Source organism: Acinetobacter sp. WU_MDCI_Abxe161 (genome assembly GCF_025514355.1).
Taxonomy (GTDB): domain Bacteria; phylum Pseudomonadota; class Gammaproteobacteria; order Pseudomonadales; family Moraxellaceae; genus Acinetobacter; species Acinetobacter pittii_E.
In genome coordinates, this window is record NZ_JAHPTU010000008.1 from 57,672 (window position 1) to 173,014 (window position 115,343).

Annotated in this window: 112 protein-coding genes (2 of these 112 cut by a window edge); 75 read left to right on the forward strand and 37 right to left on the reverse strand. The window is 39.6% G+C overall.

Going from position 1 to position 115,343, the window contains the following annotated elements; translation table 11 throughout:
* From KTI78_RS10650 to KTI78_RS10665, 4 genes are all read left to right on the forward strand, one after another.
* On the forward strand, window positions 1-637 hold the 3' portion of the coding sequence (locus KTI78_RS10650; protein ID WP_262446076.1) for an ankyrin repeat domain-containing protein. The gene continues 32 nt to the left of window position 1, outside the view; only the last 637 of its 669 coding nucleotides appear in the window; the start codon falls outside the window, past its left edge; its stop codon occupies window positions 635-637.
* A 16-nt stretch (window positions 638-653) separates the two neighbouring features.
* A complete protein-coding gene (locus KTI78_RS10655) occupies window positions 654-1,139 on the forward strand; it encodes a nucleoside deaminase (RefSeq protein ID WP_262446153.1) in 486 nt (161 codons plus the stop codon).
* Window positions 1,136-2,317, forward strand: coding sequence for a cyanate transporter (locus KTI78_RS10660; RefSeq protein ID WP_262446078.1), 1,182 nt, complete (start codon window positions 1,136-1,138; stop codon window positions 2,315-2,317). Before KTI78_RS10655 ends, KTI78_RS10660 begins: the two co-directional genes overlap by 4 nt.
* Window positions 2,318-2,451: 134 nt before the next feature.
* On the forward strand, window positions 2,452-3,609 hold the full coding sequence (locus KTI78_RS10665; RefSeq protein ID WP_262446079.1) for a winged helix-turn-helix domain-containing protein: 1,158 nt from the start codon (window positions 2,452-2,454) through the stop codon (window positions 3,607-3,609).
* Between the two features lie 41 nt (window positions 3,610-3,650).
* On the opposite strand, the gene KTI78_RS10670 is transcribed toward KTI78_RS10665, so the two are convergent.
* Complete coding sequence (locus KTI78_RS10670; protein ID WP_262446080.1) at window positions 3,651-4,106, reverse strand: GNAT family N-acetyltransferase; 456 nt, start codon at window positions 4,104-4,106, stop codon at window positions 3,651-3,653.
* 111 nt (window positions 4,107-4,217) lie between these two features.
* Between KTI78_RS10670 and KTI78_RS10675 the strand changes: the two genes are divergently transcribed.
* Window positions 4,218-5,696 (forward strand): PLP-dependent aminotransferase family protein, encoded by a 1,479-nt coding sequence (locus KTI78_RS10675; protein ID WP_262446081.1) that lies wholly within the window; start codon window positions 4,218-4,220, stop codon window positions 5,694-5,696.
* 276 nt (window positions 5,697-5,972) lie between these two features.
* Here the strand turns inward: KTI78_RS10675 and KTI78_RS10680 are convergent, their stop codons facing one another.
* Entirely contained in the window at window positions 5,973-6,632 is a 660-nt protein-coding gene (locus KTI78_RS10680) for an epoxyqueuosine reductase QueH (RefSeq protein ID WP_016141448.1), read from the reverse strand.
* A 454-nt stretch (window positions 6,633-7,086) separates the two neighbouring features.
* On the opposite strand from KTI78_RS10680, the gene KTI78_RS10685 reads away from it, so the two are divergent.
* The 4 genes from KTI78_RS10685 (at window position 7,087) to KTI78_RS10700 (ending at window position 10,124) form a co-directional block, all read left to right on the forward strand.
* Window positions 7,087-7,380: a hypothetical protein gene (locus tag KTI78_RS10685; RefSeq protein ID WP_057105736.1), complete on the forward strand. Its 294-nt coding sequence runs from the start codon at window positions 7,087-7,089 to the stop codon at window positions 7,378-7,380.
* A gap of 205 nt (window positions 7,381-7,585) precedes the next feature.
* A complete protein-coding gene (gene soxR, locus KTI78_RS10690; protein WP_262446082.1) occupies window positions 7,586-8,050 on the forward strand; it encodes a redox-sensitive transcriptional activator SoxR in 465 nt (154 codons plus the stop codon).
* Window positions 8,051-8,211: 161 nt separating this feature from the next.
* A complete protein-coding gene (locus tag KTI78_RS10695; protein ID WP_057074789.1) occupies window positions 8,212-8,646 on the forward strand; it encodes an I78 family peptidase inhibitor in 435 nt (144 codons plus the stop codon).
* A 542-nt stretch (window positions 8,647-9,188) separates the two neighbouring features.
* The gene (locus KTI78_RS10700) at window positions 9,189-10,124 is read left to right on the forward strand and encodes a dihydrodipicolinate synthase family protein (protein WP_000065199.1); all 936 of its coding nucleotides are present in this window, start codon (window positions 9,189-9,191) and stop codon (window positions 10,122-10,124) included.
* A 51-nt stretch (window positions 10,125-10,175) separates the two neighbouring features.
* Here KTI78_RS10700 and KTI78_RS10705 read toward each other — a convergent pair whose 3' ends face one another.
* Window positions 10,176-11,081: a DMT family transporter gene (locus tag KTI78_RS10705; RefSeq protein WP_061875063.1), complete on the reverse strand. Its 906-nt coding sequence runs from the start codon at window positions 11,079-11,081 to the stop codon at window positions 10,176-10,178.
* 422 nt (window positions 11,082-11,503) lie between these two features.
* Here KTI78_RS10705 and KTI78_RS10710 point away from each other — a divergent pair, with 422 nt between their 5' ends.
* From KTI78_RS10710 to KTI78_RS10735, 6 genes are all read left to right on the forward strand, one after another.
* Window positions 11,504-12,187 (forward strand): GntR family transcriptional regulator, encoded by a 684-nt coding sequence (locus KTI78_RS10710; protein ID WP_000174668.1) that lies wholly within the window; start codon window positions 11,504-11,506, stop codon window positions 12,185-12,187.
* Window positions 12,188-12,355: 168 nt separating this feature from the next.
* Window positions 12,356-13,288, forward strand: coding sequence for a 4-hydroxyproline epimerase (locus KTI78_RS10715; RefSeq protein ID WP_262446083.1), 933 nt, complete (start codon window positions 12,356-12,358; stop codon window positions 13,286-13,288).
* Window positions 13,285-14,388 carry an NAD(P)/FAD-dependent oxidoreductase gene (locus KTI78_RS10720; protein WP_262446084.1) on the forward strand — a complete coding sequence of 368 codons (1,104 nt, stop codon included), beginning with the start codon at window positions 13,285-13,287 and terminating at the stop codon, window positions 14,386-14,388. The genes KTI78_RS10715 and KTI78_RS10720 overlap by 4 nt, the downstream gene beginning before the upstream one ends.
* Window positions 14,389-14,619: a (2Fe-2S)-binding protein gene (locus KTI78_RS10725; RefSeq protein WP_262446085.1), complete on the forward strand. Its 231-nt coding sequence runs from the start codon at window positions 14,389-14,391 to the stop codon at window positions 14,617-14,619.
* Window positions 14,619-15,881: an FAD-dependent oxidoreductase gene (locus KTI78_RS10730; RefSeq protein ID WP_262446086.1), complete on the forward strand. Its 1,263-nt coding sequence runs from the start codon at window positions 14,619-14,621 to the stop codon at window positions 15,879-15,881. The genes KTI78_RS10725 and KTI78_RS10730 overlap by 1 nt, the downstream gene beginning before the upstream one ends.
* A gap of 44 nt (window positions 15,882-15,925) precedes the next feature.
* On the forward strand, window positions 15,926-16,678 hold the full coding sequence (locus KTI78_RS10735) for an AraC family transcriptional regulator (protein ID WP_004793140.1): 753 nt from the start codon (window positions 15,926-15,928) through the stop codon (window positions 16,676-16,678).
* 66 nt (window positions 16,679-16,744) lie between these two features.
* On the opposite strand, the gene abaF is transcribed toward KTI78_RS10735, so the two are convergent.
* The 3 genes from abaF to KTI78_RS10750 all read right to left on the reverse strand — a co-directional run bounded on the left by abaF (window position 16,745) and on the right by KTI78_RS10750 (window position 21,495).
* Complete coding sequence (gene abaF, locus KTI78_RS10740) at window positions 16,745-18,034, reverse strand: fosfomycin efflux MFS transporter AbaF (RefSeq protein ID WP_031960312.1); 1,290 nt, start codon at window positions 18,032-18,034, stop codon at window positions 16,745-16,747.
* 156 nt (window positions 18,035-18,190) lie between these two features.
* Window positions 18,191-19,771, reverse strand: coding sequence for an aldehyde dehydrogenase (NADP(+)) (locus KTI78_RS10745; RefSeq protein ID WP_262446087.1), 1,581 nt, complete (start codon window positions 19,769-19,771; stop codon window positions 18,191-18,193).
* Between the two features lie 152 nt (window positions 19,772-19,923).
* Entirely contained in the window at window positions 19,924-21,495 is a 1,572-nt protein-coding gene (locus KTI78_RS10750) for an APC family permease (protein WP_262446088.1), read from the reverse strand.
* Between the two features lie 449 nt (window positions 21,496-21,944).
* Here KTI78_RS10750 and KTI78_RS10755 point away from each other — a divergent pair, with 449 nt between their 5' ends.
* Entirely contained in the window at window positions 21,945-23,324 is a 1,380-nt protein-coding gene (locus tag KTI78_RS10755; protein ID WP_000470952.1) for an L-serine ammonia-lyase, read from the forward strand.
* Window positions 23,325-23,369: 45 nt separating this feature from the next.
* Here KTI78_RS10755 and paaZ read toward each other — a convergent pair whose 3' ends face one another.
* Window positions 23,370-25,472 (reverse strand): phenylacetic acid degradation bifunctional protein PaaZ, encoded by a 2,103-nt coding sequence (gene paaZ / locus KTI78_RS10760; RefSeq protein ID WP_023896958.1) that lies wholly within the window; start codon window positions 25,470-25,472, stop codon window positions 23,370-23,372.
* A gap of 265 nt (window positions 25,473-25,737) precedes the next feature.
* Here paaZ and paaA point away from each other — a divergent pair, with 265 nt between their 5' ends.
* The 13 genes from paaA to KTI78_RS10825 all read left to right on the forward strand — a co-directional run bounded on the left by paaA (window position 25,738) and on the right by KTI78_RS10825 (window position 37,106).
* On the forward strand, window positions 25,738-26,676 hold the full coding sequence (gene paaA / locus KTI78_RS10765; RefSeq protein WP_262446089.1) for a 1,2-phenylacetyl-CoA epoxidase subunit PaaA: 939 nt from the start codon (window positions 25,738-25,740) through the stop codon (window positions 26,674-26,676).
* A gap of 32 nt (window positions 26,677-26,708) precedes the next feature.
* A complete protein-coding gene (gene paaB, locus KTI78_RS10770; protein WP_000389648.1) occupies window positions 26,709-26,999 on the forward strand; it encodes a 1,2-phenylacetyl-CoA epoxidase subunit PaaB in 291 nt (96 codons plus the stop codon).
* Between the two features lie 12 nt (window positions 27,000-27,011).
* Window positions 27,012-27,767, forward strand: coding sequence for a 1,2-phenylacetyl-CoA epoxidase subunit PaaC (paaC, locus tag KTI78_RS10775; RefSeq protein ID WP_001016793.1), 756 nt, complete (start codon window positions 27,012-27,014; stop codon window positions 27,765-27,767).
* 16 nt (window positions 27,768-27,783) lie between these two features.
* Entirely contained in the window at window positions 27,784-28,284 is a 501-nt protein-coding gene (gene paaD / locus KTI78_RS10780) for a 1,2-phenylacetyl-CoA epoxidase subunit PaaD (protein WP_001177941.1), read from the forward strand.
* 23 nt (window positions 28,285-28,307) lie between these two features.
* Window positions 28,308-29,369, forward strand: a complete 1,062-nt coding sequence (gene paaE / locus KTI78_RS10785) for a 1,2-phenylacetyl-CoA epoxidase subunit PaaE (protein WP_262446090.1) — start codon at window positions 28,308-28,310, stop codon at window positions 29,367-29,369.
* A gap of 8 nt (window positions 29,370-29,377) precedes the next feature.
* Entirely contained in the window at window positions 29,378-30,151 is a 774-nt protein-coding gene (locus KTI78_RS10790; RefSeq protein WP_262446091.1) for an enoyl-CoA hydratase-related protein, read from the forward strand.
* Complete coding sequence (gene paaG, locus KTI78_RS10795; RefSeq protein WP_262446092.1) at window positions 30,151-30,942, forward strand: 2-(1,2-epoxy-1,2-dihydrophenyl)acetyl-CoA isomerase PaaG; 792 nt, start codon at window positions 30,151-30,153, stop codon at window positions 30,940-30,942. Before KTI78_RS10790 ends, paaG begins: the two co-directional genes overlap by 1 nt.
* A 2-nt stretch (window positions 30,943-30,944) precedes the next feature.
* On the forward strand, window positions 30,945-32,483 hold the full coding sequence (locus KTI78_RS10800) for a 3-hydroxyacyl-CoA dehydrogenase (RefSeq protein WP_262446093.1): 1,539 nt from the start codon (window positions 30,945-30,947) through the stop codon (window positions 32,481-32,483).
* Window positions 32,484-32,495: 12 nt separating this feature from the next.
* Window positions 32,496-33,704 (forward strand): 3-oxoadipyl-CoA thiolase, encoded by a 1,209-nt coding sequence (pcaF, locus tag KTI78_RS10805; protein ID WP_049836278.1) that lies wholly within the window; start codon window positions 32,496-32,498, stop codon window positions 33,702-33,704.
* 40 nt (window positions 33,705-33,744) lie between these two features.
* Entirely contained in the window at window positions 33,745-35,034 is a 1,290-nt protein-coding gene (gene paaK, locus KTI78_RS10810) for a phenylacetate--CoA ligase PaaK (protein ID WP_262446094.1), read from the forward strand.
* A 53-nt stretch (window positions 35,035-35,087) separates the two neighbouring features.
* Window positions 35,088-36,053, forward strand: a complete 966-nt coding sequence (gene paaX, locus KTI78_RS10815; protein ID WP_000062822.1) for a phenylacetic acid degradation operon negative regulatory protein PaaX — start codon at window positions 35,088-35,090, stop codon at window positions 36,051-36,053.
* Complete coding sequence (locus KTI78_RS10820; protein WP_262446095.1) at window positions 36,040-36,645, forward strand: DapH/DapD/GlmU-related protein; 606 nt, start codon at window positions 36,040-36,042, stop codon at window positions 36,643-36,645. The genes paaX and KTI78_RS10820 overlap by 14 nt, the downstream gene beginning before the upstream one ends.
* A 77-nt stretch (window positions 36,646-36,722) precedes the next feature.
* Window positions 36,723-37,106: a PaaI family thioesterase gene (locus KTI78_RS10825; RefSeq protein ID WP_262446096.1), complete on the forward strand. Its 384-nt coding sequence runs from the start codon at window positions 36,723-36,725 to the stop codon at window positions 37,104-37,106.
* Between the two features lie 36 nt (window positions 37,107-37,142).
* Here the strand turns inward: KTI78_RS10825 and KTI78_RS10830 are convergent, their stop codons facing one another.
* The 5 genes from KTI78_RS10830 to KTI78_RS10850 all read right to left on the reverse strand — a co-directional run bounded on the left by KTI78_RS10830 (window position 37,143) and on the right by KTI78_RS10850 (window position 39,906).
* Entirely contained in the window at window positions 37,143-37,565 is a 423-nt protein-coding gene (locus KTI78_RS10830; RefSeq protein ID WP_163120428.1) for a hypothetical protein, read from the reverse strand.
* 88 nt (window positions 37,566-37,653) lie between these two features.
* Window positions 37,654-38,160, reverse strand: a complete 507-nt coding sequence (locus tag KTI78_RS10835; protein ID WP_163120429.1) for an SMI1/KNR4 family protein — start codon at window positions 38,158-38,160, stop codon at window positions 37,654-37,656.
* Between the two features lie 64 nt (window positions 38,161-38,224).
* Window positions 38,225-38,806 carry a histidine phosphatase family protein gene (locus tag KTI78_RS10840; RefSeq protein ID WP_239937405.1) on the reverse strand — a complete coding sequence of 194 codons (582 nt, stop codon included), beginning with the start codon at window positions 38,804-38,806 and terminating at the stop codon, window positions 38,225-38,227.
* 1 nt (window position 38,807) lies between these two features.
* Window positions 38,808-39,248: a hypothetical protein gene (locus KTI78_RS10845; RefSeq protein WP_262446097.1), complete on the reverse strand. Its 441-nt coding sequence runs from the start codon at window positions 39,246-39,248 to the stop codon at window positions 38,808-38,810.
* A gap of 151 nt (window positions 39,249-39,399) precedes the next feature.
* A complete protein-coding gene (locus KTI78_RS10850; protein ID WP_262446098.1) occupies window positions 39,400-39,906 on the reverse strand; it encodes a hypothetical protein in 507 nt (168 codons plus the stop codon).
* 675 nt (window positions 39,907-40,581) lie between these two features.
* Between KTI78_RS10850 and KTI78_RS10855 the strand changes: the two genes are divergently transcribed.
* Window positions 40,582-41,136, forward strand: coding sequence for a TetR/AcrR family transcriptional regulator (locus KTI78_RS10855; protein WP_262446099.1), 555 nt, complete (start codon window positions 40,582-40,584; stop codon window positions 41,134-41,136).
* Window positions 41,137-41,223: 87 nt separating this feature from the next.
* Here the strand turns inward: KTI78_RS10855 and KTI78_RS10860 are convergent, their stop codons facing one another.
* Window positions 41,224-41,868 carry a TetR/AcrR family transcriptional regulator gene (locus KTI78_RS10860; RefSeq protein WP_262446100.1) on the reverse strand — a complete coding sequence of 215 codons (645 nt, stop codon included), beginning with the start codon at window positions 41,866-41,868 and terminating at the stop codon, window positions 41,224-41,226.
* A gap of 278 nt (window positions 41,869-42,146) precedes the next feature.
* On the opposite strand from KTI78_RS10860, the gene KTI78_RS10865 reads away from it, so the two are divergent.
* Entirely contained in the window at window positions 42,147-43,040 is an 894-nt protein-coding gene (locus KTI78_RS10865) for an NAD(P)/FAD-dependent oxidoreductase (RefSeq protein WP_262446101.1), read from the forward strand.
* Window positions 43,041-43,275: 235 nt separating this feature from the next.
* On the opposite strand, the gene KTI78_RS10870 is transcribed toward KTI78_RS10865, so the two are convergent.
* From KTI78_RS10870 to KTI78_RS10880, 3 genes are all read right to left on the reverse strand, one after another.
* Complete coding sequence (locus KTI78_RS10870) at window positions 43,276-43,509, reverse strand: hypothetical protein (protein ID WP_025470329.1); 234 nt, start codon at window positions 43,507-43,509, stop codon at window positions 43,276-43,278.
* Window positions 43,510-43,850: 341 nt separating this feature from the next.
* Window positions 43,851-43,967, reverse strand: coding sequence for a hypothetical protein (locus tag KTI78_RS10875; RefSeq protein WP_262446102.1), 117 nt, complete (start codon window positions 43,965-43,967; stop codon window positions 43,851-43,853).
* Between the two features lie 183 nt (window positions 43,968-44,150).
* A complete protein-coding gene (locus KTI78_RS10880; RefSeq protein ID WP_262446103.1) occupies window positions 44,151-44,303 on the reverse strand; it encodes a hypothetical protein in 153 nt (50 codons plus the stop codon).
* A 386-nt stretch (window positions 44,304-44,689) separates the two neighbouring features.
* Here KTI78_RS10880 and KTI78_RS10885 point away from each other — a divergent pair, with 386 nt between their 5' ends.
* The 6 genes from KTI78_RS10885 to KTI78_RS10910 all read left to right on the forward strand — a co-directional run bounded on the left by KTI78_RS10885 (window position 44,690) and on the right by KTI78_RS10910 (window position 47,460).
* Entirely contained in the window at window positions 44,690-45,010 is a 321-nt protein-coding gene (locus tag KTI78_RS10885) for a hypothetical protein (RefSeq protein ID WP_062849662.1), read from the forward strand.
* 232 nt (window positions 45,011-45,242) lie between these two features.
* Window positions 45,243-45,452, forward strand: a complete 210-nt coding sequence (locus tag KTI78_RS10890; protein WP_000072127.1) for a cold-shock protein — start codon at window positions 45,243-45,245, stop codon at window positions 45,450-45,452.
* Between the two features lie 218 nt (window positions 45,453-45,670).
* A complete protein-coding gene (locus tag KTI78_RS10895) occupies window positions 45,671-45,820 on the forward strand; it encodes a hypothetical protein (protein ID WP_262446104.1) in 150 nt (49 codons plus the stop codon).
* Window positions 45,821-45,913: 93 nt separating this feature from the next.
* Window positions 45,914-46,384 (forward strand): hypothetical protein, encoded by a 471-nt coding sequence (locus tag KTI78_RS10900; RefSeq protein ID WP_262446105.1) that lies wholly within the window; start codon window positions 45,914-45,916, stop codon window positions 46,382-46,384.
* Window positions 46,385-46,532: 148 nt separating this feature from the next.
* On the forward strand, window positions 46,533-46,730 hold the full coding sequence (locus KTI78_RS10905) for a hypothetical protein (RefSeq protein WP_262446155.1): 198 nt from the start codon (window positions 46,533-46,535) through the stop codon (window positions 46,728-46,730).
* Window positions 46,731-46,815: 85 nt separating this feature from the next.
* A complete protein-coding gene (locus KTI78_RS10910; RefSeq protein ID WP_262446106.1) occupies window positions 46,816-47,460 on the forward strand; it encodes a glutathione S-transferase family protein in 645 nt (214 codons plus the stop codon).
* Window positions 47,461-47,526: 66 nt separating this feature from the next.
* On the opposite strand, the gene KTI78_RS10915 is transcribed toward KTI78_RS10910, so the two are convergent.
* A complete protein-coding gene (locus tag KTI78_RS10915; protein ID WP_057106099.1) occupies window positions 47,527-47,811 on the reverse strand; it encodes a DUF1330 domain-containing protein in 285 nt (94 codons plus the stop codon).
* A 62-nt stretch (window positions 47,812-47,873) separates the two neighbouring features.
* Window positions 47,874-48,536, reverse strand: coding sequence for a GntR family transcriptional regulator (locus tag KTI78_RS10920; RefSeq protein ID WP_061874539.1), 663 nt, complete (start codon window positions 48,534-48,536; stop codon window positions 47,874-47,876).
* Window positions 48,537-48,688: 152 nt separating this feature from the next.
* Between KTI78_RS10920 and KTI78_RS10925 the strand changes: the two genes are divergently transcribed.
* The 10 genes from KTI78_RS10925 to KTI78_RS10970 all read left to right on the forward strand — a co-directional run bounded on the left by KTI78_RS10925 (window position 48,689) and on the right by KTI78_RS10970 (window position 58,416).
* A complete protein-coding gene (locus KTI78_RS10925) occupies window positions 48,689-49,291 on the forward strand; it encodes an amino acid synthesis family protein (RefSeq protein ID WP_000420415.1) in 603 nt (200 codons plus the stop codon).
* Window positions 49,260-50,051, forward strand: coding sequence for an alpha/beta fold hydrolase (locus tag KTI78_RS10930; protein WP_031947970.1), 792 nt, complete (start codon window positions 49,260-49,262; stop codon window positions 50,049-50,051). The genes KTI78_RS10925 and KTI78_RS10930 overlap by 32 nt, the downstream gene beginning before the upstream one ends.
* A 30-nt stretch (window positions 50,052-50,081) precedes the next feature.
* Window positions 50,082-51,014: a flavin-dependent trigonelline monooxygenase reductase component gene (tgnA, locus tag KTI78_RS10935; RefSeq protein ID WP_004793334.1), complete on the forward strand. Its 933-nt coding sequence runs from the start codon at window positions 50,082-50,084 to the stop codon at window positions 51,012-51,014.
* Window positions 51,015-51,016: 2 nt separating this feature from the next.
* Window positions 51,017-52,054 carry a flavin-dependent trigonelline monooxygenase oxygenase component gene (gene tgnB / locus KTI78_RS10940; protein ID WP_262446108.1) on the forward strand — a complete coding sequence of 346 codons (1,038 nt, stop codon included), beginning with the start codon at window positions 51,017-51,019 and terminating at the stop codon, window positions 52,052-52,054.
* A gap of 11 nt (window positions 52,055-52,065) precedes the next feature.
* Window positions 52,066-53,535: a (Z)-2-((N-methylformamido)methylene)-5-hydroxybutyrolactone dehydrogenase gene (tgnC, locus tag KTI78_RS10945; RefSeq protein ID WP_262446109.1), complete on the forward strand. Its 1,470-nt coding sequence runs from the start codon at window positions 52,066-52,068 to the stop codon at window positions 53,533-53,535.
* Between the two features lie 121 nt (window positions 53,536-53,656).
* Window positions 53,657-53,800 (forward strand): hypothetical protein, encoded by a 144-nt coding sequence (locus KTI78_RS10950; protein ID WP_075382724.1) that lies wholly within the window; start codon window positions 53,657-53,659, stop codon window positions 53,798-53,800.
* 38 nt (window positions 53,801-53,838) lie between these two features.
* Window positions 53,839-55,245: a purine-cytosine permease family protein gene (locus KTI78_RS10955; protein WP_000081163.1), complete on the forward strand. Its 1,407-nt coding sequence runs from the start codon at window positions 53,839-53,841 to the stop codon at window positions 55,243-55,245.
* A gap of 25 nt (window positions 55,246-55,270) precedes the next feature.
* Complete coding sequence (locus KTI78_RS10960) at window positions 55,271-56,440, forward strand: hypothetical protein (protein ID WP_262446110.1); 1,170 nt, start codon at window positions 55,271-55,273, stop codon at window positions 56,438-56,440.
* Window positions 56,441-56,578: 138 nt separating this feature from the next.
* The gene (locus KTI78_RS10965; protein ID WP_224991625.1) at window positions 56,579-58,036 is read left to right on the forward strand and encodes an NAD-dependent succinate-semialdehyde dehydrogenase; all 1,458 of its coding nucleotides are present in this window, start codon (window positions 56,579-56,581) and stop codon (window positions 58,034-58,036) included.
* Window positions 58,033-58,416 carry a carboxymuconolactone decarboxylase family protein gene (locus KTI78_RS10970; protein ID WP_000064100.1) on the forward strand — a complete coding sequence of 128 codons (384 nt, stop codon included), beginning with the start codon at window positions 58,033-58,035 and terminating at the stop codon, window positions 58,414-58,416. The genes KTI78_RS10965 and KTI78_RS10970 overlap by 4 nt, the downstream gene beginning before the upstream one ends.
* 61 nt (window positions 58,417-58,477) lie before the next feature.
* Here the strand turns inward: KTI78_RS10970 and pobR are convergent, their stop codons facing one another.
* On the reverse strand, window positions 58,478-59,293 hold the full coding sequence (pobR, locus tag KTI78_RS10975) for an IclR family transcriptional regulator PobR (protein WP_262446111.1): 816 nt from the start codon (window positions 59,291-59,293) through the stop codon (window positions 58,478-58,480).
* 141 nt (window positions 59,294-59,434) lie between these two features.
* Between pobR and pobA the strand changes: the two genes are divergently transcribed.
* The 8 genes from pobA to phnX all read left to right on the forward strand — a co-directional run bounded on the left by pobA (window position 59,435) and on the right by phnX (window position 68,924).
* Window positions 59,435-60,649: a 4-hydroxybenzoate 3-monooxygenase gene (pobA, locus tag KTI78_RS10980; RefSeq protein WP_262446112.1), complete on the forward strand. Its 1,215-nt coding sequence runs from the start codon at window positions 59,435-59,437 to the stop codon at window positions 60,647-60,649.
* A gap of 173 nt (window positions 60,650-60,822) precedes the next feature.
* On the forward strand, window positions 60,823-61,545 hold the full coding sequence (locus tag KTI78_RS10985; RefSeq protein WP_262446113.1) for a UTRA domain-containing protein: 723 nt from the start codon (window positions 60,823-60,825) through the stop codon (window positions 61,543-61,545).
* 91 nt (window positions 61,546-61,636) lie between these two features.
* A complete protein-coding gene (locus KTI78_RS10990; RefSeq protein WP_262446114.1) occupies window positions 61,637-62,674 on the forward strand; it encodes a putative 2-aminoethylphosphonate ABC transporter substrate-binding protein in 1,038 nt (345 codons plus the stop codon).
* 22 nt (window positions 62,675-62,696) lie between these two features.
* Window positions 62,697-63,899 (forward strand): ABC transporter ATP-binding protein, encoded by a 1,203-nt coding sequence (locus tag KTI78_RS10995; protein ID WP_262446115.1) that lies wholly within the window; start codon window positions 62,697-62,699, stop codon window positions 63,897-63,899.
* Complete coding sequence (locus KTI78_RS11000) at window positions 63,893-65,602, forward strand: putative 2-aminoethylphosphonate ABC transporter permease subunit (RefSeq protein ID WP_262446117.1); 1,710 nt, start codon at window positions 63,893-63,895, stop codon at window positions 65,600-65,602. Before KTI78_RS10995 ends, KTI78_RS11000 begins: the two co-directional genes overlap by 7 nt.
* Window positions 65,603-65,703: 101 nt before the next feature.
* The gene (locus tag KTI78_RS11005; RefSeq protein WP_262446118.1) at window positions 65,704-66,858 is read left to right on the forward strand and encodes a TIGR03364 family FAD-dependent oxidoreductase; all 1,155 of its coding nucleotides are present in this window, start codon (window positions 65,704-65,706) and stop codon (window positions 66,856-66,858) included.
* 26 nt (window positions 66,859-66,884) lie between these two features.
* Entirely contained in the window at window positions 66,885-68,072 is a 1,188-nt protein-coding gene (gene phnW, locus KTI78_RS11010; RefSeq protein ID WP_262446156.1) for a 2-aminoethylphosphonate--pyruvate transaminase, read from the forward strand.
* Between the two features lie 36 nt (window positions 68,073-68,108).
* Window positions 68,109-68,924 (forward strand): phosphonoacetaldehyde hydrolase, encoded by an 816-nt coding sequence (gene phnX / locus KTI78_RS11015; RefSeq protein WP_016144908.1) that lies wholly within the window; start codon window positions 68,109-68,111, stop codon window positions 68,922-68,924.
* A 206-nt stretch (window positions 68,925-69,130) separates the two neighbouring features.
* Here phnX and KTI78_RS11020 read toward each other — a convergent pair whose 3' ends face one another.
* Together KTI78_RS11020 and KTI78_RS11025 are read right to left on the reverse strand one after the other, a co-directional pair.
* A complete protein-coding gene (locus KTI78_RS11020; RefSeq protein WP_262446120.1) occupies window positions 69,131-70,381 on the reverse strand; it encodes an MFS transporter in 1,251 nt (416 codons plus the stop codon).
* Between the two features lie 61 nt (window positions 70,382-70,442).
* Window positions 70,443-71,594, reverse strand: a complete 1,152-nt coding sequence (locus KTI78_RS11025) for an acyl-CoA dehydrogenase family protein (RefSeq protein ID WP_262446121.1) — start codon at window positions 71,592-71,594, stop codon at window positions 70,443-70,445.
* 331 nt (window positions 71,595-71,925) lie between these two features.
* On the opposite strand from KTI78_RS11025, the gene KTI78_RS11030 reads away from it, so the two are divergent.
* Window positions 71,926-73,143 (forward strand): CaiB/BaiF CoA transferase family protein, encoded by a 1,218-nt coding sequence (locus tag KTI78_RS11030; RefSeq protein ID WP_262446122.1) that lies wholly within the window; start codon window positions 71,926-71,928, stop codon window positions 73,141-73,143.
* Window positions 73,144-73,328: 185 nt separating this feature from the next.
* On the forward strand, window positions 73,329-74,174 hold the full coding sequence (locus KTI78_RS11035) for an IclR family transcriptional regulator (RefSeq protein ID WP_013198245.1): 846 nt from the start codon (window positions 73,329-73,331) through the stop codon (window positions 74,172-74,174).
* A gap of 65 nt (window positions 74,175-74,239) precedes the next feature.
* Here the strand turns inward: KTI78_RS11035 and KTI78_RS11040 are convergent, their stop codons facing one another.
* A complete protein-coding gene (locus tag KTI78_RS11040) occupies window positions 74,240-75,049 on the reverse strand; it encodes an enoyl-CoA hydratase (protein WP_262446123.1) in 810 nt (269 codons plus the stop codon).
* Window positions 75,050-75,279: 230 nt separating this feature from the next.
* On the opposite strand from KTI78_RS11040, the gene KTI78_RS11045 reads away from it, so the two are divergent.
* Window positions 75,280-76,251 carry an NAD(P)H-dependent flavin oxidoreductase gene (locus KTI78_RS11045; RefSeq protein WP_262446124.1) on the forward strand — a complete coding sequence of 324 codons (972 nt, stop codon included), beginning with the start codon at window positions 75,280-75,282 and terminating at the stop codon, window positions 76,249-76,251.
* 59 nt (window positions 76,252-76,310) lie between these two features.
* Here KTI78_RS11045 and KTI78_RS11050 read toward each other — a convergent pair whose 3' ends face one another.
* From KTI78_RS11050 to KTI78_RS11075, 6 genes are all read right to left on the reverse strand, one after another.
* On the reverse strand, window positions 76,311-77,483 hold the full coding sequence (locus KTI78_RS11050) for an MFS transporter (RefSeq protein WP_262446125.1): 1,173 nt from the start codon (window positions 77,481-77,483) through the stop codon (window positions 76,311-76,313).
* A 63-nt stretch (window positions 77,484-77,546) separates the two neighbouring features.
* Window positions 77,547-78,389, reverse strand: coding sequence for an IclR family transcriptional regulator (locus KTI78_RS11055; RefSeq protein WP_000081482.1), 843 nt, complete (start codon window positions 78,387-78,389; stop codon window positions 77,547-77,549).
* A 107-nt stretch (window positions 78,390-78,496) separates the two neighbouring features.
* Window positions 78,497-79,702, reverse strand: coding sequence for a 3-oxoadipyl-CoA thiolase (locus tag KTI78_RS11060; RefSeq protein WP_005069941.1), 1,206 nt, complete (start codon window positions 79,700-79,702; stop codon window positions 78,497-78,499).
* Window positions 79,703-79,716: 14 nt separating this feature from the next.
* Entirely contained in the window at window positions 79,717-81,240 is a 1,524-nt protein-coding gene (locus tag KTI78_RS11065; RefSeq protein WP_262446126.1) for a 3-hydroxyacyl-CoA dehydrogenase, read from the reverse strand.
* A gap of 61 nt (window positions 81,241-81,301) precedes the next feature.
* On the reverse strand, window positions 81,302-82,063 hold the full coding sequence (locus KTI78_RS11070) for an SDR family oxidoreductase (RefSeq protein ID WP_262446127.1): 762 nt from the start codon (window positions 82,061-82,063) through the stop codon (window positions 81,302-81,304).
* A gap of 29 nt (window positions 82,064-82,092) precedes the next feature.
* Window positions 82,093-82,881: an enoyl-CoA hydratase gene (locus KTI78_RS11075; RefSeq protein ID WP_262446128.1), complete on the reverse strand. Its 789-nt coding sequence runs from the start codon at window positions 82,879-82,881 to the stop codon at window positions 82,093-82,095.
* 311 nt (window positions 82,882-83,192) lie between these two features.
* Between KTI78_RS11075 and KTI78_RS11080 the strand changes: the two genes are divergently transcribed.
* Genes KTI78_RS11080 through KTI78_RS11105 form a run of 6 tightly spaced genes read left to right on the forward strand, consistent with a single transcriptional unit; the run spans window position 83,193 to window position 89,649 of the window.
* Window positions 83,193-84,347 (forward strand): acyl-CoA dehydrogenase family protein, encoded by a 1,155-nt coding sequence (locus KTI78_RS11080; RefSeq protein WP_004793088.1) that lies wholly within the window; start codon window positions 83,193-83,195, stop codon window positions 84,345-84,347.
* A gap of 58 nt (window positions 84,348-84,405) precedes the next feature.
* A complete protein-coding gene (locus tag KTI78_RS11085) occupies window positions 84,406-85,689 on the forward strand; it encodes an MFS transporter (protein ID WP_212749811.1) in 1,284 nt (427 codons plus the stop codon).
* A 47-nt stretch (window positions 85,690-85,736) separates the two neighbouring features.
* A complete protein-coding gene (locus KTI78_RS11090) occupies window positions 85,737-86,405 on the forward strand; it encodes a 3-oxoacid CoA-transferase subunit A (RefSeq protein WP_016141389.1) in 669 nt (222 codons plus the stop codon).
* Window positions 86,405-87,058, forward strand: a complete 654-nt coding sequence (locus KTI78_RS11095; protein ID WP_224991644.1) for a 3-oxoacid CoA-transferase subunit B — start codon at window positions 86,405-86,407, stop codon at window positions 87,056-87,058. Before KTI78_RS11090 ends, KTI78_RS11095 begins: the two co-directional genes overlap by 1 nt.
* Window positions 87,059-87,096: 38 nt before the next feature.
* On the forward strand, window positions 87,097-88,413 hold the full coding sequence (dcaP, locus tag KTI78_RS11100) for an outer membrane trimeric porin-like protein DcaP (protein ID WP_262446129.1): 1,317 nt from the start codon (window positions 87,097-87,099) through the stop codon (window positions 88,411-88,413).
* Window positions 88,414-88,431: 18 nt separating this feature from the next.
* Entirely contained in the window at window positions 88,432-89,649 is a 1,218-nt protein-coding gene (locus tag KTI78_RS11105; protein WP_262446130.1) for an MFS transporter, read from the forward strand.
* Window positions 89,650-89,669: 20 nt separating this feature from the next.
* On the opposite strand, the gene KTI78_RS11110 is transcribed toward KTI78_RS11105, so the two are convergent.
* Window positions 89,670-90,119: a PaaI family thioesterase gene (locus KTI78_RS11110; protein ID WP_079284144.1), complete on the reverse strand. Its 450-nt coding sequence runs from the start codon at window positions 90,117-90,119 to the stop codon at window positions 89,670-89,672.
* Between the two features lie 304 nt (window positions 90,120-90,423).
* Here KTI78_RS11110 and KTI78_RS11115 point away from each other — a divergent pair, with 304 nt between their 5' ends.
* The gene (locus KTI78_RS11115; RefSeq protein ID WP_262446131.1) at window positions 90,424-92,226 is read left to right on the forward strand and encodes an acyl-CoA dehydrogenase C-terminal domain-containing protein; all 1,803 of its coding nucleotides are present in this window, start codon (window positions 90,424-90,426) and stop codon (window positions 92,224-92,226) included.
* Window positions 92,227-92,422: 196 nt separating this feature from the next.
* Window positions 92,423-93,226, forward strand: a complete 804-nt coding sequence (locus KTI78_RS11120; protein ID WP_262446132.1) for a thioesterase family protein — start codon at window positions 92,423-92,425, stop codon at window positions 93,224-93,226.
* 72 nt (window positions 93,227-93,298) lie between these two features.
* On the opposite strand, the gene KTI78_RS11125 is transcribed toward KTI78_RS11120, so the two are convergent.
* Window positions 93,299-96,781, reverse strand: coding sequence for an indolepyruvate ferredoxin oxidoreductase family protein (locus KTI78_RS11125; RefSeq protein ID WP_262446133.1), 3,483 nt, complete (start codon window positions 96,779-96,781; stop codon window positions 93,299-93,301).
* A 205-nt stretch (window positions 96,782-96,986) separates the two neighbouring features.
* On the opposite strand from KTI78_RS11125, the gene KTI78_RS11130 reads away from it, so the two are divergent.
* Window positions 96,987-97,928 carry a LysR family transcriptional regulator gene (locus tag KTI78_RS11130; protein ID WP_262446134.1) on the forward strand — a complete coding sequence of 314 codons (942 nt, stop codon included), beginning with the start codon at window positions 96,987-96,989 and terminating at the stop codon, window positions 97,926-97,928.
* A 252-nt stretch (window positions 97,929-98,180) separates the two neighbouring features.
* Here the strand turns inward: KTI78_RS11130 and KTI78_RS11135 are convergent, their stop codons facing one another.
* Genes KTI78_RS11135 through KTI78_RS11155 form a run of 5 tightly spaced genes read right to left on the reverse strand, consistent with a single transcriptional unit; the run spans window position 98,181 to window position 104,694 of the window.
* Window positions 98,181-99,083 carry a hydroxymethylglutaryl-CoA lyase gene (locus KTI78_RS11135; protein ID WP_262446135.1) on the reverse strand — a complete coding sequence of 301 codons (903 nt, stop codon included), beginning with the start codon at window positions 99,081-99,083 and terminating at the stop codon, window positions 98,181-98,183.
* A complete protein-coding gene (locus tag KTI78_RS11140) occupies window positions 99,080-101,071 on the reverse strand; it encodes an acetyl/propionyl/methylcrotonyl-CoA carboxylase subunit alpha (protein ID WP_262446136.1) in 1,992 nt (663 codons plus the stop codon). Before KTI78_RS11140 ends, KTI78_RS11135 begins: the two co-directional genes overlap by 4 nt.
* An 11-nt stretch (window positions 101,072-101,082) precedes the next feature.
* The gene (locus KTI78_RS11145) at window positions 101,083-101,886 is read right to left on the reverse strand and encodes an enoyl-CoA hydratase/isomerase family protein (protein WP_000121718.1); all 804 of its coding nucleotides are present in this window, start codon (window positions 101,884-101,886) and stop codon (window positions 101,083-101,085) included.
* Window positions 101,887-101,895: 9 nt separating this feature from the next.
* Window positions 101,896-103,497, reverse strand: a complete 1,602-nt coding sequence (locus KTI78_RS11150) for a carboxyl transferase domain-containing protein (RefSeq protein ID WP_016141378.1) — start codon at window positions 103,495-103,497, stop codon at window positions 101,896-101,898.
* 24 nt (window positions 103,498-103,521) lie between these two features.
* Entirely contained in the window at window positions 103,522-104,694 is a 1,173-nt protein-coding gene (locus tag KTI78_RS11155) for an isovaleryl-CoA dehydrogenase (protein ID WP_016141377.1), read from the reverse strand.
* A gap of 144 nt (window positions 104,695-104,838) precedes the next feature.
* On the opposite strand from KTI78_RS11155, the gene KTI78_RS11160 reads away from it, so the two are divergent.
* The 5 genes from KTI78_RS11160 (at window position 104,839) to KTI78_RS11180 (ending at window position 111,022) form a co-directional block, all read left to right on the forward strand.
* Window positions 104,839-105,456, forward strand: a complete 618-nt coding sequence (locus KTI78_RS11160) for a TetR/AcrR family transcriptional regulator (protein ID WP_031969006.1) — start codon at window positions 104,839-104,841, stop codon at window positions 105,454-105,456.
* 109 nt (window positions 105,457-105,565) lie between these two features.
* A complete protein-coding gene (locus tag KTI78_RS11165) occupies window positions 105,566-107,260 on the forward strand; it encodes an AMP-binding protein (RefSeq protein ID WP_262446137.1) in 1,695 nt (564 codons plus the stop codon).
* Window positions 107,261-107,331: 71 nt separating this feature from the next.
* A complete protein-coding gene (locus KTI78_RS11170) occupies window positions 107,332-108,003 on the forward strand; it encodes a class I SAM-dependent methyltransferase (protein ID WP_262446138.1) in 672 nt (223 codons plus the stop codon).
* 279 nt (window positions 108,004-108,282) lie between these two features.
* A complete protein-coding gene (locus KTI78_RS11175; RefSeq protein ID WP_262446158.1) occupies window positions 108,283-109,566 on the forward strand; it encodes a DcaP family trimeric outer membrane transporter in 1,284 nt (427 codons plus the stop codon).
* Window positions 109,567-109,666: 100 nt separating this feature from the next.
* Complete coding sequence (locus KTI78_RS11180) at window positions 109,667-111,022, forward strand: MFS transporter (RefSeq protein ID WP_262446139.1); 1,356 nt, start codon at window positions 109,667-109,669, stop codon at window positions 111,020-111,022.
* A 49-nt stretch (window positions 111,023-111,071) separates the two neighbouring features.
* Here the strand turns inward: KTI78_RS11180 and KTI78_RS11185 are convergent, their stop codons facing one another.
* Entirely contained in the window at window positions 111,072-112,310 is a 1,239-nt protein-coding gene (locus KTI78_RS11185; RefSeq protein ID WP_262446140.1) for an SGNH/GDSL hydrolase family protein, read from the reverse strand.
* Window positions 112,311-112,421: 111 nt separating this feature from the next.
* On the opposite strand from KTI78_RS11185, the gene KTI78_RS11190 reads away from it, so the two are divergent.
* Window positions 112,422-113,327, forward strand: coding sequence for a LysR family transcriptional regulator (locus KTI78_RS11190; RefSeq protein ID WP_262446141.1), 906 nt, complete (start codon window positions 112,422-112,424; stop codon window positions 113,325-113,327).
* Here the strand turns inward: KTI78_RS11190 and KTI78_RS11195 are convergent.
* The gene (locus KTI78_RS11195) at window positions 113,320-113,622 is read right to left on the reverse strand and encodes a hypothetical protein (RefSeq protein ID WP_262446142.1); all 303 of its coding nucleotides are present in this window, start codon (window positions 113,620-113,622) and stop codon (window positions 113,320-113,322) included. The genes KTI78_RS11190 and KTI78_RS11195 overlap by 8 nt on opposite strands.
* Before the next feature lie 904 nt (window positions 113,623-114,526).
* On the opposite strand from KTI78_RS11195, the gene KTI78_RS11200 reads away from it, so the two are divergent.
* Both KTI78_RS11200 and KTI78_RS11205 read left to right on the forward strand, forming a co-directional pair.
* Entirely contained in the window at window positions 114,527-114,670 is a 144-nt protein-coding gene (locus KTI78_RS11200; protein WP_016141368.1) for a hypothetical protein, read from the forward strand.
* Window positions 114,671-114,936: 266 nt separating this feature from the next.
* Window positions 114,937-115,343, forward strand: the 5' portion of a protein-coding gene (locus KTI78_RS11205; RefSeq protein WP_016141367.1) for a hypothetical protein. It continues 22 nt past the right edge of the window; 407 of the gene's 429 nt are visible here — the first part of the coding sequence; its start codon is at window positions 114,937-114,939; its stop codon lies off the right edge, out of view.

The window sequence follows — 115,343 nt, forward strand, 5'->3', positions numbered from 1 at the left end:
CGTCGCGTTAGGGGCTTTAGGTTTTACAAATATGACGAATGCAATGAGTGAGTACCCTTTACATCAGGCAGCAATAAATAACGACACTCAATCTATAAAAAATATTTTATCTCAAAAGGCTTTAATTGATGAGCGGGATGAAACTGGTTCGACTGCTTTGATGGTCGCAACAAGAGCAAATAATGTACATGCTGCTCATATGCTGATAGAGGCGGGTGCCGATGTAAATGCAAAAGATAATATTCAAGATAGTCCGTATTTGTACGCCGGCGCACAGGGATATTTAAAAATTTTAAGAATGACACTCATGCATGGTGCGAACTTAAAAAGTACTAATCGTTACGGTGGGACGGCGCTCATTCCCGCAGCGGAGCGAGGCCATGTTGAAACAGTTCGTACATTAATTGCCGCTGGTGTAGATGTTAATCATGTCAATAATTTAGGGTGGACCGCATTGATTAAGGCCATTATTTTGGGCAATGGAGAACCAAAATATCAACGCATTGTAGAGCTTTTACTAAAAGCAGGTGCCGATCCGAACTTAGCAGATAAAGACGGCATTAAGCCATTACAACATGCACGTTCACGAGGCTACCGCGAAATTGAAAAAAGACTTCTTGCAGCTGGTGCAAAATAAAAAGTGAGAGTACATGATGGAAAAAGGTGAACAGTTTTTACGTAATGCGATTGAGCTTGCCTATAACAATATTGAAAAAGGTGGGAGGCCATTTGGAGCAGTGGTTGTAAAGAATGGAGAAATTATTGCTTCAGGTGTAAATCAGATTCTGACAACAAATGATCCCACTGCACATGCCGAATTACTAGCGATTCGTGCAGCCAGCCAAGTTTTAGGATCTGCCAACTTAGAAGGCTGTTCTGTGTATGTAAGTGGCCATCCATGCCCAATGTGTATGGCTGCAATGCGTTTAGCAGGTATCAAGTCGGTGAGCTATGCATATTCTAATGAAGATGGAGCACCATTTGGTTTGTCTACAGCCGAAATATATATTGAGCTTGCCAAGCCGTTTTCTGAGCAATCAATGAAAATTCAATATATACCGATCAGAGTTGAAAGCCGCACTGATCTTTATGTGCATTGGAAGAATTATCAAGCCAAGAATTTAGGCTCAGAAGAATGAAGCAGTCTGGAGTTTTTTTGACTCGTCCCATGCTTGTTGTAACGGTAGCTTTGGTGGGCCTTAATTTAAGACCATTTATCACAAGTATTGGACCATTGATTGCCAATATTCGAACAGCCACTGGCTTAAGCCTACAAGGAATGGCACTACTTACTTTGCTACCGATGATGCTTATGGGGCTTGTTGCATTTGTTGGGCCAATATTGCAGAACTATGTGGGCGAACGAAAAGCTATTCTCGGTGCATTACTTGCCATTTGTGCGGGATGTGCTGTCCGTTTTTTATTACCTACAGCCGAAGGATTAATTATTAGCGCAATAGTAATTGGATTTGGCGTTGCGATGATACAAGCAGCTTTTCCAGGCATGATTAAACGAGAATTTAGCCAATACATAGGTCCGATGATGGGGCTTTATTCAGCTATGCTCATGGGCGGTGGGGCGTTAGGAGCATGCTTAGCTCCCATAATTTCAAATATAACGGGCTTTTGGTCAATTGGACTGGCTTTTTTTGCTATTCCAGCTTTATTTGCATTTATATTGGCCCTGGCTTTTTTACCTACAAAAGTTGGCTCATCCATTCATCGTGCGCCTGTAAGAAAGTTATTAAATCAACCTCGAACTTGGTTATTAATGGCTTGTTTCGGGCTTGTAAATGGTGGCTACTCATCAGTCGTAGCTTGGTTAGCGCCTTCTTTTCAAGATCAGGGTTGGAGCGCAGCGCAAAGTGGACAACTACTTGCTTTACTGGCCTTGAGCCAAGCAGCTTCAGCACTTATTTTGCCCGTTTTAGCAAGGAAATATAAAGACCGACGTCCATGGCTATGGTTTACGTTAGCTATGCAAATGATTGGGTTTGCCGGAATGGCTTTTATGCCTGAGTTTGCCTCTATACTTTGGGCAATTTGTTTAGGCGTGGGTTTAGGAGGATGTTTTGCCTTAACGCTTATAGTTGCATTAGATCATTTTGATGAGCCGATTTATGCAGGTGCTTTATCTGCACTGATGCAAGGTGGTGGTTTCTTATTGGCAGCAATTCCGCCATGGATTATTGCAATTTTGCATGATCTTACGGGGGCTTACAAAGCGGGATGGCTTTTCCATTTAGCCAGTGTGATATTAGTAGTTATTTTAGTGATTAGATTGGCGCCTAAAAGTTATTTTAAGCTGAGTCTGTAAAACGAACGTTGAGTTAATCGTGATTCTTTTTATAGAGAATTACCGATTCTAAAACACAAGTAAATCAGGAAATAGTGATACGATAGAACTGAAAATTTCCCGCTTTTAAATGAATACAACAATATTTGATTTTTATGACTTCTTCTTTGAAACAGCTTACTTTATTCAATCAAGGCCTAGGAAAAACTAGTCGATTTACCAAAGGTTTGGAAGGCACTTTACAGGCGATTGAGCATTTAGGATATGTGCAGATTGATACCATATCGGTTGTAGAGCGAGCTCATCACCATATATTGTGGAGCCGAGTGCCTGATTATGATCTAAGTCATCTCAATAGTTTGGTACGCGAGCGCCAGATTTTTGAATATTGGTATCATGCCGCATCTTATCTTCCTATAAAAGATTATCGCTATGCACTGCCTGCCATGATGTCTGTTAGGAAAGGGGAAAGCCGTTATTTTAATAGAGGCGATCAGCAGCTTATGAATGAAATTTTAGCGCGTGTTCGTGCTGAAGGTAAAATTCGATTAAGAGATATTGATAAGAATAATAAAAAGAGTTTAGGAAACTGGTGGAATACCGGACCAGGCCGCCGTGCGTTTGAGCAATTATATATGCAGGGTGACCTGATGATCTGTGAGCGTAACGGAATGGAAAAGGTCTATGATTTGACCGAGCGCTGCTTGCCTGAAAATATTGATTTAACTATGCCTACGCTTTATGAATATGCGCAGTATTTATTTAATAATACACTTCGAGCACATGGTGCATTTACATGGAAACAACTGGTTCATTTAAAGAAAAATGATTTAAAAGAAACTATGCGTGCCGTTCTGATGGAGCAGATTGACGCAGGTGTAGTATCGGCAATTAAGCTCGAGAATGGTCAAACGCTATATGTTGATGCCGCTGCAATAGAACAAAAGCTTAATACTGAGTTCGGTTTAAAAATACTTTCACCTTTTGATAACTCGCTTATTCATCGTGACCGTTTAACTTCTTTATTTGAGTTTGATTATCGGATTGAATGCTATGTGCCAGCAGCTAAACGGGTATATGGTTATTTTTGTTTGCCGATTCTATATCAAGATGAGTTAGTCGGCCGAGTAGATTGTAAAGCGCATCGTTCTATAAAAGAGTTAGAAGTAATTAGTCTACATCTAGAAAAAACAGTAAAAAATAAGGAAGTCTTCTTTTTCGAATTGGAGCAAGAGCTCAAGCGTTTTGCAGCGTTTAATCAATGCTCAACTATTAATGACAAAGTGATTAAGCTTATTTTTGCTAAGATTTAAACACCAAAAGCACTCCAGCTTTCGGTGTTTTTTTACTTTCTTTAGTTCAACGGCATACGATATTCAATAATCCCGGGTTTTTGGGCAATCCAATCGTAAAGCTTTTGGGCTGTGTGGTTGCTTTCTTGAGTATGCCAATATAAACGGTCACAGTTGTGTACAATTGCTTGCTTCTGCACATATTCAATAAGTTGCTTACCAATGTGTTGTCCACGAACTTCAGGTGAAACATAGAGGTCTTCTAAATAACAATAATTATTTTCTGCCCATGTTGAACGATGAATAACATAATGCACAATTCCCAAAACTTGCTCGCCTTGTTTGGCAACAGCACAATAAACGGGTTCATTTTCATCGAAAAAGCGTTCCCAAGTCACTTTTGTGACGTGAAGAGGTAAATTGACCTGATAAAAATTTTGATAGGCGAGCCAATATTTTTCCCATTGTAAATAGTCTTGCTGTTGAACAGGGATGATTTGAATATCTTGATTTTGCATAATAATTACACTCTATTTTAAAGTAATGGAAAATGGACAATTAGAGTGTAGTTTTGATAGTGGTATTTTTATAAGGTACACTTTTGATATTTTTTACAGTACCAGTTTGTTATGGCAGCTTCGATTTCGGCATCTTTCCCACATTTGATTTTGCCAAAAGGGCAGATTAAAGATGGGCTATATTCGGCTTTGCGTGATGCAATTTTAGATGGAAGGCTAACTGCTGGAACAAAATTACCCTCAAGTCGTGCCTTGGCAGAGATGATGTCAATTTCAAGAAATTCTGTATTGACGGCTCTTGAACGATTACTTGATGAGGGATATTTATTTACCAAACCAAGTTCGGGTACCTATGTTGCTGAGGTTGTGCCAGATCAGTTAATACATGTTCAAGAAAATTCAAAAAAAACGTCTAAAAATAATCATCAATCCTTAAATATTAATCCGAATCTTGAAGCTTTATTGGATTCATGGCGAGAGCAGTCGTGGTCAAGTCAAAAGAAAAAAATGTTCCATGTGGGGGTAGGTTGTGTTGACTTATTTCCTCATCAACTTTGGGGAAAGTTATTAAATCAAGCTTGGCGGCAGTCGTATTGTCAGCTTGGTCAATTTCACGACCCGCGTGGCTATTTGCCTCTACGTCAGGCTATTTGTGAATATGTTCGCTCCACCCGAGGGCTGAACTGCAAAGAAGAGCAAATTATTATCGTAAATGGGACGCAGCAAGCTATTCATTTAACGGCCTATGCTTTACTTCAAGCCAATGATGAGGTGTGTTTAGATGAACCAGGCTATGACGCTGCTTTTAACATTTTTCGAAGTTTTGGTGCACAGGTAAATTTAGTTGAAAGTGATGAAGAGGGAATGCTAGTCTCTGATATTATTCATCGTTATTCAAAAAGCAAACTGGTCTATACAGCACCTTCACATCAATTCCCTATAGGTGGAACCTTAAGTCTTGCCCGCCGTTTTTCGTTACTCGATTGGGCATCTCAACAAGGGAAATGGATTTTTGAAGATGACTATAATAGTGAGTTCCGCTATGGCACACATCCTATTCAAGCTCTACAAGGTTTAGATCAGCAGCAAAGAGTTATTTACTCTGGTACTTTTACCAAAATGATGTTTCCAGAATTTCGGTTAGGATTCATGGTTGTGCCTGAAGCATTGATCGAAACCTTTAGTGCAGCAAAATACTATACGGATGTTCGAAGTTCTTATTTAGAGCAAGTGGCTTTGTCTCAATTTATACAAAAAGGTCACTATGCGCGGCATGTGCGCAAAGTTCGAAAAGCTTGCTATGAGCGCCAACAAGCCTTGATTAAAACTATTGATGAGCATCTTTCAGATGTGCTTAGTGTTCAACCCACAGATTCAGGTATTCATGCAGTGTGCTGGTTAAAAGGTGAGAGGACAGAGCAAGAATTTATTGATCAATGTTCAGCTCTAAACTTGGCTGTTCAACCACTATCAAGATATTGTCAGATGCCAAACAAAAAGGCCGCGGTACTTTTTGGCTATGCGGCCCACACACCTAATGAAATTATTGAAAACATTAAAAAAATTGCACAATATTTACAAGAAAAATAATAGCCTAAGTTTTGTTATTTAGATAAATTTAATCATTTTTAAATGCTTAAATACGAATTTCTATGATGATCAATTGGTTATATGAAAATAGAGAGGTTATTAAAATTTTTAAAAATTAATTTTAATTAATATTATTTTAAGCTAGCACAATTAATCTAACTACATCAAAGCTTATTTAGTACACCTTTTGGCCACATTCTCCAGATGTGGCCGTTTTTTTATCAAAAATAAATATAGTTCCGAATAACTTAATTAATTCTTAAAGAGAAATAAAAATTAATCTTCTTCCATGGCATTACTATAAAACTTAACACCTAATTTAATTCGATCTCGACCATTACTCATACGCCAACGGTTGGTATCACGCAAAGAATATACACAGCCGCAATATTCCTGTTGGTAGAATTCCTCTCGCTTACTAATTTCAATCATTCGACTAGAGCCGCCATTTTTGCGCCAGTTATAATCCCAATATTGAATATCGGGATAATGAGATGCTGCCCGAATTCCGCAGTCATTAATTTGAGCCATATTCTTCCAACGAGAAATTCCTAGCGAACTACTGATGAGACTAAAGCCGTGTTCATGTGCGTAAAGGGCAGTTCGCTCGAAACGCATATCAAAACACATGGTACAACGAATGCCGCGTTCGGGTTCATCCTCCATACCTTTGGCTCGGGCAAACCAATTATCCGTGTCATAATCTGCATCGATAAATGGGATATTATGCTTTTCTGCAAAACGAATATTTTCTTCCTTACGGATTAGATATTCTTTTACTGGATGAATATTAGGATTATAAAAAAATATTGAAAATTTAATTCCAGAATCAATCAATGCTTCCATGACTTCTCCTGAACAAGGAGCACAACAAGAGTGAAGTAATAATTGATCATGTCCAGATGGGAGTTCTAATTTTAAACGTTGAGTTGCCATAATAAAAAATTAAATTGCAATTCTAATAATTATATATTCGGAGTTTATATTATGTGAACTGAATTATTTTCAATTAAAAGTGAAATTAATTTAATATTTAAAAATAATTTATTACTCCATTTAATATTAAGTTAAATATAATGAAATACGTATATTGTAAAGTATTAAGAATTAATTATATATCATATTTAATTTCTCTGTCTTTTATACTATATGACAATATAAAATATATAAGAATTTTATATTTATGAAAATAATAAACCTAAAATTTTATTTGGTAAGTGATTGATGTATCTAGATATAATTTGTAATTTTCATGGTTTTTATTTGTGATGTGCATCACAAAAAAACCTTATTTTTTCAATTAAAATATTTCTTTAGATTTGTAGCTTTAATAAATCTATACTATAAAATTCAATGTGTTTTTAAACTTAAGCGTGTGATAATTTGAGATATGAAAGATTGGCAATGTAAGTATTGTAATGGTTACATTATGGTTAATCATTCAAAGATCAGCGTAGGAGAAAAAGTTTACTTTTTGGTATATAAATTTGATGCAAAGAATGAACGAAAAAAATTATATAAAAAGGGAATCGTTGTTGCGCGTTACGATAATATACTTCACATTGAGTCACGTAAAAAAACTTATAAAATCGAACAAGCTAAGGTCTATCCTCTAGGAGCACCAATGCCTTTTGTTTACAACATGTTTTGGATTTGCGGATGCCCATGTACTCAACAAAATTAATTTCTTAAATTTAAATGTTAGCAACTCATTTTATAGACTTCACTGAATTAATAATCTCATCAAATTTATCTTCTCAGGTTTTATCGAAAAGTTAAGACCAACAAACTCGGAGAAATGGCTCTTATAGCATTCAAGTTGCTTGGTTTATTCATTTGACAAAACACAGAGGCTCTCTTATAAACCTCGAGTAAAGTTGAGGTCAATCATGATAAGTGAAAATAAAAAAGCTGACTCTAGTCGAGTGTTGACAGTGGGTGAAGTAGCAAAAAGGAGTGGAGTTCCTGTCTCGACTCTGCATTTTTATGAGGCGAAAGGGCTCATAAAAAGTCTAAGAACGAATGGTAATCAACGCCGTTTCCCATTAATCGTTTTAAGATATATTGCGATTATTAAAGTTGCTCAAAGAGTAGGGATTTCCTTAGATGAAATTAAAGCAGCTCTTAGTGCATATCCTATGGGAAGCAAATTAACAGCCAAACAGTGGAAAGAGTTATCAAGCCATTGGCGAAAAGATCTGGATGAGCGTATTCAAAAATTAACTAGACTCCGTGATGAAATGGACTGGTGTATTGGCTGTGGTTGCTTGTCACTAGAGCAATGCCCTTTAAGAAATCCTGAAGATGTTTTAGGACAAGAAGGTTCCGGAGCACGAATTTTAGAAAGACCTTAATTACAATATTTTAATAATTGTTTTTAAGACAGAATATTTTAAATTCCAATCAATTAAAGATCGGTTAATAAAATTGCTAAGAGAGTTTTTTATTGTAAACAAGACCCATGAAACATGAATTTTTTTGATATCTTTATTTTTTTATTAAGAAGCAAAAATTTATGAAAAAAATTATCTTTCTTGGTTTAGCGCTTGTTTCGTTAACGGCTTGTTCATCTGCACAACATAAAGATTCAACTCCACCAAAAATTGGTTCACCAAACCCAGCTAGTCAATATTGTGTTGAACAAGGCGGGAAATTAGAAATTAGAAATGAAGCAAATGGACAGGTTGGGTATTGTCATTTACCAAACGGTCAGGTCGTTGAAGAATGGAAATTATTCCGTGATAATCAAGCGAACTGTGTAGCAGAAGAAGCTCAAAAATTGGTAGGTCAATCTGGACTTACTGATGACCAAATTAAGCAAAAAACTCAATCGGAAATTGTGCGTAAAGTAGCTCCAGGTCAGCCTATGACTATGGATTATCGTACAAACCGAGTTACAGTGACTATTGATCCAGCAACTAAGAAAATTACTCAGGCAACCTGTGGTTAATTAAGCTTTGCTAAATTAAATCGTGAAATAAAAGTCTGCTGAAATGCAGGCTTTTTTATTAAGTAATAAAAAAAGCCTCTAGCGGACTAGAGGCAGAAAAACTTCAGATGCAAGAACAGGTGAATTATGCATCTGAGTTAAGTAGGTTGTATCAAACCATGTAAAGCACTTTACCAGTAAAAATGAATAAAAATAGAGAGGTGCGACTAATGGCTAATGTTCTGTGGTCGTTTATTGAGCGCCTAGAAGCTCGGATTTAATTTCTCTTCTCAGCACTAATTTTTAAATTTTTTGAATTCTATTTTTAAAAAAATATAAGGAAAAATTAATTTTTTAATCACTTAACAATATTAATATTTGATTTATATAGTTTTTTACTTGGTTAAAGAATTTAGAGAGAAAGACTATTTTTTTTGTTGTATATCGTATACGATATATGAAGAATGATTAAACAGCTATTAATCCCATTCCATAACTTTTGAGATGGATTAACTCGAAAGTACGACTACCCAGAATTTTATTTATATTACTGAGGAATAATTATGAGTAATATCTTCACAGGATGTATCCCGGCGCTAATGACACCATGTACTCCTAACCGTGAGCCAGATTTTGACGCGCTTGTGAAAAAAGGGCATGAGCTGATTGAAGCGGGCATGAGTGCGGTAGTGTATTGTGGTTCTATGGGTGATTGGCCTTTATTAACCGAAGCTCAACGTCAAGAAGGGGTGGCACGACTTGTTGCTGCTGGCATTCCTACAATTGTTGGTACTGGTGCAGTTAATTCAAAAGAAGCAGTTTCTCATGCAGCTCATGCAGAAAAAGTAGGTGCACAAGGGCTTATGGTTATTCCACGTGTATTATCACGTGGAGCCTCACCAACTGCACAAAAAGCTCACTTTTCTGCAATTTTAAAAGCAGCACCAAGCTTACCTGCGGTGATTTACAATAGTCCGTATTATGGATTTGCGACTCGTGCAGATTTATTTTTTGAATTACGCCGTGAGTTTCCGAACTTAATTGGTTTTAAAGAATTTGGCGGTGCTGCCGATATGCGTTATGCAGCTGAGTTCATTACTTCACAAGATGATTCAGTAACCTTAATGGCAGGTGTAGATACTCAAGTTTTCCATGGCTTCGTGAACTGTAACGCAACTGGTGCGATTACTGGGATTGGTAATGCTTTACCTAAAGAAGTTTTACAGTTGGTTGACCTTAGTAAGAAAGCCGCAGCAGGTGATGCAAAAGCCCGTCGTTTAGCACAAGAGTTATCAAGCGCATTAGAAGTTTTATCTTCTTTTGACGAAGGAACAGATCTTGTTCTGTACTATAAATATTTAATGGTACTTAACGGTGATAAAGAATATACCTTACACTTCAATGAGACTGATGCATTGAGTGAATCACAACGTAAATACGTTGAAACTCAGTATGAACTATTCCGTACTTGGTATCGTAACTGGTCAGCTGAAATCTAAGAAAATACTTTTAAAAAAGAGGCTAATGATTGAGCCTCTTTTTTATATCTATTATTTTTTAGTGAGAACAATAACGCAGAGAAAAATTAGAATTAAACCCAAATAGCTATGCATTGTTAAACTTTCGCCTACTACAACAACTGCCAATAAAGCTGCAACAGGAATTTCGACCAAAGCTAACGTCATGGCCTGACTGGCTGGAATTCGTTTTAAACCAAAGCTAAAAAATAAATAGCCCAAAAACATAGGAACAATTGGAATATAGATCGCAACCCAGACGTTAGTTGGATAATCAAAAAGGTTTTGTGCAGTAATCAACAATGTAGGTAATAACAGAACTGCGGAGATACCAAAAATCACTCCCATGGCAGCTCTTGAGTCGACATCTTGGCGAATGAGGTTTCTCATTATCCAAGAGTATGTTGCATAGCTCAGGCTAGAAAGTAAGCCAAAAAACACCCCTAAAATACGATCAGATTGCACGACTTGATGCTGCGCATGATCTCCTGCATAAGAGAGTAAAATAATACCTAAAAAACCGAGAATAAAACTGATGAGCCATTTCAAAGAAAGTTTTCGTTTATCTAAAATCCATTCTAAAAGGACTGAAAACAAAGGTGCACAACCAATAGAAATTACGGTGCCGATCGATACGCCGGCTAAAGAGACAGATGAGTAAAATGCAAATGGACAAAGTATTGAAACAACAACGGCAATAAAGATTTGGGACTTATAGTTAAATAGTTTTTGGTAATTATTTTTAATGGCTTTTAAGCTTAAAAACGTATGAATTAATCCACCGAAGCCCACAGAAATGGTAGCAATTACAAGTGGACTAATGCCTTTTGCAAAAGATGCCGCTGTACCTGCTGTACCCCATAGAAAAGCAGCAAATAGTACAGATAAGAAACCCGTATAATAATTTAGCGAAAATTTTGCTTCTGTTGGCGTACTCATATGAAGTGACTCAAACTTTAAAAGTTTTATGCAGCATGATTTTTACAAGACAAAAAAATTTATCTTGCAGGGAATAACTCAGCTCAATGGATAGGAATTTTTTGACAGTTACCTGTCAAGAGAACAGGGTAGTATGCGGGTATTTATTATGATTTGCTTGGTTAAATGCAATAAAATGATGACGATTTCAGCATAGTCTAATAATAGTTTTGTGAATTAAATTGTATAAAGTATACTTTAACTATGAGTGCAGTTAAAAATTATTAGCTTAAATGGATAAAGAAAATAAATTTTAGCAGCATTGAAATAAAGGTAAGCCGTGCCGGAAAAAGTGCTTGAAAAGCAATGATTTCATTATGGTGGATGAATAAAAATGATCATCCTTTTAATTTGTGTCATATTTTGAGGTTAAGAGAATATTCGTGACGCTACCATCTTTTAATGTATCAAATCTTGGTGCAATGCCTTCGGTATCTGAAGTTATTGTCAAATATATTAGAGAAGCAATTATTGCAGGGCATATTGCTGAAGGTGAGCCTATTCGTCAGGATGAAATTGCCAAACTATTCAATGTCAGCAAAATTCCGGTACGTGAAGCTTTAAAACAACTTGAAGCCGAAGGCTTAGTTGAGTTTATAAAAAATCGCGGTGCAATTGTGACCCGCATTTCTGAAGAAGAATTAGCACAAATTTTTGAAGTACGAGTGATGTTGGAAACGAAGTTGATTCAACTTGCCGTACCGAATATGACGGAAGAAACTTATAAAAAGGCAGATGAAATTTGTAATGCCTTTATTGATAACATGGATATTGGAAGCTGGACCACATTAAATTGGCAGTTACATGCATGCCTCTATGAACCAGCACAGCGGCCTTATATGCTTGGACTAATTCGTTCAATTTACGATAAAATTGAGCGCTATTTAAGATTGCAGATGAATGTTTCCGAAGGTAAATCGCGTGCAAATGATGAGCACAAAGAAATTGTGAAAGCCTGTAAAGCCAAGGATGTTGATTTGGCGGTTAAGTTAATTGAAGAGCATATTAATGGTGTTTGCCAATCACTTTATGAACATCTACCTCACCATAAAAATGTGAAAAAATAAGCGCTGCGTTCTTTGTCATTTCAATTAGGCCAATGGCCTAATTTTTTTGTCTTTATTTTAGATGAAGCAAGTTTTCACTATGCTGATTTCGTCATGGATTTATAAGAAAACGATCAAGCTTGCTGTTTTGAGATCAGTCATCCTAGAAAAAAATGTAAGGATACTTCAATGAAAACAGTAAAAATTTTGGATTCTCATACTGGTGGTGAACCAACACGCTTAGTACTTGAAGGCTTTCCTGATTTAGGCAAAGGAGACATGGAAAGCCGCCGAAAAATATTATCAGAACAATATGACCATTTCCGTAGAGCAACCATGTTAGAGCCGCGCGGTAATGATGTTCTGGTTGGAGCATTATTGTGTAAACCAGTGAATCCCGAAGCGAGTGCGGGTGTTATTTTCTTTAATAACACGGGCTACTTAGGCATGTGTGGTCATGGCACGATTGGTTTAGTGGCTTCGTTAGCACACTTGGGAAAAATACAGGTAGGCACGCATTTAATTGAAACTCCAGTAGGTGATGTTGAAGCGACGCTTCATGAAGATCATTCGGTTAGTGTGCGAAATGTGCCTGCATATCGTTATAAAAAAGCAGTCGAAGTTGACGTTGAAAAATATGGAAAAGTTACTGGTGATATTGCATGGGGTGGTAACTGGTTCTTCTTGATTAATGATCATGGTCAACGTGTTGCAAGTGATAATTTGGATCAACTTACTGAATATGCGTGGACGGTTAGACAAGCCCTTACGGCACAAGGAATAACCGGTAAAGATGGGCAAGAAATTGACCATATTGAGTTATTTGCAAGTGACACTGATGCAGACAGTAAAAATTTCGTACTGTGCCCTGGTAAGGCCTATGACCGTTCACCTTGTGGAACTGGAACGAGTGCGAAAATTGCTTGCTTGGCCGCAGATGGCAAACTTGAGCCAGGAAAGTTATGGAAACAAGCCAGCATTATCGGTAGCCAATTTATTGCCTCATATGAGCAAGCAGGGGAATATGTGATTCCAACCATTCGTGGTGAAGCTTACATGAGTGCCGAAGCAACTTTATTTATGGATGAAAATGACCCATTTGCTTGGGGTATTCAGCTATGAGAACCGATGCCATCGTCATTGGGGCAGGCATTGTAGGTGCCGCATGTGCTTATGAGTTAGCTCGGCAAGGCTTAAATGTGCAAGTTTTAGATGCTCATATCGGTGGGGCAACAGCCGCGGGTATGGGGCATTTGGTCATTATGGATGACTTGGAAGCCGAATTAAAACTTAGTCATTGGTCAGTTCAGCTATGGCATGAATTAGGGCATGAGCTTTCGGAAGAATGTGCCTATCGCCAAATGCCAACTTTATGGCTGGCAAGTAGCCCGGAAGAAATGCAGATTGCTGAGGAAAAATATCAACGTCTCACTGCACAAGGCGTCCGTTGCCAACTTCGAAATGCAGATGAAATCGGTCAGCTTGAACCTCACTTAAAGCAGGGTCTTTATGGTGGTTTAGAAGTTTTTGATGATGGAATTTTATATGCACCCTGTGCCGCTGAATGGTTATTAAAAAAATTTCCCCACAAGGTTCAGGTTCAACAAGCTAAAGTTATTCATATTGAAGAAAATCGGGTTCAGTTAAGTGATGGAACATGGCTAGAAGCTGAGCATATCGTTTTGGCTAACGGTATTCATGCGACAGATTTTTTTCCAGAGCTACCGATTGAACCTAAAAAAGGTCATTTGGCTATTACCGATCGTTACCCTGATTTAAATGTAAAACATACGTTGGTGGCTTTGGCTTATGCGGCCAGCACTCAAGCGACAAGTGGAATTTCAGTGGCTTGCAATATTCAGCCTAGACCGACAGGCCAGCTTTTTATTGGGTCATCTCGTCAGTTTAATACGGTTGATCCGAGTGTAGAGCCGGAAGTCTTTACTCGGGTGCTTAAAGAAGCTGCGGATTATTTTCCAGCTTTGGCTGATCTTAATGTTATTCGAGCATGGACTGGCTTTCGTGCAGCCACACCAGATGGTATTCCGATAATTGGACGACATCCTGCATTTCAATCGGTTTATTTAGCGGTAGGACATGAAGGATTAGGTGTAACCACAGCAACAGGTACAGCAAGACTTATTGCCTCACACGTATGTGGATTAACTTTTGATATAGATCCAGAACCTTTTTTACCTCATCGCTTTATAGGAGCTGCATAGATGATTCAGCTTTTTATTAACGGCCAATCGGTTTCTGTGATTGAGGGCACCAGTGTTGCTGCTGCTTTAGCACAAGCGAAGTCTTATAGCCGTTTGTCTGTCTGTGGGCAAAAACGCACTCCATTTTGTGGAATGGGAGTTTGTCAGGAATGTCGTGTCAATATTAATGGACTTAGAGTGCTTGCTTGTCAGACGCTGTGCCAGCAAGACATGAAGGTGGAAACACAATAATGGAAAAACAATACGATGTAGTGGTTGCCGGTGCTGGACCTGCGGGGTTGTCAGCTGCTATTGCAGCTGCCGAGAGTGGCGGGCGAATTTTAATATTAGATAATAACCCACAGGCGGGTGGTCAAATCTGGCGCGCTGGACCGATTTTTCCTGTACCTGAAATGGCGCAGCAAAAATATCAACAAATCAAGGCTTATCCTAATATTGAATTTATGTTTGGTGCCAAGATTGTCGCTGCACCTTTTGTAGGTCAATTACTCGTTGAGCGACCTCATGACAGCCTAAACTTGTCTTATCGTCAGCTTATATTGTGTACGGGAGCAAGAGAACTGTTTTTGCCTTTTCCTGGTTGGACCTTACCTGGTGTAACAGGGGCAGGTGGTTTGCAAGCTTTAATTAAGGCAGGCATACCAGTCAAAAATGAACGTGTTGTGATTGCGGGTTCCGGACCATTACTTTTAGCAAGTGCGGACACAGCAAAAAAAGCAGAGGCTCAGGTTCTCTATGTTGCCGAACAGGCAGCTTCATCTTCTGTTCGTAAATTTGCATTACAACTTTGGCGCTGGCCTGCGAAAATAATACAGGCGTTATCTTTACCTCATCGTTTATATCAACCTGACAGTTATGTGGTTGAAGCGATTGGTCAGGAACGTCTTGAACGAGTAAAACTAAAAACGCCAAAAGGAATCATTGAAATTGAGTGTGATCGACTCGCGTGCGGGTTTGGTTTAGTGCCGAATACTCAATTAGGCCAGTTAATGGGTTGTCAAATTAAGGACAATGCGATTGCGGTCGATGACTATCAACGTACATCACAGCCGCAGGTTTGGGCAGCAGGTGAGTGTACAGGTTTTGGCGGAAGTGAGCTGGCGATAGTGGAAGGTAGCATCGCAGGTTATGCTGCTATAGGTCAAAATGAAAAAGCTAGACAATTATTTGCTCAAAGACAACGGTATCGTTTATTTGCACATCTTCTTGAGAAAAGCTTCAAATTACGGACTGAGTTAAAAACGCTTGCGCGTCCAGACACTATTTTTTGTCGATGTGAAGATGTAACTTTTGATAAAGTTGCCGTGCGTAGTGGTTGGATTGATGCAAAATTACATACACGTTGTGGAATGGGAGCATGTCAGGGAAGTACATGTGCAACAGCAGCGGCTTGTATGTTTGATTGGCAGTTGCCTAACTCTCGGCCCCCATTACTTCCTACTCGTGTAAAAAGCCTAATGGCGATGTCTACTTCTCCTTTAAATCAAAAATGAAATGTTCTAGAGTAGACAAGTTATAACTTTGTCCGCTCTAGCTCATGACTTTGGTTCAAATTCCGAAACTAACCACAACTTTGGAAGATTTCTTAAAAAATCTGGAAAGTATAGAACCATTATTTGATGCTTTGTCTTCGGTGGTATTTTTCATCAAAAATACTGAAGCGCGTTATGTGTTCGTCAACCAAACATTAGTAAATCGTTGCGGTCTAAAAGATAAATCTGCTTTGATTGGGAAAACTTCAGAAGAGGTTTTTCCTCATTCCCTCGGAAAAATATATACATCGCAAGATTTACAAGTCATTCGCCGTGGTAAAAAGTTAACAGAGCAATTAGAGCTGCATTTATATGCAAAGAACCAGTCGGGTTGGTGTTTGACTTATAAAGAGCCTTTATTTGATGCGGATGGAAAGTTAGTAGGAATAGCAGGTATTTCTAATGATTTAAATGTGCCTGAAAATACACATCCTGCTTTTTACAAAATGGTTCAGGTTGAGGACTATATTAAAAAGAATTATGCCGAAACCATTACATTGGCGCATTTGACTGCAATTGCAGGTGTATCTGTGGCTCAGTTAGAACGGTATTGCAAAAAAATATACCATTTAACGCCTCGACAAATGATTAGCAAAATTCGTCTTCAAGTCGCCACTGAACTATTGGCGACAGATTTACCAATCACTCAAATTGGTTTGCGCTGTGGTTATACCGACCACAGTGCTTTTTGTCGTCAGTTTAAGCTGCACACAGGCATGTCACCTACCTTGTATCGCGCTTCTACCAAAAATATTTAGATAAAAAAAGGGGTTGTATAGAACAACCCAAAATGATTATTAAGTGCTTAATTTATATCTTCAAGACTAATCTTTAAAAGCCAATGACCGGCCTTTGGTTTCTTTCACAAGCAAAATCGAGACAATAGAGATCAAACTTGCGGCAACCAAATATAAAGAAATCGGAATCGAGCTATTAAACTCTTTGAGTAATGTTAGGGCAATTAATGGAGCAAGCGAACCTGCCATAATTGGCGCGACTTGATAACAAAATGAAAGCGCCGTATAGCGGATGTGAGTTGGAAATAACTCGGTCATTAACGCAGAGTAAGGCGAGTAGGTCATGGACTCAATAAATAAACCGAGCACAATTGCTAACATAATGAGCCAGTCATTGCCTGTATCCATTAAAGGAAAGCCGACAAATCCCCAAAAAGCAGTAAGTACAGCCCCAATAAGGTAAATAGGTTTGCGGCCAAATATATCGCTTAAATGTCCCATAAAAGGAATAATAAAGAAATGGATCAGATGAGCGCCGAACATGAGCAGTAAAATTTGTGAAGTATCTTTATGAACGACTAACTTTAAATAACTGATCGAAAAAGTAACCACCATATAGTACAAAATGTTTTCTGCGAATCTGGCACCGATACCCGCAATAACAGATTTCTTATGATATTTTAAAACCTCAATAATCCCGAGCTGTTGCTTTTCAAGAAGCTGTTGTTTGGCCTGTGCTTCTTTAAATACTTCGGCATCGTCTACATTTTTTCGAATCCATAAACCAATCAGTACAACGACTGCTGAGAACCAGAATGCACAGCGCCATCCCCAATCTAGGAATTGTTCGGGTGAGAGGTTTTTTGAAAGTAACAATAAAACCAGTGTTGCCACTAAATTCCCGAGCGGTACGCCAGTTTGTGGCCAGCTTGCCCAATAACCTCTGCGATCATCTGGACTGTGCTCTGAAACCAAAATAACTGCGCCGCCCCATTCGCCACCAAAAGCAAAGCCTTGAATTAGACGTAGCATGACCAAAAGTGTAGGTGCCCAATAGCCAATTTGATGAAAGGTCGGAATACAGCCCATTAAAAAAGTAGTGATACCGACAATAATCAGGCTAATTTGCAATAATTTCTTACGACCAATTTTATCGCCGTAATGGCCAAACACGAGGCCGCCAATAGGTCGTGCTAAAAAGCCAACAGCATACAGGGCAAAGGCCGCCAAAATACCATCTATAGCATTGCCCGTTTGTTGAAAGAAAAGTTCGCCAAAGACAAGGGCAGAAGCAGTTCCATATAGGAAAAATTCATACCATTCAGCTACGGAGCCGACCATAGAGGCCGCTACGACCTTTTTTAATGTTGTCGTCATATACCAATATCCTTATTTAAAAATATGTTACGCATTGATTTAATGGAGCATCTTGCTATTCATTTTTTGCACTTTTTTATTTAAATAATGTGCGATTACGCTGGAGGTTTTGAACTAAAAAAAGGAGTCCATCCTTTGGATAAACTCCTTCAACATTTAAAGAACAGCTTTACTCATTTCACCATTCACTAAGCGCGCAATACCAAGCGGATTGGCATTTTGAAGGGCGAGTGGCAATAACTGATCTGGATAGTTTTGATAACATACTGGTCGTAAATAACGCTCGATTGCTAAGGTTCCTACCGATGTACCGCGTGCATCTGAAGTTGCAGGATAAGGCCCGCCGTGTACCATGGCATCACAGACTTCAACGCCTGTTGGGTAACCATTTAGAAGTAAACGTCCTGCTTTTTCTTCAAGTAACGGAATAAGGGTCGCGAAGTTTTCAAAATCTTGTGGCTCGGCAATTAATGATGCTGTAAGTTGACCACGTAGACCATTTAAAGCTAGAGCGAGCTGCTCTGCCGATTCAACCTCAATTACAATCGTCGTTGGGCCGAATACTTCTTCTTGAAGTAATTCATCATGCTCTAGTAAAAGAGATACATCGGCTTTAAAGAGCTGAGGATAGGCTTGATGGCCTTGTTGCGGTTGACCCGCTAAATGCTCTATTTTGTCATGTGCGAGTAATTCTTTCAGGCCATGCTCGTAACTTCTTAAAGTACCTTTGTTAAGCATGGTTTGTGACGGTTGATGGGCCATTGCAGCCGTAAACTGCGCCATAAATTCGCTGAACTCAGGTGATTTAATTCCAATAATTAAACCCGGATTGGTACAAAACTGGCCGCAGCCTAAAACCACTGAACCACTAAGTTCGTTTGCGATTTTGTCACCACGCACTTTCAGAGCTTCGGGTAATAAAACCATTGGGTTAATGCTCGACATTTCAGCAAAAACTGGAATGGGTTCAGGACGTGCAGCAGCTAGATCGCATAGAGCGCGGCCACCTTTAAGTGAACCTGTAAATCCAACGGCTTTAATTGCTGGATGTTTTACGAGTGGTTCACCGACACCTTGACCATAAATCATGCTAAAGATGCCTTTTGGCATAGCGCATTTCTCAATCGCACTACAAATGGCATTTGCAATTGATTCGGCCGTTGCCATGTGACCGCTATGAGCCTTCACAATAACTGGACATCCAGCAGCAAGTGCTGAAGCGGTATCGCCACCCGCAGTAGAAAAGGCAAGAGGGAAGTTACTTGCACCAAATACGGCAACTGGTCCAACACCGATTTTATATTGACGTAAATCTGGACGTGGAAGTGGTTGACGTTCAGGTAAAGCCAAATCAATACGCGCACCTAAATAGTCGCCACGGCGTAATACTTGAGCAAACAGACGTAATTGACCTGTAGTCCGCGCACGTTCACCGCGAATACGCGCTTCTGGTAAGGCAGTTTCTTGACAGACTGTTGCAATAAACTGGTCATCAAGCACATCAATTTCACTGGCAATTGTTTCTAGAAAAACAGCGCGTTGTTCTGGCGTAGTTTGTCTAAAAGCCGGATAGGCCAATGCGGCTGCTTGAGCTGCCTGATCAATTTCTTCAGGAGTGGCCTGAGCAAACTGATAGGGTAATGCTTCATCTGTTGCAGCATCGTAGCTTAAGACAAACTTACTGCCTGCACTTGAACGTTGACCTGCAATAAAATTTTGACCAGTAATATTTGACATTATCAACCTCACTTTAGAGTAAACGTCAAAAGTGCTTCTTCTGACGTTGCAGAGTTATCAAAATGAAGGTTTTACATTTGAAAATATTGTATTTTGTATACGGTATTAACCAAAAGAAAACCTTAACTTATATGTTTTTAAGGAAGCAATTGCTAAGCTTCATCATCATTTTTAATCAGTGCTTTTGGTAAACCTGAGCGTATACCCCAGTAGTAACAACCAAGAGAAATCACCATCACTAATAATGTGTCGAATGGCGCTGCCAATAGGTGCGATGCGCCATCACCGAAGCTGCCAAGATAAGAAGCAATAATCATTAGAATGTAGTAAACAAGGAGCCACGCTGAGGACTTTAATTGTTGAGCTAGGCTGACTTCTTGGGTTGGCACATAGCGTTTAAAAATAACGTAGAGTGCAAACAATACGATTTGTGCGCCTAATAACCATGAAATCACATTCCAGCCAGACCAATAGACAATAAAAGATGCAATGACAAAAGCGAGTGGGCCGAGAACGGTAAAGCCTTTTACATAGAATGGACGTTCTAGCTCAGGAGCATTACGACGTAAAGCACCGACTGTGACAGGAGCTAGGGCATAACTTAAAACTAAAGCTGCCGAAACCACAGAAATTAATTTATCCCAAGATGGAAACGGCATGGTCCAAAATACAGAAAGTGCAAATGTTAACCATAAGGCATAACGTGGAATGCCTGATTTTGGATCTACACGTGTAAAAATACGGAAGAATGTATTACTGTTCGACCATGCATAAATGACACGTGGAGTTGCAGCCATATAGATGTTGCCGCAGCCAGACGGAGAAATAATGGCATCTGAAACAACTAACAGAGCTAACCATCCCAAACCTAATAACATGGCAATGTCGCGGTAAGGTAATGGGAATTTGTCACTGAGTCCTGACCAACCATTTGCTAACATATCGGTGGGTACTGCACCCAAGAAAGCAACTTGAAGCACTACATAAATAATCGTTGCCAAAACGACAGATAAGATGAGCGCAAAAGGAATCGTAAATTGAGGACGCTTTACTTCACTTGCCACCGAAATAATTGGCGTTAAACCTAAATACGCAAAAATAATACCACCAGCAGATACGGCACCTTGTACGCCGTGAGCACCCATTGGGGCAAACTCGGTCATTGAAAAGTTTGCAGGTTTAAAATGGTATAGAAGTGCGACCATTACTAAAACTGGTACAGCAAATTTCAATGCACTAATCAGGTTGTTGGCAATTGCAAAGGTTTTTACGCTGTAATAGTTCAATGCAAAAAATACGCATAAAAGTGCAAACTGAAACAACCATCCAATGGTAGTTGGAGTTCGAACACCATCATGTACGGCGGTAAGAGAAGGGAACCATGCTGCTGCATATTCGCGGGCAGCGACGACTTCAATTGCAATTAAACTTGAAAAGGCAATGACGGTCACAGAACCCAATAAATATCCTTGTAATGGGCCATGTGAAAATACGGGATAACGGATAATACCGCCTGCTCGGGGTAAGGCTGCGCCTAACTCACAATAAATAATTCCCAGAATTAAAACGGCAAAGCCCCCAATAATCCATGACAATATACCCGCAGGGCCGGCTTGAGAGGCCACATGACTTGCTGAAAATAACCATCCTGAACCGAAAATGGCGCCTAAGCCAATGAATGTAAGATCCATTAGAGATAACTGTTTTTTAAACTGACTTGTCATTACGTTTTCCTTAACGACAGAACTATTGTTCTTTCATATATCGTATACGATATATGTTTATTGGTAAATAGGGGGATTTTTATTCTATTTATGGGCAATGAATGATTTAAATAATATGTAAATGTTTGTTTTTAATTGATTTTAAATATTTTAAATTTCAAGTAAATAACTTGAAAACCAAATATTTTTTATAAAAAATTGGCAAAGGTTTGTGATTTTATTTGCTCAAAAGAACAATTCTTCAATATTGGTTGAGTCATTTACCATTTAAATTAATGGAAAATTCAATTTTTTAAAAAGGCTGTATTAGCAATTGATTGTGTTGTTTTTAGGCAATGAACCATTTATTTTCAGTGCTTTATAGATGGCTTAATGATAATTTTAAAGCTATCCGAAAGGACACAATAATGACGAACATACGAATAATAATGAATCGAAGGTAGGACCACGTGTTTATTAGTGTATTTGATCTTTTTAAAATTGGCATCGGCCCATCTAGCTCCCATACAGTTGGACCAATGCGTGCGGCATACAGTTTTGTGGAAGATTTATTGAAGCAAAACGATTTACAAGCAACGGTTAGAGTTCAGGTGAAGTTATACGGTTCGCTGTCGGCAACCGGTGTTGGTCATGCGACAGATAAGGCTGTTCTGTTAGGTTTAATGGGTTTTGATCCTGAACATATTGATACCCAAGTAAGTACAAGCTTGATTGAAGATGTTCTAGAAAATAAAGCCATCCAGCTTAATCAGCAAAAGACTATTTCTTTTGACTATAAGCATGATGTGCTTTTTTTAGATGAATCTTTGCCTTATCACCCCAATGCAATGGAACTGATTGCGTATAACGAGGCTCAAGAAATTTTATATGCAGAAACTTACTATTCGGTTGGTGGCGGTTTTATTGTTAGCCAAAGGCAATTAGCAACAACTCAAACTGAAACTAACGACGTTAAGGTTCCATATCCGTTTCACAGTGCGGCTGAACTTTTAAGCTTATGTAGAACTCATCATTTATCAGTGAGTGAGTTAATGCTTGAAAATGAAAAAAGCTGGCGTAGTGAAGCTGAGATTCGTAGCAAGATTATGGAAATCTGGAAAGTGATGCAGCAATGTATTCACAACGGATTAATTAATGAAGGCATATTACCGGGCGGATTAAACGTAAAACGTCGGGCTAAAAAAATTCACGATAAGTTATTAAATAAGAAAAACTCAAACCTGATTGTGACGACTTTTCATGCGATGGAATGGGTCAATTTATTTGCCTTAGCGGTAAATGAAGAAAATGCTGCTGGCGGTCGAGTAGTGACGGCACCTACAAATGGGGCCGCAGGAATTATTCCGGCAGTTTTATATTACTACGTGACTTTCTCTAAAGACTTTTCCGAAGATAAAGTGGTTCGTTTCTTTTTAAGTGCGGCAGCCGTTGGCATTTTATGTAAACTCAATGCTTCTATTTCTGGTGCAGAAGTAGGGTGTCAGGGTGAAGTCGGTTCGGCATGTGCAATGGCTTCGGCGGGTTTAGCCGAGATTTTAGGAGCATCGCCTGAACAGGTGGAACATGCGGCTGAAATTGGGCTTGAACATAATTTAGGTTTAACGTGTGACCCGATTGGTGGTTTGGTTCAGGTGCCTTGTATTGAACGAAATGCAATTGCAGCCGTAAAAGCCATTAATGCAGCCCAAATGGCACTTCATGATGACGATGAACACTTTGTCACACTAGATAAAGTCATTCAGACTATGAAGGAAACAGGTAAAGATATGTCTGAGAAATATAAAGAGACTTCAAAAGGTGGTCTCGCTGTTAACGCTATTGAGTGTTAAAAAAAAATGAGATGGGGACGAGGTGACCCCATCTCATTTTAACCTTTAAGCTTCGCGAGCAACTAAAGTTAAAATGTCGTAAGTTGCGACAAGTTCACCACGTTGGTTTTTGACTTTAATATCCCATACCACAACGCCATGCGCAGGTTGAGACGGGTCTTTTTGCGGTTTAGGTGTTTTTTGCTTACAGGTGAGTTCAACCTGAATCGAGTCACCAATTTTAACCGGTTCAACAAAGCGTAAGTTGTCCATACCGTAGTTAGCGATAACAGGGCCTTGTGCTGCATCGACAAATAGACCTGCTGCGGCAGACACAATGAAATATCCATGTGCCACACGTTCACCAAAGAAAGACTCGGCCGCTGCGATTTTGTCGGTATGTGCATAGAAGTAGTCACCGCTTAAACACGCGAAATTGACAATATCTGCTTCGGTGACTGTACGACGCGCTGTTAATAAACGTTCACCAATCACTAACTCATCAAAAGACTTCTTAAATGGATGTACGCGGTCCTCATTAACTTTTGAGCCAGCAGTCCATGAGTGAGTAATTTGCGTCAAACTGTTTGGTGAGCCTTGAATTGCAGTGCGCTGCATATAATGTTTAACCGCGCGAATACCACCTAACTCTTCACCGCCACCTGCACGACCAGGACCGCCGTGTACTAAATGTGGAAGTGGTGAACCATGACCTGTACTTTCTTTTGCTGACTCTGCATCAAGTACATGCACACGGCCATGCCAAGGCGCAATTTTTTGAATAATCTGTTCAATATTTTCATCGTTATTTTTAACGACAGAAGCCACTAGGCTACCTTCACCACGTGAAACAAGATCAGCTAGTTCTTCAATGTTTTGATATGGCATGAGTGTACATACCGGACCGAAAGCTTCTGTGGTATGCACATGTGTCGCTTGTAAAGGTTGTTCGCACACCAATAAAGTTGGAGCGAAAAAAGCACCTTTTTCAGGATGATCTGCATTAAATGTAAAGTTATCGTTGCCACCAAAAACAATTTTTGCATCTTTGCTGAGTTCAGCAACTTTTTCTGCAACGTCATGTTTTTGTTTAATGCTCGCTAAAGCACCCATGGTGGTTTCTTCTTTTTGAGGGTCGCCCACCACAACTTTAGCAAGTTTGGCAGTTAGCTTTTCTTGCACAGTCGCTAACAAGTTTTCAGGAACAAATGCACGACGAATGGCAGTACATTTTTGGCCTGCTTTGGTGGTCATTTCGCGGAAGACTTCACGCACAAATAAATCGACAGTTTCTTCATTTGCCTCAGGGCTTAAAATTGCACTATTTACCGAGTCGGCTTCCATGCTAAATGGAATCGAATATTTATTGAGGTGAGGGTGGTTACGCAGTTTTTGGCCTGTGTAAGCAGAACCCGTAAACGTGACACAGTCTTGTGGGCCTAACTGTTCTAACAGGTCATAAGTCTGACCGCAAATGAGTTGTAGTGAGCCTTTTGGTAAGACATGTGTTTCCTCAATGGCTTTTACAACTGCTTGAGTTAATTGGGCACCATCGGTTGCAGGTTTAACAATACATGGCACACCTGCAAGTAAAGTTGGTGCAATCTTTTCAAGCATTCCCCAAATTGGGAAGTTAAAAGCATTAATATGAACGGCAACACCTGCTTTAGGACTTAAAATGTGTTTAGCACCAAAAGTCCCATTTTTAGATAATTGAATCCAGCTATCTTCAGTAATAATTTTTTCATCATTGAGTTCACGGCGAACCAGACTTGAATAAGCAAATAATGTCTGGATCCCACCTTCAATATCAATCCACGCATCTTTACGAGTTGCGCCTGTCGCATAAGCAAGTTTGTAGAAGTCTTCCTTACGTTCAAGTAAATGTTGGGCAATTTGTTTTAACGCATTGGCACGTTGGTGAAACGTCCAGTTAGCCAGTTCTGAACCATTTTGTTTGGCATACTGAACAACACGTTTCATATCTATGCCATGACTACTTACGGCATAAATCGATTCACCTGTAATGGCATGATAAACGGTACGTAATTCTTCGTCAGACGAATGCCATGTTCCATAGACATAAGAAGCAAGATGAGGCAGTTGATGCTCAGACTGCTGAAAATCTGTGTCAGTTGAGGTTCCTTCTAGGTGTGCTTGTTCAAGCATGACCAAACTCCTTTTTTATTTGATACATCAATTATAAAAATTGCAAAAATATGATTCATAATTTCAGATTAATTTGTATAAAAGTCAACTTTATTTTGATTTTTAAAAGTAAAAAAGTTTTTTACATTTAACTTAATTTTATAAATTTCAATAGATTGAATTGTTTTGCTGTTGTAGATTTAATTTGATACCAAAAAATTAGTTGACTTTGTTTTTTGTGTATCGAAAAATAGATTTAAGGGTGATACCTACAGGGAATGAAAGAATGGAAAACAATTACCAGAAATTTGAACAAAATATTGCCAATGAAATTACGATCGAGGCTAAGGATCAAATGCCTGATGCCTACCGCAAAACATTGATTCGTCAAATCGGGCAACATGGCCATTCTGAAATTGTAGGTATGTTGCCTGAAGGAAACTGGATTACTCGTGCGCCAACTTTAAAACGTAAAGCGGTTTTGCTCGCGAAAGTACAAGATGAAGCGGGTCATGGTTTATATCTGTATAGCGCAGCAGAAACCTTAGGTGCTGACCGTGATGATATGATGGAAAAGTTGATTAATGGGAAAATGAAATACTCATCAATCTTTAACTATCCAACTTTGACTTGGGCAGATGTTGCTGCAATTGGATGGCTTGTCGATGGGGCAGCCATTGTGAACCAAGTTGCGCTTTGCCGTACCTCTTACGGGCCATATGCACGTGCAATGGTACGTATTTGTAAAGAAGAAAGTTTCCACCAACGTCAAGGTTTTGAAGCCATGATGGCTTTGGCAAACGGTACACCAGAACAAAAACAGATGGCGCAAGATGCAGTGAATCGTTTCTGGTGGCCAGCACTCATGATGTTTGGTCCAAGTGATGAGCACTCTCCAAACAGCGCACAAAGCATGGCGTGGAAAATCAAACGTTTTAGTAACGATGAATTACGTCAAAAGTTTGTTGATAACACCGTACCACAAGTGTTGCAAATTGGCTTGGAAGTACCGGACCCAGATTTAAAGTTCAATGAAGAAACAGGCCACTATGAGTTTGGCGAGATTGACTGGCACGAATTTAATGAAGTGATTGCCGGTCGTGGACCATGTAATCACGAGCGTATCGAAGCACGCCGTAAAGCATGGGAAAACGGCAAATGGGTTCGTGATGCAGCAGTGGTCTACGCGAAAAAACAACGGCTTGAAGCGAACAAAGTGGCTTAACAAGATTTATGGAAAAATTTGAGGAAATCAAAATGGAAGATAAAAACAACTGGTCGCTCTACGAAGTATTTGTACGTAGTAAACAAGGCTTAAGCCACCGTCATGTAGGCAGCTTAAGAGCACCTGATGATGAAATCGCACTGCAACATGCTCGTGATGTTTACACGCGTCGTAATGAAGGAATTAGCATTTGGGTGGTTCGTTCAGAACTGATTAAATCTTCACAGCCAGACGAAAAAGCTGAATTTTTCGATCCTTCTTTAGACAAGGTTTATCGTCATCCGACTTTTTACCATATCCCAGATGGCATTGAGCACATGTAAGGGGAATGGCAAATGAATCATTCAGTTTTATCTAAATTCTTATTACATATTGGCGACAGTCAACTGGTTTTATCTCAGCGTTTGGCTGAATGGTGCGGGCATGCACCTGAGCTTGAAATTGATATTGCCTTAGCCAATATCGGCTTGGACTTGTTAGGTCAAGCAAGAAACTTTCTGACTTTGGCTGGTCAATATGATGAAGCTAAGCGTGATGAAGACCAACTTGCGTATTTCCGTACAGAACGTGAGTTCTTAAACCTTTTGTTGTGTGAACAACCCAATGGTGACTTTGCACAAACGATTGTACGCCAGTGGTTGATGGACCATTACCATCTTCATTTATTTACGGCTTTAGCGCAAAGCTCACTTCCTGAATTAAGTGCGCTTGCTGTCAAATCTTTAAAAGAAGTGAAGTATCACATCCGCTTTTCAACAAGCTGGATGGAACGTTTAAGTTTAAGCACAGATGAAGCGCATCAACGTGTGCAAGACGGTTTAAATAATTTATGGCGCTTTACTGCTGAGTTATTTGAACTGAGTGCAGACGAGCAAGCACTAGTTGCAGAAGGTGTGATTCCAGATTTTTCAAATGAAAAAGAGCAATGGAACCAAACCATTGCAGATGAGCTTAAGCGTTTTGAATTAAATGTTGCTGTGAACGGTGCTTATCGCCGTGGTGCGAAACAAGGATTGCATACCGAGCATTTGGGTTATTTGTTGGCTGAAATGCAATGTATTCAAAGAACTTATCCGGGAATGACCTGGTAAGACAAGGAGGTGAGCCATGCAAATGATTCGTCATTGCATCGACCAATGTTGGGACGTTCTACAAACGGTAAGTGACCCTGAAATTCCGGTTTTATCGGTTGTCGATTTGGGCATGATCCGCGGTGTAGAGATTAACGATCAACAAGAAATTATTGTTCGTCTAACTCCGACATATAGCGGTTGCCCAGCAACAGATATGCTCAAAACACAAATTGTTGAGGCATTTACCGCAGAAGCTTTGACACCGGTCAAAGTCATGGTCGATTTATCAGAAGCATGGACCACGGACTGGATGTCTGAAGCAGGGAAAAAGAAACTGCAAGTTTATGGCATTGCACCACCTGAAGGGTTGGCGCATCAGTGTGGAACTCACGTTCATTTAAATGATGGTGTTGAGTGCCCACGTTGCAAAAGCCGACATACTCGACTGTTAACAGAGTTTAGTTCTACCGCCTGTAAAGCACTTTATAAATGTCAGGACTGTCTTGAGCCTTTTGATTACTTCAAATGTATTTAAGTCTTTAGATAAGGAAATCAGCCATGAGCCAATTTGTACCATTAAAAGTAAAAAGTATTACACCGCAAACCGATCAGGCAATTTGTATTGCATTTGACGTTGTACCTGAACAACAAGAACAATTTCAATTTCAACCGGGGCAACACTTAACCATTCGCCATTTAACCGAAGCGGGTGAAATCCGCCGTTGTTATTCAATTTGTAGCTATGCGGGCAAAGAAGACATCAGTATTGCGGTTAAAAAAATTGATCAGGGTCAATTTTCAAACTGGGCCAATGACCATTTAAAAGTGGGCGATGTACTTGAAGTCATGCCACCACAAGGTGTGTTTTTTCAAAAAGCAGCCAAGATGGGCGGACAAAACTATTTAGGCATTGCGGCAGGCAGTGGTATCACGCCAATTCTATCAATTATTAAACAAGTTTTATTTGAACAACCTGAAGCTAACTTTACCTTGCTCTATGGCAATCGCTCATGGAAACAAACCATGTTTGCCGAGCAAATTATGGATTTGAAAGATCAGTTTAAAGAACGCTTTCAACTCATCAATATTTTTTCTCGTGAGTTCAACGATAGTGAACTGATGAATGGTCGTATTGATGAAGAAAAGCTAAAACAACTTTTTAATTTTGATGTGCTTGAAACGAGTTTTGATCATGTGTTCGCCTGTGGTCCAGACGAAATGATGAATGCTGTAGAAAGCACCTTGCCGAACTTTGGTATTGCAAAAGAGCGAATCCACACCGAACGTTTCCACACAGGACAAGCGCGTAAACGTAGTGTTGAGGCTGATGCAAATCGTAAAGAAGAAAAGGTCAACATCATTTTAGATGGCCGTGAGCTTATTGTTTCTGTGGCTCAAGATGATGAAAGTATTCTTGATGCGGCTTTACGCGCAGGTGCTGACTTACCGTATGCCTGTAAAGGTGGGGTGTGTGCGACCTGTCGTTGTAAGGTGCTTTCTGGCGAAGTCGACATGTTCCTTAACTACAGTCTTGAAGAAGATGAAGTTGAAAAGGGCTATGTGCTGAGCTGTCAGACCTTACCAAAAGGCTCAAATGTTCGTTTGAGTTTTGATGAATAGAGGCCGTCATGCAAGAGTTAATCAAAGCCAGCACAGCAACTGACGGTGTTTTGTTATTAACCCTAAACCGTCCAGAAAAAAGAAATGCCTTAAACAATGCGACATTGCAGTGTTTATGCGAGTTGCTCGAAGGAGCTGAACATAATGCTCAAGTCAAAGCGGTTGTTTTAACAGGTAACTCACAATGTTTTGCTGCTGGAGCAGATCTTAGCGAATTGGCTGCAATGGACGCCGTGACTTTGCAACTCGATATTCGTCCGAAGCTTTGGCAAAAAATTGATGCGTTTAGTAAGCCACTGATTAGCGCAGTTAATGGTTATGCCTTGGGCGCTGGGTTTGAGCTGGTTTTACATTCAGATATGGTGATTTGCGGTGAAAATGCCCGTTTTGCTTTACCTGAAATTGGCCTTGGTATGTTACCGGGTGCAGGCGGAACGCAGCGTTTGGCTCGCTTGGTTGGACAACAACTCACCATGCGTTGGGCCATGACAGGTGAAATGATTTCGGCAAAACAGGCGGAGCAACATGGCATTTGCAATCAAGTGGTACCGTCTGAATTAACCGTTGAATATGCGGTTCAACTTGCAGCCAAAATTGCCAAACAAGCGCCTTTAGCGATTCGCGTGATTAAACAATCAATTAAAAGTATTCATGAAACGACTTTAAGTCAGGGACTCAAGTTTGAACGTCAAAACTTTGTCTGGCTGGCGGCTACAAAAGATCGAAACGAAGGGATTAATGCTTTCTTTGAGAAAAGAAAGCCAGTGTTTAGAGGTGAGTGATGGACTATCAAAATATTATTGCTGAAGAAAAAAATGGTGTTGGCTACCTGACATTTAACCGCCCAAAAGCACTGAATAGCTTTAACGTTGATATGCACCGTGAAGTGGCCGAGGTTTTAAACCAGTGGACCAAAAATCCGGATGTTCGCTGTGTGGTGATTAGTGGTGAAGGCCGCGGCTTCTGTGCAGGGCAAGATTTAGGTGACCGTGTAGTTGACCCAAATGCTGAAGCTCCAGATTTAGGATATTCCATTGAAACTTACTATAACCCGCTCATTAAAACGATTGTAAATATGCCAAAGCCTGTCATTTGCGCGGTAAATGGCGTGGCAGCAGGTGCAGGGGCAAATATTGCACTGGCGTGTGACTTGGTGATTGCAGCAAAATCGGCAAACTTCGTACAAGCCTTTTGCCGCTTAGGACTGGTTCCAGACTCTGCGGGTACATGGTTTTTACCACGTGCTGTAGGCCATGCGCGTGCGATGGGTTTAACTTTGTTAGGTGACAAGCTCCCAGCAGAAACCGCAAAAGAATGGGGCATGATTTGGGATGTTGTTGAGGACGCCGAGCTTAAAACAAAAGTCACTGAACTCGCTGAACGTTTAGCGAAACAGCCTACTTTTGGTCTATCTCTTATTAAAAAAGCCATTCATCAATCAAGCAATAACACCTTTGATGAGCAAATGCTGTTAGAGCGAGATTTTCAACGTATTGCGGGTCGTTCAGAAGATTATCGTGAAGGTGTACAAGCCTTTATGAATAAACGTGAACCAAATTTTAAAGGGCGCTAAGCATGACAGATTTAGATTTATCTCGTGCCCGAATTGCCGTCATTGGTTCTGGCACCATGGGCATCGGCATTGCCCAGTTAGCCATCGTCAATGGGCACTCGACCGTTTTATATGATTTGGACGCTCAAAAAGCGCAACAAGCTGCTCAAGGCTTAGGGCAGACGTTTAAAAAGCTGGTTGAAAAGAGCAAGCTTACACAGCAGCAAGCTGATGAAGCCTTAGCGCGTTTGACTGTGGTGAATCAAGTTGAAGCATTACGTGATGCTGACTTGGTTATTGAGGCAGTCGTTGAGAAAAAAGAAGTTAAACAGTCTTTATTTAAGCAACTCGCTGAGATTTGTAGTGCGCAAACTATTTTTGCAAGCAATACATCTTCAATTTCAGTCACTGCAATTTCGGCAGGCATTGCTCACCCTGAGCGCGTAGTGGGTTTACACTTTTTTAACCCTGCGCCAGTCATGAAACTGGTTGAAATTGTACAAGGCTTAAAAACCCCAAACAGCTTATGTTTGGCTTTAAAAAACTTAATGTTGAATTGGAAAAAAATTCCGGTACTCACCAAGTCAACTCCCGGTTTTATTGTGAACCGAATTGCACGTCCGTTTTATGCAGAAGGCTTTAGAGCACTGCAAGAACAAGTCACCAGCTACGACCAACTAGACTATGCTTTAAAGCAGTGTGGCGGTTTTGCGATGGGACCGTGTGAACTTACCGACCTCATTGGGCAAGATGTTAATTTTTCGGTGACACAAAGCGTTTATCAAGAGTTCTTTTATGAGCCACGCTACCGTCCAAGCCTCATTCAAAAAGAATTGGTCGATGCAGGTGCTTGGGGGCGTAAGTCAAAACAAGGCTTTTATAGCTATAACGAAAAAAATCAGTACGAGACATTTCAGCCTCAAGCTGTGACTGTCAAACCAATTGATGCCCATATTCAGCTTAAAGGGAATTGGTCTCAGCTACCTGCTTTTTTAACGCGTTTGGGATTAAAAAGCGGATCTGCGAGTGACGACAATATCCTTCAAATTGATGATATCGACTTACGTTTAAGCCAAGGTGAGTCTGCCAATATTCATTACCTAAGCCGTAAAGTGGTTTTAATGGATTGGCATCATGATTTTGAGCAGGCGGAAGCTTTAGTACTGAGTCATAACGAGCTTTGTGAAGCAAGTGATCTGGCTAAAATTGAGGCTTACTTTGCGCAGTTTGGTATTAGCGTGATGTGGATTAAAGACCATCCGGCACTGTTAACCTTACGCACCATCGCTTTACTCATTAATGAAGCCTGCGAAGCAAGTTTACATGGTGTTGCGAGTCTGGAAGATATTGATAATGCCATGAAATATGGAGTGAATTATCCTAAAGGTCCTTACCAGTGGTTGACACAAATGGGCGGCGCTTATGTGCTCCAAACTTTAAATAACTTATATGCACTGTATGGAGAGGAAAAATATCGCGCGAGTATCTACCTCAAGCAATACGTAGCGAAAACTCAAAATATTGCTACTCAATATTCACGTGATATGACCGAATTTGCATAATCAGGAGTCAACATGGAAGACGTTTTAATTTGCGATTTTATTCGTACCCCAATTGGACGATATGCAGGTGCCTTAAGTGCTGTACGTGCAGATGATTTAGCAGCATTGCCCATCAAATATTTAAAAGATAAACACCCGAACTTACCGTGGAATACGGTAGATGAAGTGTTTTTAGGATGTGCTAACCAAGCAGGTGAAGACAACCGTAACGTTGCACGTATGGCAACACTCTTGGCGGGCTTACCTGATACAGTACCGGCCATGACAGTCAATCGTTTATGTGCTTCTGGTTTAGATGCAGTAGGCCTTGCGGCACGCTCAATTAAAGCAGGTGAAGCGCAGTTTGTGTTGGCAGGTGGTGTTGAGTCAATGAGCCGTGCACCATTTGTACAAGCTAAACCAACCGAAGCCTTTAGCCGTACTCCTGAAATTTATGACACCACCATTGGCTGGCGCTTTGTAAATAAGCAACTTAAAGCACAATACGGCACCGACAGCATGCCGGAAACTGCCGAAAATGTAGCTGAAAAATATCAGATTAGTCGTGAAGACCAAGATGCTTTTGCATTGCGTAGCCAACAAAAAACGGCTGCGGCACAACAAAACGGTTTTTTTAACGACGAGATTTTGCCTGTCGAGATTGTAGATCGTAAGAAAAACGTGAATGTGGTTAATCGAGACGAGCATCCGCGTGAAACGACACTTGAAGCACTCGCAAAACTAAAAGCGCCATTTAGAAAAGAAGGTGGTTCGGTGACTGCCGGAAATGCCTCTGGTGTAAATGATGGCGCCGCGTGTGTGTTAATTACCAACCGTGAATTTGCAGATACACATGGTTTAAAACCTTTAGCACGCGTGATTGGTATTGCAAGTGCAGGGGTTGAACCCAAATATATGGGTATAGGTCCTGTTCCGGCTGTGCAGAAAATTTTAAAGCAAACAGGTTTAACGCTAGATCAGATGGATGTGATTGAGCTGAATGAGGCATTCGCAGCCCAATCTTTAGCTTGTATGCGTGAACTTGGTTTAAAAGATGACGATGAACGCGTGAACCCAAATGGTGGTGCGATTGCGCTAGGACATCCGCTCGGTATGAGTGGTACACGCTTAGTGATTACCGCAACACGTGAGCTAAAAAAACGCGGTGGACGCTATGCACTTTGCACGATGTGTGTGGGTGTTGGACAAGGCGTCGCACTGATTTTGGAAAACTTAAATTAATTCAGACGGTTTTTAAAATTACATAATGAGGAGAGAGGCGATGGACAGCCTTACAACGGATAATGTTGAACAATTAACACTTGCAGAGCTTAGAGAACTGCAAACTAGACGGTTAAAACACACCCTGACTTTTGTATATGAAAATAGTCCGGTCTATAAGAAAAAGTTCGATGAAGCAGGTGTACATCCTGATGACTTCGTCACTTTAGAAGATCTGGCGAAGTTTCCATTTACCACCAAACAGGATTTAAGAGACAACTATCCGTTTGGAATGTTTGCCGTGCCGCAAGAGCAGATTGTGCGTTTACATGCATCATCAGGCACAACAGGTAAACCGACAGTGGTGGGTTATACCCAAAAAGATATTAATACGTGGTCGGACATTGTTGCGCGTTGCTTACGTATGGCAGGTTTAACTGCGAAAGATATGGTTCAGGTGGCTTATGGCTATGGACTGTTTACTGGCGGTTTAGGCGCACATTATGGTGCCGAGCGCTTAGGTGCGACGGTTATTCCAATGTCTGGCGGGCAAACTGAAAAGCAAGTTCAGCTTATTCAAGACTTTAAACCGACTGCAATTATGGTTACGCCATCCTATTGCGTGAGTATTATTGAAAAGCTCGAGCAACAATTTGGTACTGCACGTAATACGTCTTTAAAAGTGGGTATTTTTGGTGCCGAGCCGTGGACCAACGAACTGCGCCGTGAAATTGAAGAACGCCTCAATATTAAAGCACTCGATATTTATGGTTTGTCTGAGGTGATGGGGCCGGGTGTTGCGATGCAATGTTTAGGCGAGGGCGAAGGGCTAACCATTTGGGAAGATCATTTCTACCCAGAAATTATTAACCCTGAAACAGGTGAAGTCTGTAAAGATGGCGAACTTGGCGAGTTAGTCTTTACCACCATTACCAAAGAAGGTTTACCGATTATTCGTTACCGTACTCGTGATTTGACCCGTTTACTACCGGGTGAAAATCTGGCAATGCGTAAAATGGATAAAATTGTGGGCCGTAGTGACGACATGCTGATTATTCGTGGCGTGAACGTTTTCCCCACTCAAATTGAAGAGCAAATTTTGCAAGTTCCGAATTTAGTTCCAAATTATGAAATTTTGGTGACTAAAAAAGGACATATGGATACTTTGCATATTCGTACAGAGATGTGTCATAACTGTACTATACAGGCCAATCAACTTGCTCAGGAGTTGATCAAACGTATTAAAACCATGATTGGGATTAGCGTTACTGTAGAAGTTGTGACAGAAGCGACCTTACCTCGTTCGGAAGGTAAGGCAAAGCGGGTAATCGATATGCGTCAGATTGCTTAACATCAAGATCATTCAGGGTATAGAATCTATACCCTGAAACTAAACGCCAAGACATGAGTATGAGTGCAAAAATACAGCAAATAATTGATTCTGTTGTAAAGAATGAAACCTTAAGTGGAACTTCGCTTATTTCGACAATTTTTGGAGATTCAGTACTTCATCGGGGTGGAAATATTAGTCTTGCGAGCCTGATTCAGTTATTAGAGCTATTTGGTTTTAATGACCGTGCTGTAAGAACCTCTGTTTTTCGTTTAGTTAAAAATGATTGGTTATGTTCGGACAAAATTGGCAGAACCAGTTTTTATCGAATTACCGATTCAAGCCGTTCGACGTATTTGCAGGCCGAGCAACGTATTTATAACGACCAGATGAAAGAGTGGGATCATTATTGGGATCTTATTCTGATGTCTAGTCTCGACACTGAAAATAAAGCATTGCTAAAGAAAGAACTTGAATGGTTAGGGTTTGCCAATATTTCGACAAACTTAATGGCTTATCCGGGTTGTAACCGTATTGAACTGCAACGCTTGTTGGTCGACTTAAATATGAGTGAGCAAGTGGTGGTGTTTAAAGCCGAAACATTGCAGCTTTTTAATAATTCGGTCGATACTATTGGCCGTATGCTCAGAACCAACTGGCCAATCGATGAATTACGCCAAAGATATCTACAGTTTCTCGATATTTTTAGAGAAATTGGCGTGTTGCTGATGCAGGAAAACGAACAACTCGAACCTGTTCAGGCCTTTCAAATTCGAACTTTGCTGATTCATTATTATCGACGGATTTTATTAAAAGACCCTGCATTGCCGCTTGAGTTGTTGCCAACTGACTGGCCTGCGATTAGTGCACGAACGTTATCAATGAATATTTATAAAAAAGTATTTGAACCTGCCGATGAATACTTCTTGTCTGTTGCCGCAACAGCAGAAGGGCCAATGCCAAATGCTACAGCACATTATTGGCGCCGTTTCGGAGGTTTGGTTGCAACAAATGAGAGGTTAAATCATGCCTTGTTATAGTATTGACGGTGTTATTCCCGTCGTCAGCCCAGAGGCTTTTGTACATCCAACCGCTGTTTTAATTGGTGATGTGATTATTGAAGCGGGTGTATATGTAGGGCCATTTGCCTCATTGCGTGCCGATTTTGGTCGTATCCATATTAAGCAAAATGCCAATGTTCAAGATAGCTGCACCGTACATGGTTTTCCGCAAAGCGTGACTTTAGTTGAGGAAATGGGTCACATTGGGCATGGTGCAATTTTGCATGGCTGCCGTATTGGAAAGAATGTTTTGGTCGGCATGAACAGCGTAATTTTGGACTATGCTGAAATTGGTGAAAACACCATTATTGGTGCAAATAGCTTGGTCAAAACCAAAGATATAATTCCGGCAAATGTATTGGCAATGGGCAGTCCTGCCAAGGTTGCACGTGATTTATCAGAACAAGAAAAAAAGTGGAAAACCAGAGGCACGCAAGAATACATTGAGCTTGCACAGCGCTGCTTAAACTCAATGCAAGAAGTTCAGCCTTTAACATCAGAGTTGGATGACCGCCTGACCTATAAAGACTTTAGTTCTTCAAACTATCAGATTAAACAAGATAGTGTTTAACGGCTTTTAATCAGTCGATTTCGATACACATGAGTTCATAAAACTTAAGGAATACTCGCACGAGTAGGGAGACGTTTGTGCAAAATATGGAAACGACTGCGGTTGATCAATTCGCAGAGCTATTAGGTGTTGAAGTGCTGCATCGAAGTTTTGATGAAGCGCGTTGTCAGCTTAATGTAAAAGACGAACACATGAATGCCTTGGGCGGCGTGCATGGTGGTGTCATATTTTCTTTAGCCGATATCGCTTTTGCGATGGCTTGTAATGCAGGGGATGCGCCATATACGGGCCTACAGGCGGATATTCGCTATATGAGCGGTGCGAAAGATAGCGTGTTATTTGCAACGGCAACCAAGGTTGGAAGTAGTAAAAAATTCGCGCATTATGAAGTTGTGATAACAGATGGTTTGAATAATAGAGTCGCTTTATTTACATCTACGTGTTATAGGCTTGCACCGTGATAGGCGATTGTTTGTTGGTTAGAGATTTAAAGATAACTAGCCAGTACAAAACCAATGTTCAAAGTTTCCATCTTTATCATAAATTTTGTGAGCTAATGCATAAGGGCAATGTATTAAGAAGTACCATCCTATATAATTATTTTCCTCATCCATCTTATTGATAGCATCACTGCCGATCCAGACTTGTTTTAACTGCTTAATTTGTTCTTCTGCTGATCCAGTTAGCAATTCGCCATCTCTAGATGGGTCTTCAAAGTTTAGATTATAAAATAGAGAAATATCACCACTGTCTAACAAGCTTTTTACAGCCATGAAGAATGCTGTATCTTGGTCATATTCGAGCATAATCGTTGGGTAAATTTCTTTGAGAAAGTTACCTGATAAATAGAATAAATCATCTAAACCTTCCTTAAATTCATATTCATGGAAGGTTTTTAGAATTAATTCTAGTTGATTCATTAAAATTTATGCTCCGTATCTAAACGGCCTATCGTTAGTAGGCTGCTTTTATCTTATGTAATACCCATTGTCTTAATAGGTATATTCATTACCGAATCATGTCTTCTATCCAAGTTTTAAAATTAGGATAAGAACTTTGAGCATCGTTTAAAATTTCAGTAACTGATCTAGAATTAGATTTAGAATTCTGTTTTGCAAAAGTCAGAAAAACATTATTAATTTGAGTGTTAGCTTCAGGATATTCGATAGATTCAAATGGGCCATGATTCTGTGACAACAACCAAAGATAATCATTAAAATCTTTCGCTACAACTCCCATTTCTCCTTCTGATCCTAAGAATACAATTGGTTGATCTAATATATTTTTGTCTTTATTTACTATCCAAAAAGCAGCACACCCACCTGTACCATCTTGGCCAAAAAATAATAATGTACTAGCATCAGCTTGAGGATTTCCAGTCCAAGCTGTTAACAATTCAGCTGTTTCTTCAGGCGATAGGAAATCTTGGTATGGCTCAAAATCAATGCCATCTCCATCAGCATAATCAAAATCTAGTTGGTGTAACTTCTTAAGTAGATCTGGAAATTGAGTCATAAGTTCTCTATTCATTATTTTAAAGAGTTTCTCAAATTATATACCTTATATGAAATTTATCAGTTCAATAAGTAAAAACCTGAGTGTTTCTAATTGGCTGATAAACCAGATTGTATCTAAATTGCCGCATTAAATCTTTGGAAAGTGGTTTAGGTTGCTGTATTTGCATCAACAAAAGCTGTAAAAACTGTCCATGACTAAACACAGCCAAATTCTTTTGGACATAATTTTCAGCCAATATTTTTAACTTCTCATGGAAAGCTTGAACTCGAAAATACAGATCTTCAAAAGATTCGGCATCATTGGCATCTTTGTGCTGATAATCCATTTTTTCCCAGTAAGCATTTACCCAAGCTTTACGGTCATCCATATTGGTATTGGCACATTTACGTTCAGACAAATAGCTAAACTCATGCAAATTTTCATCTACTTCAAAATTGAGATTATATTTTTCTAATAATGGGGAAGCGGTTTGATGTGTACGCAAGTATTGAGACACAATCACATGATCAATCACGGGCAGTTTTGAACAGAGTTCTTGGGCTTGTTTATGTCCATTTTCACTTAAAGCAATTGAAGCATGCGAAAGAGTTTTTCTATTAATATTGGCTTCACTTTCAGCATGTCGGATTAGAAAAATACTCATATTAATTCCGTTTTGATAAAACTAATTCCTGACTTTCATTGTAAAAAGTTAAGGTATAGCTTTTTAAAGTTTTCCCATTCGAACTGATAAAAAATTTGCCTGAGACTGGAACTTTCCATTCAGAGTCGACATTGCTTACCAAGCCAATCCACGCGTGTCCATTAAAAATAAATACTCGTTCATTTTCTATCTGAAAGTCTTCGAAATAAATGGCATCACACCAAAATTTGTCGATGTTAACAAAGTCTTTTTTAGAGAATTTCCAACAACTTAAAATTGAAAAGTTACTTTCAAACCATTCATCTTTGTAGTTGTGCTGAATATGGTTATGAATGGCCTCTGCCGTAAGTTTCTCTAATTGTAGAACTCTTTGTTGAATTCGCCTTTTACTCGAATAAATGAACTTTATGTTTTTTTCTTCTTGGTATTCATTTCTTTCCATAGTTTTAGATATGATCTTTTGGCTTGACTAAAGTTAGTATATTAAACCTACTATAAAACATCTAAGTATATTTATATTGAAAAGTTTTTCTCAGACAGACTTTTTTATTTTTTATATTTCAGATAACGCCCATTGTGTTAAATAGAAGAATTTATGATTCTAAATGAATGTGTAAAAAATAAAAATTTCCCTTATTTTCCCAAAAAAATTGATAATTTGGGCCGCCTTCATCAGGACTATTAGGGACAATTTTAGAACAACCTAAGATTTCATAACTATTTGTAGTATTTTCAAAATTTAAAGTACATAAGTGTTCTTTCAGCAATTTGGCACTTAAGCTCGCTGGAGATTCATTTAAAATCATATCTAATTGATTTATTAGACCATTAGTTTGTATTACTAATTCATGGATAGATATTTCTTTAAACTCTGTATTAACAATCCATTCTCTAAATGAATAGTCTGCCCTTGTTTCTTTATTAAGAATACATGCAAGTAACTCATTAATATTGTCTACATAGTAAAACAAATCCAAGCAAAAAAATTGAATATAGCTTGCTTGTTCAGTATGAATATACAAATGTAAAAAATCATCTCCATAGTAAATAGGATTTTTTACTTCTGTTATCTTACTTATTTGGAAGTCTAATTTTTTCATATTGAATAAGTTAGATTATTTAAAATCAACATAATACACCTTATACGCAATCTTTCTACTTCAAATAAAAATCTCATCAGCAGGCTGTTTTTATTTCCCCACTTAACAATAACTCCCTCATTCTTTAGCCTTACTTTTCTAATGATTTAATTTAAAACAAATGGCATTTTGCGTGCTTGACTGCAAAAGGGTTGGGCACTATTCTTTGCCTGCTGGCCTACATTGCCAGTCGGTCGTCGCGGACCGCTGTAAGATCACATCAGATTTATTCCTTTCTGAGGGATAGTCTTATGTGTAGACTCCTCGTCTCCTCCCGTTGCGGTAGGACGGGAGAGGGACACCTTCGGGTGTGCTGGTTTATCTTACCCAGTCCGCGAACCCTTTCTCGTTCTGCCACCATCATTTTAATGTCGGCAGAACTCCCAATAAAAAGGAGTTGGCTTTGCACATCCATTATTTCTTGGCTCTCAATGCCAAAAGCTATAACGACACAGCTTAAAAATTAAAGCAGCTTGAACGCCCTAAGGTTTTCAGGCTTAAAGTCTTTTTTATTTAAAACTTAGTAATAACAAACTCGAGATGTGCAACGCACAGTCTTTACGGCTTTGCTATGCCTTTTTTTCTCCCAAAAAAGTATCTCGCTTAGAAACAACAAGAATTTATAACGGTAAAACTATGCCAAATTTAGTGCTTTCTTCCCGTGCCATACAAGTCATCAATAAGGCGATTGATTTATTTCACCATCGTGGCTTTCATACGGTTGGGGTAGATCGAATCGTGAAAGAGTGTGAAATTACCAAAGCGACTTTTTATAACTTTTTTCATTCAAAAGAGCGGTTTATTGAAATCTGTCTAATCGTACAAAAAGAACGTTTAAAAGAAAAAGTGGTTTCAATTGCTGAGTACGACCAAGGCACAAGCGTGACCGATAAACTCAAAAAGCTTTATTTCTTACACACCGATGTAGAAGGGCTGTACTTTTTATTATTTAAAGCCATTTTTGAAACGAAACTGACCTATCCAAATACCTATCAAATCGCGGTGAGATATCGAACATGGCTCATCAATGAAATCTATAGCCAACTTATAAAGCTAAACACCGATGCGACTTTTCAAGATGCCAAACTGTTTTTATATATGATTGAAGGCGCAATCATTCAGCTTTTAAGTTCAGACGGGGCAATCGATAGGGAAAAGATGTTGGATTGTTTTTTGGTGGGGGTCGTTTAAGACATATACACGAATAAGGGCTTACAGGCTGATATTCGTTATATGAGTGGTGCTAAAGATAATACGTTTTTGTAACGACAAGGCGTATTAACCCGTCTTGTCGTTACCACCATGAGCGGCGATGAACATTTTAACAGCCGATCGACAATAGGATTCGATTTCATGATCGTCCGTTGCTCGTGCTTCATCAAAACGCGCAATCATTAACAGATCACACCCTTTAAAAAGCGCAGCAAACATTCGAGCCGATTGAAAAGGATTAGGCACGTTCAGAAGCGCTTTGGTATGCAACTGACATAGCATGGCCTCAATTTGGGTGATGACATGGGTAGGGCCAGCTTCATAATGGAGCTTGCTTAATGTCTTTTGGTTTGTCTTATCGGCTACGATCATAGCCTCGACACTACGAACGTCTGGGCTTAATAACGTACGCAGTAGGGACGATCCCACCGCCATGAGCTGTTCTTCGGCCGAACCTTGGAGCCCTTCAAAAAGAGTTTGTGGTGCAAACTGTTGGCACCGATCTAATATTGCTGCGCTGAAAAGGGCCTCTTTATTTTCGAAATGTCGATAGATACTAAGCTTCGATATCTTTGCTTTCTGGGCAACTTTGTCCAATGTTGCTGCTTGAAAACCCAATTCGACAAAAAGTTCATACGCAGCATCCACTATCGTTTGAGCTAATGCTTGATTGACAGGTCGACCGCGCTGACTTCTCTTTTTCTCGCTCACAATAATTATAGTCCTTGACAGTATCTTAATTGCTGAATTACGATACCATGAAGTATCCAAAATGTGCAAGCCAGTGATTAGATCTCAGCGATGTCTTTTATACCTAGATTTCCTCCTGCATATCTAACGCCATATTGTTCGATGGGGCAGCACAGTGATGGGTGACTTTCTCTGCAATATCGAAGTGTATTAATTGCCTGTTACAAGTAAATATCTGAGCAGGGTATTGAACTTAAGGCATCAGCTAACTTCTTGATTTAAATTAGGAGCCTATCACTATGGATGACGTCATTATTATAGGAGGCAGTTTTGCTGGTCTTGCCGCAGCACTGCAACTCGGCCGTGCCCGTCGTAAGGTCACTGTTCTTGACACTGGCCTTCCACGCAATCGCTTTGCTGGTCATTCTCATGGGCTGCTTGGACATGACCACAAGCCACCTCTAGAAATCTTAGCTGAAGCACGTCGGCAGTTAGAACGCTATCCAACGATTCAGTTAGTCAATGCTCGGGCCGAAAGCATCTCTGGTTCTATCGATAACTTCTCTGTTCTGACTCACGATGGCAAAACTATGGGCGCACGCCGCCTTATCTTAAGCTATGGTGTTGTCGATCAGATGCCTGATATTTCTGGTTTCGCTGAAAACTGGGGTGCATCTATCGTGCCTTGTCCTTATTGCGATGGTTTTGAAGTTGTTGATCAACATTGGGGGCTCATCTGGTCTGGTCCAAAGTCCCACAATTATGTACGTCTATATCATGATTGGACGAGTACATTAACAGTCTTCACCAATGGTCACGAGATTTCTGTTGATGTTCTCGCAGATCTCGAACGCCGTAATGTAAATGTTGTAGAGGGTCAGATTACTGAAATTGTCCACAACGAAGGGCGCACAGTAACTATAGGTCTTGATAACCATCAAAATGTCATGGTTGATATTCTATTTGCACATCCAGACACTAAGCCGTCCGCAGGCTTACACGAAACATTGGGTCTTGCCACGATCAATACACCTTTCGGTATAGTTCTTAAAGTTGATGAACGTCGTGAAACCAGTATGCCCGGCATCTATGCCGCTGGTGATCTCGCTAATCCACTTATGGCCTCAGTTACCGTAGCATCATCGCAGGGCGCACTCGCGGGTATCTCTGCTCAGCAGTCGATGCTAGTTTGAGTGCAAATATTCTTTTCTTTGGCTATGTGATCGTTAGCTTTTGATTAAAGGCACTTCTAAGCAAGCGTTCGCCAATTGATGACTAATTTTTATTGTAATAAGAATAAGGAGGTTTCGGCCTCTTTGTTTTTCTAAGCATTTCGAGAATTGAAAAGGTTATATTTTAAAATTGGGCTTTCTAGCCTCATGACATCAATTGTCTAAAAGCACGAATGGATGAGCCGCTTTGATTGATTCATTCAAGTTCGAGTTGGTCATCATCTTTGGTGACTTTGATTTTTAACTTTTTATATTTTCGTTTATTTGGGTCAATTGCAGAATTTATAACTTCATCTGAGAAAGATGCACATAGCATCAATTTTGCGTATGCACGGTAACCTATCAAAATTCTGCGTAGTGGGTAGTCTGTTCTGTTAGAGTAATAATCGATTCTGGAGTTCAGTTCTTGTAGCAGGGTCTGCTGTGACATGAGGATAATTTCTGTAAGTTGTTCATGCAGCATATAGTGATTTGTCTCTTCCCAGAAGAATTATTTTGAAAATGTTATAAATTTTAGATAAATAAATATTCATATTGCAGGTCGAAGTATTTTTAACATACATCATATTTATTTATTCTGTTTAAATTTAAGTAGATACATCACAATAAAAAAACTTTATATGATTCTGTAAAAATATTAGTAACAACTCTTTTTTAAGCAACAGCGCTCTATGTGTTATAGTCAATTTCGATTAATTATTGGCTTTAAAATGGATATCTGTATTGGCGGTATACTTAACGGGAAAAAAAGAAAAGACGATCAAAATCATTTCAGAGTAGATAGTCATTATTCTGACCATGGTTCACAATATAATAAAGAGCATTTTCATTTACATGGACAACTTCATACCTTTTGGATAAGTGAAGAGATTGATTTTTGTGATGCACAAAGAAGAGTTGAATTAATATTAAATAAAAGATTTGAACTTACTTAAATTAAAATAAATATATCTGTGAAATTAGGCGGGTAGTTGATTTTTAATGAAAAAATTTTAGGTAAAATATTTTTTAATTAATATAGTGCTAAACAAAAGCTCTATTTAGTATAGAGCTTCTGAGTTAATTAATTATTTATTCCTCTTTGTTTTTATTATTATTTCCGGCAGGATTATTTTCTGCTTCAGGGGGTTGTACAGTCTTTTCAGTTTTATCCTCAGTAGGTTTAGCATTCGAATCACTTTGATTTTGTGTGGTTTTTTTAGAAAATTCTTTGAAATCAGACATTTTAAACTTCTTAATCATCGTAAGGAAGCTTTATCGTAGGCTTCTAATTTAGTTACATTGCGGTGATTGTGAGAACTCTATGTAGAAATATGTGCCTGAAACTGTTTAATTATCGACATCATATTTCTTTAAATCAAATAGTCTGTTGATATATAAGTAGAAGGGTATTTTAATCAAATACAAGAGTTAACATAGCCCTAAATCGCTATTGTTTTTAATGGTTTTTTAATAATTACAATTCAACCAAATATATTATTTAAGCTCCTTAAGTGAAAGTTAGGTATTTCTATTGAAGTGCTATAGTTGATCTTCAAATATATTTATACAACATAAAGATACAGTTTTACATGCATACTCAATCAAATTGCTTAGAAAATGAGAAAAATATGGATACTGAAATGAATAAATATTTTGATGTGGCTGAAAGTGTTTATCATAATATTCATCTTAAAAATCAGACTTCTAAGAATTTAGTAGATTGTCTCAATAGATTGTTGATTGAAATTAAAAAGGAAGCTGCTACAAATAATTTGCAGTTAAAATATAGTGTTATTGATTTTGAAAATTGCTTAAATCGGCCCATGAAAGAGCGTGTGGTAAAAATAGATTTAAGCCTTCTTCCTAATTTTGAGAATGAACATGAATTTATTCTTTGGTTAGCAGGTTTTATAAAAAGTATTTCTGTATCTAAGAATTATTATTTTTAAATTAGAGGGTGGTAATAAATAAATATTTTTAAATTTGTTGTATAAATATTTATTTAGCGTATACTCGAATTAACTAGAAAAAAAGACTTATTAGTAAATCCTCTTTTAGTATCGTAGTTTTATTCATAATCCTTCGTTTTTTAAGATCTTAAGCTCAATTTGTTATTATTTTTTCAAAGTTTAATGAGTCATGAAATATGGCTTTATATTATTAAAAATCAAAGGATATATTATGTCTAATACAGCAATTGGTACAGTGAAGTGGTTTAATGAAACTAAAGGTTTTGGTTTTATTCAACAAGATACAGGCCCAGATGTTTTTGCACATTTCAAAGAAATCAGTAGTTCTGGTTTTAAAACATTATATGAAGGTCAACGTGTTACCTTTAATATAGCTCAAGGCCAAAAAGGTCCTACAGCTACAAATATTATTGCTCAATAATATTTAAAAATAAAAAAAGCACCTTAGGTGCTTTTTTTTGTTTTTAGTATATTAATCACCAAGATAATTTTAAATAAATTAAAAATATGCATTATTATGATAATAAACAACACTATCACATTCAGATACACTTGCCTTGTATCTATATACAGGTAAAAGGACTATGTTAACTAAGTGTTAGATAATCATCTGCACACCATTAAATAGGAGAGACTCTAATGTCTCAAGACCAAGTTCAAAGCGATCAAGACAAATCAAAAGAGCAACAACAGCAACAGCAAGATGGTAAAGAGTTTGAGCCAAAAACTCCTGATCAGAATGATGTAGAAAAAGTAAATCAAAATGAGAAAGAAGAGAAAAAATATTAATATAATAAATTTATTTTTTCTTAAATGATGGATTGGTAGAAAGAATAACTATTCTTTTTGCCAGTTTATAAAATTAAGAGGAATATTTTGAATATGTCTTTTATTATAATAATTTTTATTTTCTTTGTTTTTTCTTATATTTTATTTAAAGTTTTTTCTAAAGTTAGTCTTGAGCTTCCCGAAAGTACCCTAAAAATAGCTGGTAAAATATTTACAGAGAATAAAAACTTTTTTGAACATGAAATTATTGTAACTTTATACCAAGAAGAACTGATAACTTTAGTCGGTAATCAAAATGGTGATAGAACTAAGGTTTTTAAAAATGCTGTAATATGTCTCGAAAAAGAAACTGATAAAATCGCTGTCTATATAGATACTTTAAGAGTTGGATATCTTAATAAAATAAATGCCTCAAGTTTTATTAATTTTTTAAAAATAAAAGGTTTTAGTGATAAGGATGCTTTTGAGGTTGATGCAATTATAATAAGTGAAAAAACAAGCAAATGGAGCGTAAAACTAGATATCCCTTATGATATGGAAAAGTTTAGGTTTGATAAATATTAAATTCCTAATGACCATTTAATTGATATTGCTATAAGATATATTTTGGTACATTTTTTTAGTATTTAAAATAAAAAAAGGATCATAATAATTAGAGTGATAATAAAAAAAGAGAAAGGATATGGAACTTAAACCAGTAAAAATGCACAAAATGTTTAGAGATTTTCACGAAGAAAAGGAACTCGGCTATATAGGAGAATATGATGAAAAACATGTTCTTATAGCAATATATGATATTTTTAAAGAAAAAATGCAGAAAATAGAAGGAACTTATCAATGGGTCTTACCCTCATCGGGGGAAGTGTTTTTTGTTGAGGAAGATCCAATATATAGTCGTTTGCTGTACTGATAACAAAAAATATTAGACCGGTCGTCTACTAGTCTATATAGTGAGGCCTTACTTTGTTGTCCTTCTAGTTTAAAAGAGAAAATTAATGTCTATTATTCTTCATCATTTAAATGCTTCACGTTCATTTCGCATTCTGTGGTTACTTGAAGAAATTAATCAACCTTATGAATTAAAAAGTTATTTCCGAGATAAAACTACAAATCTCGCACCTCAAGAATTAAAAAACATTCATCCTTTAGGCAAATCACCTGTGATTGAGCTCAATGGAAAAGTAATTGCAGAATCAGGGGCAATTGTAGAAATTTTGATTGAAAAGTTTGCTCCTCAACTTATGCCCGCGAAAGATTCAGACAGTTATCTTGATTATTTGCAATGGGTTCATTTTTCAGAAAGTTCGGCTATGGTTCCATATTTATTAAATATTTTTAATTCGATTGAGTTAAAAAATGGCACTCAATTAAAGTTCTTGGACCGATATGCGCATGCTGAGTTGGATAAAGTTTTTTCGTATTTAGATCAACAATTAGTAGGCAAAAAATTCTTAGTAGGCAATAGCTTAACGGGTGCAGATTTTATGATTGGTTTCGTAGTCTATGGTCTAATTAATTCTTTAAATATTCGCTCAAAATATCTCAATATTGAACAATATGTAAAAAATCTAGAAAGCTTAGAAAGCTGGCAAAAAGCTATGTCTATAGAACAAAATCTTCATCACCAAACCAATGCCTAAAAACGAATTGTCCTTAAGCACTTAAAAAAGAATTGATTACTCAAGTAGAGAAATCAATTCAGCAATTTAGATCCCTTCAACAAAACTCACCATAACATCACAGCAGCCTTGGCGTTTACTTTTGGCAAGCTGATATTCAGGTGAAAAATAACATTCACGTGCGGTTTCCATATCTGGAAACTCAATGACCACGTGACGTTCAAACTCTTGCCCCTCTAAAACTTGTGAGGCACCGCCACGGGCAAGAAACTTGGCACCGTACTTTTGAAAAGCTTGCGGAGCAGTGGCCATATATTGTTTATATTGTTCCATATCATGAATAGTGACATGAGCAATCCAGTAAGCAGACATATCGTATTTCCCTATAATTTATTAAATAAAGGTCTATTTACCTTTTCCTAAAATTTGCGATTTCACGCATCTAAAATATTTTTTGCGACAGCCGCAGCTTCAGCAATATGTTCAGCAACCGCTTGTTTTGCCTTTTCAGGGTCTTTGTGAAGATAGATGGCTTCACACATATTTTTAATACGTTGATAACCTGAAATTTCACGTTTTGTCGATTTCATGGTCATGGCACGAAGACGGCTAATTCGACCATTTAAACGTTGCACCACTTCCCAAGCAATATGGTGCTTTGCGGTAGCAAAGATGGTTTGATAAAGCTGGGTTGAGGTCGCAATAATCAGATTGATGTCATCGGCAGCAAAAGCAGCTTTAAGATCTTCTAATAGAAGCTTTAATTTTTCAGCAGTTTTTTCATCGAGGTTTTTAGTGCAGTCAACCACAGCACTTTGCTCTAACAAAAGACGAATTTCATAGATCTGTGAAGCGATGTCCCAGTTAAGTAGCGAAACAATAGGGCCTTTATTTGGCAAAATCTCAACTAAACCTTCTGCTTCTAAATAACGAATCACTTCGCGAACCACAGAACGGCTCACGCCGAGTTCTTCACATAACGTTCTTTCAACCAGTCTTTTTCCTGAAGGGAAATAGCCCGTAATAATGGCATTGCGCACTTTATCTAAACACAGCTCTCGTAATGTTACGGGCGGGTTTTCAATTTTAAGATTCATAAATAATTAAATTTTCCTGTTTTTTAACATGTTGAGTTTCATCACATGTTTTTCAATAAAAATTAGCATAGCAAACTCTTGCTTTTTTTTCAGTATGTATTATGGTATACCATAATACGAATGACAAGATAATTTACTTGCAAGGAAGAGCAATGGAACTCATACGTAAAACAGTGCTTCATGTAGAAACCACTTATGTAGATGGCGGCAAAGAAGCAGCAAAGCCTTTAAAAATGGTGGCAGCCGCAGCGGTGATTAAAAATCCGTGGGCAGGGCAAGGTTATGTAGAAAACCTAACACCGGAAATTCGCCGTATTGCACCGATCTTAAGCGAACATTTAACCAAGCTTATTCTTGATGAAGTCGGTTCGGGCGAAGCTGTTGAAGCTTTTGGTAAAAGTGCAGTGGTGGGCTTAAACGGTGAACTTGAGCATGCATCAGCTTTAATTCACACCTTACATTTTGGTAATACTTACCGTAGTGCTGTTGGTGCGAAATCTTATTTAGCATTTAACAATACCCGTGGCCCAGCAAATGCGCCGATTTTAATTCCAATGATGGATAAAAATGACGAAGGCCGCCGTTCTCATTACTTAACATTGCAATTTGCAATTCCAGATGCACCTGCTGCCGATGAGCTGGTTGTTGTGATTGGTGCAGCAACAGGTGGTCGACCACATCATCGTATTGGTGATCGTTATAAAGATTTGGAAGAGTTAGGTCATGATGTCAAAAACCCTGCAGCTGTCAAATAACCGTATTGCTCACTATTTTGAGCAAGGCGAAGGAGAGCCTCTGGTTCTGATCCATGGAGTGGGAATGCAAGCTGCGGCATGGTATCCACAAATTGAATATTTTTCTAAACATTATCATGTCATTTCAGTAGATATGCCGGGCCATGGTCAAAGCACCAAATTACCGGCAGACGCAAAATTACAAGATTTTGTGGAATGGACCATCGAATTTATTACCGCCTTAAATTTAGGGCCTGTAAATTTAGCGGGACATTCAATGGGCTCGCTAATTACTACAGGAGTTAGCGTTACCCGTCCTGATTTAGTTAAACGGATGGCGGTGCTTAATGGTGTATATAAACGTACAACACAAGCACGTAATGCCGTGATCCAAAGAGCTGAAGAGTTAAAAACAGGTCGTATTGATGTTGAGACTCCGCTACAGCGCTGGTTTGGCGAAAGTGAAGTCGAGCGTATAGCGGCAGCCAAAGTGAAATCATGGCTCGAAAATGTCGACTTGTCTGGTTATACCACTGCATATTCTGCTTTTGCGCAAGGCGATGAAACCTATGCAGATGACTGGTCAAAGATTACTTGTCCTGCTTTGGTGTTGACCGGAACGGATGATCCGAACTCAACTGCAGAAATGGCTGTGCAAATGGCGAATCAAGCAAAGCATGGCACTGCAATTGTCATTGAAAATGAACGTCACATGGTGAATTTAACTGCACCTGACAAAGTGAATAATGCAATGCAAGCGTGGTTGGAAACCAGCGTTTAATTTGCCACACATTGCTGAAGGAATATAACAATGAGTGAAATGGATACAATTAATAAAATACGTGAACTACGTGATGCTTTCGGGTCATTTATGACGGGCGTTACCGTGGTCACAACCTGTAAAGAAGATGGAACGCCACTTGGCTTTACAGCGAACTCTTTTGCTTCGGTGTCTTTGGACCCAGCTTTACTTCTAGTGAGTATTGCCAAGACATCAAGCAATTATCATAACTTTGCAAATACCACTCATTTTGCGATTAACATTTTGGCAGAAGAGCAAAAGGATGTTTCAAATACCTTTGCTCGTCCAAGCGAAGACCGTTTTGCAAATCTTTCATGGTCAAAAAGTGCTTGCCAAAATCCACTAATCCATCATGTGAGTGCATGGTTTGACTGTACAACTTACCAAGTTGTCGATGCAGGTGACCACGCCATTTTAATTGGTAAAGTTGAAGATTTTGCTTCGACAGGTTTTGCAGGTCTTGGTTATTATCGTGGTGGATATTTCACTCCGGCCAAACTTTCTGCCGAGGTCATCTCTGGTCCTAAAGTGGTGATGAGTGCGATCATTGGTCATGAAAATACCATTTTGCTTGAAGAAACTGCCGATCATAAATGGACTATTCCACATGTGATGGTAGATAAAGACGGTGCCGATAAAGCGCTTGAGAAAATCTTTGCAGAATATCAGCCAGATGCTTCTGCCAACTTCATTTACTCTGTATATGAAAACGTTGAAAACCAGCAGCAATATATTTCATTTTTATGCAACACACCCGTAGCTCAAGCCACCAAAGGTCAGTTTGTCGATTTAAACGATCTTGAAAAGCTAGAGTTTGTAGACAGCGCTTTAGAAAGTATGCTGATGCGCTATCGCAAAGAAAACCATCTGAAAACTTATGGTGTTTATTACGGAAATCAGACAACAGGTACAGTTCGTCAAATCGTTAAAGAGGAAGTTTAATCATGCGTTTTTCATTATTTGTGCATATGGAACGTGTTTCTGATCAGCAAACCCAGAAGCAGCTTTATGATGAAATGATTGAGCTTTGTCAGATTGCAGACCGTGGCGGTATGCATGCGGTTTGGACAGGCGAACACCATGCCATGAACTTTACCATTGCACCAAACCCATTTTTAAATCTGGTTGATTTAGCGAATAAAACCAAAAATGTTCGTTTAGGTACAGGTACGGTGGTAGCACCATTCTGGCATCCGATTAAACTTGCAGGCGAAGCTGCAATGACCGACATTATTACCAATGGCCGTTTAGATATTGGTATTGCTCGTGGTGCATATTCGTTTGAATATGAACGTATGGTTCCGGGCATGGATGCATGGAGTGCAGGACAGCGTTTACGTGAAATGATTCCTGCCATTAAAAACCTTTGGAAAGGCGATTATGAGCATAACGGTGAATTTTGGCAGTTTCCAAAAACCACCTCAGCACCTCAACCGCTTCAACAACCGCACCCACCAATTTGGGTTGCAGCCCGTGATCCAAATAGCCATGAATTTGCTGTGCAAAATGGCTGTAATGTACAGGTAACGCCTTTGCATTTAGGTGACGAAGAAGTTGAAAAACTCATGGGACATTTCAATGCAGCTTGTGAAAAGTTCAATGAAATTCAGCGCCCTGAAATTATGTTGCTTCGCCATACCTATGTGGCAGATAGTGAAGAAGATGCTCAATTGGCAGCAGATGAAATTAATACCTTCTATAACTATTTCGGCGCTTGGTTTAAAAATGAGCGTGAAATTCATCAAGGTTTAATCGCGCCTTTAAGTGCCGAAGAAATTGCTGCACATCCTTTTTATACACCAGAAGCGATGCGCAAAAATAACGTGATTGGGCAAGCCCAAGAAGTCATTGACCGCTTAAAAGCTTATGAAGCAATGGGTTACAACGAATATTCTTTCTGGATTGATACGGGCATGAGCTTTGAACGTAAAAAAGCCTCATTAGAACGTATGATCAATGATGTTATGCCGGCATTTGCATAGAGGCGAATATCATGACAGCAGATTTTCAGCTTTATATTAATGGTCAGTTTGAATCTGGTGCAGCGACTTTTGAAAGTATTAATCCTGCAACAGGTGAAGTCTGGGCACACATGCCGGAAGCTCGAACCGATGAAGTCAATCGAGCAGTGCAGGCGGCATCAAGTGCGTTAAAAGCACCGGCTTGGGCAGGGTTAACTGCCTCACAGCGCGGTAAATTGCTCTATAAACTGGCTGATTTAATTGAAAAAGCTGCGCCGCAATTGGCTCAAATTGAAACCAGTGACACGGGCAAAATTATTCGTGAAACATCGAGCCAGATTGCCTATGTCGCTGAATATTATCGCTACTATGCTGGTATTGCCGACAAATTAGAGGGTAGTTTTCTACCGATTGATAAGGCAGACATGCAAGCATGGATTGTTCGTGAACCAGTAGGTGTGGTTGCTGCAATCGTTCCTTGGAATAGTCAGTTATTTTTATCAGCAGTGAAGGTCGGCCCAGCTTTAGCGGCAGGTTGTACAGTCGTGTTAAAAGCCTCTGAAGATGGTCCTGGGCCATTGTTGGCTTTTGCTAAATTGGTCCATGAAGCGGGTTTTCCGGCTGGAGTGGTCAATGTAATTACTGGTTTCGGGCCTGAATGTGGCGCCGTGCTGAGTAGTCATCCAGATGTTGCACATGTTGCGTTTACAGGTGGTCCAGAAACGGCAAGATACATTGTACGTAACTCGGCTGAAAATCTTGCAAAAGTTTCACTCGAATTAGGTGGCAAATCTCCATTTATTGTATTTGCTGATGCAGATATTCAAAGTGCGGTAAATGCTCAGGTCGCTGCTATTTTTGCTGCTACTGGGCAAAGTTGTGTGGCAGGTTCACGCTTACTGGTTGAAGAAAGTATTAAAGATGAATTTGTTCAACGTTTGGTTGAGCGCGTACAAACCATAAAAATTGGTTTACCTCATGAAATGGCAACCGAGTTTGGACCACTTTGTACCTTACGCCAACGCCAAAAAATTGAGCAAGTCGTTGCAAGTTCAATCCAGCAAGGTGCAAAACTTCTTACTGGCGGTAAAAGCTTAGAGCGAGCAGGGTATTACTATCCACCGACCATTTTAGATTGCACCGATGCACCTCAAGCAGATTGCATTACCACAGAACTATTTGGTCCTGTTTTATCGGTAGATAGTTTCAAAGATGAAGCGGAAGCTGTGCAAAAAGCCAATAGCACACCTTATGGATTGGCGGCAGGCGTTTTTACTACCAATTTAAGCCGTGCGCATCGTATGACGAAAGTGATTGGGTCGGGAATTGTTTGGTTAAACACTTACCGCGCTGTTTCTCCACTTGCACCTTTTGGTGGATATGGGCTTTCGGGACATGGTCGGGAAGGTGGCGCAAATGCGGTTCTAGATTACACCGCCACCAAAACAGTTTGGTTACGTACCTCAGATGAGCCAATTGATGACCCATTTGTAATGAGATAAGTCATGACTTGAGGTATGAAAATATAACGGGATTTTAATTTCAAGGATGAAAAAATGAATCAGTCAAACCCAGTAATCGCCTAAAGCTTTAATAGTTGAAAACGTAAAACTAGATGTATCGATGCTTAATCAAGTATTGATCGGACTGGCTTTACCTTTTTCTTGGCTAAAACAACACAAACAGAGAAATGAGCTGTTTGTAAAAGGAAATAAAAAGATGAAGCCGAGTCATATTGAAATGACTTTGGCTGGGCAGATTTTTTGATGTTGAGGAAATGAATTCCTCAAAGAGAGATTAAGGATATGAGCCAAAACGAAAATAGCAATAATGCTTTCGCTATCGAAAGTCATTCTATTGATTATGTTGCTCCCTCTGAACGTAATGGGAAAGTTCGCGATCTATTCACATTATGGTTTTGTACCAATATTGCACCGCTTGCCGTGATTACGGGTGCAATGTCAATTTTAACCTTTAACCTCAATATTGTAAGTGCATTGCTTGCGATCTGCTGTGGACATTTTTTTGGTGCGGCGATTTTAGCTTTAACCTCTGCACAAGGTCCGCAGGTCGGCATTCCTCAAATGATTCAGAGCCGCGCACAGTTTGGACGTTATGGGGCATTGCTGGTTGTGCTGTTTACCACCCTCATTTATTTAGGTTTTTTCATTTCTAACATTATTTTGTCAGGCAAAACCCTACATACCGTTGTTCCTGCCATTCCAGTGCCGACCGCAACCGTGATTGGTGCAATTGCAGCAACCACAATTGGTGTGATCGGTTATCACTTTATTCATAAGTTCAATAAAATTGGAACTTGGTTTATGGGTGGTTCGTTGCTCATCGGCCTCATGATTATGGTGCCGCATATTAATGCAGATGTACTTGCTAAAGGCTCTTTCAATATGAAAGGCTGGTTTGCCATGTTTGGGTTGTGTGCTGTATGGCAAATTAGTTTCTCGCCTTATACCTCAGATTATTCACGATATTTACCGAAATCGATTGGTATTTATAAGCCATTTATCTTTACCTATTTAGGTGCATCGTTAGGAACTATTTTTGCGATGGCATTTGGTACGATTGCGGTCAGTATTGGCTCAACCACAGATGCGATGGAAGCGGTAAAGTCGGGTACTGGGCTGTTCGGTTACGTCCTTATGATTTTGTTCTTATGCAATATCATTGGTCATAATGCCATGAACCTATACGGTGCGGTTCTGTCTTGTATTACCTCTATTCAGACTTTTGCAGGGCAGTGGATGCCAAGCCGAAATATTCGAGTCGTGTTATCAATCATTGTGTTAGTTCTAGCGACTTTAACGGCACTTTGGGCATCAAGTAACTTTATTAGTTTCTTCTTGAATGTGATTTTTGCCTTGTTATTTATTTTGGTGCCATGGGTGTCTATTAATTTATTAGATTTCTATGTGGTGAATAAAAAGTCTTATGACATTCAATCGATCTTTGCACGTGATGGCGGTATTTACGGCAAATTTAATGCAAAAGCGCTTACGGCTTATTTCATTGGGATTGCGGTACAAATTCCATTCTTAAAAAATGCGTTTTTCACAGGTGCATTGGCCGATGTAATTCCAGATGCGGATATTTCTTGGGTCATTGGATTGGTGGTGAGTCTGGTGGTGTATTACGTCTTTAATCTAGGAAAGATTAAATGTTCAGCACCCGCATTAAACGCAAAATTACCTCAATAAGCATTGTAGTGAAAGGAATCTCACAATGAAAAAAAGTTATTTACAAGCGGCTTTAAGCACAGCATTGATGGCCGTAATTTATCCAAGTTACGCAGGTGTAAGTTTTGGAGATACCGATAGTGAATACGGTAAGCTCACCGTATCAGGCTATGTTCGCGCTAACTATCAAGATAAACACTATGGAGAGTCTGCTTCTGACCAAAAAATTCGTTTTGATGCTGCGCAGTTAAAACTGGACTACGAGCGTGGACCCTTATTTGGTCATGCGGAATATCGTTGTTATCAATATGACCGTCTATGTGATTTTTCTACATTGGTTGATGGTTATGTAGGATACAAATTAAATAAAACAGATCAGGTGGTGGCAGGTGTTCAGCCGATTCCATTTGGGCCGGGACGTTTCTGGGGCAATAGCCTATATGGAAGTATGAGCACAACCGCAGGTTTGGAAGATGTTCATAATCTTGGTTTGAACTATCACTTTGAATTGCCGACAGCAACCAAATTTGATGTGGGGTATTTTGCGGTAGATGGTGGAAACTACACAGGCTCTACCCAAGATTCAGGTCGCTATACAGCGAACTACGTGAGTTCAGACGATCCGAATAAAACCGATTTGCAAGAAAAGAACATGTGGGTAGGCCGAGTGACTCAAGATGTAAATCTTGGAATTAATGGTTTAAGCACACAGCTCGGTGGTTCATATTGGACATCGGATATTGAAAATAAAGCTGCTTCAAGTGATGGACGTCGTCATGCATGGGCACTTTTTGGTAAAGCCAATTATGGCAATTTTAATGTGACCCTTACAGGTGGTAAAAATGATGTCACTAATCAGGATCAGTTCAATCCTAATCAGTCACTCATGGGTTCTTACGACAGTGAATATTATGTGGCGAACAAAGGAACGTTCTATACCGCAGACGTGGGCTACTCTTTCAAAAATGTTAAGCAGATCGGAAACATTACGCCGTACTTTATGTACAGTCAGTACGATAAAGATCAGGACAATATGAAAGATTCAATCCGTAATATTATTGGTGTGTCTATTGACCATAAACAGCTATCTTTGGTGGCTGAATACATCATGAGTAAAAATGACCCGTTCATTGGTGGGACTCAAGATTCATTGGCACAAGGGGATGATAACCAGTGGAATAAGTTGCTTAACTTAACGCTGTTTTATTATTTCTAAAAACATTTAAACATTCGGGCATACCGAAAATTTTTTTAAATTAATTTTTGGTATGCCATAATACAAAGTTGATGGTGAGCTATTTAATTTATCTATCGCTCCACTATCAATGCAGAAGATCTCAACAGGATAATGATCATGCAGCTTAATGAACTCGCTTTATTTCGTCAGCAAGCCTTTGTTGCTGGAAAGTGGTGCGATGCAGACCATCAACAAACATCCGAAATTTTAAATCCGGCGACATTAGAAGTGATTGGTACTGTCCCAAATATGGGCAAGGCTGAAGCCGAGCGTGCCATTGAAGCTGCCAAAGAAGCTTGGCCGCTATGGAAAAATAAAACAGCAAAAGATCGATCAATTATTTTAAAAAAATGGTTTGATTTAATTATTTCAAATGCAGATGACTTGGCTTTTATTTTAACAAGTGAGCAAGGAAAGCCTTTAGCCGAAGCCAAAGGTGAAATTTTATATGCTGCAAGTTTTATTGAATGGTTTGCCGAAGAAGCAAAACGAGTGTATGGCGATATTATTCCAAGCCCATATCCCGATGCTCGTATTGTTGTAAATAAACAGCCTATTGGTGTCGTTGCAGCGATTACACCTTGGAATTTTCCGGCTGCCATGATTACGCGCAAAGTCGCTCCAGCCTTGGCGGCAGGTTGTCCTTGCATTGTAAAACCGGCACCTGAAACGCCTTTTACTGCCTTGGCTTTAGTCGACTTAGCTGTACAAGCTGGCGTGCCTGCTGAAATTTTTAGTGTGATTACGGGCGATGCGGTTCATATTGGTGATGCGATTTTTGAAAGTGATGTCGTACGCAAGTTTACTTTTACCGGTTCAACACCCGTCGGCAAAATGTTGCTTGAGCGTTCAGCAAAAACCTTGAAAAAAGTTTCCTTAGAGTTGGGTGGCAATGCGCCGTTTATTGTATTTGATGATGCCGATTTAGATGCAGCAATTGAGGGAGCGCTCATTGCCAAATTTAGAAATGCAGGGCAAACCTGTGTCTGCGTCAATCGATTTTTGGTGCAGGCAGGCATTTATGAAAAATTTATTGCTGCCTTAAGCCAAAAAATTCAAAACTTTAATATTGGTAATGGATTAGAAGCAGGGCATGACATTGGGCCATTAATTAATGCCAATGCGGTGAAAAAAGTTGAAGCACATATTCAAGATGCCTTAGATAAAAATGGTCGTCTTGTGATTGGTGGTAAAAAACATACAGCGGGTGAATTATTTTTTGAACCGACACTGATTGCAGATGTTACCGCTGATATGGACGTTGCAACTCAAGAAACGTTTGGCCCACTAGCAGCCGTATTTAAATTTGAAACCGAGCAACAAGCGGTAGAAATGGCAAACGCAACTGAATTTGGTTTAGCTGCATATTGTTATACCAAAGATTTAGGCCGTGCTTGGCGAATGAGTGAACAGCTCGAATATGGCATGGTCGGAATTAATAAAGGCCTTATTTCAAATGAAGTTGCGCCTTTTGGTGGAATTAAACAGTCTGGTTTGGGGCGTGAAGGTTCTAAATACGGTATTGAAGATTATCTGGAAATTAAATACACCTTGTTTGGAGGATTGAATATATGAGTAATGAAAAATTTGAAAAGGGTTTAGCAATCCGTAAACAAGTTCTTGGTGAAGAATATGTGAATAATTCGATTAATAATGCCGATGAATTTAATCTTCCTCTTCAAGAATTAGTCACTGAATATTGCTGGGGAGCTGTTTGGGGACGTGAAGAATTAAGTAAGCCTGAGCGCAGTTTAATTAACTTGGCAATGATTTCAGCTTTAAATCGTCCACATGAATTAAAACTACATGTTAAAGGCGCACTTCGAAATGGTGTGCCTAAAGAGAAAATTCGTGAAGTGCTTTTACAGGTAGCCATTTACTGTGGCGTGCCTGCTGCTGTAGATAGCTTTCGTATTGCTAAAGAAGCAATTAAAGAATTTGAATCTGAGCAATAAACATTAGCTTTGAATATTAAAAAAGGCCTTGTTCAAGTGGACGAGGCCTTATTTATATAATTTAAATCACATTTCTAAGTTCATTTGCTGTGTTGCGTAGCAATGGCAAAATTTGCTGAACTAAATAATCTTCTTGTACGCGGTTGGTTTGAGACATGCAGTTAAGCGCTGCCACCGCTTGACCTTGTGCATTAAAAACGGGCACGGCAATCGCAATCACGCCAAGCTCATGTTCTTCTTTGGAAAGACAATAATCCGATAACGAAATGCCCTTAAGCACTTCAAAAAACTTTGACTCATCTATAAGGGTAAAAGGGGTTAAACGCTTTAAACCGTAAGTTTTTACCCACGTACGTTGAGCTTCTTCAGACAGTGCTGCCAGTAATACTTTACCCGTAGAAGTTGCATGGGCAGGGAGTCGGTTACCTAAATGCATACCATAAGGGCTTACACGCAAATTATCTTGCTGCGGTAAATAGCTACGGGCAATCGGTACGACTTCATTATCGTCCAAAACTACAATCGAAAAAGTCAGAGACGTCTGCGCGCACAAAAGATTTAAAAATGATTGAGCAACTTTAGGCAGATGGGCAGAGCTTAAATAAGAACTCGAAAAGCGTAGCACGCGATGAGTGAGCCAAAAGTAATGTTCATCTGTTTCTAAATAGCCTAAGTATTTTAAAGTTTTTAAATAACGCCTTGCCGCTGTACGACTAATACCGGTTCGCTCAGCCACTTGAGTGACGTTAAGCCGTTGCCGATCTGTTCCAAAAGCTTCCAGTAAAGCTAAGCCTTTAGCTAATCCTGCAATATAGTCATCTTGACGAATTTTCTCATGCGAGGTCGGGTGCTCTAAAAAAGCATCGAGAGAAGGCATCCATTCATTCCTGTTATTTTGGTTGTTTCTGTCCGCTATCCGGACAAACTAAATGATAAACGGTTATTTTCGTCTTGGATACATAGTGAACAAAACTTAAAGCCAGTAATTTAAAAGTCAGGATGAAACAAGGATGAAGTTATGGATATTTTAAAGACACAGGTTGCAATTATTGGATCTGGACCAGCAGGGTTATTGCTTGGGCAACTTCTATATAAAGCTGGCATCGATCATATTATTGTTGAGCAACGTAGTGCTGAATATGTGGCTTCACGGATTCGTGCAGGAATTTTAGAACAAGTTTCGGTCGACTTACTGAAACAAGCAGGCGTTGACCAAAACCTAAAAGACAAAGGATTACCGCATTCGGGCATTGAAATTTTAACCAACGGTGAATTGCATCGGGTTGATTTAGCAGCACTCACGGGTGGAAAACAAGTGACTGTATATGGTCAGACCGAAGTGACTAAAGATTTAATGACTGCCCGTGAAGCAGCACAGCTCACTTCATTTTATGAAGCTCAAAATGTACAAGTTAAAGATTTCTACACTGCTCCAAAAGTTGAGTTTGAGTACCAAGGTAAACCTTTTCAAATTGAGTGTGACTTTATTGCTGGTTGTGATGGCTACCATGGTGTCTGCCGCGCCAGCGTGCCCGAAGATAAAATTAAAACCTTTGAAAAAGTTTATCCGTTTGGCTGGTTAGGCGTATTGGCCGATGTTCCACCTGTAGCCGATGAACTCATTTACGTACAGTCTGAACGTGGCTTTGCTTTATGCAGTATGCGTTCAGAAACGCGCAGCCGCTATTATTTACAAGTGCCTTTAACAGATCACGTCGAAGACTGGTCCGATGAAAAATTTTGGGATGAGTTAAAAAACCGCCTAGACCCTGAAAGCCGTGAAAAGCTAGTGACGGGGCCTTCTATTGAAAAAAGTATCGCGCCGTTACGTAGCTTTGTGACCGAGCCAATGCGTTTCGGAAAACTATTTTTAGCAGGCGATGCTGCGCATATTGTTCCACCGACAGGGGCAAAAGGTCTAAATCTCGCTGCCTCTGATATTGCTTATTTATCAAGTGCACTTGTTGAATATTATGTGGAGGGTTCAGAACAAGGTATAAATGAATACTCTGAAAAATGCTTACAACGTGTTTGGAAAGCTGAACGTTTTTCTTGGTGGATGACTCATTTATTGCATCGTTTTGAAACTGAAAGTGAGTTTGATCATAAGATTAAGCAAGCAGAGCTAAGTTATGTACTGGGTTCGATTGCGGGTAAAACTACATTAGCCGAAAACTATGTCGGTTTGCCTTATGAGATTAAGCAAATTGATAGTTTTAAACATGCGAGTTAACAATTAAAAAAGATAAAAGGGCACATAGATGCCCTTTTTCTATGGGAAAATTTAGTTGGAAAAAGTCTGAGATGCGGTGCGCTTTGCTTAAAAGATCAGCATTAATAAAAGCTTTTGTCATATTTTTTCAGTATATTGCTATTAATTTCTTTATTTATAAATTCTAAGTTTGTATGGAACAGGACCAAGCACGCATACCTAAATATATTCCTATTCGCGATGCAATTGCCCACGATATTGAATCTGGCGTATTAGAAGCCCACGCAAAACTCCCATCAGAAAGAGTACTTTCGGAACAATTCCAAACCACACGAGTGGCTGCACGTGAAGCTTTACTGGCTTTGGAAACTGATGGTCTGATTTATCGATTAGACCGCCGTGGTTGGTATGTTCGTTCTCCTCGTATTATTTATCACCCTCAATCGACGAAAAACTTTAACCAGTTTGTGATTGAACAAGGCTATGAACCTTCTACAGAAGTGATTTCCAGTGAACTGACTCAGGCCACTTCTTGGGATGCCAAGCATTTAAAAGTTGAAAAAGGGCATCCGATTTATTCAGTTTGGCGTCGTCGCTGTATTAATGGACGTCCTGTGTTGGTTGAACATTTACGTGTGAATGCAGAGCTTTTTCCTGAGTTTTTAACTCATGATCTCAAGCAATCCATTACTTTACTGATGGCAAATGAATATAACTGCCATATCACCAGAGCCGACATTAACCTCTATCCAACAGCTTTATCGGAACAACAGGCCAAAGCGCTTCATGTCAATGTCGGTGCACTCGGTTTATATATTTGCCGTAGTAACAGAAATGAAAAGGGCGTGATTACCGATGTTGACCAAGAATATTGGCTACATGATGTTCTAGATTTACATTTCGAAGCACGAGCATAAAAATACAATCTGGTTTAAACCAGATTAATCAAACTGTCATATAAACCTGTTGAAATACGATCATCAAATAATTGCATTCGATGGTTTGCAGATGAAACAGTATGTTCAACAGACAATTAAACTTGGCACTGCATCAGTTTTAGGTGTGGTGGTCGCTTTTCAAATGGGATGTTCATCAGCAACATCAAAAAACTCAGAAGAAATTACCGTCTATACGGCAGTGGAAGCCGACCAGCTTAAACAATACCAAGAAGAATTACACAAAGCTTATCCAGAGCTAAAAGTAAAATGGGTACGTGATTCAACAGGTGTAATCACCGCGAAACTTTTGGCAGAGCAGAAAAATCCACAAGCGGATGTGATTTTTGGTGTGGCTTTAACCAGTTTGCTGGTCATGGAAAAGAAAGACATGCTTGAGCCTTTTAAGCCTGAAGGCGTCCAAAATTTAAAACCCGAATTTGTAAGTCAAAAACCTGTACCAACTTGGACGGGTATGGATGCATGGGAATCTGCGATTTGTGTCAATAAAGTCGAATTAGAAAAACGTAAGTTACCGATTCCAAAAACTTGGAAAGATTTAACCAACCCGATTTATAAAAACCTGATTGTGATGCCAAATCCAGCTTCGAGTGGCACAGGGTATTTGGATGTCACGGCTTGGATGCAGATCTGGGGTGAAAAGCAGGCGTGGGGTTATATGCAGGCTTTAGATAAAAACATTTCACAATATCCTCACTCTGGTTCAAAACCTTGCAAAATGGCCGCACAAGGCGAAATTCCAATTGGTATTTCTTTCGGTTATCCAGCATTTAAATTAAAAGCTGAAGGGGCACCTTTAGAAGTTGTTTATCCAACTGAAGGTTTAGGCTGGGAAATGGAAGCTTCAGCAATTGTGAAAGGAACCAAGAAATTAAGTAGCGCACAAAAATTTATTAATTGGTCGGTAAGCAAAGCGGCAAATGAAGCTTATGCACATAACTTTTCAATGGTCGCTTATAAAGGTATTGAAAATACCACCATGAGTTTCCCGAAAAAACTTCCTCAACTGCTTGTAAAAAATGATTTTTATTGGGCGGCCGAACAGCGTGAACGTATTTTGGCTGAATGGTCAAAGCGTTTTGAAAAGTGATCTTTTGAATAAGGGCCTCATTATGCAAATACCTTCGTCATTGCAATCATCGCTGCTAGGTCAAAACCCAAAGGGCGAATTAGCAGGGCATTTATTGTCGACCTTAACGACCTATAAATATCCTGAACATGGCCCCTCAGTTTTAGAAGTGGGGGATATTCAAAAAAAGTTCCAACACTTTCAGGCTCTAACACATATTAATTTAGACCTGAAAGCTGGCGAGTTCGTCAGCTTTTTAGGGCCTTCAGGATGCGGTAAAACCACATTGTTACGCATAATTGCAGGTCTAGAAAAACCTGATTATGGAAAAGTCATAAAAAAGGGTACAGACATTACGTTGTTAAGTGCTGAAAAGCGTCACTGTGGCATTGTGTTTCAAAACTATGCATTATTTCCAAACTTAAACGTTGAAGAAAATATTGCTTTTGGCTTGGACAAAAAAAAGTGGGATAAAGCACAGCGTAATCAACGGGTTCAGCAGTTATTAGAGCTGATTGAGTTACCTGATATTGCAAAAAAATATCCAAACCAATTATCGGGCGGGCAGCAGCAGCGTGTTGCGCTCGCTCGGGCAATTGCACCGAATCCAGATATTTTATTGCTAGATGAACCGCTTTCAGCACTTGATGCTCAGGTACGTTTGAACCTAAGACAAAAGATTCGCTCAATTCAATCGCAGCTTAATTTGCCAACCATTATGGTGACGCACGACCAAGAAGAAGCATTAAGCATTTCTGACCGTGTTGTGGTGATGAATCATGGCGTGATTGAGCAAATCGATACGCCGCACAATATTTATTACAAGCCACAAACCCAATTCGTTGCCAAGTTTATTGGCACCATGAATTTTTTAAAAGCTACTTGTGCAATACAGAATCAGCTCGATGTTTTAGGTTTTATCCCTCTAAATCTAGAACAGCAAAAGCTAAAAACTGGGCAAAACTACAGCATTGGTTTTAGACCCGAAGCAGTCGAGTTGGTTGATGATTTCGGTAGTGATAAAGAATCACTGTATCTGCCAATTAAAGTATTAAGCACTGAATTTTTAGGTGCAAAACGCCGTTTGTTTTGCGCTATTCATATTGATGGAATTGAGCAGGCAAAACATCTTTTGCAAATTGAAATTGAAAATACCAAGTTCAAATCTTTGCAAGAACTCATGTTTATAAAAGTGCCTAATCAGCTCATTCATGTCTTTGACGAACAAGGGTACGCACTATGTTAAATGAAACTGCTTCAGCGGTTTTAAAAACACAGCCGCGTCGAAAAACTGAATATTCATTAAGATCGAACATTGCTTTGTTTGTTGTGGCAATTGCTTTAACTTTAGCGATTATTGCACCTTTAATGATGCTGTTTGAAACCGCATTTTTTAACGAAAACCAAAACTTTGTCGGTCTTGAGAACTTTTATAATTATTTTGGCAGTCCAGCTTTACTCAGTTCTGTATTTAACTCTGTTTGGATAGCTTGTACTGCTACTGTCATTACAGTGTTTCTTGCCAGTATTTATGCGTTTGCACTGACCAATGTCAATATTAAAGGCAAAGGCTTCTTTAAATTGGTGGCTTTTTTACCGATTTTGGCGCCGTCACTTTTGCCTTCGTTGGCATTGGTTTATTTGTTTGGCAAGCAAGGTGTATTCAAGCCTTTATTAGGTGATGTACAGATTTATGGCCCAATCGGTATTTTAATCAGTTATTGCTTTTGGCTATTTCCAGCCATTTTGATGTTAATGATGGTCTCTTTTAGAAGTGTCGATCAGCGTTTAATTGAAGCCTCTTTGTCGCTGGGTAAAAATATCTGGAAGACGCATTATCATGTGACTTTACCTGCAATTCGTTATGGCTTAATTAGCGCAAGTCTGGTGGCTTTTATTTATGTACTAACAGATTTTGGGATTCCAAAAGTCATTGGCGGTTCATTTAACATGATGGCGCTTGATGTCTATAAACAGATTATTGGACAGCACAATATGAGCATGGGCGCGGTCATTTCCATCTTGTTATTGCTACCAGCAGTTTTTGTATTCATTTTCGATCGAATACAAAGCAAGCGCCATGCACGTTTTCAAGCTTTTCAGGCTAAACCTTATGTCTCTGCACAGAATAAAAAACTTGAAGTCGTTCTGAGCTTATTTTGTGGCGTGGTTTCAGGTGCGATTTTACTGATTATCTTTACGGCGGTGCTGGCGTCATTTATCCAGTCTTGGCCTTATGATTTGTCTTTGACCTTGCGACACTACAGTTTTGAATATGTCGATGGTGGTGGTTGGGCTGCTTACTTTAACTCAGTTCGAATGGCACTCTTTAGTACAGTTTTTGGTACAGCACTGATTTTTATGGTAGCCCTATTAACTGAACGTTTTAAGGCACATCCACTTATTAAAAATTATGTACAAGCTTTGGTTCTATTACCTCTTGCGGTGCCGGGGCTGGTTTTAGGTATTGCTTATATTTTGTTTTTTAACCAACAAAGTAATCCTTTAAATGTGCTGTATGGAACCATGACCATTTTGGTGATTTCAACCATCATGCATTACTACACTGTGCCACATCTCACGTTAACCAATGCCATTAAACAGATTCCGCTTCAGCTCGATCAGGCAGCAGAAACGCTAGGTACATCGAAGTGGAAAACCTTTTGGAAAGTGTATTTGCCTATGTGTTTCCCAGCACTATGCGATGTATCGGTCTATGTTTTTGTGAATGCCATGACCACCGTATCGGCTGCGATTTTCCTTTATTCACCAGATACCAGTTTAGCTGCGGTTGCTGTGTTAAATATGGACGATGCAGGAGACACGGTAGCTGCTGTTGCGATGAGTATTTTAATTTTGACGACCTCCTGTGTTGTAAAACTCATTCATTGGTTATTTACCCGAAAAATCATGGCAAGAAGTCAGCAATGGCGTGAAAGCTCTCATTAAGTCTTAGCTAAACACAATTTTTATTTAATCGACTGAAACGAAATGCTTTGTTCAACAAGGCTAGGGTTTGTTCATCCTAAATTTCGCAAATTGGAAGTCTTATGAATAACGTACAATTTGATTTAATTGTTGTCGGAGCCGGTATTTTAGGTTTGTCCGCTGCCATACAAGCGCAGGAACAAGGCTTAAAAGTTTGTATCTTCGAGAAAAATGCTCAACCAGTGGGGGCAACTCGCCGTAATTTTGGCATGGTCGGAACATCGACATTAACGCACCCTGAGCAATTGTGGCGAAAGTATGCCCTTGAAACGCGTTCTTTTTATCAGCGTATTCAAGCTGAAACTGATATTTCATTTGCTCAAAGACAAGGTATTTATCTCGCCAATACGGCACTTGAATGGCAGGTTTTAAATGAGTTTGCCGAGCGTGCAGGCAAGTACCAGATTCCGGTTCATTTGCTTAGCCATGAGGAACTTGTCACCCAATTTTCCTATTTAAACCCCGAGCAGCAGTTTCAAGGCGGTTTGGTTTTTGAAGAAGATTATTCGGTCGAACCGCATGTGATTGGACAGCGACTGTTGGCATATGCACAAAGTAAAGGTGTAGAGATTTATACCAATGCTTGTGTAGTACAAACCAAATACCAGCAGGAAAAGTGTCAAGTTCATCTGACAAATGGCGAGATTTATCGGGCAAATAAAGTTTTGATCTGTCACGGTGAAGTGATTGATGTTTTATATCCAGATCTTTTACAAAGCTTGAACCTGAAACGTTGTGGCTTACAAATGGCCCTGACTCAACCATTTCAACAAAAATTAAACGCTTCTCTTTATTCAGGTTTGTCGATTTCGCGCTATCCAGCCTTTGAAATTTGCCCTAGTCATGCAGAGCTGGTTAAAGCGTCACAACGAGGGTTTGTTAAAGAATTTGGGATTCATATTCTGATTAAACAAAACGAATTTGGTGAACTCATCATAGGTGATAGTCACGAATACCATCCGCTTGATGAAGCGCCTCAATTTGAGCAACGCGAAGACATTAATCAATTTATTCAAGCCTACTGCCACGAAAAACTGGGGCTGACCTTACCTCCGATTCAAAAGCGTTGGAATGGTTATTACCTCACCCATGAACATGAGCTGGCCTGTGTCACTGAAGCTGAAAAGAACATTTTTCTGGTGAGTGGGATTGCTGGCAAAGGCATGACCACAGGGGCTGGATTTATGAAAGAAATATTAGAACAAAATATTTACTAGTTTGTCATCTGGTTTAAACCAGATTGGTGTATATTGAAATTAACGTGAACGAAACGAGTAATCTTATGAACATGCAAACACAACTCGATATGGATTTAGAAAACAAATATCTGCTTTTGACACCAGGTCCATTATCAACTTCTGCAACGGTCCGCCGTGCCATGCAAAAAGACTGGTGTACTTGGGACCAAGAATATAATTCGCTTGTACAAGATATCCGCTATCGACTGGTCAACTTAGCAACCAGTCAACCTGAAAAATATAGGGCTGTGTTAATGCAAGGCAGTGGAAGTTTTGCGGTGGAGTCTGTGCTTGGTTCCGCTATTCCGCGTGATGGCAAAATCTTGATCATTAATAATGGCGCTTATGGTGCACGTATGGTGCAAATGGCGCGTTGCTTAAATATTGAAGTGATAGAGCTGAACTATTTAGAAACTCAAACACCAGATTTACAAGAGATTGAGCGCGTTTTACAAGATAAAACCATTAGCCATGTTGCTTGTGTGCACTGTGAAACCACCACAGGAATTTTAAATCCGATTCAAGATATTGGCCGTTTAGTTAAAGCAGCAGGAAAAATCTGGATTGTAGATGCGATGAGTTCATTTGGCGGTGTGCCAATGGATATCACGGAGCTTGAAATTGATTTTCTGATTTCAAGTGCGAATAAATGTATTCAAGGTGTGCCGGGCTTTGGTTTTATTTTGGCGAAACGTGATTGCCTAGAAGCGTGTAAAGGTTTGGCACGTTCGGTCAGCCTCGATTTATATGACCAGTGGAATACCATGGAACAGCATAACGGTAAATGGCGCTTTACCTCGCCAACCCATGTAGTACGTGCATTTTATCAAGCCTTGCTTGAGCTTGAGGCAGAGGGTGGAGTAGCTGCACGTTATCAACGATATTTACAAAACCAGCAAACATTATCGCAAGGTATGCAACAGCTTGGTTTTGAATTGGTATTAGGCAATCAAGCACCCCAATCACCAATTATCACCACATTCCTTTACCCGACAGATGAAACATTTAGCTTTCAGACCTTTTACGAAACCTTGAAAAAATCAGGCTATGTGATTTATCCGGGCAAAGTCACCGATCTTAACTGTTTCCGTATTGGCAATATTGGCGAAGTTTATGTTCATGACATTGAAGGGCTTCTTGCTGCAATTGCGAGTTACTGCGAAAGCCACTTAAACCAAGTTGTACCAGCATAATTTTTATTAAATCATTAGCATTGAAGGTAATACATCATGAAGACGAACAATACACAAATTCAGGCTGTTGTTTTTGACTGGGCTGGCACAACAGTAGATTTTGGCTCACGCGCACCCATCTTGGCTTTTATGGCTTTATTTAAAGACAATAAAGTTGAAATTACGGTTGAAGAAGCTCGTGCGCCAATGGGTTTGGAAAAACGCGATCATATTGCTGCCGTTTTAAAAATGCCGCGCGTAGCAGCAGCATGGCAGGAGGTATATGGGCAGCCTGCAACAGAGGCAGATATTGACCGTTTATATAAAGACTTTATTCCTTACCAATTAAAATCGATTCCCACATGTTCTGCTTTAATTCCGGGTGCATTGGCGACTTTTGAAAATATTAAAGGTCGCGGTGCAAAAATTGGCAGTAACACAGGCTATGCATCAATGATGATTGGGCGATTGGTTAAAGATGCTGCCGATCAGGGCTATCGACCGGACTGTATTGTTACTGCCAGTGATGTGAAATTTGGTCGTCCGTATCCTGAAATGTTATGGAAAAACTTAATTCAACTTGATGTATCAGACATCAAAACTGTTGTAAAAGTGGATGATACCGTGGTGGGTATTGATGAAGGTTTAAATGCGGGATGCTGGACCGTAGGACTTGCGATTAGCGGCAATGAGGTCGGTTTAAGTTATGAAGAGTGGAGTGCATTATCAGCTGATGAACAAATTGTTCTAAAAGATAAGGCCTATCGAAAAATGAATGCGTCAGGTGCTCACTATGTGATTGATAGTGTCGCAGACTTGCCAAATGTTTTAGATGATATTGAACGCCGTTTAGGACAGGGTGAACGACCTTAAATATAGTTTAGATCAATATATTTTTAAGCTTAGCTCCCTTGGGAGCTAAGCTTACCTAAAAAATTAAAATGAAGAGTAATAAACTCTACATACGTGGAAATAAGGAGCAACCTTGCGGATTAAACTCCTATTTTTCTCTAACTATCTAAACATATGCTCCAATAGTTAGTTCCATCACCACATATAGATATATGTAATGAATCTCTTTACGACTTTTGTGGGTCGTATATTTTTTCTTTAATGAATAGAGCAGGGATCACACCACAAATTAGGTAAGCTGCACCCATCACGACAAAACCTAGACCAATAGATCCGCCGGATGCTAAGAGGCCGATAGTTGCAGGAGCTAAGGCTGCGCCTAAACGTCCAACATTATACGCGCCGCCAATGGCTGTACCGCGAATAGCTGTCGCAAAACTTTCGGTCATATAGGTTGCATTTACGCCATAAGGGATGCCATAGAGGAAGCCGAAGGTAATGAGTAAATAGAGAATGTTGCTTGGCGAGTTATAAAAAACAATTAGCGGTAAGAAAATAGCAGTACCGATTGCACCGAATGCATAGGTAAAGCGACGTCCTAATTTATCAGCCATCATGCCTGCAAGGACCTTACCTAAAATCATGGCGGTATATGTACCTACCATATAAGCCGTCATTTCTTTGAACTTCATACCCAGTTCACTTTCTAGATATGACGGCATCCAGTTATTTACACCATAGTAGCCAAACTGTAGGAAGCCCGCAGTTAATGCCCATAAGATAAACATATTACGGTTTCGTTTATCTTGGAAAATAAGCTTAAATGCTGAAGACTTCGGAGCGTTTTGCGCCAAAACAGGTTGTTGTAGTCGAGACTTTTGCCATGCTTCTGGTTCGGGTACCAGAATATGCATGAGAACAGCAATAACGACGGGAATAATGGCAACATAAAACAGCATACGCCAGCCATGATCAGGAATAATCCAACCTGCAAGTAAAGTCGCAACAATATATCCAACAGTCCAGCCAGCTTGTAATGTTCCAAGGACTGTTGTGCGGTAACGTGTTGGTACATATTCGGCCATGAGAGTATTACAGGCGATATAGAGTGAACCTAAACCCAGTGACGCAAAAAATCTTAAAATACCAAACTGCAGAAAGCTTTGAGTAAAACCTAAGCCACAGGTGAGGAGCGAGAAAATTAAAATAGAAATAACCACAATGCGCACACGACCAAATTTATCGCATGCCCATCCCCCAAAAATGCCACCAACAGCCATACCTGCTAATGTAAAACTGCCAAGCATACCTGCCTGTACTGAACTTAATCCAAAATCTGCCTTAATACTATTTAAGCTATAAGATAGCAGCATCAAATCTGCACCATCTACCAACAGTGCCAGAAATGCAAAAATAAAAGCTATTTTCCACGTATGAGGTTGTATACGAGAAAGACCTTCTTTGTAATTTGTAGCCATAATCCATTACCTACATTTGATTGAAAGTACTTCAAGTCGTTTTAAAGTGCTTAAAATTTGATTAAGACGCAGCGCGAATCATGTTTCGGGCAATAATCACTTGTTGAATTTGAGTGGTCCCTTCATAGAGACGGAACAAACGAACATCTCGATAAAAACGTTCAATTGCATATTCACTGATGTAACCTGCACCGCCGTGAATCTGTACACAGCGATCGGCGACACGACCACACATTTCGGTTGCAAACATTTTTGCGCATGAAGCTTCAGTGCTAACGTTATGTCCGGCATCGCGTAGGCGTGCAGCGTCTAAGACCATACATTTAGCGGCATAAATTTCGGCTTTTGAGTCGGCAAGCATGGCTTGAATGAGTTGAAATTCGGCAATAGGTTGTCCAAACTGCTTGCGTTCGATGGCGTAATTTAAAGAGTCGTCTAGCATTCTGGTGGCTGCGCCAACACTTAAAGCAGCAATATGCAAACGGCCTTTATCGAGCACTTTCATGGCCGTTTTAAAACCAACACCTTCCACGCCACCAATGAGTGCTGAGGCAGGAATACGACAATTTTCAAAAATCACATCACAGGTATGGGCACCTTTTTGACCCATTTTTTTATCGCGTTTACCAAGTGAAATGCCTGGGGTTTGGCTATCAACAATAAACGCAGAAATACCACCAGCACCTTTAATATCAGAATTTGTACGTGCCATGACTGTAAATACGCCAGCATGGGGTGCATTGGTAATAAAGCGTTTAGTGCCGTTTAACACATAAAAATCGCCATTTTTTACTGCACTGGTTTTTAAAGAGGCTGCGTCCGAGCCTGCGTCTGGTTCGGTTAAACAAAAAGAACTGATCACTTCGCCACGCGCTAAACGTGGCAAGAAAAATGATTTTTGTGCTTCCGTCCCGTCAATAATCAGGCCACTTGAACCAATACCATTATTGGTTCCAATCAGAGAGCGAAAAGCAGGAGAGGTACGACCTAATTCAAAAGCGACATAGACCTCTTCTTCCATTGTTAGGCCAAGACCTTCGTACTCTTCAGGAATGGTTAAACCAAATAAGCCCAGCGCTTTCATTTGTTCAACGATGTGTTGAGGGATTTCATCCGTTTCAGCGACTTCATTCTCATGAGGAATTAATACACCTTCAACAAATTGTCGAATCATATCAACAAGTTGATCTAAGGTTTCCTGATCTCGAATCATAGTCTCGTCCTTTTACTACATGCAAAAAAAATCAATGTGATGTTCGTAAAATCATCAATATTTGAAGCGATAGTAATCAAAGGATGAACGTAAAACAATATATTTTGAAAATTAATTTCGCAATGCGATACTTTGTTGTTGTTTTATGTTTGCCTAATTTATTGATTTATTTAAGCTATATTTTTCTATGAAAAATCATTATTTTTAGTGGAAAATTAAAGTTTGATTTTTAAAATGAGCTGTGTATATTAAAAATATATATCGCTATGCGAAATTTTAAATGGATAAATTTTCCAATAGGAAATGAGTCACAAAATATAGTGGGATGAAGATGGGTGCTTTAAATGGAATTCGGGTGCTCGACTTAAGTCGGGTATTGGCTGGACCTTGGTGTGGGCAGATTCTCGCCGATTTGGGCGCAGAAGTAATCAAGATTGAAAGACCGAAAGTTGGTGACGATACTCGTTCTTGGGGGCCACCTTGGATGAAAAATGACTCAGGCCAAGACACTCAAGAAGCTGCTTATTACCAGTCCACTAACCGCAATAAGTTATCGGTTGCTATCGATATTGCCAGTCCTGATGGACAAGAGCTAATTAAAGCCCTCATTCAAGACACCGATGTCGTGATTGAAAACTACAAAGCGGGTTCTTTGAAAAAGTACGGTTTGGACTATGAGTCTTTATCTGCCATTAACCCTAAACTGGTGTATTGCTCGATTACAGGCTTTGGTCAAACTGGCCCAAGAGCAGAAGAACCCGGTTATGACTTTATTATTCAAGGCATGGGCGGACTCATGTCAGTTACGGGTGAACGTGATGATTTGCCGGGTGGGGGGCCACAAAAAGTAGGGGTCGCATTTTCCGATTTAGCCACAGGTCTTTATTCTACGATTGCCATACAAGCTGCTTTACTCAACCGCCATGTAACGGGTTTAGGTCAATACATTGATATGGCTTTGCTTGATGTTCAAATTGCCACAATGGCAAATCAGGGAATGAACTATCTTTCATCGGGTAATATCCCGAAGCGTTATGGCAATGCACATGCCAATATTGTGCCTTATCAGGTATTTAAAGCTTCTGATCGTGATTTTATTATCGCGTGTGGAAATGACACTCAGTTTATTCAGCTTTGTCGAAGTATTGGGTTACCCGATTTACCAAATGATGCACGTTTTGCCCGAAATGCAGATCGAATCAAACACCGTGAGGAAATCATCGGGATTTTATCAAAACACTTTTTAACTAAAACGGCAGATGAATGGGTAGATGCGATCTACGCTGCTAAAGTTCCGGTAGGTGTGATTAATAACTTGGAACAAGCTTTCCAAGAGCCGCAAGTGATAGCCCGAGAAATGCTGGTCGAAATGAATCATCCTCAACGTGAAAAATTGAAGGTCATTGGGTCACCAATCAAACTCTCTAGAACACCTGTTGAGTACAAAACAGCACCTCCGTTGTTAGGAGAACATACTCAGGCGATTTTAGGTCGAGTGGTTTCTTCAGAAAAACTAGCTGAGTTGAAAGAAAAGGGCGTAATTGGATAAGTGGCATAAAGCGAGGGGTTAAAATTATATTTAAAATCAGAAAATAAAATATTTAACCTTTTGCTTTAACGAGTTAAATGAAGTTATTTTTTAAACGCAGACTAGGATGTTTGCTCTTTTGCTATTTATAGAAAAAATAGATTATAATTTTCGCAGTGCGAAACAAAATATGGATTGGTATGACAATGAATGATGCAGTAGATGCAGAACCGACAGAAAAATTATTAGCGCCGTTAAGGCATGAATTATTACATCCGATTGAAGACATGCAGGATGAAAATGATCGCCAATTTATTACTGCATTAGCACGTGGTTTAGAGCTATTACGTTGTTTTACGCCTAAGCATCAGCATTTGGGCAACCAAGAGCTTGCTCAGATGACAGGTTTGCCAAAACCAACCATTACTCGCCTTACACATACCTTGTCTCGTTTGGGCTATATCAAACAAGTACCCAATTCAAGTAAATTCCAGCTTTCAGTAGGGGTTCTTGCGTTTGGTTATTCCATGCTATCTAACGTGTCAATTCGCTCTATTGCTCATCCATATATGAAAAATTTGGCAGACTATGCGGGCGCTGCTGTAGCCATGGCAACACGCGATCGACTGAATATGATTTACCTTGATGTAGTACAAGGTAAAGGCAATATGACCATGCGCCGTCAAGTTGGAACCTATTTACCGATTCATTTAAGTTCGATGGGACGGGCCTGTTTAGCTGCAATGCCTGAAGATGAACGAGAGTTTCTGCTAGATGCCATTCGTAGCAAACATAAAGAAGACTGGATCAAAATTAACCGTGATCTAGACAAGGCTTTTAAAGACTACCAAGATTTTGGATATTGTTTTTCGATCGGTGAATGGCATAAAGATGTCAATTCGGTTGCGGTTCCACTCATTCATGAACAACATGGTTTACTAGTATTTAACTGTGGCGGTCCAAGTTTTATTATGAACCGTGAAAAGCTTGAAGAAGATATTGCACCACGTCTTTTACATATGGTGAATAATATTCGCACCGAAATTAGCTAAACCAATCTGATTTACTTATAAAAGCCAGCTTTGAAAATCAAAGCTGGCTTTTTAGTAGGCGAACTTTAAGCTGTTTGCTTGTGAAAGTTCGGTTTTCTTTTTTCTTTGAAAGCATTTAATGCTTCTTTAAACTCGGAACCTTGCAAACAATGCGAGAAAATAGTCGACTCATGATCAATACGATTGAGTAGATCATCAATTGGCATATCTCTTAGTAACTTTTTACTGAGCTGTAAGGCTTGACTTGGTTTGTGAGCCAGTTTAGTTGCTACATCTTCAACGACTTGATCCAACTCAGTTGCCTCAAATATTTCATTCAATAAGCCATAATTCTTTGCTTGATCTGCCGAAAACTTTTCACCGAGTAAAATAATTTCTGAAGCACGAGCAAAGCCCAATAATCTTGGCAAGATATAACTTGAACCTGCTTCAGGTACTAGTCCCAAGTTTACAAATGGGAATTGGAAAATAGAGTTTTGGCTTGCATACACAAGGTCGCAATGTAGAAGCATGGTGCTGCCGATGCCAATGGCCACACCATTTACTTTGGCAATAATTGGTTTTGGAAAGGTTGCCAAGCTTTTTAAGAAAACAATAGAAGAAGGCGGTTCGGAACTGGTTGTATCGCGTGTTTCGAATGCGTTGACATCATTGCCGCTGGTAAACGAAGAACCTTCACCAGTAAGCACAATCACATGAACGTCTTGATTGGTTGCAGCCTCATCTAATGCCTGACTTAGGGCCGCATACATTTCGTAATTAATCGCATTCTTTTTAGTGGGATTACTCATGGTGAGCGTTAGTATATTTTTATCAAAAAACTGTTGAATTGAGCCTGTTTTAAGCATGTTTTGAGTTCTATTGTCCTGCTGCATTATTCATTCCTTTAAATAACTTTTCGTCTAAAATTTAAACTGATTAAAATGATGCTATCGGAAAATAATTCCGTTATCAATTATTTTGTTTTATATTGTGGTATAAAATTTTGTATTGTGAAATTTTTACCTTAAATTACTTTAAATGAAGACAGGATTTATGCGTAAATAAGCATCTAGCTCTGCTAAGGAAGTGAGAAGCTAGCTATAAAACATTGAGTGGAAATAATATGAAGACCAAAATTACAGAATTATTTGAAATCGAGCACCCAATTATTCAAGGCGGTATGCATTATGTGGGTTTTGCAGAGCTGGCTGCTGCGGTTTCAAACGCGGGCGGTTTAGGCATTATCACTGGCCTGACTCAACGCACTCCTGAAAATCTGGCAAAAGAAATTGCACGTTGCCGAGAAATGACCGATAAGCCTTTTGGGGTAAATTTAACCTTTTTGCCTACGGTGAATACCCCTGATTATCCGGGTTTTGTAGAAGCAATTATTAAAGGTGGTGTAAAGATTGTGGAAACAGCGGGGCGTAATCCCGAACAGGTCATGCCTTATTTAAAGGCTGCTGGTATTAAAGTAATACACAAATGTACTTCGGTTCGACATAGCTTAAAAGCTCAGCAAATTGGGTGCGATGCAGTTTCTGTAGATGGTTTCGAGTGTGGTGGGCATTCTGGTGAAGATGACGTGCCCAATATGATTTTATTGCCTTTAGCTGCCGATGCATTAGAAATCCCGTTTGTTGCTTCAGGTGGAATGGCAGATGGACGCTCACTCGCCGCTGTTTTAGCGATGGGAGCAGATGGAATTAATATGGGAACGCGCTTTATTGCGACTCAGGAAGCTCCCGTACATGCAAATGTGAAACAGGCGATTTTAAATGCAACCGAGCGAGATACACGTTTAATTATGCGTGCGTTACGTAATACTGAACGTGTCATGAATAATGCTGCTGTAGAAAAAATCGTGGCAAAAGAAAAAGCACTCGGCGATAACATTAAATTTGAAGATATTATTGAAGAAGTTGCTGGTGTTTATCCAAAAGTCATGATTGATGGTGATGTTAATGCAGGTGCATGGTCATGCGGTTTGGTCGCAAGCTTGATTCATGATATTCCGACATGCGATGAATTGGTTAGTCGAATTGTCAAAGATGCAGAAGATATTATTCGCGGACGCTTATTAGGACTTTTATAGATTTATCCTAGCTTCTATAACTCATTATTAGTCTAATTTATATAAGATCAGCACAAGTTTTAATAGTGCTGATTTTTTGCATCACTCACACAATAATAAAGGCATAGTACGGCAAAAATTAAGCCTAAAATACAGACACCCATCCATCCGTAGTGTTTCCAAGCATAGCTTCCCGCTGTTGTGCCTAATGCGCCGCCAGCAAAGTAACCTGTCATATAAATCGCATTAAACCGTGAGCGTAATTCTTGATTAAGTTTAAATACGATACTTTGGTTGGTGACATGAACAGCAGAAAGTGAAGAGTAGAGAATGAGTAAAGCAATAATATAAAAGGCGAAATGGTAGGCTAAAAGTGAAAAAAGAATCCAACTTAAAATAAGCCCAATGCCGCAATAAATTGAAATTTTGTGGATATAGCCTTGGTCAATAAATTTGCCTGAGAAATTGGCAACGAACGTTCCTAACACACCAACAAAACTAAAAAGCCCAATGGTAAAGTCACTAAAAAAATAGGGTGCTGGAGCCAGAAGCAACGACATGGTGGTAAAGGTTAAACTCACACAAGCAAATGTAAAACCACCAATATAAGTTCTAGTCCTTAAACGTCGATTTTGAATAAAAATCTGCGGAAGCGAGCGGATGGTTTTTGCATAGTTTTCAGATTTAGTCGGTGGAAATAACCCAATATTACGATGCAAAATAAAGGCAATAACAAGTAATAGAAAACCACTGACCAGATAAATAATATTCCATGCAAAAAGCGTAGACATCAGCCCTGAAAGGGAACGGGCGAGTAAAACCCCCATCATCAGTCCGCTCAGTAAAAAGCCAACCACACGACCGCTTTGTTGAATCGGAACCAGACTTGCAGCAAGGGGTAATAACAATTGAGCTGAACTGGAAAATAGGCCTGTAATCACAGTACCAAGCAGTAAAAGATAAATATTGTGTGAAAAACCGCTAATAATTAATCCACTTGAAGCCAATAACATAAAGATAAATAGCAGCTTGCGTTTTTCTATTATGTCGCCCAACGGCATTAAAAAGAGTAAGCCACATGCGTAGGTGATTTGGGCTAGAGTTGGCACCCACGCTGTAGTTGTTTCGGTTAAATCTAGGCTTACACTAATTGAATGAATAAGTGGCTGACTAAAATAATTTCCGCCTGTACAAATGCCTGCGGCAATCGCCATTAAAATAATGGTTGGGGTATAGAGTGCGTTTTTCATCATGCCTTAGTCATAATGAAAGAGGAACTTTAACCATCACAACCATTACTTTTCTAAGTACGGTTGTCAGTGCGTTTCATTCAAAGCATCTTGAATATTGTGCACCATATGGATTAAACGTGGTCCAATTTCACCTTCAAGTTTTTCGGGATTTAAATGAAAACTTGGCGCACCACAGTTAAAAACATAAAGACCATGTTTGGAGCTGACTAAAGGTACAGCCACCGAGTTCACTTCTTTATGCCACTCGCCTAAAGACAAACAATATCCATAATCTTGGTAATCACGGAAAGCTCGTTCTAAAGAACGTTTTATAGCTGGCCAGTTTTCGGGATTCTTTTGTTTCAACGCATCGAGTAGAAAGTTGCGCTCACGTTCAGGAGTCGCAGCCAAGCATGCTCGTCCCATAGAACTGCTATGCAGTGGTAAAGTCGAACCAATTGGACGGCGCATATTTAATGCAGTTTCAATTTGCACAACATCGATATACACCATATTTAAGCGGTCACGCGTTGCCATCGCTACAGGTGCTTGAACATACTGACTCATCTCTTCCATATATTGATGAGCAATATTGCGAATCGAGATGTTAGATAATGCTGCGTATCCTAAAGATAAGACACCAATATCTAGTGTGTATTTGGTCGAATTAGGCAATTGTTTTAAATAACCTAATGACACAAGGGTATTGGTAATACGTGCAATGGTCGGTTTCGGTAAACCTGTCATTTTTGCTAATTCTTGGTTACCAAGCACCTGATTATTTGCAGAAAAGCATCTTAAAAGTTCTAAACCGCGTGCTAAAGAAGCAATAAATTGTGGGTTATTTTCCCGATGTATATGCGAAATAGGATCTAAACGTATCTCATCAAAATTTATTGGTTTTTCAGTTTCCGTGTTTTGAGACATTCGATCCTCAAATATAATTAAAGCAATAGTTTTGCCATTATATTTCGCTCTGCAAAATAAATCCATTCATCACTGCGCTGTTGTGATGAATGGATATCTGGTGCAGTTTATGAAACGTTTTCAATCACCATCGCAAGACCTTGACCTACACCAATACAGAGACTTACCACGGCATATTTCTTTTTACGGCGAATTAACTCGCGAGCTACTGTTAAGCTAAGACGAGCGCCAGATGCACCAAGTGGATGACCAACAGCAATCGCGCCACCGTTTGGATTTACACGTGGGTCATTAAAATCAACATTTAAGCCTTTTAAACAAGATAAAACTTGTGAAGCAAATGCTTCATTAATTTCAATAATATCCATGTCATCTAAAGTAAGACCAGCACGCGCAACGGCTTTTTTAATGGCTTCAATAGGGCCAGCACCCATAATACGCGGTTCAATACCCGCAGCCGCGGCTGATAAGATTTTTGCCATTGGTTTTAGGCCATATTTTTGACCCGCTGCTTCTGAACCAATCAAAAGTGCTGCTGCACCGTCATTAATCCCTGAGGCATTACCCGCAGTGACCACACCACCTTCAAATAGAGGTTTTAACTTTGTGAGTGCTTCAACAGTTGAGCTTGGGCGAGGGTGTTCATCTTCTGAAACGAGTTTAGGTGGCAATTTTTTGCCTTGAAAAACCTCAATTGGAGTAATTTCATCGGCAAAGAAACCTTCTTCTTTGGCTTTTTGATATTTGGCTTGTGATTGGGCTGCAAATAAGTCAGCTTGCTCGCGGCTAATACCAAAGTCGGCTGCGACGTTATCACCCGTTTCAGGCATTGAATGTCCGCCGTACTGAGCAATAATTTTTTTATTTGGAAAACGAGAGCCAATGGTGGTGTCATAAATTTTTGCATCACGGCTATAAGCACTTTCGGCTTTACCCATTACAAAAGGTGCGCGAGACATACTTTCTACACCACCTGCGATATAGAGCTCACCTTCACCACAAGTAATAGCGCGTGCTGAATCAATTACCGCACCTAAACCACTCGCACATAGGCGGTTTACCGTCTGGCCCGGTACAGTGACAGGTAAACCTGCAAGTAACAGGGCATTTCTCGCTACATTACGACTATCTTCACCCGCTTGGTTGGTGTCGCCTAAAATCACATCTTCAATATCCGCGCCCGGTACACCAGTTTTTTCAAGCAACTTTTGAATGACAGTTGCAGCTAAATCATCAGGACGAATTGAGGCAAGTTCACCTGCATGACGGCCAAATGGACTGCGTAAACCATCATAAATATATGCATTTAACATTGAGAAATTCCTTTTCAAGACTCGTGAGTAAAAGTAAGAGGTAAATGAAGTGCGACACGACGCTGTAACCACGGACTAGGGCGGTAACGCGGGTCATGCGTAAGCGCTGTTATACGGTTCAGAATGAGTAAGATTTTTTCGCTGCCGACTTGATCGCCCCATTCAATTGGTCCAAACGGATAACCTAAACCAAGACGCACCGCGGCATTAATGTCATCTACCGTGGCAACATTTTGCTGGGCAATATCACAGCCTAGATTAATCACCATCGCTAAAACACGCTGAGCAACAAAGCCAATACTTTCATTAATCATGCTGACCAGATTTCCATCTAAATTGAAAATAGAGTGAGCGGCTTGTCGGTATTCAGATTTAGTAATGAGTGAAGGCATCAAGGTGCGGTGCTTTGCAATGCCATAAAGCATGTCTATAGCAACGGCTTGTTCTGGGTTAATCCCTAAGCGGGTAGCCGCTTGGGTTGTGTCTTCACCGTAACAAGCGAGTAAACATAAACTATCTGTTTGAGGTTCGGGGTTGGTGTCTAGAGCAATATTTTGCTGAGTTAAATAATCTTCAAGCTGTTTTTTATCGTCTAAGAAATCTGCCGCAATCCAAACTTTTGGATATTGCGTTAAACGCTCTACAAACTTGGCAGGTTGTTCACCTGTTTTTGAACCCGTTTCATAGTTATAAAAACCTTGATTAACTTTACGTCCAAGTTGCTTTGCATCAAGCATTTGCTTGGTAAGTGGGTTTGGTTTGTAACGGGCTTCTTCATAGTACTGATGATAAATCGACTCCATCACAGGATGAGAAACATCAAGGCCTGTTAAATCGAGTAATTCAAATGGCCCCATTCTAAAACCAACGCCGTCACGTAAAATTCGGTCAATTTCACTGATATCACAGACGTTTTCATTTAAAATTTTAAGCGCTTCTGTTCCATAAGCTCGACCAGCGTGATTAATAATAAATCCAGGGGTGTCCTTCGCAACAACAGGGCGATGACCAAATGCACGAGACAGATCGTTTAAGGCATCAATAATAAGTGGGTCAGTTTTTAGACCACGAATGACTTCGACCACTTTCATGAGTGGAACGGGGTTAAAAAAGTGATAACCCACAACACGCTCAGGCTTTTTACAGTTTGCAGCAATGGCTGTAATAGAAAGAGAAGAAGTGTTTGAGGCTAAAATGGTATTTTCTGAAACAATATCTTCAAGCTGTTGCATCAAACTTTGTTTGATATCGAGGCGTTCAACAATTGCTTCTACAATAAGGTCGCAATTTTTTAAATCCTCAATTTGCTGAGCAACAATCAAATGGTTATTTGCCGCTGCTGCTTGCTCAGATGTAATTTTATTTTTGTCGACTAACTTTTGAAATGTGGCAGCTAGTTTTTCTTTAGCCTGTTCTGCTGCGCCTGCTTTGGCATCATATAAATAAGTAGTATGACCTGACTGCGCCGCAATTTGAGCAATACCACTGCCCATAATACCGACACCAATCACAGCCATGCTTTTAATATCATAAGTCATGTCGATCATCCTGATAATTAATCTATATTTGAAATTAAACGGAAAAATAGGGTGGGGTGATTTAGCTTAAGCATTGTTTATCACCATCAATGGGTAAGATTTGTCCTGAAATTGAGCGACCACTATCTGAGGCTATAAATAGGCATAAATCTGCAATATGCTTTGGATTTACAAAATATTTGAGCGACTGATTTTTCAGTGCGTTTTGAGTCACTTCTTCAAGTGAGGTATGCGCTACATCGGCACGGGCCTGTAATACACGTTGAACTCGATCACCATCTACTGCACCCGGAAGAATAGCGTTAACTCGAATATTGTCTGCACCGAGTTCCATAGAAAGCGTTTTGGTAAAACCAATCAGCCCCCATTTTGAAGTGGAATAAGCCAATCGGTATGGATAACCTAAGCGGCCGGCAATAGACGACATATTAATAATCACGCCTGCTTGTGCTTTTTTTAAATAGGGAATGGCTAACTGGGTAATTAAAAAAGTACTATTCAGGTTTAAATTAATCACCGTGTTCCAATCATCAAAACTTAGTTCATCTGCGGCAACAGTCGGGCCTGAGATGCCAGTGTTATTGACTAAAATATCAATACCGCCAAGTTTCTGAACTGCTTCATTAAACATGAGTTTAATTTGCTCATGATCAGCCAAATCACACGTATGTATATGCAGCTTAGGATAATCTTGTTGTAATTGTTCTAGGCTTTTAGCACTAATATCACAAACGAAAACTTCATCATGATTGTTTAAAAAGACTTCAGCAATGCATCGTCCAATCCCTGAACCACCTGCACTAATTAATACTTTTCTACTCATTTTCATTCCTTTGTTATTATCGTTTTAAGTTATTTACCTTGATAAGACGGTTTACGTTTTTCAATAAAAGCTTGAACGCCTTCATTTTTATCTTCGGTAGAAAACAGTAACTGGAATGATTTTCGTTCTAGAGTTAAGCCTGCATTTAATGGCACGTCTTCGCTCATGAGTGCAACTTCTTTAATTTGTTGCAGGGCAATAGGAGGCATTTTTGCGAGGCTCTGTGCCATTTGAATCGCGGTTGGAATGGTTTGGTCGTCTTCTGTGACTTGTGAAACAAGACCAATGATATAAGCTTCTTCGGCTTTCACCATAGCACCCGTCATAATCATGCGCATGGCATGAAATTTACCAACCGCACGGAATAAACGTTGTGTCCCACCAGCACCTGGCATTAAACCGACTTTAATTTCCGGTTGACCAAAGGTTGCGCCTTTACCTGCAATAATAATGTCAGCGTGCATTGCAAGTTCGCAGCCACCCCCTAATGCATAACCATTTACAGCAGCAATCACGGGTTTAGGGCACTGAGCAATCGCATTCCAATAACGTTCAGTGTGTCTTAATAACATTTCAGTTGAAGTTGCGGTTGCCATTTCTTTTAAATCAGCACCTGCCGCAAAGACTTCCTCACCACCTGTGAGCACAACTGCATTGATCTCATCGTTAAAACTTAATTCGGTAAAAGCTTGTGCTAATTGTTTGCGAACCTCTGTATTCAGTGCATTTTTTGCTTCAGGTCGGTTTATTTTTACAATCGCTATTTTTTGAATAGAAAAGTCGACTTCTACGAAATTATTCTCTGTTAATACACTCATTTTTGAATTCCTTGTTTCGCATATCAAAACTATATTCCTTTTATGATGCTTATTTTGGAATTTATTTCAAGTCTTATTTAGTCCATTAGAGCAATTAGGATTTATTAAATAAGCTAAGTATTTGATATTCCGTAATGGTGTTTTTTTAAATTTCGTTTAACGAAATTAATTTTCAAAAAAGCTTGAAATTTGTATTTTTGTTCTCGTACTATGAAACACATTCGCAGTAAACAAGATTTAAAACATGGTATCCAGACAAGCTGGAGATGGCTGATGGGTACGATGGAAATACATAAAAAGGGAGATCACAGATGATCCGTGATGAAGGGATGTTGGAGCAGTTACTTTCAACAATTCGAGATTTTGTAAAAAATGAATTGATCCCTCGTGAAAACGAAGTGGTAGAGAAAGACAAAATTCCGGATGACATTGTGCAGCAAATGCGTGAGCTTGGTTTATTCGGCCTCACAATTCCCGAAGAATATGGTGGCTTAGGTATCACCATGGAAGAGGAAGTCAGAGTTGCATTTGAACTTGGACAAACTTCACCGGCTTTTCGTTCTTTAATTGGTACCAATAACGGGATTGGCTCAAGTGCAATTTTGATTGATGGCACAGAAGAGCAAAAGCAAAAATATTTACCTCGTTACGCAAGTGGCGAAATTATTGGTTCATTTTGTTTAACCGAGCCTGAATCTGGTTCTGATGCGGCTTCTTTAAAAACCAGTGCCGTAAAAGATGGCGATTTTTATGTATTAAACGGTACCAAACGTTTTATTACCAATGCACCTCACGCTGCAACTTTCACCGTAATGGCGCGAACCAATCCTGAAATTAAAGGGTCAGGCGGTATTTCAGCTTTTTTAGTTGAGGCCAATACACCAGGTATTACATTGGGAAAAATTGACCAAAAAATGGGACAAAAAGGCTCACACACCTGTGATGTAATTTTTGATAACTGCCGTGTACCTGCTTCTGCATTGATTGGTGGGGTAGAGGGTGTCGGTTTTAAAACGGCCATGAAAGTGCTGGATAAAGGTCGCTTGCACATTGGTGCGTATAGTGTGGGTGTTGCTGAACGTATGCTAAACGACGCATTGCACTATGCGATTGAACGTAAGCAGTTTGGTCAGCCTATTGCAAACTTCCAGCTGATTCAAGCCATGCTTGCTGACTCAAAAGCCGAAATTTATGCGGCTAAATGTATGGTTTTAGATGCAGCCCGCCGCCGTGATAATGGTGAAAACATTAGTACGGAAGCATCTTGCGCAAAAATGTTTGCGACCGAAATGTGTGGCCGCGTTGCTGACCGCTGTGTACAGATTCACGGTGGCGCAGGCTATATCAGTGAATATGCCATTGAACGTTTTTATCGCGATGTCCGTTTGTTCCGTCTCTATGAAGGAACCACACAAGTTCAACAAATTATTATTGCCAAAAATATGATTAGGGAAGCTACAGCCTAATAAAAAATCAAATGCCATGAGGCATTGGATGCCTCATGTTCCTTCTGAGGATATGGATATGACAACAGAAACAGTTACGCAAAATACGGCTAGCAGTGAAGCTATCCAGACGCCAAAAAAAATTTGGATTACCGCATTTATATTCGCTTTTTTAACATTGTTGTGTGATGGGGCAGACTTAGGGTTTTTGGCATTAAGCCTGACCAGTCTTAAAACAGAATTTCATTTGACGGGGGTACAAGCTGGAACACTAGGTAGCTTAACGCTTTTTGGATCGGCTATAGGTGGTCTAATTGGTGGCTGGGCGTGTGACCGTTTTGGGCGAGTTCGCATCATTGTGTTCTTTATTGCTTATTCTTCAGTTTTAACCAGTGCACTGGGTTTTGCTGATTCTTATATGCAATTTGCAGTTTTAAGAACCTTTGGAGCGATGGGCTTAGGTGCGCTCTATATTGCTTGTAATATTTTAATGTCTGAAATGGTGCCAACCAAACATCGCTCAACTGTTCTGGCTACGCTCATGACAGGTTATACCTTGGGTTCTTTGCTAGCGACTTTATTAGCAGGACATATTATTCCTGAACATGGCTGGCGTTTCCTATATTGGATTGCGATTACTCCTGTAGTGTTGTCAATTTTGATGCACTTTTGTGTACCTGAACCAGAGTCTTGGAAAAAATCTCGTCAATTAAAAGCGTTAGAAGTCGCTCAAAGTAACCAGCCTAAAAAACGTCAAAATCCATATCTTGAAATTTTAAGAGATAAGAAACATGGCACCATGTTTGTTCTTTGGATAATTAGTACTGGTGCATTGCAGTTCGGTTATTACGGCGTAAGTAACTGGTTACCGGCTTACTTAGAGTCTGATCTTGGCATCAAGTTTAAAGAAATGGCCATGTATATGGTCGGTACTTTCCTGATTATGATGTTCGCCAAAGTGATTGCAGGAATTATTGCCGATAAATTAGGACGCCGTGCTGTATTCGCCTTCGGAACCATTGGGACTGCCTTATTTATTCCAGTTATTGTTTATTTAAATACACCAACCAACATTTTATGGATGATGCTGTTCTTCGGTTTCCTTTACGGTATTCCATACGCAATTAATGCCACTTATATGACTGAAAGCTTCCCAACTTCCATTCGTGGTTCGGCAGTGGGTGGTGCTTATAACATCGGCAAAGTACTTTCAATTTTCTCTCCATTAACAATTGGTTATCTATCACAACATGGTTCTATTGGCTTAGGGCTTTTAGTAATGGCTGCAGCTTATTTTATCTGCGGGGTAATTCCATTGTTATTTATTAAAGACCGACTATTTAACCCGCAAAAGGCAGAGTGACAGATCAATCTGTCACCTTAAATTAAGGATGAAAAGGGACAAGTGAGATGATAAATAAAATCACCAGTGACATTGAACCAATTTTAAAAGCGATTCCTGATGGAGCAACCATCATGACAGGCGGGTTCGGTGTGACGGGGCAACCTGCTGAATTAATTGAAGCCTTAATTGATTTAGGAAAAAAAGAACTCACCATTGTAAATAACAATGCGGCTTCTGGTGATCGTGGTTTAACTAAGCTCATTATTGCTGGCTGTGTTAAAAAAATGATTTGTTCATTTCCGAAATCTGCTGGGTCAACCGTTTTTCAAGACTTATATCGTGCGGGAAAAATTGAGTTAGAACTGGTTCCACAAGGTAATTTGGCATGTCGGATTCAGGCAGCGGGGGCTGGTTTAGGTGCTATTTTTACTCCGACTGGCTATGGCACCAAAGTCGCTGAGGGTAAAGAAACACGAACTATTAACGGTAAAAATTATGTACTTGAATATCCACTTGAAGCTGACTTTGCATTGATTTATGCCGATAAAGCCGACCGTTGGGGCAATTTAACTTACCGCAAAGCAGCCCGCAATTTTGGGCCAATTATGGCAAAAGCCTCTAAGACCACAATTGTTCAAGTGAATGATACCGTAGAGCTAGGAACTCTTGACCCAGAGTGCATTATTACACCGGGAATTTTTGTTCAGCACGTTGTAAAAGTAGGAGATATCTAATGTCAGTTCAAAAGCGTTCTCGTGAAGATATTGCCAAACTCATTGCTAATGACATTCCGGAAGGTTCTTATGTCAATTTAGGCATTGGCTTACCGACCAACGTTGCTAAATTTTTGCCAAAAGACAAAGAAATCTTTTTACATTCGGAAAATGGTGTCTTGGCTTTTGGTCCACCACCACAACCGGGTGAGGAAGATGAAGACTTAGTGAATGCCGGAAAAGAACTTGTCACTTTATTAGATGGTGGATGCTTTATGCATCATGGTGACTCGTTTGACATTATGCGTGGCGGTCATTTGGACATTTGTGTGATTGGGGCATTCCAAGTTGCGGTAAATGGAGACTTAGCAAACTGGCATACCGGTAAAGCAGATGATGTACCCGCAGTTGGCGGTGCTATGGATTTGGCAGTCGGTGCTAAAACAATTTATGTCTATATGGAACATGTCACCAAAAAAGGTGAGTCCAAAATTGTAAAAGAACTGAGCTATCCAATGACAGGTGAGCAGTGTGTAAATCGTATTTATACCGATTTATGCATTATTGAACTCAAAGACCAAAAAGCTTATGTCACGGAAATGGTGGAAGGCTTAAGTTTTGAAGAATTACAGGCAGTCACAGACTGTGAACTAATCGATGCACGTGTAGCCTAGATTACCCACGGAAAAAACGCTTCTTTAAGGATTAAAAGATGAAAAAATTAATTTTAGCTGCAGCTTGCGCTGCGGCTTCAGGGACTATTTTTGCAAATTCTTCAGATACAACAGAACAAAGAATTAATTTGCTAGAAACCGAGCTGCAAAAATTAAAAGCAGAACTTGCTGCTCAGAAACAAACTCAAAATAATTTACAGGTTAAACAGGTAAAGATCGAAGAGAATATCGAAAAAACTAAAGCAACGGTAACAGAGAAGCCCATTGCTCCCTCGTGGGTGACTTGGACGGATAATGTGAAGGTTTACGGTATTGCCCGTGTTGATGCAGCGGTCGATTTTAAATCATCACCTGACTCGGGCGGTAGAACGACCAGCAGTCTGTACCGAACACCTTTTGAAAGTGAAAAGCGTTCAAATCATGCGCGCTCTGATGCGATGATTAATGCAAGTCGAATTGGTGTTTATTTTAATAGCCCAAATAAAGCAGTTACAGGGAATATCGAAGCCGATTTCTTTGATAGCTCTAACATGGGAACAGGAGATGGTAAATTCCGTATCCGTCATGCTTTTTTCACCTATAAAGACTGGACTTTTGGTCAAACATGGTCACTCATGTCTAACATGGAAACTCGTACCGAAGCTGTCGATTACACTCAATTTGTAGGAACCTCTTATACACGTACTCCTCAAATACGCTATGACTGGAAAATTGATGCCAATAATGATTTAAAAGTAGCCTTGGAATATACAGGTTCGAGAGTCTCGGCATTTCCAACTTTAACGGGTCGCTATACCTTTAAACAAGGCCCTTTAACGGCCCTTGCTCAAGGCTTTATTAATGAAAAATCTACGGATGTCGCAACTGCTACGGTTAAGAAAGTAAGCTGGGGCGCTGGCGGCGGCTTAAAATATCAACTCACGCCACAACAATCGGTACAAGCAAATTATCAATATATTGTTGGCGATCAAAAATTTATGCCTTACACCACCCAAAGTGGCTTGGCAAATTCGGCAAGTTTAAATGCAGCGGGTGATTTTTCTTTAAATGAAGACAAAACAGAGTTGGTGATGAATAAGTTGAATAGCATCAATATTGGTTATTCATATAAATTCAACGAGCAATGGCGTGCAAACTTATCGGCTTCAATGTTTGATTATGATGACGACACGGCTTATGCCAAACTCAATCCAGATGCCAATAAACGCTTAACTGACTATGCCGCGAACGTCTTTTATTCACCGATTGAGCAAATGGATATTGGTATGGAATATCACCAAGGCAAACGAGAAGTATTTGATGGCAGAACCGCTGATGTATCACGCGTAAACTTTGTATCGATGTATAAATTTTAAAATGGGGCGTAATTAAAAATGGAAAAAATAGTTGAGCCCAATGCAGAAAATATACTGTCAAAAAGCTTTATTTTTATCATGGCAATGACATGTGGAATTTGTGCGGGTTCAAACTATTATAACCAGCCCTTAATCTATTCAATTGCTGAAGCATTAAGAGTTAATGCAGATCAAGTCGCTTTAACTATTGTGATTAGCCAACTGTCCTATGCAGTTGGCCTTTTTATATTGGTTCCCTTAGGCGACTTCTTTGAAAAGCGTAGTTATATTTGCTTGCTCATGTGTTGTACGGGCTTTGCACAAGTAGGGCTATCCTTAAGTCAAACTTTGCCAGCTTTATATGGCTTTACCTTTTTAGCTACGTTCTTTTCTATTGCGACTCAAGTTTTAGTCCCTTTTGCCGCAGGTTTAGCCAGCCCGAAAAAAAGTCCTCAAGTTGTAGGCACTCTCATGAGTGGTTTGTTCTTGGGAATATTATTGGCACGTTCTATTGCCGGTTTACTTTCTACAGTTTGGTCGTGGCATGCGGTTTATTTAATTAGCGGAATTACCATTTTGGTGTTTGCTTGGGTAATGTGGGTGAAGTTGCCAGTTGCGCGTAAGTCTCATCAACTTAATATTCTACAGATCTATTGTTCACTATTTTCATTAGCTGTTCATCAGCCTCATTTACTACGCCGTGGTTTGGCAGGGGGAATTGGCTTTGGTATTTTGGCTCTCATTTTTACCACCATGACTTTTATTTTGGCGAATGAGCCTTATCACTTTAACGATTTCCAGATTGGTTTATTTGGAATTGTTGGGTTAGCTGGTGTATTTGCGACCCCATGGGCAGGTAAGAAAATTGCAGCAGGACTTGAAAATAAAATTGCAGTGATTTGCATGGGGCTATTAATAAGTGCATGGATACCACTATTTTTTGCCCAGCAATCTTTGGTGGCCTATGCTGTTGGCGTGATTATGGCGTACTTTGGTTTGTCGGCATTTCATGTGCTTAACCAAAATCTGGTCTACCGAATTTCGGCCGAGGCGCGTTCTCGTATTAATTCAATTTATATGACCTTATATTTTGGTGGGGCTGCTTTAGGTTCTTTTATTGCGGTTTATGCATGGAAACACTGGGGATGGGAAGCGTGTGCTGCCTTAGGTTTAGCGATGGCAATGGTGAGTTTTATGATTGATCGCTTAGATTTTTATGAAATGAACAAGATTGCAAAGCAAGAAAAAGCTCCATAAACAGGAGCTTGGATATTTTATTATTTTCGAATAATCATTAAGGTTGCCGAGGCAAAGGCATACACTTTGCCATTTTCATCTACGATTTTTCCTTCGGTACTAATAATATTGCGGCCTGCGTTAATCAACTCGGCTGTCGCATAGTACGACGTATCAACTTGCATGGGACGGATCATTTTTACATTTAAATCAATAGTTCCATAGCCAACGCCATGTTCAAGTAATGTATGAGCTGCGCTGCCTGTTGCTGTATCTAAAGCGGTGGCGCAAAAGCCGCCGTGTACACCGCCTTGTATATTTCTATGTTCTTTGCGAGGAGTAACTTTATAAGTTGCTTTACCTTCGGAAACTTCAACGAGTTCCATCGGTATGGTGTGAGCCATAGGTGATGGAGAAACTTCACCATTTTTTAAAGCGGTTAAAAATTCGAGACCTGTGTATTTCGGGCTTTCCATAAATCGTCCTTGGATGATTAAGCAATCTAATTACCATACTATAAATTGAATTTTTACGGAATAAAATTTTGCTATACAAAATTTAAAATTATTCTTATAAACAATATTTATTAATTTATTTCTAATATTTTTACTTTAAAACATGAACTTACATTTTATACCTATATTTTGGTGACAATAATTTTATTAAATTAGTGAAAATATATTTTGCTATAAGAAATTTTTTGATATTTTGGTGAGATTGAAACAATAAAAGTTCATTTAAGGAAAAAACGATATCTGCCCCCTAACAAAGGCAGTAACGTGAAAGGGAAAAACTATGCCTTTATATAAAGCTCCATTACGTGATATGCAATTTGTGCTGCATGAAATGCTTCAAACAGAACAGAACTACCAAGGTTTAAGCAAATATCAGGAAAGCGTAAATCGAGAATTAATTGATCAATATTTAGAAGCAGCAGCAGATTTTTGTGAAAATGAGTTGGCACCGATTAACCAAAATGGTGATCAGGAAGGGTGTCATTTAAATCAAGGCGTAGTTACAACGCCGAAAGGTTTTAAAGAAGCCTACCAAAAATATGCCGAATTAGGTTTTACCTCTTTAACGGCCGATCCGGAATATGGTGGGCAAGGCTTACCGACATTGTTGCGGATCGCTATTTCTGAAATGTTATGTGGTTCTAATTGGGCGTGGGCAATGTATCCGGGTTTGTCTCATGGCGCGATGAGAACCATTGAGCACCATGGTACTGAGCAACAAAAACAGCAGTATTTGACTAAACTCATTAGCGGAGTCTGGACTGGAACCATGTGTTTAACCGAATCACATGCGGGTTCGGACCTTGGGTTAATTAGAACGAAAGCAGAACCAAATCCGGATGGTAGCTACTCCATTACTGGCGAAAAGATTTTTATCTCGGCGGGTGAACATGATCTTTCCGAAAATATTATTCATATTGTTTTAGCTCGTTTACCTCAGGCACCCGCAGGGACCAAAGGTATTTCTTTATTTATTGTGCCTAAATTTAATGTAGATGATGAAGGTAATTTAGAAGACCGTAATAAAGTCGTCTGTAGCGCGATTGAACATAAAATGGGGATTCATGGAAATGCCACCTGCGCACTAAATTTTGATGGCGCAAAAGGTTACTTGATTGGTCCGGAAAATCGCGGGCTCAATTGTATGTTTACCTTTATGAATACCGCACGTATTGGAACGGCAGTACAAGGGCTTGCAGCTTCTGAAATTTCATTTCAAGGCGCATTAAGTTATGCCAAAGAGCGTCTCGCCATGCGTTCGCTATCTGGTCCTAAATATCCTGAGAAAAATGCCGATCCAATTATTGTCCATCCCGCTGTACGTTCAATGTTAATGACCCAAAAAGCGTTTTCTGAAGGCGGCCGTGCATTAGCTTACTTTTTAGCTCAGCATGTCGATATTGTGGAAAGCTCAAATGATCAGCAACAGCAAAAACACTCAGATGAATTACTGGCTTTTTTAACGCCAATTGCCAAAGCTTTTTTAACCGAGTCAGGCAATGAGTCTGCCAAGCATGGCGTTCAAGTATTCGGTGGTCATGGTTTTATTGTTGAGCATGGAATGGAGCAAATTGTACGTGATGCGCGTATCTCAACATTGTATGAAGGAACGACCGAAATTCAGTCTTTAGATCTACTTGCACGTAAAGTTCTCAAGTCAGAAGGCAAACTTCTAAAAAATATGACAGATCTAATTGATCAATTTATTGGTCAAGCGCAATCCAATGAAGTCTTGGAATCTTATTTAGAAAAATTAGCTGAGCTTAAGCAGCAGTGGCTGTCACTGACCAAATCGATTGTAGAGAAAGCCAAGCACAACCCAGAAGAAATAGGGGCCGCTTCGGTGGATTATCTTTATTTTTCCAGTTACGTCGTGTTCGCGTATTTGTGGGCTCGAATGGCACAAGTTGCCCATGAAAAATTAGAATCAGGTACACAAGAGCAAGCTTTTTATAAAGCGAAGTTAACGACAGCTAAGTTTTTCTATCAAAAGCTTTTGCATCGTACACAGAGTCATGCTGCTTCTATTGAATCTGGCGCTGACGCTGTGATGGAACTCGATCAAGATGCTTTTGCATTTTAGTGAATAGTCATTTTTAGAATCACTGGGTGAAATTTATGTGCGGAATTTTACCTAGTGATTAAATTTGTAATTTTAGACTCATCAGTTTTTGGTAGGAAAAACCAGTTGAGCCAAACAAATAGAGGGTTAACATAAGCATTAAAACGTGAATTTTCATCAAATATTGATGTTGAATAAGGACTACGGAAAGAAAATCATGAATGCTTATTATCAATTATTGAATAGAACAATTGGTCCTCAAGGTGAAGTCATTGCTCATTATTGCTCAACTGTTCATGCACAAGGGGCTTGGAACCCTCATGAACAGCATATGGCGCCTGCAAGTGGCGTAATTGCCGCAGAGTTAGAGCAATTTTCACCACGACAAGATATGCGAATTGGCCGAATTAGTTTTGATATTTTTGGACTAATTGCATTTGGTGAATTTACGATTAAGACCCATGTGATTCGTGCTGGTAAAACCATTGAATTGATTGAAGCAGAAATGCAAGCGCAAGGTAAAACCTGTATTGTGGCTCGAGCGTGGCGCATGTGTACTCAAGACAGTTCCGCTATTGCGGGGCTTGAAGATCAGCCCGTTCATCATCCAGATACTTTTACAGAATGGACGGGCATGAAAAGATGGCCGGGTGGTTTTATCCAGACATTAGTCACTAAAACTGATGATCAGCATCGCGCGGGTAAAGGCATTGTTTGGCTAAACAATGATAAAGGCATGGTTGAAGGGCAGCCGACCACAGATTTTGCGCATTTAATTGGTATGGTAGATACTGCAAACGGAATTGTACCAAGACAAGAAGGTGAATTTACGTGGGGCTTTCCAAATCTGGATTTGCAAATTCATATGCATCGTTATCCGCAAGGTAAATGGTTAGGTCTAGAAACCGTTCAGCAATATGGGGCTGATGGTATTGGTTTAACTAGTGCAGTTTTACATGATGTGTATGGTCCATTTGGACGAAGCGAGCAGATTTTGACGTTACGTAAAATGGCTAAATAAATTTTTGAGCCAATAAAAAGTCATCCCTAAGGATGACTTTTTTATTTCGAGATTTAAATTTTCAGCAATTTCTTAGCTACGCACTTTAAGAAGTGTTGGTGTAAGTTCATCCCAGCGCTGTTTTGCAGCGTCCATTGCTTTCATTTTAATATGACCATAACCACGAACTTCTGCCGGTAATTTTGCAATTTGTTCAGCAACTGCCAAGTTGTGATTTTCTGGAGCTTCAACGAGTGCTTCAACAAATGCGATGTAACGATCACGCCATGCTTGTTCGTGCTGACGCTCTTCTTGACGAGCAAATGGGTCGAGGAAAGTTTCACGAAGCCATTGTAAGCGAGCAAGCATCATCATTGGGAAACGCATCCAGTAACCAAACGCACGTTTACGAACATTTTTCAGACCACCGAGTAACGCTGGTGGAGCAAGGTGATACGTTAAACGTAAGCCTTTACCGAATTGGGTTTCGATCGATTCTTTGAAACTTTTACCTGTTAACAGGCGTGCAACTTCATATTCATCTTTATATGCCATAACTCTATAAAGCTGAGTTGCAATCGTACCAGTTAATTCTTCAGGTAACTTTTTAGCTGCTAGTTCTACAAGTGTACGGTATTTAGTTGCGTAAGCTTCATTCCAATAGTCCGTTAGACGAGCAGAACGGTCTTCAACAAGTTCAGCTAAAGTTTGCGGAGTTTTGGTTTTTGGCATTGCCGCAAGTAAACGTGCAGCTAAAGTTGGGTCACTTGCAAGATGACAACCCACGCGGAAAGCTTCGAGGTTTTTTTCAACAGCCGTACCATTTAAGCGAATTGCTTTTTCAATGCTTTCACGCAGTAATGGAATGCGACCAGACTGCCATGCCATACCGAGTAATAACTGGTTGGTATAAATTGAATCACCTAAGAGTAGTGTTGCAATACGAGCTGCTGGCAGAGAAACCAGTTGACCTTGACGAACACGACCACGAAGGCGGTCAATTAAATCGCTAATAGGTGCATACCAGTCACGAGATTTAATAAACTCAGAAGTAGGAGTACTGTCTTCATTCACAATGACTAAAGCATCATCTTTTAAGCGAGAGAGAGCAGCGCTACCACCAGCGACTACGGCATCAGCACCAATCAATAATTCACATTGACCTGCTGGAATTTTAGTAGAAGAAATTTGCTCATCACTTGCTGCAAGTTGTACGTATGAATAAACCGTACCACCTTTTTGGGCAAGTCCAGCCATGTCCATAACACGTGTTGCTTTGCCTTCTAGGTGAGCTGCCATACCAAGCAGTGCACCAATCGTCACAACACCCGTACCACCAATACCGCCGACCATAATACGACTTGGAACGTCATATAACTGGGGAATAATTGGTGATGTTGGCCAGCCTGCGCCAATGCCTTCAAATTTAGCTGGTCGTTTCATATCACGTGTATGAACAGTCACAAAACTTGGGCAGAAACCTTCAGCACAAGTGAAGTCTTTATTACAGCTACTTTGGTTAATTTGACGTTTAGTACCCAAAGCTGTCTCTACTGGTTCAATAGATAGACAGTTTGATTTTTTCGAACAGTCGCCACAACCTTCACAAATATCACTGTTAATGTATAAACGTTCAGCTGGGTCAGGGTAGACATCACGTTTACGGCGACGACGTTTTTCACTGGCACAGGTTTGTACATAAATTAAAGCGGTTACACCTGAAACTTCACGGAGCTCGCGTTGAACTGCATCAAGTTCATTACGGTGGCGAATTTCTACGCCCGGTGCAATACCGTCTTCTTCATTTAATAATTTTACTTCATCAGTCACGATGACTTGTTTTTTAATACCTTCCGCAGCAAGCTGACGAGTTAACTGCGCAACGCTTAAATGCCCATCTACATGCTGACCACCTGTCATAGCGACTGCATCGTTGTAGAGGATTTTGTAGGTAATATTCGTTTTTGCAGCGATAGATTGGCGAATTGCTAAGTAACCAGAGTGGAAGTAAGTTCCATCACCAAGGTTAGCAAAAATGTGTTTTTCATTGGTAAATGGTGATGCACCAACCCAACTTACGCCTTCACCGCCCATTTGAGAGAATGTTTCGGTACCACGGTCAAGTGAAACAGCAATATAGTGACAACCGATCCCGCCAAGTGCACGGCTACCTTCAGGAACTACGGTTGAAGAGTTATGTGGGCAACCGCTACAGAAATACGGTTTACGTTCAGCAAGATCAATAACACGTTTTGATTCTTGCTCTGCTTTTAGCAGTAAATCGATTCTGCTTTGGATTTGTGTTTTTAAGCTTTCTGGAATATCGAGTTTTAAGAAGCGAGCAGCCAGCATTTTTGCAATTGGTTCTGGTTGGTACTCATAGTGACCAATGAGAGGTGCTTCTTCAATAGTGGTACTCCATTCACCTTTACCATCAGTTGCTTTACCAATGACACGAGGACGTTTGCCATCAGGCAGTGAGTACAGCTCGTCTTTAATTTGCGTTTCAAGAATTGGACGTTTTTCTTCAATAACAATGAGTTCTTCTAAACCTTCGGCAAATTCACGAATGCCTTGTGGTTCTAAAGGCCAAATCAGACCAACCTGATAAACACGTAGCCCAAGCTGTTGGGCTTTTTCATCTTCAATACCTAAAATACGTAAGGCTTCAATAGTATCTAAATAACCTTTACCACTTGCGGCAATACCGACACGGGCATTTTCACAAGGCCATGTTACGGTATTGATTTTATTCGCGCGAGCATAGGCCAAAACAGCAGGTAAGCGATATTTATAAAGGCGTTCTTCTTGCTGAATGCCATGATCTGGCCAACGAATGTTAACGCCGTCGGCAGGGAAATTAACATCTTCTGGGATAACCGGAGTAACACGGTCTAGGTCGACATGAACAGAAGCAGAAGTTTCAACAATTTCACTAACCAGCTTCATTGAAGTCCATAGACCAGAAAAACGTGAAACGGCAATGGCGTGAACACCAAAGTCTAAAATTTGTTGAACGGATGTTGGGTAGAAAATTGGAATACCGCAACCAATCATGACATGTTCAGACTGGTGAGGGATTGTAGAAGATTTACATGAGTGGTCATCACCAAATAAAGCAACAACACCACCACGTTCAGAGGTACCAGCTAAGTTAGCATGGCGGAGTACATCGCCTGAACGGTCAACACCCGGGCCTTTACCATACCACCATGAAGACACTCCATCATATTTGCCTTGGCCTGAAAGATTAACTTGTTGGGTACCCCAGATTGCGGTAGCAGCCAAGTCTTCGTTTACACCAGGTTGAAATACAACATTATGGGATTTAAGTAATCCTTGAACTTGCCAAAGGAAACTATCATAGTTACCAACAGGAGAACCGCGATAACCAGAAATAAAACCAGCAGTATGATAACCATTCAACGCGTCACGGCGAGTTTGGGCAAGAGGCAACCGAACAAGTGCCTGAATACCGGTCATATATGCTGTACCGTTATCACTTACATATTTATCTTCAAGTGACACATCCTTTGTTGCAATAATATTTGGAGTGACTTTTGTAGCTATATTCATTTATATCTCCTTAGAATTTTTAGTAGCTCGGACTACTTTCTTTTTTCAACATCCAGTTGAATATTTGGAGCAAGTGACATACGAAATAAAAAAAGATCGGTTCCTCTTCTTAAAAAAGAATTAGTGCCAATGTATGTACATTTAGTCATTGTGGTTGATCTAAACTGGTGCAACAATCCGTAATTTAGGAAAAGATATTTACGTTATGCGCAAAAATCTCGATGGTGGACTATTGCATGCAATGCATGCATTCCTGAAAGTGATTGATAGCGGGAGTTTCACAGCAGCAGCTGAGCAGATGGATCTGACCACAGCACAGGTTTCACGTCTTATCAGCGAGCTAGAAACACGCTTAGGTACAAAATTAATACAACGCTCAACCCGCCAGCAGGCACTCACCGACATTGGGGCGACTTACGCTGAGCGCTGTCGCCAAGTCATTTCAATGGTAGATGAAGCGGAGTCAGAAGTAACAGGAACGGCATCTAAACCCAAAGGGCGTTTACGTGTATTAAGCATGGGAAGCTTTGGGCATCATTATGTTTTCCCAGTGATGGCCGAGTTTTGTAAGCATTACCCCGAATTAACGGTGGAATATACGACTTCACAATACGTTCCAGACCTGTTGGCAAAAGGGGTGGATGTTAGTCTTTATCTCACTGAATCATTAACAGACTCTCGTTTTGTTGCACGTAGAATTGGCACTATTTTTTCTGTTTTATGTGCTTCACCTGCGTATCTCGAGAAACATGGTGTACCGTCTTCTCCAGAAGACTTAAAAAATCATGCCTGTTTACGCTTGGTAAACCCGTCTATTACGCCAGATTGGCACTTGTTAAATGCAAAGGGTGAGTCTTACCAAATCGACATTGGCGGGCAACTCATTGCAGATAATCCAGAGTTGTTATTAGATGTGGTGCAACAGGATATGGGAGTCGCGTTATTGCCGATGTTCTCGGCTTTAGATGCGGTTCAAAATGGAAGATTATGTCATATCTTGCCAGAGTGGCGTTCGCCCGATATTGGAGTTTATACCTTATTGCCTTCACGCCATTTCATTGATGCCAAAACACGCGCATGGCTGGATTGGGTAGAAGAATATATTTCTCCAAGAATTGAAATGGATGCATCTTATTTTTATAAATAATGAGATAAATTTTTTTAAGAATTAAGTTAGAAAAGGATGAAAAATAATACGGATTAGAATAAAAATAGGGTAGAAAATGCTTCTTTTGAAAGAGGCATTTAATACAGCGATGAATAATAAATTTTAAATAAAATGCACAAAGATATTTAATCCCAATTCCTGAATGAAATGAGATAAAGATGAGATAGGATGATCTGGTACTAGGTCTAATATTCAACCTTATACCAGATGCTAAGTTATTTTAATTTGTGACTATGCACACTTGGTTTGCCAATAAGCATTTGCATAGTTCGACAAGCTTTTTCGGTTTAATACATTGCTAATATTTTGGCTGGCTTGCATCAATTTTTCTAAATCAATGCCAGTTTCAAATCCCATGTGTGAAAGCAAATAAAACAGATCTTCGGTCGATACATTGCCCGAGGCACCTTTGGCATAAGGGCAACCACCAAGACCTGCAAGAGACGAATCAAAAACACGAATGCCTTGCTGTAAAGACTGATAAATATTGGCAATCGCCATGCCATAGGTATTGTGGAAATGCCCAGCCAAAACCTTGCTGTCGAGTTCAGCGAGGCATGCTTGCCAAACCTTTTGAACGCGATCTGGTGTTGCGGTACCAATAGTTTCACCTAAAGACACCTCATAGCAGCCCATGTCATAGAGTCGTTTCACAACTTTTACGACTTGCTCAGGGGCAATTGCGCCTTCATATGGACAATCGACAATACATGAGACATAACCGCGTACACGGATGTTATGTGCTTTTGCTGCGCTCAGGACATCACTAAATTTTTCAAAGCTTTCGTCAATAGAACAGTTAATATTTTTACGGGTAAAGCTTTCAGAAGCTGCGGTAAACACCGCAACCTCTTTGCATCCTACCGTTTGAGCAGTTTCAAAACCTTTAATATTGGGGGTAAGCAAGCTAAATTGCACATCGGTTGTTTGGGGTAATAGTTTAAATAGCTCATCACTTTGAGCCATTTGTGGTACCCATTTTGCCGAAACGCATGAACCGACTTCAATCGATTTTAGACCTGCATTAATCAGGTCATTAATAAAGTTTAAGCGTTGTTCGACGCTTAAAGCCTGTTTTTCGTTTTGGAGGCCATCTCTGGGACCGACCTCCACGATTTTGACAAACTCACTCATGCAACTTCCTCCTGTGCAGGCTGAAATTCCACAAGCTCATCGCCAGCTTTGACCTGATCACCGACTTGGAAATAGGAATCTACAATCAAGCCGTCTTTAGGGGCACGAATTGTATATTCCATTTTCATGGCTTCAAGCGTCATTAAAATATCGTCTTTTTTAACACTATGATTTGCACTTACTAACACTTGAGTGATCACACCCGGCATTGGTGCTTTTAAGTGGCCTTCATCGGCTTGGCTATCTGCTTGATTAAAGTCTTGGCGAATATAAGCAAACTTATAGCTTTGTCCATTTTGAAATAAGGTAATGCCTTGCTGACTTTGGTTAAAAGACAGCTTTTGCTGAGTTCCACCAATTTGGACAGAGGCCGTATGCGCATCAAGCAATTGGCCAGAAATCGGGTAGCTTTGTCCGTTATATTCTGCGGTGAAGCCATCTTCATTTAAGGCAAATTTGATTTGGATATTTTGGTTTAAATAGTTCAGCTTAATACTGTGCTGATAAGCAATATTTAAACGCCAAAGCGGTTGAGCTTGCCAAAGCTGTTTTTGGCTTGAGCTGTTGTTATTAAGTTTACTTAGAAACTCAATAAATGCCGCTACCACCACAAGTTCAGGTTTGATCTCTTCAGGGCTAAACAAGAAGTTTTGTTCACGTTGAATCAGGTTGGTATCAAGCTTGGCTTGTTTAAAAGATTCGCTACGAACAATTTTTTCAAGAAAAGCAATGTTATTGCCTAAGCCATCGACATGAAATTGACTTAAAGCATGCTGCATTTGAATAAGCGCAGCTTCACGGTTTTTACCCCATACAATCAATTTGGCAATCATTGGGTCGTAATAAGTCGTGATTTCATCACCTTCAACAATACCGCTGTCTACACGTACATATTGGTTTTGCGTTGGGTAATGCAAATAGTCAATTTTACCAATAGCAGGTAAAAAGCCTTTTTCAGGTTCTTCAGCGTAGATACGTGCTTCAAGCGCATGTCCGTGAATTTTTAATTCATTTTGCAGTTTAGGCAAAGGTTCGCCATAAGCTACACGAAGTTGCCATTCAACTAAGTCTTCACCTGTAATCATTTCAGTGACTGGGTGTTCGACTTGTAGACGAGTATTCATTTCCATGAAATACGCTGTACCGTCTTGTTCCACAATAAACTCAACCGTACCGGCACCGACATAATTTACCGCACGTGCCGCATCAATTGCCGCTTGGCGCATTGCATCGAGCTTTTCGCTTGGCATCTGTGGAGCAGGGGCTTCTTCTAATACTTTTTGATGGCGACGCTGTACCGAACAATCACGTTCAAACAAATGCACATAGTTGCCATGTGTATCGCCAAAAACTTGGACTTCAATATGGCGCGGTTGAATCACATAACGCTCAATTAAGACATCATCATTACCAAAGCTCGATTTAGCTTCACGTTTACAAGAGGCTAAGGCGTGCAGAAAGTCTTCACTGCGTTCAACCAGACTCATGCCTTTACCACCGCCGCCAGCACTGGCTTTAATTAAAACAGGATAACCAATTCGGTCTGCCTGTTGTTTTAAAAAGTCAGCGTCTTGATTGGTTCCGTGATAACCCGGTGTTAAAGGAACACCTGCTTTTTCCATTAAAGCTTTAGAGGTTGCTTTTAAGCCCATCGCTAAAATGGCATTAACTGGTGGGCCAATAAAGCAGATGTTGTGTTGTTGGCAAGCGAGTGCGAACTGGTCATTTTCTGAAAGGAAGCCGTAGCCTGGATGTACCGCTTGGCTGCCTGTATCAATTGCTGCTTGAATAATACGGTCAACCTGTAAATAACTCTGAGTTGCAGGGGACTGACCAATATAAACTGCTTCATCTGCAAGTTTGACGTGTTGTGCATTTGCATCTGCATCTGAGTAAACGGCAACTGTTGCAATACCTAATTTTTTAGCTGTACGAATTACGCGGCAGGCAATTTCGCCACGGTTCGCAATTAAAATCTTTTCAAACATGATGATCGTCCTTAATTGTTGTTATTCGAGTTAGAAACCCAAGCAGGCTGCTGTTTATTTAAAAAGGCACTCAGACCTTCTTTTGCCTCGCTGCCTTGACGAACTTGAGCAATATGATGTGCTGTCTGTTGCAGCAAGTCATTGCTCATGGTCTGGTTGCTCACCATTTGAATGAGTTGTTTTGATGCCGCTTGAGCATGCGGACCACCGAGTAATAGAGCATCAATAATTTCTTGAACTTTTTTATCTAAGTCTTCGGCATCTGCAACTTCGTGGGCCAAACCGATTTGTTTGGCTTCACGTGCTGAAATTCGCTCGGCAGTTAAGAAGTAACGAGAGGCTTGTCTTGCGCCAATTGCACGAATTACATAGGGACTAATGGTAGATGGAGCAAGCCCTAAACGAACCTCAGACGTTGCAAACTTGGCATCCGTACTGGCAATGCAAATATCACATGCTGACGCTAAGCCCATGCCGCCACCAAAGGCAATGCCATGTACTCGGGCAATGGTCGGTTGCTTAAGTGTTGCAAGTGCATCAAGCATTTGTGCAAGTTTTAATGCATCTGCTTCATTTTCTGCTGAAGATGCCTGACCTGCCTGTTTCATCCAGTTCAGGTCGGCACCTGCCGAAAAGCTTTTGCCGCGACCCGCTAAAACTACAACACGAATATCATCACGGGTATTGATTTGCTTAAAGCAGGCATGTAGCTCTTCAATGACTGTCGTATTAAAAGCATTGTGCAATTCAGGACGATTCAGCCAAACATAGGCAACCTGACCTTGTTGTTCGAGTTGTAAAAATTGATAGCTCATATACACCTCTTACATGCGGAACACGCCAAATTTGGTTGGCTGGATTGGGGCATTCATTGCAGCAGCAAGACTTAAACCAAGTACTTGGCGAGTTTGAGCTGGGTCAATGACACCGTCATCCCAAAGGCGCGCAGAAGCATAGTACGGATGACCCTGACGCTCGTATTGTTCGCGAATTGGTTGTTTAAACTCGTCTTCTTCTTGCGCTGACCACTCGGCACCTTTTTGCTCAATCTGGTCACGTTTTAAAGTTGAAAGTACGCTTGCTGCTTGTTCGCCGCCCATTACTGAAATACGAGAGTTCGGCCAAGTCCATAAAAAGCGTGGTGAATAAGCACGGCCACACATTCCGTAGTTACCTGCACCAAATGAACCACCAATAATCAGGGTGAGTTTTGGTACATTTGCGGTGGCAACTGCCATAACTAATTTGGCACCGTTTTTTGCAATTCCTTCGTTTTCATACTGGCGACCAACCATAAAGCCCGTAATGTTTTGTAGGAATAACAATGGAATATTGCGCTGCGTGCATAGCTCAATAAAGTGCGCACCTTTTTGTGCAGACTCAGAAAATAAAATTCCGTTATTGGCAATAATGCCGACTGGCATACCGTAAAGTGAAGCAAAACCCGTAATTAATGTTGAACCAAAACGTGCTTTGAACTCATCAAAACGAGAGCCGTCTACAATACGTGCAATCACTTCACGAACATCAAAAGGTTTACGCGCATCGCTTGGCACCACGCCATAGAGTTCTGATGCATCAAATAGCGGTTCATCAACTTGTTTATTTAAGTCGTTTGGCTTTTTATTTAAGTTAGCAACAATGTTCCGCGCAATCGCAATGGCATGTTCATCATTTTCAGCTAAATGGTCAGCTACACCCGAAAGACGTGTGTGTACATCGCCACCGCCTAAGTCTTCACTGCTCACCACTTCGCCAGTTGCAGCTTTTACTAAAGGAGGGCCGCCTAAGAAAATCGTACCTTGGTTACGGACAATAATGGTTTCATCAGACATAGCAGGAACATAAGCACCGCCAGCGGTACAACTGCCCATCACCACAGCAATTTGAGCAATACCTAGGCTCGACATGCGTGCTTGATTATAGAAAATACGCCCGAAATGATCGCGGTCTGGGAAAACCTCATCTTGCATTGGCAAATAAGCACCACCTGAATCCACCAAATAAATACAAGGCAAGTGATTTTGTTCAGCAATTTCTTGGGCACGTAAATGCTTTTTAACCGTAAGTGGATAATACGTTCCGCCTTTAACCGTTGCATCGTTGGCAACGATCATGCAAGTTACACCGTTGACTTGACCAATACCCGCAATCACACCTGCGGCAGGTACATCATCTTCATAAACGTTATACGCTGCCAACTGACCAATTTCTAAAAATGCTGTACCGACATCAATCAGTTGATCAATACGTTCACGGGGTAAAAGTTTACCTCGAGCCAGATGTTTTTGACGGGCATTTTCACCGCCGCCTAACGCAATACGCTGGGCAACTTGTTTTAGATCTGTGACCAATGTTTGCATGGCTTGCTGGTTTGTTTTGAAGTCTTCACTTCGAACATTAATCTTGCTTTGTAATTGGTTCATAAGATGCGTCCTTATTTATAATTATTATTTGGTTTCATTGAAGAGTTCGCGGCCGATCAACATGCGGCGAATTTCAGAAGTCCCTGCACCAATTTCATAAAGTTTTGCATCACGCCATAAGCGGCCAGCAGGGAATTCATTGATATAACCGTTGCCGCCTAAAGTTTGAATTGCCTCACCAGCCATCCATGTCGCTTTTTCAGCAGCATATAAAATGGCGCTTGCAGCATCTTTACGTAGACTGCGGTCATGGTCAGCTTTATCACATGCAGCGCCGACAGCATAGACGAGGGCTTTACATGCCAACCAAGTTGAATACATATCGGCAAGTTTGCCTTGCATAAGCTGGAATTCACCTAAAGCTTGGCCAAACTGTTCGCGTTGATGTAAATATGGAATTACCACATCTAAACAGGCATCCATAATACCTAAAGGCCCGGCACTTAAAACTGCTCGTTCATAGTCCAAACCGCTCATCAGTACTTTTGTACCGTTACCAACACCACCGAGTACGTTTTCAGCAGGTACTTCTACATTGTCAAAAAACAGCGGGTAAGTGTTAGAGCCACGCATGCCGAGTTTGTCTAAATGATTACCATGGCTAAAACCTTTCATGCCTTTTTCAACTAAAAAAGCAGTCATACCTTTCGCTCCAGCTTGCGGATCAGTTTTGGCATATACCACTAATACGTCTGCATCCCCGCCGTTGGTGATCCACATTTTTGAACCATTTAAAACGAAGTGATCTCCTTTTTGCTCAGCACGTAATTTCATGCTGACCACATCAGAACCTGCATTTGGCTCCGACATCGCAAGGGCACCTACATATTCACCGGAAATCAATTTTGGTAAATACTTCTGTTTTTGCTGTTCGTTACCGTTACGGTTAATTTGGTTTACACATAAATTAGAATGAGCACCGTAAGACAAACCAATAGCTGCCGAAGCACGAGAAATTTCTTGTAAGGCAATAATATGAGCTAAATAACCCATATTGGCACCGCCGTATTCTTCAGAAACTGTCATACCTAAAAGGCCCATATCTCCGAATTTCTTCCAGAGATGTGCAGGGAATTTATTGTCTTGATCAACTTGTTGGGCAATTGGTGCAATTTCCTTTGCACAAAATGCGGCTACTGAATCTTGAAGCGCAATTAAAGTTTCATCTAGACCGAAATTCAAGCTGCGTAGGTTCATGATATTTTCATCCTATTGGTTATATTTGTTGTCCATAAAATATTTTGTGGATATCTGATATGTACCATACAATGATTTTTTAAAAAAGTGAATACTGATTCATAAAATGATTTACAATTCATTTTATTTGTTAGAGAATAAATTATGAGCTATAAACGATCATCTTTAATGCAAGAGCGGATGGAGCAAAATCGTAAGTCGATTTTGAGTTCAGCCAGAAAATTAATTTCAGAGGGAGGGTTTAAAGACGCGCAAATACAAACAATTGCAGAGCAAGCGGGTGTATCAAGTGGACTGGTTTATCGCTACTTTGATAATAAAAGCCAAGTGCTGATTGAAGTTTTGTCTGAGGCTATTAATACAGAGTTATTGGTCATCGATTCGATTACCGAAAGTGAGTTATCGGCAAAACAGAAATTACATAAGGCGGTGGCGACCTTTGTAAAACGGGCACTGAATAGTCCTCAGCTTGCATATTCACTCATGTTTGAACCCGTCGATTCAACGGTTGAACATGAGCGTTTTCGTGTGAAGCAATTGATTAAACAAAGTATCAAAAAAATACTGGCAGATGGAAATGCAAGTGGTGAGTTTGTCTTGGATGATTTAAACACAGCAGCACTTTGTGTTGTCGGTGCCATGACCTATGTGGTGGTTGAACCTCTAGATCCAGCTCAAAATACAAAGTTTGATCATGCACACAAAGACTATTTTTCAAAACAGATTGCTGACTTTTGTGTAGATGCTGTGCAGAGGAAATAGGGCATATAAAGGATAAAACAACACAAAATAAGTAGTTTGGAAAAGTAGTTGCAGTAACAAAAATTAGATCAGGTAAGAAGAGAATAAAAGAATCAAGGAGAATGATTCAATGCAACAAGAACGGTTAAGCTACGCCTCGGGACCAAGCACGCAGCCCTTATTGGGTATGACCATTGGTGAACAATTTGATCAGGCCTGTCGGCAATATGCTGAAAAGGAAGCAATCGTTAGTTTTCATCAAAACAGACGATTAACCTATAAAGCTTTGCAGGATGAAGTCAATGCTTTTGCTTGTAGCCTTTTAAAATTGGGATTAAAAAAAGGAGATCGGTTAGCCATCTGGTCGCCCAACTGTGTGGAATGGACAGTTACCCAATTTGCAGCTTTTAAAGCAGGGATTATTTTAGTTAATCTGAATACAGCTTATAAAAGCCATGAACTTGAATATGTGTTGAATAAAGTCTCATGCAAAGGATTGGTGATTGCTTCTCAATTCAAAACCACTGATTACCAAGAATTACTTACAAAAATTGCCCCTGAGTTAACCAACAGTCCAGATAAAGTGCTCAGTTCAGCGCGACTGCCACATTTAAAATTTGTCATTAAAATTGATGATCAGCAACATACGGGTATCCATCGCTTTAGTGATTTAGTTACTACACCAACATCAAAACAGCTAGAAGAGTTAAAGCAGTTAACCAAACAGCTCCAGTTTGATGAAACCATTAATATCCAATTTACTTCAGGTACAACAGGTAATCCAAAAGGAACCATGTTGACCCATCATAATATTTTAAATAATGGTTATTTTGTCGGTGAAGGCATCCGCTTAACTCCTCAAGATAAAGTGTGTATATCTGTGCCGTTGTTTCATTGTTTTGGCATGGTGATGGGGAATTTAGCCTGCGTTACACATGGTTCAACCATGGTCTATCCATCGGCAGTGTTTAATCCTTTAGAAACTTTAAAAGCGATTCATCAAGAACGTTGTACGGCAGCTTATGGTGTGCCAACCATGTTTATTGCCACCTTGGAACATGAACAGTTTAATGAGTTTGATCTATCGAGCTTAAGAACAGGTATTATGGCAGGTAGTCCTTGCCCACGTGAAATTATGCAGCGAGTTATAGACCGTATGCATATGTCTGAAATCACGATTTGTTACGGTATGACTGAAACCTCGCCAGTAAGTGTACAAAGTTCGGTAAATGACTCGATTGATAAACGAGTAAGCACAGTTGGACATGTTCATCCGCATGTCGAAATTAAAATTGTCGATTTAGAAGGGCAAATTGTTTCGCAAGGCACTTTGGGTGAGTTATGTGTTCGTGGTTATTCAGTAATGGCGGGTTATTGGGGCGAAGAAGAAAAGACTCGAGAAGTGATTGATGCTGCTGGTTGGATGCACACGGGTGATATTGCCGAAATGGATCAAGACGGTTTTATTAAAATCAAAGGCCGTATTAAAGATGTTGTGATTCGTGGTGGGGAAAATCTCTTTCCGAAAGAAATTGAAGACTTTTTATATACCCATCCCGATGTGAGTGATGTACAGGTCATTGGGCTGCCAGATGCGAAATATGGTGAAGAACTCTGTGCTTGTATTATTTTGCATGAACATCATCAAATTGATGAAGACAGTATTCGCCAATTCTGTAAAGAGCATATTTCTCATAATAAAGTGCCGCGCTATGTTCGATTCTTTAATGAGTTTCCAATGACTGCTTCAGGCAAAGCACAAAAGTTTAAATTGCAGGAAATTATGCGAGCTGAACTTAATTTAACTGGAAATGTCTTTGACTAAAGAAGTCGAAAGCCCGCTCAAAGTGCAGCAAACTATAAATTTAAAGGCAGTTTAAATAGAGGATAAGCAAAATGGCAAAAGACTTTAATAGCCCAAAAGTAGTCGAAGGATATGACGAACATATTCGTAAATTAATTCCAGGTTATGAAGTCATCCATCAACAAGTGGATGCCATTTTGCAATCGGTGTTGAAACCTCATGCTCATATCTTAATTGTGGGCTGTGGTACTGGGTATGAACTTGAATATTTACTTAAACGACATCCGAACTGGAAATTTACAGCAGTTGATCCATCTTTGACCATGCTGCAAAAAGCTCAGGAACAGGTTGAACTTTTAGATAAATCTTCACAAGTGACCTTTGTACATGGTGAAACTTCGGCTTTGCCTCTGGAAAATTGCTTTGATGCTGCACTTTCTATTCTCGTGGCGCATTTTATTGCAGATGAGATAAAACCTGTTTTTTTTAAAGATATTTATGATCGCTTAAAGGAAAAAGCAGCTTTACTTACTTACGATTTAATGACATGTGTAAACCCACAGCAGCTTCAAGCTTTACCTTATTTATGCTTGGATCAAGGTTTAACTGAAGAGCAATGTCAGAAAATGTTAGAGCGTATGGCACAAGACTTTTTTAGCTTAACCACAGAAGGATATATAAAACTTTTGCAAAAGACTGGTTTCGATAGCGTACAGCCATATACGCAAATTTTGACGTATCAGGGTTTTATTGCAAAAAAATAATGTCAGTAGAGACAAAGGAATGTTGTCTTGATACCTAAATATTCTCAATGAGGATGAGAATATAAAAAACGAAAAAAATTAGAAGAACTAGCTTTACCTATAACACATTAAAAAGTGGCCTCAATGCTGCTTAAGGGAGGTTTTGTCTAAAAAATATGATGCAAGACTTTCTAAAGGAAGAAAGTCTGATGTTTAAGGGCCTGTTTTAGACAGGTACATAACAAAAAGGATGTCGGGATCTTTAAGTCTAATTAAAGATCAAAAAAGGAAAGTTTTATGATAAATGCTTTAAATACAACGGTTCAAAAAAACCTATTAGCTATTTCTGTGACTCTGTTTGTGTCTTCTGCTTTTGCAGGTCAAACAGATCCTGAAATAGCACAACTTCGCCAAGAAGTAAAAGAACTACGGGCTATGCTACAAGCCAACATGCAAGCTCAAAAATCTTTATCGCAACAAAGAGTAGAGCTAGCAACTTCGGCAACACCCCAAGCTACTCAGCCTACAAAACAAGTGTTAACTAAGTCTGGCGCAGAATTTAACTTATATGGATATATACGGGCAGATGCTTCTTATCAAATGAAGGGCGCATCTACCATGTATAACAATATTAGCGGTGTTCCACTCGAAAATACGCCAGAAGAATCTGCTCAAAAAGACCAATTACATAGTACTGTTAATGTGACACGTTTCGGGTTGAATTTTAAAACCCCAACGGCTGCGGGAGATGTGGGCGGAAAACTGGAAATGGACTTCTTTGGGGCAGCTACTCGTGATCAGTTTCGGATACGCCATGCTTATTTAACGTTTGATAAATGGCTCATTGGTCAAACGTGGTCAACATTTATTGCACCTGAATATTATCCGGAAACGATTGATGCGGGCACATTTGTAGGCAGTGCATTATTAAGATCACCGCTCATCCGTTATAGCGATAACATTACGGCAAATACCAGTTTTGCAGTCAGTGTGGAAGATCCGAAATATACTGCGACAACTGATCCTGACAATAAAATGCGCTTACCAGCTTTGGTAGGACGCTTAAATCATAAATTTGCCAATGGTTCGATGCTATCTGCCCGTAGTTTAGTTGCTGAAAAAAGAACTAATAATGATGAGCAAATCGCTTGGGGCGTGGGCTTTGGCGGTAAATATCAAATTACGCCCGATACATTACTCAAAGCCGATTATTACCATGTCAAAGGAGATGGGCGTTTCTTGCTATGGAGTAACAGCGGCTATGCAATAGATGATCAAAATAATATGCATAGCAATGAGTTTGACACCGTTTCTTTGGGTATCACTCATCAATTTACACCACAAATTCGTTCAACCTTAGCTTATGGCTATATGAAAGCCAAAGATGACAACCGTTTTGCCGAATTACAACGTAATAGCACCACTCAAAACAAAGAGCTTTGGCAGGGTTGGGTAAATGCACTGTATAACCCTTACAAGCCAATTACCTTGGGTGTCGAATATGTGTATGGCGAACGAGAAACTTTTGATGGCCGTAACGGGATTGATAGCCGCTTCAATATGATGGCGAGTTATGACTTTTAATTTATTCAATAAGACCTTGAATAATCTGTTTTTTCTTTAGGGTGCAATATGTCGTTTTAAAAAATTAAATATGAATTTATCTCACAGAGGAGGTGAGTAAATGACAACATCTAAATTAAATGTAAATGAAGTTATTGATCAGGCCCGATTTACCCCTTTTCACTGGAGCATTTTGCTTTGGTGTTTATTAATTATTGTTTTTGATGGTTATGATCTGGTGATTTATGGCGTTGTACTGCCTTTGCTAATGCAAGAGTGGTCATTAACAGCTGTACAGGCGGGGATGTTAGCAAGTACAGCACTATGCGGAATGATGTTTGGGGCAATGTTCTTTGGAACTTTGGCAGACAAAATAGGCCGTAAGAATGTGATTTTAATTTGTGTCACTCTTTTTAGTGGTTTTACCTTTTTAGGTGCTTTTGCATCAAGCCCACTTGAGTTTGGGGTGCTTCGGTTCTTGGCGGGACTAGGCATTGGTGGGGTTATGCCAAATCTAGTTGCTTTAACCTCGGAATACGCACCTAAACGTATACGTAGTACTCTGGTGGGAACTATGTTTAGTGGTTATGCGATTGGGGGAATTCTTTCGGCCTTAATTGGTAGTTATTTGGTTGAAAGTCAGGGGTGGCAAATTATGTTTTTAATTGCCGGTATTCCACTATTTTTATTACCTGTAATCTGGAAGTTTTTACCTGAGTCATTAACTTTTTTAGTTAAAACGGGTAAAACTGAAAAGGCACAGCACATTATTCAAAAAATTTCTCCTGAACAAACACTAACAACCCATACGCAATTAGTGCTTAATGAAGATAATGTTCCAACAGGTAGTTCTGTAAAGGGATTATTTCAGCAAGGCCGCGCATTTAATACACTCATGTTCTGGCTCGTATTCTTTATGTGCTTACTCATGGTGTATGCCTTAAGTAGCTGGTTACCAAAACTCATGCTGGCAGCAGGGTATTCACTCGGAAAGAGTATTTTATTCTTGCTTGCTCTAAATGTTGGCGCAATGATCGGTTCAATCGGCGGCGGTATTTTGTCTGATAAATTCCATTTAAAACCGGTAATTATGGGAATGCTACTGGCGGGAGTTTTAGCACTAATCGGTTTAGGTTTTAAGTCTCCAGCCTATGTTTTATATGGTTTGGTGACTGTTGCAGGAGCAGCAACGATTGGTACTTCAATTCTTCTTTATAGTTACGTTGCACAATATTATCCATTAAGTGTGCGTTCTACTGGAATTGGCTGTGCTTCTGGTGTTGGTCGTATTGGGGCAATTGTTGGTCCAATCTTAACGGGTCTGTTATTAGGTTTTGAACTGCCACATAAGATGAATTTTGTGATGATCGCAATCCCTGCAATTTTAGGACTTTTTGCTGTCATGGTACTTCGACGACATGTAGCTGAAAAACAGTCCATTACCCCAAAACTTAACGTTGAGTTAGGGGGTAATTAATCAATATTGATACAGGTAGGGAGCAAATTCCTACCTGTATCTGGACGTTTTATTTATGAAGTAACTGGTTTACATCGACCAGATTTGCCATTTGTTGATTACCACGGTCATTAGGATGTAAATGATCTCCCGAATCATAAATTGGATTTAATCGATCAGGATGTTTAGGATCTTTTAAGCCTTGATCAAGATCAAGTACGCCGTCAAATGTATGGCTGGTTCTCATCCAGTGATTAATGCGCTGACGTAATTCATCTTTATTCGGTTGATAGTAATTATCTAAAGGAGTGTTGGGTAAGGCACCTGAAAATGGAAGTAACGTTGCCCCAATCACTTGAATACCTTGGCGATGTGCTTCATCTACCACACGTTTATAGCCTTGGGTTAATGCTTCAAAAGTCGGTATTGGTTGTTTAGGTGCAAATGCGGTACCCGGCCATGAAATATCATTAATACCCACCAGAACAATTAATGTTTTCACTCCAGAATATTGAAATACTTCTTTTTTTAAGCGTTCTAAAGCACTGTCGCCCATACCGTCGTTAAGTAACCGATTTCCTGAAATTCCACTATTAATGACCGCTACTTGATGTGGTGATAAGCGCTTAGCTAAAAAGTCGGTCCATCTGGTATTTGCATCTAAAGTTGCAGTTGCACCATCGGTAATTGAATCTCCAATGACTGCAACAACATGTGCTTTACGCTTTGGTTTTACTTCCACAGCCGACAATAATAATCGCGCAGTGGTGGTTTTGGCACTGCTAGGTGCTTTTAAGTCCGCGGTCTGGTTCCCAGTAATTAGCCAACTGGTTTGTTTGGCATCCCAATGAAAAGTTTTAAATGTAGTTGGTTTTTGAATAAAGGTATTGACCATTAACTGCCCATGATCGGGAACAGGGAGCTGGATTGGATCACTTATCAGCTGTTTGCCAGGTAAAATTTGTGCTTTAAGCTTTCCAGAAAAATAAACTGGATAAGCATTCTTTGATTTAAGACTTTGTCCTTTGATTAGTCCCACGGTAGTTTTATCAATATAGATCGGTCGATCCCCATATTGATTGGTAAAGACAAGCCTAACAGCTTCACCACCTAAACTAATTTGACTAATTTGTTTGATGGTCTGATTAGATATTTGATCTGGAATTAGGGTCGGAAAAACGAAATCTTTATTCCAAACTTTTTGTGGACTCGCTGCCCAAGTGGTAATCCATTGGCTATTTTGTACTTCTGCTTGCGCTACAGTAGAAAATAAGACAAGAGAGAATAGGGCAGATTGATAAAGTTTCATCTCGTGAACTCTTTAAAATAAATTAAAGTTATCTTGAAACAAATTGCTGGCTTGTTATAGCGACATAAGCGGAATAAGATTTGTGAATGAAATTCATAAATAGCTTTTGTTATGTCCTATTTTGATATTAATCGGTCTGGTGAGTTGGCAATTTTTATTCGTGTAGTTGAATTAGGAAGCTTTTCGGCAGCCGCAAGAGCTTGCGACATGACGCCATCTGCGGTCAGTAAGTTAATTTCTCGGTTGGAAAAAAGACTTGGCGTCAGGCTACTGAACCGTTCAACACGTCAGTTCCAACTCACCAGTGAAGGATGCCAGTTTTATGAGCAAGGTATTCAAATCCTGAACGATCTAGACGAACTTGAACAATCTGTTACTGCAAACCACATGCCGCAAGGGCGAATTAGAGTTCATACTAGTCTTTCATATTGGACGCATTTTTTATTGCCTTGTATTTCTCTATTTAATCAACGCTATCCACAAATAGAATTAGAAGCTCATTTAAGCGATGAAGTGATTAATTTGGTTGAGCAAAGAATAGATGTTGCAATTCGTACAGGGCCTTTAAAAAGCTCAAACTTGATTGCTCGTACACTCGGGAGCACACAGAAACATTATATATGTTCACCAGCCTATATTGAAAAGTATGGCTGTCCGCAGCATCCAGAAGACTTATATGAACATCAGCTTTTAGATGTAAGTTATCAACGCCAGAATAAAACATGGTTCTTTAAAAAAGACGATCAAGAAATCACGCTTGCCCCGACTAAAGTGTTAAGAGTAAATCATGGAGAAGCGATCTTACAGTTAGCACTTAAAGGTGTGGGCGTTGCACAGCTTAATGAATTCCAAATCCAAAAAGCTGTAGAGCAAAAACTATTGGTCAAAATTCTTGAAGACTGGAATACCAATGCTTCTGAAGAATTTCATGCCGTCTGGATCGGACATGACAAATATGTTCCTAAACGTGTCAGGGCTTTTTTAGATTTCTTGGTCGAGCATGCAAACATTAGTTAATTGGTTTTTTTCTGGCACTTAACCGACATTGATCCATGGTTTCATTCATTGTTTCCACAAAGTGCATATCCGCATTAATATTTTGTAAGCTTACTTTTGGTAAGTTTTCTACAAACTGTGGCGAATAATGTTTTTCTAAAGAGTTATAAATACAGTTGCATTGTGAAAGTGCACGACCTGCCCAAACACAATGTGTATTAAATTCATTTTTACTAATAGATCTGCAACCTATTAAACTTATAGAACTTATTAATAGGATGCACGTTAAAACAATACGATATAAAAAAAACATCATTATTGCTCTTTGTTGGTTGTTGTTATCGTTCAGTTGGGTTTGAAGATGTCTTAATCTTTAACATGCGTTAAATATTGAGATCTTTTGTCGAGAGAGAAGAGTGTGTGTATGGGCGAAGAAATACAAAAAGTTTTTTAAAACTGTTTTAAGCCAAATAAAAGGGTAGTGAAGAGTAAGAAAAATAAAATAATATAAAATAATAGTCATTAGAGACTCCTTGATAAAAGAAGTTGCGCCCAATCACTGCTATTAATTATGGTGGTGAAACGAAAGAGGGTTAGCAGACTGATACCTAAGAAACCAGCACACCCGAAGGTGTCCCACTCCCGTTCCTCCGTCAAAGGCACGAGGGGCTCCACACCAAAAAACTTGTTTTTAGTGCACTTAGGTAGACGATCTGCTAAAACCGACTGACAAAATAGGTCAGCGGGAGCATCATAAGCTGAGCCTTAAAGCGGGTCAATTGCAAAAATAAAAGATTGGTTTATATAAACAAATATTAATATTTTTAAATTTTTATTAATAAAATAAGGAGTTATTTAGAATTTGAAGTATTGAATAAACATTCAATAAAATTTAAGAAATGAGTTTTAATGTTTATATATCAAATATTTATTAATTGTGTATTTGTATAGTGTAGAGGGCTATTAACTTAATAAGGCATAAGTTTAAAAAGGGTAAGAATTTTTAATTTTATAAATATGATGTAATTAAATAATTAGCTGTTGCCAAAAAATAATCAAAATATCAATTGCAAGAATAGTAAATTTTTTTAGATTTATTTTATTTAGCTTTTTACAAAAGCTTGCATAACCTACAAAACTTAAGAGAACGATAGCGGTAGGTAAACATAAGAAAATGTTATTCATAAACCTACATCTTAAGATTTAAATGGGTGACCTCAATGTTAAGAATATTTTGTGCAGTGAGTATGGTAGTGACAATTGCAGTTGGTATGAGTGCGTGTCAAGATCGGGATCCGCGAGATAATGGGACCCATGGCGCTAATGACCCAACTACTCCTCAGCAAATGGATAAAAACTCATAATGATTGTGCTTAAGAAAACTCACTGTTATGTGGGTTTTCTTATCGTTTATTTCTATAAAATATGTAACATAATAAAAAAAGCAATTATATGAAAATATAAAATTAATCAATAAATTAGTGGGTTATTATGTTTATATAAATTTGTTGTTATTGAATTGTGTCTAACATAAATTATAGTTTCAAAAAATTAATAAAATAAACACAATAAATTACTTATATTCATCCAAAATTCATTTTAGTGAAAACAATTTTTTAAAGGTAAGGATATGCCCCAGTACTTAAGGATAGCTGAGAAAATCTATCAAAATGTTAAAGAAAAAAAAGGATTTACAGATGATCCTATGGAAGATCTTAACAATTTGATGATTGAGCTCAGACACGAGATTAAGGGGACAAAGCTTAAACTTTTATACAATTATATTGATTTCGCTGAATTACTGATTAAACCTCTTCAGGAATCTAAAATTAAATTAGATTTAAGTATTATTCCTAAAAGTAAGAATACACAGGAATTTGTGCTGTGGCTTGCAGGTTTTATCGAACGAATTACGACGGGCGGTCAAGAAAAATTACCTCCCATCCGCGCAAAAGTTGCTTTGCCTGCCTATGCATATGAAGAAACATATCCCTCTACGGGAAGCCCCGTAAATAACGGGGAAGAAATTATTGAATA

Excerpts from the sequence above, each read along its gene's own strand:
- KTI78_RS10735 (WP_004793140.1), top strand. The coding sequence starts at position 15,926 with ATGACTTTGGTTCAAATTCCGAAACTAACCACAACTTTGGAAGATTTC.
- KTI78_RS11060 (WP_005069941.1), bottom strand. The coding sequence starts at position 79,702 with ATGTTAAATGCATATATTTATGATGGTTTACGCAGTCCATTTGGCCGT.
- KTI78_RS11130 (WP_262446134.1), top strand. The coding sequence starts at position 96,987 with ATGCGCAAAAATCTCGATGGTGGACTATTGCATGCAATGCATGCATTC.
- KTI78_RS11030 (WP_262446122.1), top strand. The coding sequence starts at position 71,926 with ATGGGTGCTTTAAATGGAATTCGGGTGCTCGACTTAAGTCGGGTATTG.
- KTI78_RS10705 (WP_061875063.1), bottom strand. The coding sequence starts at position 11,081 with ATGAGTACGCCAACAGAAGCAAAATTTTCGCTAAATTATTATACGGGT.
- paaE (WP_262446090.1), top strand. The coding sequence starts at position 28,308 with ATGAGCCAATTTGTACCATTAAAAGTAAAAAGTATTACACCGCAAACC.
- KTI78_RS11140 (WP_262446136.1), bottom strand. The coding sequence starts at position 101,071 with ATGTTTGAAAAGATTTTAATTGCGAACCGTGGCGAAATTGCCTGCCGC.
- paaD (WP_001177941.1), top strand. The coding sequence starts at position 27,784 with ATGCAAATGATTCGTCATTGCATCGACCAATGTTGGGACGTTCTACAA.
- KTI78_RS11080 (WP_004793088.1), top strand. The coding sequence starts at position 83,193 with ATGATCCGTGATGAAGGGATGTTGGAGCAGTTACTTTCAACAATTCGA.
- KTI78_RS10895 (WP_262446104.1), top strand. The coding sequence starts at position 45,671 with ATGTCTCAAGACCAAGTTCAAAGCGATCAAGACAAATCAAAAGAGCAA.
- KTI78_RS10985 (WP_262446113.1), top strand. The coding sequence starts at position 60,823 with ATGGAACAGGACCAAGCACGCATACCTAAATATATTCCTATTCGCGAT.
- KTI78_RS11070 (WP_262446127.1), bottom strand. The coding sequence starts at position 82,063 with ATGAGTAGAAAAGTATTAATTAGTGCAGGTGGTTCAGGGATTGGACGA.
- KTI78_RS11090 (WP_016141389.1), top strand. The coding sequence starts at position 85,737 with ATGATAAATAAAATCACCAGTGACATTGAACCAATTTTAAAAGCGATT.
- KTI78_RS11045 (WP_262446124.1), top strand. The coding sequence starts at position 75,280 with ATGAAGACCAAAATTACAGAATTATTTGAAATCGAGCACCCAATTATT.
- KTI78_RS11005 (WP_262446118.1), top strand. The coding sequence starts at position 65,704 with ATGAATAACGTACAATTTGATTTAATTGTTGTCGGAGCCGGTATTTTA.
- tgnC (WP_262446109.1), top strand. The coding sequence starts at position 52,066 with ATGACAGCAGATTTTCAGCTTTATATTAATGGTCAGTTTGAATCTGGT.
- KTI78_RS11170 (WP_262446138.1), top strand. The coding sequence starts at position 107,332 with ATGGCAAAAGACTTTAATAGCCCAAAAGTAGTCGAAGGATATGACGAA.
- paaC (WP_001016793.1), top strand. The coding sequence starts at position 27,012 with ATGAATCATTCAGTTTTATCTAAATTCTTATTACATATTGGCGACAGT.
- KTI78_RS10725 (WP_262446085.1), top strand. The coding sequence starts at position 14,389 with ATGATTCAGCTTTTTATTAACGGCCAATCGGTTTCTGTGATTGAGGGC.
- KTI78_RS11180 (WP_262446139.1), top strand. The coding sequence starts at position 109,667 with ATGACAACATCTAAATTAAATGTAAATGAAGTTATTGATCAGGCCCGA.
- KTI78_RS11145 (WP_000121718.1), bottom strand. The coding sequence starts at position 101,886 with ATGAGCTATCAATTTTTACAACTCGAACAACAAGGTCAGGTTGCCTAT.
- KTI78_RS10950 (WP_075382724.1), top strand. The coding sequence starts at position 53,657 with ATGCTTAATCAAGTATTGATCGGACTGGCTTTACCTTTTTCTTGGCTA.
- KTI78_RS11115 (WP_262446131.1), top strand. The coding sequence starts at position 90,424 with ATGCCTTTATATAAAGCTCCATTACGTGATATGCAATTTGTGCTGCAT.
- KTI78_RS10685 (WP_057105736.1), top strand. The coding sequence starts at position 7,087 with ATGAAAGATTGGCAATGTAAGTATTGTAATGGTTACATTATGGTTAAT.
- KTI78_RS10890 (WP_000072127.1), top strand. The coding sequence starts at position 45,243 with ATGTCTAATACAGCAATTGGTACAGTGAAGTGGTTTAATGAAACTAAA.
- KTI78_RS10715 (WP_262446083.1), top strand. The coding sequence starts at position 12,356 with ATGAAAACAGTAAAAATTTTGGATTCTCATACTGGTGGTGAACCAACA.
- KTI78_RS10660 (WP_262446078.1), top strand. The coding sequence starts at position 1,136 with ATGAAGCAGTCTGGAGTTTTTTTGACTCGTCCCATGCTTGTTGTAACG.
- KTI78_RS11185 (WP_262446140.1), bottom strand. The coding sequence starts at position 112,310 with ATGAAACTTTATCAATCTGCCCTATTCTCTCTTGTCTTATTTTCTACT.
- KTI78_RS10670 (WP_262446080.1), bottom strand. The coding sequence starts at position 4,106 with ATGCAAAATCAAGATATTCAAATCATCCCTGTTCAACAGCAAGACTAT.
- KTI78_RS10680 (WP_016141448.1), bottom strand. The coding sequence starts at position 6,632 with ATGGCAACTCAACGTTTAAAATTAGAACTCCCATCTGGACATGATCAA.
- KTI78_RS11105 (WP_262446130.1), top strand. The coding sequence starts at position 88,432 with ATGGAAAAAATAGTTGAGCCCAATGCAGAAAATATACTGTCAAAAAGC.
- KTI78_RS10970 (WP_000064100.1), top strand. The coding sequence starts at position 58,033 with ATGAGTAATGAAAAATTTGAAAAGGGTTTAGCAATCCGTAAACAAGTT.
- KTI78_RS11120 (WP_262446132.1), top strand. The coding sequence starts at position 92,423 with ATGAATGCTTATTATCAATTATTGAATAGAACAATTGGTCCTCAAGGT.
- KTI78_RS10655 (WP_262446153.1), top strand. The coding sequence starts at position 654 with ATGGAAAAAGGTGAACAGTTTTTACGTAATGCGATTGAGCTTGCCTAT.
- KTI78_RS11150 (WP_016141378.1), bottom strand. The coding sequence starts at position 103,497 with ATGAACCAATTACAAAGCAAGATTAATGTTCGAAGTGAAGACTTCAAA.
- paaB (WP_000389648.1), top strand. The coding sequence starts at position 26,709 with ATGGAAGATAAAAACAACTGGTCGCTCTACGAAGTATTTGTACGTAGT.
- KTI78_RS11050 (WP_262446125.1), bottom strand. The coding sequence starts at position 77,483 with ATGATGAAAAACGCACTCTATACCCCAACCATTATTTTAATGGCGATT.
- KTI78_RS10960 (WP_262446110.1), top strand. The coding sequence starts at position 55,271 with ATGAAAAAAAGTTATTTACAAGCGGCTTTAAGCACAGCATTGATGGCC.
- KTI78_RS10720 (WP_262446084.1), top strand. The coding sequence starts at position 13,285 with ATGAGAACCGATGCCATCGTCATTGGGGCAGGCATTGTAGGTGCCGCA.
- paaA (WP_262446089.1), top strand. The coding sequence starts at position 25,738 with ATGGAAAACAATTACCAGAAATTTGAACAAAATATTGCCAATGAAATT.
- paaK (WP_262446094.1), top strand. The coding sequence starts at position 33,745 with ATGGACAGCCTTACAACGGATAATGTTGAACAATTAACACTTGCAGAG.
- KTI78_RS10920 (WP_061874539.1), bottom strand. The coding sequence starts at position 48,536 with ATGAATCTTAAAATTGAAAACCCGCCCGTAACATTACGAGAGCTGTGT.
- KTI78_RS10990 (WP_262446114.1), top strand. The coding sequence starts at position 61,637 with ATGAAACAGTATGTTCAACAGACAATTAAACTTGGCACTGCATCAGTT.
- paaX (WP_000062822.1), top strand. The coding sequence starts at position 35,088 with ATGAGTATGAGTGCAAAAATACAGCAAATAATTGATTCTGTTGTAAAG.
- KTI78_RS10870 (WP_025470329.1), bottom strand. The coding sequence starts at position 43,509 with ATGTCACAGCAGACCCTGCTACAAGAACTGAACTCCAGAATCGATTAT.
- pcaF (WP_049836278.1), top strand. The coding sequence starts at position 32,496 with ATGGAAGACGTTTTAATTTGCGATTTTATTCGTACCCCAATTGGACGA.
- KTI78_RS11160 (WP_031969006.1), top strand. The coding sequence starts at position 104,839 with ATGAGCTATAAACGATCATCTTTAATGCAAGAGCGGATGGAGCAAAAT.
- KTI78_RS10835 (WP_163120429.1), bottom strand. The coding sequence starts at position 38,160 with ATGACTCAATTTCCAGATCTACTTAAGAAGTTACACCAACTAGATTTT.
- abaF (WP_031960312.1), bottom strand. The coding sequence starts at position 18,034 with ATGACGACAACATTAAAAAAGGTCGTAGCGGCCTCTATGGTCGGCTCC.
- KTI78_RS11190 (WP_262446141.1), top strand. The coding sequence starts at position 112,422 with ATGTCCTATTTTGATATTAATCGGTCTGGTGAGTTGGCAATTTTTATT.
- KTI78_RS10930 (WP_031947970.1), top strand. The coding sequence starts at position 49,260 with ATGATGTCAAAAACCCTGCAGCTGTCAAATAACCGTATTGCTCACTAT.
- KTI78_RS10880 (WP_262446103.1), bottom strand. The coding sequence starts at position 44,303 with ATGTCTGATTTCAAAGAATTTTCTAAAAAAACCACACAAAATCAAAGT.
- phnX (WP_016144908.1), top strand. The coding sequence starts at position 68,109 with ATGAAGACGAACAATACACAAATTCAGGCTGTTGTTTTTGACTGGGCT.
- KTI78_RS10885 (WP_062849662.1), top strand. The coding sequence starts at position 44,690 with ATGGATACTGAAATGAATAAATATTTTGATGTGGCTGAAAGTGTTTAT.
- KTI78_RS10925 (WP_000420415.1), top strand. The coding sequence starts at position 48,689 with ATGGAACTCATACGTAAAACAGTGCTTCATGTAGAAACCACTTATGTA.
- KTI78_RS10995 (WP_262446115.1), top strand. The coding sequence starts at position 62,697 with ATGCAAATACCTTCGTCATTGCAATCATCGCTGCTAGGTCAAAACCCA.
- KTI78_RS10845 (WP_262446097.1), bottom strand. The coding sequence starts at position 39,248 with ATGGAAAGAAATGAATACCAAGAAGAAAAAAACATAAAGTTCATTTAT.
- dcaP (WP_262446129.1), top strand. The coding sequence starts at position 87,097 with ATGAAAAAATTAATTTTAGCTGCAGCTTGCGCTGCGGCTTCAGGGACT.
- KTI78_RS11195 (WP_262446142.1), bottom strand. The coding sequence starts at position 113,622 with ATGATGTTTTTTTTATATCGTATTGTTTTAACGTGCATCCTATTAATA.
- KTI78_RS10820 (WP_262446095.1), top strand. The coding sequence starts at position 36,040 with ATGCCTTGTTATAGTATTGACGGTGTTATTCCCGTCGTCAGCCCAGAG.
- KTI78_RS11200 (WP_016141368.1), top strand. The coding sequence starts at position 114,527 with ATGTTAAGAATATTTTGTGCAGTGAGTATGGTAGTGACAATTGCAGTT.
- KTI78_RS11095 (WP_224991644.1), top strand. The coding sequence starts at position 86,405 with ATGTCAGTTCAAAAGCGTTCTCGTGAAGATATTGCCAAACTCATTGCT.
- KTI78_RS11020 (WP_262446120.1), bottom strand. The coding sequence starts at position 70,381 with ATGGCTACAAATTACAAAGAAGGTCTTTCTCGTATACAACCTCATACG.
- KTI78_RS10865 (WP_262446101.1), top strand. The coding sequence starts at position 42,147 with ATGGATGACGTCATTATTATAGGAGGCAGTTTTGCTGGTCTTGCCGCA.
- KTI78_RS10700 (WP_000065199.1), top strand. The coding sequence starts at position 9,189 with ATGAGTAATATCTTCACAGGATGTATCCCGGCGCTAATGACACCATGT.
- soxR (WP_262446082.1), top strand. The coding sequence starts at position 7,586 with ATGATAAGTGAAAATAAAAAAGCTGACTCTAGTCGAGTGTTGACAGTG.
- KTI78_RS11125 (WP_262446133.1), bottom strand. The coding sequence starts at position 96,781 with ATGAATATAGCTACAAAAGTCACTCCAAATATTATTGCAACAAAGGAT.
- KTI78_RS11075 (WP_262446128.1), bottom strand. The coding sequence starts at position 82,881 with ATGAGTGTATTAACAGAGAATAATTTCGTAGAAGTCGACTTTTCTATT.
- KTI78_RS11065 (WP_262446126.1), bottom strand. The coding sequence starts at position 81,240 with ATGACTTATGATATTAAAAGCATGGCTGTGATTGGTGTCGGTATTATG.
- KTI78_RS11055 (WP_000081482.1), bottom strand. The coding sequence starts at position 78,389 with ATGTCTCAAAACACGGAAACTGAAAAACCAATAAATTTTGATGAGATA.
- paaZ (WP_023896958.1), bottom strand. The coding sequence starts at position 25,472 with ATGCTTGAACAAGCACACCTAGAAGGAACCTCAACTGACACAGATTTT.
- KTI78_RS10965 (WP_224991625.1), top strand. The coding sequence starts at position 56,579 with ATGCAGCTTAATGAACTCGCTTTATTTCGTCAGCAAGCCTTTGTTGCT.
- KTI78_RS10855 (WP_262446099.1), top strand. The coding sequence starts at position 40,582 with ATGCCAAATTTAGTGCTTTCTTCCCGTGCCATACAAGTCATCAATAAG.
- KTI78_RS11085 (WP_212749811.1), top strand. The coding sequence starts at position 84,406 with ATGACAACAGAAACAGTTACGCAAAATACGGCTAGCAGTGAAGCTATC.
- KTI78_RS10955 (WP_000081163.1), top strand. The coding sequence starts at position 53,839 with ATGAGCCAAAACGAAAATAGCAATAATGCTTTCGCTATCGAAAGTCAT.
- KTI78_RS10675 (WP_262446081.1), top strand. The coding sequence starts at position 4,218 with ATGGCAGCTTCGATTTCGGCATCTTTCCCACATTTGATTTTGCCAAAA.
- KTI78_RS10800 (WP_262446093.1), top strand. The coding sequence starts at position 30,945 with ATGACAGATTTAGATTTATCTCGTGCCCGAATTGCCGTCATTGGTTCT.
- tgnB (WP_262446108.1), top strand. The coding sequence starts at position 51,017 with ATGCGTTTTTCATTATTTGTGCATATGGAACGTGTTTCTGATCAGCAA.
- KTI78_RS11000 (WP_262446117.1), top strand. The coding sequence starts at position 63,893 with ATGTTAAATGAAACTGCTTCAGCGGTTTTAAAAACACAGCCGCGTCGA.
- KTI78_RS11025 (WP_262446121.1), bottom strand. The coding sequence starts at position 71,594 with ATGATTCGAGATCAGGAAACCTTAGATCAACTTGTTGATATGATTCGA.
- KTI78_RS10905 (WP_262446155.1), top strand. The coding sequence starts at position 46,533 with ATGTTTAGAGATTTTCACGAAGAAAAGGAACTCGGCTATATAGGAGAA.
- paaG (WP_262446092.1), top strand. The coding sequence starts at position 30,151 with ATGGACTATCAAAATATTATTGCTGAAGAAAAAAATGGTGTTGGCTAC.
- KTI78_RS10900 (WP_262446105.1), top strand. The coding sequence starts at position 45,914 with ATGTCTTTTATTATAATAATTTTTATTTTCTTTGTTTTTTCTTATATT.
- KTI78_RS11155 (WP_016141377.1), bottom strand. The coding sequence starts at position 104,694 with ATGAACCTACGCAGCTTGAATTTCGGTCTAGATGAAACTTTAATTGCG.
- KTI78_RS10910 (WP_262446106.1), top strand. The coding sequence starts at position 46,816 with ATGTCTATTATTCTTCATCATTTAAATGCTTCACGTTCATTTCGCATT.
- KTI78_RS10840 (WP_239937405.1), bottom strand. The coding sequence starts at position 38,806 with ATGAGTATTTTTCTAATCCGACATGCTGAAAGTGAAGCCAATATTAAT.
- KTI78_RS11135 (WP_262446135.1), bottom strand. The coding sequence starts at position 99,083 with ATGAGTGAGTTTGTCAAAATCGTGGAGGTCGGTCCCAGAGATGGCCTC.
- tgnA (WP_004793334.1), top strand. The coding sequence starts at position 50,082 with ATGAGTGAAATGGATACAATTAATAAAATACGTGAACTACGTGATGCT.
- KTI78_RS10745 (WP_262446087.1), bottom strand. The coding sequence starts at position 19,771 with ATGTCAAATATTACTGGTCAAAATTTTATTGCAGGTCAACGTTCAAGT.
- KTI78_RS11040 (WP_262446123.1), bottom strand. The coding sequence starts at position 75,049 with ATGCAGCAGGACAATAGAACTCAAAACATGCTTAAAACAGGCTCAATT.
- KTI78_RS11165 (WP_262446137.1), top strand. The coding sequence starts at position 105,566 with ATGCAACAAGAACGGTTAAGCTACGCCTCGGGACCAAGCACGCAGCCC.
- KTI78_RS11035 (WP_013198245.1), top strand. The coding sequence starts at position 73,329 with ATGAATGATGCAGTAGATGCAGAACCGACAGAAAAATTATTAGCGCCG.
- KTI78_RS10695 (WP_057074789.1), top strand. The coding sequence starts at position 8,212 with ATGAAAAAAATTATCTTTCTTGGTTTAGCGCTTGTTTCGTTAACGGCT.
- KTI78_RS10790 (WP_262446091.1), top strand. The coding sequence starts at position 29,378 with ATGCAAGAGTTAATCAAAGCCAGCACAGCAACTGACGGTGTTTTGTTA.
- pobA (WP_262446112.1), top strand. The coding sequence starts at position 59,435 with ATGGATATTTTAAAGACACAGGTTGCAATTATTGGATCTGGACCAGCA.
- KTI78_RS10730 (WP_262446086.1), top strand. The coding sequence starts at position 14,619 with ATGGAAAAACAATACGATGTAGTGGTTGCCGGTGCTGGACCTGCGGGG.
- pobR (WP_262446111.1), bottom strand. The coding sequence starts at position 59,293 with ATGCCTTCTCTCGATGCTTTTTTAGAGCACCCGACCTCGCATGAGAAA.
- KTI78_RS10915 (WP_057106099.1), bottom strand. The coding sequence starts at position 47,811 with ATGTCTGCTTACTGGATTGCTCATGTCACTATTCATGATATGGAACAA.
- KTI78_RS10750 (WP_262446088.1), bottom strand. The coding sequence starts at position 21,495 with ATGACAAGTCAGTTTAAAAAACAGTTATCTCTAATGGATCTTACATTC.
- KTI78_RS10665 (WP_262446079.1), top strand. The coding sequence starts at position 2,452 with ATGACTTCTTCTTTGAAACAGCTTACTTTATTCAATCAAGGCCTAGGA.
- KTI78_RS10850 (WP_262446098.1), bottom strand. The coding sequence starts at position 39,906 with ATGAAAAAATTAGACTTCCAAATAAGTAAGATAACAGAAGTAAAAAAT.
- KTI78_RS10830 (WP_163120428.1), bottom strand. The coding sequence starts at position 37,565 with ATGAATCAACTAGAATTAATTCTAAAAACCTTCCATGAATATGAATTT.